This is a genomic window from Nocardia shimofusensis NBRC 100134, assembly GCF_001613125.1.
In the GTDB taxonomy this organism is placed as follows: Bacteria; Actinomycetota; Actinomycetes; order Mycobacteriales; family Mycobacteriaceae; genus Nocardia; species Nocardia shimofusensis.
Window position 1 is genome coordinate 1 of sequence record NZ_BDBT01000024.1, and the last position, 115,343, is coordinate 115,343.

General features: G+C 69.5%; 105 protein-coding genes (1 of these 105 running past the window's edge). 52 read left to right on the forward strand and 53 right to left on the reverse strand.

Annotated elements, in window-relative coordinates:
- Positions 1-95: 95 nt before the first annotated feature.
- The 3 genes from NS3_RS20705 to NS3_RS20715 form a co-directional block, all read right to left on the reverse strand.
- Entirely contained in the window at positions 96-401 is a 306-nt protein-coding gene (locus tag NS3_RS20705) for a hypothetical protein (protein WP_067862303.1), read from the reverse strand.
- Positions 402-726: 325 nt separating this feature from the next.
- Positions 727-1,992, reverse strand: coding sequence for a cytochrome P450 family protein (locus NS3_RS20710; protein ID WP_067862305.1), 1,266 nt, complete (start codon positions 1,990-1,992; stop codon positions 727-729).
- An 18-nt stretch (positions 1,993-2,010) separates the two neighbouring features.
- Positions 2,011-3,150, reverse strand: a complete 1,140-nt coding sequence (locus tag NS3_RS20715) for a cytochrome P450 family protein (protein ID WP_307610495.1) — start codon at positions 3,148-3,150, stop codon at positions 2,011-2,013.
- A 154-nt stretch (positions 3,151-3,304) separates the two neighbouring features.
- Between NS3_RS20715 and NS3_RS29220 the strand changes: the two genes are divergently transcribed.
- Entirely contained in the window at positions 3,305-3,766 is a 462-nt protein-coding gene (locus NS3_RS29220; RefSeq protein WP_157101448.1) for a hypothetical protein, read from the forward strand.
- Positions 3,767-4,269: 503 nt separating this feature from the next.
- Positions 4,270-5,481 (forward strand): helix-turn-helix transcriptional regulator, encoded by a 1,212-nt coding sequence (locus tag NS3_RS20725; RefSeq protein ID WP_157101449.1) that lies wholly within the window; start codon positions 4,270-4,272, stop codon positions 5,479-5,481.
- Here the strand turns inward: NS3_RS20725 and cutA are convergent.
- From cutA to NS3_RS20765, 8 genes are all read right to left on the reverse strand, one after another.
- Positions 5,462-5,788 carry a divalent-cation tolerance protein CutA gene (cutA, locus tag NS3_RS20730; RefSeq protein ID WP_067862311.1) on the reverse strand — a complete coding sequence of 109 codons (327 nt, stop codon included), beginning with the start codon at positions 5,786-5,788 and terminating at the stop codon, positions 5,462-5,464. The two genes, NS3_RS20725 and cutA, sit on opposite strands and share 20 nt — an antisense overlap.
- Before the next feature lie 425 nt (positions 5,789-6,213).
- The gene (locus NS3_RS20735) at positions 6,214-7,170 is read right to left on the reverse strand and encodes an alpha/beta hydrolase (RefSeq protein WP_218018270.1); all 957 of its coding nucleotides are present in this window, start codon (positions 7,168-7,170) and stop codon (positions 6,214-6,216) included.
- Positions 7,171-7,294: 124 nt separating this feature from the next.
- On the reverse strand, positions 7,295-7,768 hold the full coding sequence (locus NS3_RS20740; protein ID WP_067862313.1) for a hypothetical protein: 474 nt from the start codon (positions 7,766-7,768) through the stop codon (positions 7,295-7,297).
- 27 nt (positions 7,769-7,795) lie between these two features.
- Positions 7,796-8,047 (reverse strand): hypothetical protein, encoded by a 252-nt coding sequence (locus tag NS3_RS29225; RefSeq protein WP_067862315.1) that lies wholly within the window; start codon positions 8,045-8,047, stop codon positions 7,796-7,798.
- Positions 8,048-8,207: 160 nt separating this feature from the next.
- The gene (locus NS3_RS20750) at positions 8,208-8,957 is read right to left on the reverse strand and encodes an SRPBCC family protein (RefSeq protein WP_067862317.1); all 750 of its coding nucleotides are present in this window, start codon (positions 8,955-8,957) and stop codon (positions 8,208-8,210) included.
- A 12-nt stretch (positions 8,958-8,969) separates the two neighbouring features.
- Positions 8,970-9,494: a (2Fe-2S)-binding protein gene (locus NS3_RS20755; RefSeq protein WP_067862319.1), complete on the reverse strand. Its 525-nt coding sequence runs from the start codon at positions 9,492-9,494 to the stop codon at positions 8,970-8,972.
- Positions 9,487-10,362, reverse strand: coding sequence for an FAD binding domain-containing protein (locus tag NS3_RS20760; RefSeq protein WP_067862321.1), 876 nt, complete (start codon positions 10,360-10,362; stop codon positions 9,487-9,489). Before NS3_RS20760 ends, NS3_RS20755 begins: the two co-directional genes overlap by 8 nt.
- Complete coding sequence (locus NS3_RS20765; RefSeq protein ID WP_067862323.1) at positions 10,359-12,710, reverse strand: xanthine dehydrogenase family protein molybdopterin-binding subunit; 2,352 nt, start codon at positions 12,708-12,710, stop codon at positions 10,359-10,361. The genes NS3_RS20760 and NS3_RS20765 overlap by 4 nt, the downstream gene beginning before the upstream one ends.
- 269 nt (positions 12,711-12,979) lie before the next feature.
- On the opposite strand from NS3_RS20765, the gene NS3_RS20770 reads away from it, so the two are divergent.
- Positions 12,980-14,113 carry an XdhC family protein gene (locus NS3_RS20770; RefSeq protein ID WP_067862464.1) on the forward strand — a complete coding sequence of 378 codons (1,134 nt, stop codon included), beginning with the start codon at positions 12,980-12,982 and terminating at the stop codon, positions 14,111-14,113.
- 32 nt (positions 14,114-14,145) lie between these two features.
- Here NS3_RS20770 and NS3_RS20775 read toward each other — a convergent pair whose 3' ends face one another.
- The 3 genes from NS3_RS20775 to NS3_RS20785 all read right to left on the reverse strand — a co-directional run bounded on the left by NS3_RS20775 (position 14,146) and on the right by NS3_RS20785 (position 18,015).
- Entirely contained in the window at positions 14,146-14,679 is a 534-nt protein-coding gene (locus NS3_RS20775; protein ID WP_067862465.1) for a DUF4334 domain-containing protein, read from the reverse strand.
- Positions 14,680-14,786: 107 nt separating this feature from the next.
- Complete coding sequence (locus NS3_RS20780; protein WP_067862467.1) at positions 14,787-16,532, reverse strand: FAD-dependent oxidoreductase; 1,746 nt, start codon at positions 16,530-16,532, stop codon at positions 14,787-14,789.
- Positions 16,533-16,551: 19 nt separating this feature from the next.
- Positions 16,552-18,015 carry a flavin-containing monooxygenase gene (locus NS3_RS20785; RefSeq protein ID WP_067862325.1) on the reverse strand — a complete coding sequence of 488 codons (1,464 nt, stop codon included), beginning with the start codon at positions 18,013-18,015 and terminating at the stop codon, positions 16,552-16,554.
- A 74-nt stretch (positions 18,016-18,089) separates the two neighbouring features.
- On the opposite strand from NS3_RS20785, the gene NS3_RS20790 reads away from it, so the two are divergent.
- Positions 18,090-19,154 carry an AraC family transcriptional regulator gene (locus NS3_RS20790; RefSeq protein WP_067862327.1) on the forward strand — a complete coding sequence of 355 codons (1,065 nt, stop codon included), beginning with the start codon at positions 18,090-18,092 and terminating at the stop codon, positions 19,152-19,154.
- A gap of 13 nt (positions 19,155-19,167) precedes the next feature.
- Here the strand turns inward: NS3_RS20790 and NS3_RS20795 are convergent, their stop codons facing one another.
- A complete protein-coding gene (locus NS3_RS20795) occupies positions 19,168-20,379 on the reverse strand; it encodes an AI-2E family transporter (protein WP_084495787.1) in 1,212 nt (403 codons plus the stop codon).
- A 302-nt stretch (positions 20,380-20,681) separates the two neighbouring features.
- On the opposite strand from NS3_RS20795, the gene NS3_RS20800 reads away from it, so the two are divergent.
- On the forward strand, positions 20,682-21,011 hold the full coding sequence (locus tag NS3_RS20800; protein WP_067862328.1) for a plasmid stabilization protein: 330 nt from the start codon (positions 20,682-20,684) through the stop codon (positions 21,009-21,011).
- Between the two features lie 73 nt (positions 21,012-21,084).
- On the opposite strand, the gene NS3_RS20805 is transcribed toward NS3_RS20800, so the two are convergent.
- The 8 genes from NS3_RS20805 to NS3_RS20840 form a co-directional block, all read right to left on the reverse strand.
- A complete protein-coding gene (locus tag NS3_RS20805) occupies positions 21,085-22,086 on the reverse strand; it encodes an ABC transporter substrate-binding protein (RefSeq protein ID WP_067862330.1) in 1,002 nt (333 codons plus the stop codon).
- A gap of 80 nt (positions 22,087-22,166) precedes the next feature.
- Positions 22,167-22,502 (reverse strand): 4Fe-4S dicluster domain-containing protein, encoded by a 336-nt coding sequence (locus tag NS3_RS20810; protein WP_067862332.1) that lies wholly within the window; start codon positions 22,500-22,502, stop codon positions 22,167-22,169.
- Positions 22,499-24,109 (reverse strand): FAD-binding protein, encoded by a 1,611-nt coding sequence (locus NS3_RS20815; RefSeq protein WP_067862334.1) that lies wholly within the window; start codon positions 24,107-24,109, stop codon positions 22,499-22,501. Before NS3_RS20815 ends, NS3_RS20810 begins: the two co-directional genes overlap by 4 nt.
- Positions 24,102-24,851 (reverse strand): ABC transporter ATP-binding protein, encoded by a 750-nt coding sequence (locus NS3_RS20820; RefSeq protein ID WP_067862336.1) that lies wholly within the window; start codon positions 24,849-24,851, stop codon positions 24,102-24,104. Before NS3_RS20820 ends, NS3_RS20815 begins: the two co-directional genes overlap by 8 nt.
- 1 nt (position 24,852) lies before the next feature.
- Positions 24,853-25,722 (reverse strand): ABC transporter permease, encoded by an 870-nt coding sequence (locus NS3_RS20825; RefSeq protein WP_067862338.1) that lies wholly within the window; start codon positions 25,720-25,722, stop codon positions 24,853-24,855.
- A 163-nt stretch (positions 25,723-25,885) separates the two neighbouring features.
- Positions 25,886-26,815, reverse strand: coding sequence for an NAD-dependent protein deacetylase (locus NS3_RS20830; RefSeq protein ID WP_084495788.1), 930 nt, complete (start codon positions 26,813-26,815; stop codon positions 25,886-25,888).
- A 161-nt stretch (positions 26,816-26,976) separates the two neighbouring features.
- Entirely contained in the window at positions 26,977-27,498 is a 522-nt protein-coding gene (locus NS3_RS20835; protein WP_067862340.1) for a DoxX family protein, read from the reverse strand.
- Positions 27,499-27,525: 27 nt separating this feature from the next.
- Positions 27,526-28,308 (reverse strand): dioxygenase family protein, encoded by a 783-nt coding sequence (locus NS3_RS20840; RefSeq protein ID WP_084495789.1) that lies wholly within the window; start codon positions 28,306-28,308, stop codon positions 27,526-27,528.
- A 138-nt stretch (positions 28,309-28,446) separates the two neighbouring features.
- Between NS3_RS20840 and NS3_RS20845 the strand changes: the two genes are divergently transcribed.
- Positions 28,447-28,911, forward strand: a complete 465-nt coding sequence (locus tag NS3_RS20845) for a MarR family winged helix-turn-helix transcriptional regulator (RefSeq protein ID WP_067862342.1) — start codon at positions 28,447-28,449, stop codon at positions 28,909-28,911.
- A 224-nt stretch (positions 28,912-29,135) separates the two neighbouring features.
- On the opposite strand, the gene NS3_RS20850 is transcribed toward NS3_RS20845, so the two are convergent.
- Both NS3_RS20850 and NS3_RS20855 read right to left on the reverse strand, forming a co-directional pair.
- Positions 29,136-29,888: an SDR family NAD(P)-dependent oxidoreductase gene (locus tag NS3_RS20850; protein WP_067862344.1), complete on the reverse strand. Its 753-nt coding sequence runs from the start codon at positions 29,886-29,888 to the stop codon at positions 29,136-29,138.
- Positions 29,888-31,054: a thiolase family protein gene (locus NS3_RS20855; protein ID WP_067862346.1), complete on the reverse strand. Its 1,167-nt coding sequence runs from the start codon at positions 31,052-31,054 to the stop codon at positions 29,888-29,890. The genes NS3_RS20850 and NS3_RS20855 overlap by 1 nt, the downstream gene beginning before the upstream one ends.
- Positions 31,055-31,203: 149 nt before the next feature.
- Here NS3_RS20855 and NS3_RS20860 point away from each other — a divergent pair, with 149 nt between their 5' ends.
- From NS3_RS20860 to NS3_RS20895, 8 genes are all read left to right on the forward strand, one after another.
- Complete coding sequence (locus NS3_RS20860) at positions 31,204-32,784, forward strand: bifunctional phosphatase PAP2/diacylglycerol kinase family protein (protein WP_084495790.1); 1,581 nt, start codon at positions 31,204-31,206, stop codon at positions 32,782-32,784.
- A gap of 215 nt (positions 32,785-32,999) precedes the next feature.
- Positions 33,000-33,764: a gamma-glutamyl-gamma-aminobutyrate hydrolase family protein gene (locus NS3_RS20865; RefSeq protein WP_084495791.1), complete on the forward strand. Its 765-nt coding sequence runs from the start codon at positions 33,000-33,002 to the stop codon at positions 33,762-33,764.
- Between the two features lie 243 nt (positions 33,765-34,007).
- Positions 34,008-35,339: an MFS transporter gene (locus tag NS3_RS20870; RefSeq protein ID WP_067862350.1), complete on the forward strand. Its 1,332-nt coding sequence runs from the start codon at positions 34,008-34,010 to the stop codon at positions 35,337-35,339.
- Positions 35,340-35,572: 233 nt separating this feature from the next.
- On the forward strand, positions 35,573-36,190 hold the full coding sequence (locus NS3_RS29230) for a GNAT family N-acetyltransferase (RefSeq protein ID WP_245649721.1): 618 nt from the start codon (positions 35,573-35,575) through the stop codon (positions 36,188-36,190).
- Between the two features lie 153 nt (positions 36,191-36,343).
- Complete coding sequence (locus tag NS3_RS20880; protein ID WP_067862352.1) at positions 36,344-42,811, forward strand: type I polyketide synthase; 6,468 nt, start codon at positions 36,344-36,346, stop codon at positions 42,809-42,811.
- A complete protein-coding gene (locus NS3_RS20885) occupies positions 42,808-44,196 on the forward strand; it encodes an aminotransferase class I/II-fold pyridoxal phosphate-dependent enzyme (RefSeq protein ID WP_067862354.1) in 1,389 nt (462 codons plus the stop codon). The genes NS3_RS20880 and NS3_RS20885 overlap by 4 nt, the downstream gene beginning before the upstream one ends.
- Before the next feature lie 279 nt (positions 44,197-44,475).
- On the forward strand, positions 44,476-45,030 hold the full coding sequence (locus NS3_RS20890) for a serine hydrolase domain-containing protein (protein WP_157101450.1): 555 nt from the start codon (positions 44,476-44,478) through the stop codon (positions 45,028-45,030).
- 67 nt (positions 45,031-45,097) lie between these two features.
- Entirely contained in the window at positions 45,098-46,618 is a 1,521-nt protein-coding gene (locus NS3_RS20895; RefSeq protein ID WP_245649722.1) for an alpha/beta fold hydrolase, read from the forward strand.
- 43 nt (positions 46,619-46,661) lie between these two features.
- On the opposite strand, the gene NS3_RS20900 is transcribed toward NS3_RS20895, so the two are convergent.
- The 4 genes from NS3_RS20900 to NS3_RS20915 form a co-directional block, all read right to left on the reverse strand.
- A complete protein-coding gene (locus NS3_RS20900) occupies positions 46,662-47,306 on the reverse strand; it encodes a response regulator (protein ID WP_067862358.1) in 645 nt (214 codons plus the stop codon).
- Positions 47,294-48,544, reverse strand: coding sequence for a sensor histidine kinase (locus tag NS3_RS20905; RefSeq protein ID WP_218018271.1), 1,251 nt, complete (start codon positions 48,542-48,544; stop codon positions 47,294-47,296). Before NS3_RS20905 ends, NS3_RS20900 begins: the two co-directional genes overlap by 13 nt.
- A gap of 348 nt (positions 48,545-48,892) precedes the next feature.
- Positions 48,893-49,642 (reverse strand): SDR family oxidoreductase, encoded by a 750-nt coding sequence (locus NS3_RS20910; RefSeq protein WP_067862361.1) that lies wholly within the window; start codon positions 49,640-49,642, stop codon positions 48,893-48,895.
- 147 nt (positions 49,643-49,789) lie between these two features.
- Positions 49,790-50,155, reverse strand: coding sequence for an Rv1352/Rv1906c domain-containing protein (locus tag NS3_RS20915; RefSeq protein WP_067862364.1), 366 nt, complete (start codon positions 50,153-50,155; stop codon positions 49,790-49,792).
- Between the two features lie 284 nt (positions 50,156-50,439).
- On the opposite strand from NS3_RS20915, the gene NS3_RS20920 reads away from it, so the two are divergent.
- Positions 50,440-51,465, forward strand: coding sequence for an N-acetylmuramoyl-L-alanine amidase (locus NS3_RS20920; protein WP_067862366.1), 1,026 nt, complete (start codon positions 50,440-50,442; stop codon positions 51,463-51,465).
- Positions 51,466-51,526: 61 nt separating this feature from the next.
- Entirely contained in the window at positions 51,527-52,627 is a 1,101-nt protein-coding gene (locus NS3_RS20925; protein WP_067862367.1) for a CobW family GTP-binding protein, read from the forward strand.
- A gap of 18 nt (positions 52,628-52,645) precedes the next feature.
- On the opposite strand, the gene NS3_RS20930 is transcribed toward NS3_RS20925, so the two are convergent.
- The 3 genes from NS3_RS20930 to NS3_RS20940 are packed head-to-tail and all read right to left on the reverse strand — an operon-like array spanning position 52,646 to position 55,392.
- Complete coding sequence (locus NS3_RS20930; RefSeq protein ID WP_245649723.1) at positions 52,646-53,140, reverse strand: molybdenum cofactor biosynthesis protein MoaE; 495 nt, start codon at positions 53,138-53,140, stop codon at positions 52,646-52,648.
- Entirely contained in the window at positions 53,133-54,134 is a 1,002-nt protein-coding gene (gene moaCB, locus NS3_RS20935) for a bifunctional molybdenum cofactor biosynthesis protein MoaC/MoaB (RefSeq protein WP_067862369.1), read from the reverse strand. The genes NS3_RS20930 and moaCB overlap by 8 nt, the downstream gene beginning before the upstream one ends.
- 52 nt (positions 54,135-54,186) lie before the next feature.
- A complete protein-coding gene (locus NS3_RS20940; protein ID WP_084495796.1) occupies positions 54,187-55,392 on the reverse strand; it encodes a molybdopterin molybdotransferase MoeA in 1,206 nt (401 codons plus the stop codon).
- Between the two features lie 121 nt (positions 55,393-55,513).
- On the opposite strand from NS3_RS20940, the gene moaA reads away from it, so the two are divergent.
- Together moaA and NS3_RS20950 are read left to right on the forward strand one after the other, a co-directional pair.
- The gene (gene moaA, locus NS3_RS20945; protein ID WP_067862373.1) at positions 55,514-56,572 is read left to right on the forward strand and encodes a GTP 3',8-cyclase MoaA; all 1,059 of its coding nucleotides are present in this window, start codon (positions 55,514-55,516) and stop codon (positions 56,570-56,572) included.
- Positions 56,565-56,807, forward strand: coding sequence for a MoaD/ThiS family protein (locus tag NS3_RS20950; protein ID WP_067862374.1), 243 nt, complete (start codon positions 56,565-56,567; stop codon positions 56,805-56,807). Before moaA ends, NS3_RS20950 begins: the two co-directional genes overlap by 8 nt.
- Before the next feature lie 70 nt (positions 56,808-56,877).
- Here the strand turns inward: NS3_RS20950 and nadE are convergent, their stop codons facing one another.
- Together nadE and NS3_RS20960 are read right to left on the reverse strand one after the other, a co-directional pair.
- Complete coding sequence (nadE, locus tag NS3_RS20955) at positions 56,878-57,702, reverse strand: NAD(+) synthase (protein WP_067862376.1); 825 nt, start codon at positions 57,700-57,702, stop codon at positions 56,878-56,880.
- Positions 57,703-57,711: 9 nt separating this feature from the next.
- Entirely contained in the window at positions 57,712-58,317 is a 606-nt protein-coding gene (locus NS3_RS20960) for a TetR/AcrR family transcriptional regulator (protein WP_067862479.1), read from the reverse strand.
- A gap of 159 nt (positions 58,318-58,476) precedes the next feature.
- Between NS3_RS20960 and NS3_RS20965 the strand changes: the two genes are divergently transcribed.
- The 4 genes from NS3_RS20965 to nrdE all read left to right on the forward strand — a co-directional run bounded on the left by NS3_RS20965 (position 58,477) and on the right by nrdE (position 63,716).
- Positions 58,477-59,043 carry an NAD(P)H-dependent oxidoreductase gene (locus NS3_RS20965; RefSeq protein WP_067862378.1) on the forward strand — a complete coding sequence of 189 codons (567 nt, stop codon included), beginning with the start codon at positions 58,477-58,479 and terminating at the stop codon, positions 59,041-59,043.
- Positions 59,044-59,550: 507 nt separating this feature from the next.
- Positions 59,551-59,784, forward strand: a complete 234-nt coding sequence (gene nrdH / locus NS3_RS20970) for a glutaredoxin-like protein NrdH (protein ID WP_067862380.1) — start codon at positions 59,551-59,553, stop codon at positions 59,782-59,784.
- A gap of 81 nt (positions 59,785-59,865) precedes the next feature.
- The gene (gene nrdI, locus NS3_RS20975) at positions 59,866-60,348 is read left to right on the forward strand and encodes a class Ib ribonucleoside-diphosphate reductase assembly flavoprotein NrdI (protein WP_067862382.1); all 483 of its coding nucleotides are present in this window, start codon (positions 59,866-59,868) and stop codon (positions 60,346-60,348) included.
- On the forward strand, positions 60,333-63,716 hold the full coding sequence (gene nrdE / locus NS3_RS20980; protein ID WP_084495797.1) for a class 1b ribonucleoside-diphosphate reductase subunit alpha: 3,384 nt from the start codon (positions 60,333-60,335) through the stop codon (positions 63,714-63,716). The genes nrdI and nrdE overlap by 16 nt, the downstream gene beginning before the upstream one ends.
- Positions 63,717-63,848: 132 nt before the next feature.
- Here nrdE and NS3_RS20985 read toward each other — a convergent pair whose 3' ends face one another.
- Positions 63,849-64,841 carry an LLM class F420-dependent oxidoreductase gene (locus tag NS3_RS20985; RefSeq protein ID WP_067862386.1) on the reverse strand — a complete coding sequence of 331 codons (993 nt, stop codon included), beginning with the start codon at positions 64,839-64,841 and terminating at the stop codon, positions 63,849-63,851.
- A 287-nt stretch (positions 64,842-65,128) separates the two neighbouring features.
- Here NS3_RS20985 and NS3_RS20990 point away from each other — a divergent pair, with 287 nt between their 5' ends.
- The 3 genes from NS3_RS20990 (at position 65,129) to mgtE (ending at position 68,673) form a co-directional block, all read left to right on the forward strand.
- Complete coding sequence (locus NS3_RS20990) at positions 65,129-66,505, forward strand: DUF2254 domain-containing protein (RefSeq protein WP_067862388.1); 1,377 nt, start codon at positions 65,129-65,131, stop codon at positions 66,503-66,505.
- A 143-nt stretch (positions 66,506-66,648) separates the two neighbouring features.
- Positions 66,649-66,864 (forward strand): type II toxin-antitoxin system VapB family antitoxin, encoded by a 216-nt coding sequence (locus tag NS3_RS20995; RefSeq protein ID WP_067862389.1) that lies wholly within the window; start codon positions 66,649-66,651, stop codon positions 66,862-66,864.
- A gap of 360 nt (positions 66,865-67,224) precedes the next feature.
- On the forward strand, positions 67,225-68,673 hold the full coding sequence (gene mgtE, locus NS3_RS21000) for a magnesium transporter (RefSeq protein WP_084495799.1): 1,449 nt from the start codon (positions 67,225-67,227) through the stop codon (positions 68,671-68,673).
- A gap of 7 nt (positions 68,674-68,680) precedes the next feature.
- Here mgtE and NS3_RS21005 read toward each other — a convergent pair whose 3' ends face one another.
- On the reverse strand, positions 68,681-69,454 hold the full coding sequence (locus NS3_RS21005; protein ID WP_157101451.1) for a peptidase: 774 nt from the start codon (positions 69,452-69,454) through the stop codon (positions 68,681-68,683).
- A gap of 386 nt (positions 69,455-69,840) precedes the next feature.
- Between NS3_RS21005 and nrdF the strand changes: the two genes are divergently transcribed.
- Positions 69,841-70,803, forward strand: coding sequence for a class 1b ribonucleoside-diphosphate reductase subunit beta (nrdF, locus tag NS3_RS21010; RefSeq protein ID WP_067862393.1), 963 nt, complete (start codon positions 69,841-69,843; stop codon positions 70,801-70,803).
- Positions 70,804-70,888: 85 nt separating this feature from the next.
- On the opposite strand, the gene NS3_RS21015 is transcribed toward nrdF, so the two are convergent.
- Positions 70,889-71,956 carry an ABC transporter substrate-binding protein gene (locus NS3_RS21015; RefSeq protein ID WP_084495804.1) on the reverse strand — a complete coding sequence of 356 codons (1,068 nt, stop codon included), beginning with the start codon at positions 71,954-71,956 and terminating at the stop codon, positions 70,889-70,891.
- Between the two features lie 149 nt (positions 71,957-72,105).
- Positions 72,106-72,897, reverse strand: coding sequence for a VOC family protein (locus tag NS3_RS21020; protein WP_067862395.1), 792 nt, complete (start codon positions 72,895-72,897; stop codon positions 72,106-72,108).
- A 310-nt stretch (positions 72,898-73,207) separates the two neighbouring features.
- On the opposite strand from NS3_RS21020, the gene ctaD reads away from it, so the two are divergent.
- From ctaD to NS3_RS21060, 8 genes are all read left to right on the forward strand, one after another.
- A complete protein-coding gene (gene ctaD / locus NS3_RS21025; RefSeq protein ID WP_067862397.1) occupies positions 73,208-74,950 on the forward strand; it encodes an aa3-type cytochrome oxidase subunit I in 1,743 nt (580 codons plus the stop codon).
- A gap of 78 nt (positions 74,951-75,028) precedes the next feature.
- Positions 75,029-76,249: a phosphoserine phosphatase SerB gene (gene serB / locus NS3_RS21030; RefSeq protein WP_067862399.1), complete on the forward strand. Its 1,221-nt coding sequence runs from the start codon at positions 75,029-75,031 to the stop codon at positions 76,247-76,249.
- A complete protein-coding gene (locus NS3_RS21035) occupies positions 76,246-77,121 on the forward strand; it encodes an aminoacyl-tRNA hydrolase (RefSeq protein WP_084495800.1) in 876 nt (291 codons plus the stop codon). Before serB ends, NS3_RS21035 begins: the two co-directional genes overlap by 4 nt.
- Before the next feature lie 36 nt (positions 77,122-77,157).
- Positions 77,158-77,991 (forward strand): ABC transporter ATP-binding protein, encoded by an 834-nt coding sequence (locus tag NS3_RS21040; RefSeq protein ID WP_067862401.1) that lies wholly within the window; start codon positions 77,158-77,160, stop codon positions 77,989-77,991.
- Positions 77,992-78,141: 150 nt separating this feature from the next.
- Positions 78,142-78,918: an NUDIX hydrolase gene (locus tag NS3_RS21045; protein ID WP_157101454.1), complete on the forward strand. Its 777-nt coding sequence runs from the start codon at positions 78,142-78,144 to the stop codon at positions 78,916-78,918.
- Between the two features lie 51 nt (positions 78,919-78,969).
- Positions 78,970-79,737 carry an enoyl-CoA hydratase-related protein gene (locus tag NS3_RS21050; RefSeq protein WP_067862404.1) on the forward strand — a complete coding sequence of 256 codons (768 nt, stop codon included), beginning with the start codon at positions 78,970-78,972 and terminating at the stop codon, positions 79,735-79,737.
- A gap of 138 nt (positions 79,738-79,875) precedes the next feature.
- Positions 79,876-80,844: a class I SAM-dependent methyltransferase gene (locus NS3_RS21055; RefSeq protein ID WP_067862406.1), complete on the forward strand. Its 969-nt coding sequence runs from the start codon at positions 79,876-79,878 to the stop codon at positions 80,842-80,844.
- Positions 80,845-80,874: 30 nt separating this feature from the next.
- Positions 80,875-82,107, forward strand: coding sequence for a THUMP-like domain-containing protein (locus NS3_RS21060; protein ID WP_067862408.1), 1,233 nt, complete (start codon positions 80,875-80,877; stop codon positions 82,105-82,107).
- Here the strand turns inward: NS3_RS21060 and NS3_RS21065 are convergent.
- From NS3_RS21065 to NS3_RS21080, 4 genes are all read right to left on the reverse strand, one after another.
- Positions 82,088-82,627, reverse strand: a complete 540-nt coding sequence (locus NS3_RS21065; protein WP_067862410.1) for a DUF1697 domain-containing protein — start codon at positions 82,625-82,627, stop codon at positions 82,088-82,090. The two genes, NS3_RS21060 and NS3_RS21065, sit on opposite strands and share 20 nt — an antisense overlap.
- A gap of 89 nt (positions 82,628-82,716) precedes the next feature.
- The gene (locus NS3_RS21070; protein ID WP_067862412.1) at positions 82,717-83,469 is read right to left on the reverse strand and encodes an acyltransferase; all 753 of its coding nucleotides are present in this window, start codon (positions 83,467-83,469) and stop codon (positions 82,717-82,719) included.
- Between the two features lie 133 nt (positions 83,470-83,602).
- On the reverse strand, positions 83,603-84,934 hold the full coding sequence (locus NS3_RS21075) for a lipase family protein (protein ID WP_067862414.1): 1,332 nt from the start codon (positions 84,932-84,934) through the stop codon (positions 83,603-83,605).
- Positions 84,935-85,118: 184 nt separating this feature from the next.
- Positions 85,119-85,682 carry a TetR/AcrR family transcriptional regulator gene (locus NS3_RS21080; protein WP_245649725.1) on the reverse strand — a complete coding sequence of 188 codons (564 nt, stop codon included), beginning with the start codon at positions 85,680-85,682 and terminating at the stop codon, positions 85,119-85,121.
- 168 nt (positions 85,683-85,850) lie between these two features.
- On the opposite strand from NS3_RS21080, the gene NS3_RS21085 reads away from it, so the two are divergent.
- Entirely contained in the window at positions 85,851-86,288 is a 438-nt protein-coding gene (locus NS3_RS21085) for an SPW repeat domain-containing protein (RefSeq protein ID WP_174550500.1), read from the forward strand.
- Positions 86,289-86,378: 90 nt separating this feature from the next.
- Positions 86,379-87,716, forward strand: a complete 1,338-nt coding sequence (locus tag NS3_RS21090) for an outer membrane protein assembly factor BamB family protein (RefSeq protein ID WP_245649726.1) — start codon at positions 86,379-86,381, stop codon at positions 87,714-87,716.
- 165 nt (positions 87,717-87,881) lie between these two features.
- On the opposite strand, the gene NS3_RS21095 is transcribed toward NS3_RS21090, so the two are convergent.
- From NS3_RS21095 to NS3_RS21105, 3 genes are read right to left on the reverse strand one after another with little or no spacing between them, the layout of a single operon-like run.
- Positions 87,882-89,144 carry a glycosyltransferase family 4 protein gene (locus NS3_RS21095; protein ID WP_067862416.1) on the reverse strand — a complete coding sequence of 421 codons (1,263 nt, stop codon included), beginning with the start codon at positions 89,142-89,144 and terminating at the stop codon, positions 87,882-87,884.
- The gene (locus tag NS3_RS21100) at positions 89,141-90,754 is read right to left on the reverse strand and encodes a 1,4-alpha-glucan branching protein domain-containing protein (protein WP_373865331.1); all 1,614 of its coding nucleotides are present in this window, start codon (positions 90,752-90,754) and stop codon (positions 89,141-89,143) included. Before NS3_RS21100 ends, NS3_RS21095 begins: the two co-directional genes overlap by 4 nt.
- Before the next feature lie 2 nt (positions 90,755-90,756).
- Positions 90,757-91,653 carry a class I SAM-dependent methyltransferase gene (locus NS3_RS21105; protein ID WP_084495801.1) on the reverse strand — a complete coding sequence of 299 codons (897 nt, stop codon included), beginning with the start codon at positions 91,651-91,653 and terminating at the stop codon, positions 90,757-90,759.
- 189 nt (positions 91,654-91,842) lie between these two features.
- Between NS3_RS21105 and NS3_RS21110 the strand changes: the two genes are divergently transcribed.
- Positions 91,843-92,628 carry an electron transfer flavoprotein subunit beta/FixA family protein gene (locus NS3_RS21110; RefSeq protein ID WP_067862420.1) on the forward strand — a complete coding sequence of 262 codons (786 nt, stop codon included), beginning with the start codon at positions 91,843-91,845 and terminating at the stop codon, positions 92,626-92,628.
- Positions 92,629-92,672: 44 nt separating this feature from the next.
- Positions 92,673-93,629, forward strand: coding sequence for an electron transfer flavoprotein subunit alpha/FixB family protein (locus NS3_RS21115; RefSeq protein WP_067862423.1), 957 nt, complete (start codon positions 92,673-92,675; stop codon positions 93,627-93,629).
- A gap of 89 nt (positions 93,630-93,718) precedes the next feature.
- On the opposite strand, the gene NS3_RS21120 is transcribed toward NS3_RS21115, so the two are convergent.
- The 3 genes from NS3_RS21120 to NS3_RS21130 all read right to left on the reverse strand — a co-directional run bounded on the left by NS3_RS21120 (position 93,719) and on the right by NS3_RS21130 (position 95,328).
- Positions 93,719-94,144, reverse strand: coding sequence for a hypothetical protein (locus NS3_RS21120; protein ID WP_067862425.1), 426 nt, complete (start codon positions 94,142-94,144; stop codon positions 93,719-93,721).
- Positions 94,141-94,392 carry a hypothetical protein gene (locus NS3_RS21125; protein ID WP_067862427.1) on the reverse strand — a complete coding sequence of 84 codons (252 nt, stop codon included), beginning with the start codon at positions 94,390-94,392 and terminating at the stop codon, positions 94,141-94,143. Before NS3_RS21125 ends, NS3_RS21120 begins: the two co-directional genes overlap by 4 nt.
- Positions 94,393-94,470: 78 nt before the next feature.
- Entirely contained in the window at positions 94,471-95,328 is an 858-nt protein-coding gene (locus NS3_RS21130; RefSeq protein ID WP_067862429.1) for a LysR family transcriptional regulator, read from the reverse strand.
- 111 nt (positions 95,329-95,439) lie between these two features.
- On the opposite strand from NS3_RS21130, the gene NS3_RS21135 reads away from it, so the two are divergent.
- From NS3_RS21135 to NS3_RS21180, 10 genes are all read left to right on the forward strand, one after another.
- Positions 95,440-96,753 (forward strand): NAD(P)/FAD-dependent oxidoreductase, encoded by a 1,314-nt coding sequence (locus NS3_RS21135; protein ID WP_067862431.1) that lies wholly within the window; start codon positions 95,440-95,442, stop codon positions 96,751-96,753.
- 181 nt (positions 96,754-96,934) lie between these two features.
- Positions 96,935-97,762, forward strand: coding sequence for a GNAT family N-acetyltransferase (locus tag NS3_RS21140; protein ID WP_067862433.1), 828 nt, complete (start codon positions 96,935-96,937; stop codon positions 97,760-97,762).
- Positions 97,763-97,774: 12 nt separating this feature from the next.
- Positions 97,775-98,827: a lysophospholipid acyltransferase family protein gene (locus NS3_RS21145; protein WP_245649727.1), complete on the forward strand. Its 1,053-nt coding sequence runs from the start codon at positions 97,775-97,777 to the stop codon at positions 98,825-98,827.
- Between the two features lie 141 nt (positions 98,828-98,968).
- Entirely contained in the window at positions 98,969-100,198 is a 1,230-nt protein-coding gene (locus NS3_RS21150; protein WP_067862435.1) for a cysteine desulfurase family protein, read from the forward strand.
- On the forward strand, positions 100,198-101,334 hold the full coding sequence (mnmA, locus tag NS3_RS21155) for a tRNA 2-thiouridine(34) synthase MnmA (RefSeq protein ID WP_067862437.1): 1,137 nt from the start codon (positions 100,198-100,200) through the stop codon (positions 101,332-101,334). Before NS3_RS21150 ends, mnmA begins: the two co-directional genes overlap by 1 nt.
- Before the next feature lie 243 nt (positions 101,335-101,577).
- Complete coding sequence (locus NS3_RS21160) at positions 101,578-102,570, forward strand: methionine synthase (protein WP_067862439.1); 993 nt, start codon at positions 101,578-101,580, stop codon at positions 102,568-102,570.
- 151 nt (positions 102,571-102,721) lie between these two features.
- Positions 102,722-104,845: an NAD-dependent DNA ligase LigA gene (gene ligA / locus NS3_RS21165; protein ID WP_067862496.1), complete on the forward strand. Its 2,124-nt coding sequence runs from the start codon at positions 102,722-102,724 to the stop codon at positions 104,843-104,845.
- Between the two features lie 292 nt (positions 104,846-105,137).
- Positions 105,138-106,382, forward strand: coding sequence for an AAA family ATPase (locus tag NS3_RS21170; RefSeq protein WP_067862498.1), 1,245 nt, complete (start codon positions 105,138-105,140; stop codon positions 106,380-106,382).
- Positions 106,383-106,544: 162 nt separating this feature from the next.
- Positions 106,545-106,886 (forward strand): hypothetical protein, encoded by a 342-nt coding sequence (locus NS3_RS21175; protein ID WP_067862440.1) that lies wholly within the window; start codon positions 106,545-106,547, stop codon positions 106,884-106,886.
- 242 nt (positions 106,887-107,128) lie between these two features.
- Positions 107,129-107,626, forward strand: a complete 498-nt coding sequence (locus tag NS3_RS21180) for a GNAT family N-acetyltransferase (RefSeq protein ID WP_067862500.1) — start codon at positions 107,129-107,131, stop codon at positions 107,624-107,626.
- A 149-nt stretch (positions 107,627-107,775) separates the two neighbouring features.
- Here NS3_RS21180 and NS3_RS21185 read toward each other — a convergent pair whose 3' ends face one another.
- On the reverse strand, positions 107,776-108,024 hold the full coding sequence (locus tag NS3_RS21185; protein ID WP_067862442.1) for a hypothetical protein: 249 nt from the start codon (positions 108,022-108,024) through the stop codon (positions 107,776-107,778).
- 17 nt (positions 108,025-108,041) lie between these two features.
- Here NS3_RS21185 and NS3_RS21190 point away from each other — a divergent pair, with 17 nt between their 5' ends.
- Entirely contained in the window at positions 108,042-108,707 is a 666-nt protein-coding gene (locus NS3_RS21190) for a hypothetical protein (RefSeq protein ID WP_067862444.1), read from the forward strand.
- Positions 108,708-108,856: 149 nt separating this feature from the next.
- Here the strand turns inward: NS3_RS21190 and NS3_RS21195 are convergent, their stop codons facing one another.
- Positions 108,857-109,507, reverse strand: a complete 651-nt coding sequence (locus tag NS3_RS21195) for an ACT domain-containing protein (protein WP_067862502.1) — start codon at positions 109,505-109,507, stop codon at positions 108,857-108,859.
- 273 nt (positions 109,508-109,780) lie between these two features.
- On the opposite strand from NS3_RS21195, the gene gatC reads away from it, so the two are divergent.
- Complete coding sequence (gatC, locus tag NS3_RS21200; RefSeq protein ID WP_067862446.1) at positions 109,781-110,080, forward strand: Asp-tRNA(Asn)/Glu-tRNA(Gln) amidotransferase subunit GatC; 300 nt, start codon at positions 109,781-109,783, stop codon at positions 110,078-110,080.
- A gap of 70 nt (positions 110,081-110,150) precedes the next feature.
- Positions 110,151-111,641: an Asp-tRNA(Asn)/Glu-tRNA(Gln) amidotransferase subunit GatA gene (gene gatA, locus NS3_RS21205; protein WP_067862448.1), complete on the forward strand. Its 1,491-nt coding sequence runs from the start codon at positions 110,151-110,153 to the stop codon at positions 111,639-111,641.
- A gap of 75 nt (positions 111,642-111,716) precedes the next feature.
- Here gatA and NS3_RS21210 read toward each other — a convergent pair whose 3' ends face one another.
- Positions 111,717-112,679, reverse strand: a complete 963-nt coding sequence (locus NS3_RS21210) for an SDR family NAD(P)-dependent oxidoreductase (RefSeq protein ID WP_067862450.1) — start codon at positions 112,677-112,679, stop codon at positions 111,717-111,719.
- 111 nt (positions 112,680-112,790) lie between these two features.
- On the opposite strand from NS3_RS21210, the gene NS3_RS21215 reads away from it, so the two are divergent.
- Positions 112,791-113,402: a TetR/AcrR family transcriptional regulator gene (locus tag NS3_RS21215; protein WP_084495803.1), complete on the forward strand. Its 612-nt coding sequence runs from the start codon at positions 112,791-112,793 to the stop codon at positions 113,400-113,402.
- Between the two features lie 33 nt (positions 113,403-113,435).
- Here NS3_RS21215 and NS3_RS21220 read toward each other — a convergent pair whose 3' ends face one another.
- On the reverse strand, positions 113,436-113,882 hold the full coding sequence (locus tag NS3_RS21220; RefSeq protein WP_067862454.1) for an SRPBCC domain-containing protein: 447 nt from the start codon (positions 113,880-113,882) through the stop codon (positions 113,436-113,438).
- A 30-nt stretch (positions 113,883-113,912) separates the two neighbouring features.
- Positions 113,913-115,343: the 3' portion of an alpha/beta-hydrolase family protein gene (locus tag NS3_RS21225; RefSeq protein WP_245649728.1), read on the reverse strand. 12 nt of this gene lie beyond the right edge of the window; only the last 1,431 of its 1,443 coding nucleotides appear in the window; its start codon lies beyond the right edge, outside the window; it ends in the stop codon at positions 113,913-113,915.

The following is a 115,343-nucleotide window of genomic DNA, read 5'->3' on the forward strand; positions in this document are numbered from 1 at the left end:
ACCACTGGGACGTGCTGTAGCGGTCCTTGCGCCGACGGCGATACCGTCGATCAGCGTGTGTCACGCGAATATCTCCTGAGGTGATGCGGTCGCGGTCATCGATAGGGTGTCCAGCCGGCCGCGCGTGGGATGACGGTCCCCGGCACGACCAGCGCGCAGGCCAGTGTCAGGGCTTTGGTCGCGGTGCCGAAGTGGGCCAGGCTAGGAGCGAGGATCGCCGATGCGCGGGTCGTGTGGGCGGTGTGGGCGATGAGCGTGGTCGGCATGAAGGTCTGGTCGTCGATGGTGACGACCTCGGTGATCTGGCAGCCGTGCGAGGCCGCCAGCTCCAGGAGGATCGCCTGATCGGCGGTGTGGGACTGGTTGATGCCGAGGTTCACCAGTCCGAGGGCGTTGTCCATGAGTCGCTTTCGATGTGTCTGCGGTCGCGGAAGTACTGGAAGTCGTTGCCGCTGACGATGATTGCGGCGACACGGGTCGAGCAGTGCCAGGGGCAGTCACCGTGGAGGCGGAGTGCGTCGGCTGCGTCGGGGGGTGAGCGCACGGGCCAGTGCGGGTTGTCGTGGCGGAGGTGATCGTTGGTGGTCTCCGGTGTGCGGATGCGGCGGGCACGGTCTATCGGGATGACGGCACCGACCGGTTCGGGCGTCTTCGGTGGCGGAGTGTCGGTGGCCGTGGCGTCCCTGCGCGCCGACGTCGATGCCTCTCGGCCGGTGGGTCGTGCTGTCACAGGCTGGACTCCGCGGGGCCGGTATCGGTGTGGACAGGTTCGGTCAGTCGGGCGGGCAGGTGTCGGTGGCCGTGAGAGATGAAGCTGTCCAACGTCTCCACCCCGTCAGGGGGAGCGGCCATCGTCATGTCGGGGAACCGATCGAACAGTGCGGGCAGCGCGATCGCTGCTTCCAGCCGGGCCAGTGGTGCGCCGAGGCAGAAGTGCGGGCCGTAGCCGAAGGACAGGTGTTCTCTGGTCGGGCGGGTCGGGTCGAACTCGTCGGGGTCGGGTGCGTGGAGGTGTGGGTCGCGGTTGGCGGCGGCGAAGCAGGCGAGGATGGCGTCACCTGCTTTGATCCGCTGGTCGGCGATGTCGATGTCGGTGACCGCGTAGCGCAGGGGCAGGTTGGCGACCGGTGGTGCGTAGCGCAGTGTTTCCTCGACAAGTGCCGACCAGGTGTACGCGCCGGCGCGGAGTTGGGCCAGCCGTCCGGGGCGCGTCAGTAGCTGGTAGATGGCCTGGTCGATGAGGTTGACGGTGGTTTCGTATCCGGCGGTGATCACCAGGAGCAGTGTGTGGAGGAGTTCTTCTTCGGTGAGCCGGTCGGTGTCGTCGTCGCGGTGGCTGATGAGCAGGCTGGTCATATCGCCGCCCGGGTCGGCTCGCCGACGGGCGACGAGCGTGGCCAGGATGTCCACCATCTCGGTGAAGGTGTCTTGCGGGTGGCGGCGGGGGACGGTGGAGAAGATCTCGTCCACGCAGACCCGCAGCCGCGATTGCAGATCGGCAGGGACGCCCATCAGCGCGGTGATCACCCGCAGTGGCACCTGAGCGGCGTACTCCTCGCGCAGATCGACCACCGCGTCGGCTGGTTGCGCGGCGAGCCCGTCGAGCAGGTCGGTGGTGATTTGCCCGATCTGCGGGCGCAGCACCGCGATACGGCGAGAGGTGAAGGCGGGGCCGATGAGTTTGCGCAGGCGCTGGTGGTCTTTGCCATAGGCGGTGAACATGTTTCGCACCGACACCCATGAGATCAACGGCCAGTCCGGCGGAACTTTCCCGGCGATGAAGGTGGGCCAGTGCCGGTGGGCGTCCTTGGACACCCGCCAGTCGACGAACAGCTCTCTGAGCACGTTGGGGTCGGTGACGGCCCACGCGCGTATCCCGCCGGGCAGCACCACCGGGACCAGCGGTCCCCGGTCACGAAGCTGGGTGGCTTCACCGGGGATGTCCGCGCCGGTGACATCGAGCACGAGGGGAGCGGCTGGCAGGTCGATCATCTAGGTACTCCTCATATTTCAGTGACCACGCAGTGCGGGCACGGTCAGCGGCGGTACGGGTTCGAAGACGATGGGCAGTGCTTCCAAGGCCCGGTGGAACGGTCCCGGTCGCCACCGCAACTGCTCGGGCGTGACGGCCAGCCGGATCTCGGGGAGGGCGTCGAGGAACTGGTCGATGGCGTCTCGGGCGATCAGGTGGGTCAGTCTCGGGGCCGGGCACATGTGTGGTCCGGCGCCGAGTGCCAGGTGGGAGGCGTTGTGGCGGATGTCGCCGCCGACGATGTCGGGGTCGTTGTTGCAGGCGGCCAGGCTGATCACGATCGGTTGATGCGCCGGCACCCACACCGCGTCGTCGATGAGTTGCGGTTGGCGGGGATAGCTCATGCAGAAGTTGGCGATCGGCGGGTCGTAGAACAACACGTGCTCGAGCGCGTCGCGGGTCGAGACCGCGCCATCGGCGACCTCGCCCCCGAAATCGGGACGGGTCATCATCAGCAACAGCGTGTTGACGATCAGGTTGGTCAACGGCTCGCTCGCCGCGGCGTGGATGGTGACCAGCTGGTGCACGAGTTCTTCGTCGTCGAGACCGGCGGGATGGGCCAGCAGCCAGGAAGTGATGTCCTCGCCCGGCCGACCGCGTTTGCGGCGGACCAGTTCGGCCAACGCCTCCACCAGCAACGCATTGCCTTCGGCGGCGTCGATCGTGTCGAACATCATCGCCATCCCCACCGCGGCCCGCTCACCGATGTCGGGATGACACCCCAGCAGCGCGCTGATCACGTCGAACACCAGCGGCCCGGCGAAATCGGCGAGCACGTCGGCCCGGCCGAGGCCGCAGAGCCCATTGATGCGTGCTAAGGCGATCTCTTCGACCACGGCATGGGTGCCGTGCAGATCCACCCGTTCGAGCGCGGCCACCGTGGCCTGCCGGTATCGCGCATGCTCGATACCGGTGCTGCGCAACGCGTTCGGCCGCCACTGCATCATCGGCAGTACCGGGCAGTGCCTCGGGATATCCCGCTGCCAGACACGCGGGTCGGCGGCGAAGTGTTCGGGGTCGTGCAGGATTTCGAGCGCGGTCCGGTACCCGATCACCAGGGTCGCTGGGACGTCGGGAGCGAGCCATATCGGCACCAGCGACCCGAACTGCTCACGCATCTGCGCGTACACGCGATGGGGGTCGGCGGCGAATTGCTCGGTGTGTATCGGGACGCGGAACTCGTTGCTGGTATCCAGCGGTGAGCCCCGCCCGGCAGAGCAACGTATGGAAATACCGGGGTTGGATACTTCGGATTGTGCTGTAAACAAGGAGATGCTCCGAATCGAACAGAATGGACGTTGCGCGCCGTGCGCTGTGAATCTCGCCGCGATCGTGGCGAGTGAGTTCGGCGTAGAAAGTGTTCGGCCTTCAGCAGCCATCAAGGCAGCAGGGCGGAGAAGCCGGCCCGAAGGGGTGGAAGCCGCGCCAACCGACGGGAAGCTCGATTCGCAACGCCCGGATCTCGTCTATCAGATCGCTGTAGCCCTGCTGCACCTGCGACATCCGCAAGGCGGCCTGGTGACGATGTTCGGCGCTGTTGCAGTGACGCAGAGTTTGCTGGACTTGTGCGTAGGTGTCGGCGACATGGCTGACTACTTCCCCGAGGGAATGGGTGTGACGGCGTGCGTCGGCCGGACGGGGCAGGTGGAGCATCGACCACTCATCGATCAGATCGATGAGCCCGTTGATCCTGGCGCGTGTGTCAGCCGTATCGAAGCTGTCTGGGCGTTGTGACACTGACGCTGACGCGGTGACGAGCATGGCATGTAGCTCGGCGAGCTCACGCGCGAATTCGATCAGGGGTGAGCCGCCTGTGCAGTGTCCGGCGATTCCGGTCAGCAGTTGCCGGGCGTCCAGCAGCCCCTCCCCGCAGCGGACCTCGCTGTCGTGTCCGCTGTACGTTGTGGTCGGAGCCCCACTGGTGACCGGGGGCGTCTCGGTTACCGCTGGACTTCCTGCATGATCCCCAACCTCGGAATCCTCGTCGGCTACGTTGCAGCAGACGACAATCCGCTCGCTGTCAACGAAATGTCGGGCACTGACGCATGCTACGGCCGACGATGTCACGTCCTCTCCAGACATTGTGCTCCCCTTGGCAGTTAACCTGTGGATGAAATGCCCTGCGCCTCGTCCCTGAGGGTGTCCGGTCCGACGCTGCACTCTCCATCGAGCATCGCGCTTGTGCGGTGGAATGAGGAGCGCAAAACTGTAGGCAAACAATGGAATCGGGGTGTTGCGTGAACGAACTGTTCCGGTCCCGCCGATTGGCCAAGGGGTGGACGCAGGCTGAGCTCGCGGTGCTCGTGTGCCGCGAGATCGAGTTCGCAACCGGGCGATCTGCGGGAATTGATGCACAAGCGATCAGTCGTATTGAATGTGGGGATACCTCCTGGCCGCGCCTAGCTACGCGACGTGCCCTGGTGGCATTGTTGGATGCTGGGTCCGAATCGGAGATCGGCCTTTACCCGAAACGCACACTGCGTGATGCCGAAAAGGACAACGCGACGAAACGTAGAGACTTCCTCGCTATCGGCGTGACCGCCGCGCTTGTCACGCCGCCGCCGTCACGCGTGGGTGACACCGAGGTCCTCAGAGCCCGAGAACGATTCGGTCGTCTGCAAGAGTTGGACAATTTCCTCGGTGGTGGGGACACCTATCGTCTCTACCTCGCCGAGCTGACGCAGACTGAGACGATGCTGCAGCGGTCGAGCTATAGCCCGGCCATCGGGCGCGCTTTGACTCTGTTGGCAGGGGAGCAGGCACAGCAGTCGGGGTGGGCGGCCTTCGATGCCGGTCACCGCCAGGAGGCACTCGGCCTCTACGAGTACAGCCGTCGAGCCGCCGACGAGGCAGGGAGCCCGGAGCTGGCTGCCAACGCCTTGATCCATATCGCCTACGCCATCGGCGATCGACGGTCGGTCCAGGCTGCCGACGCTGCGTGCACCGCTCTGGGGACAGACGCCTCCGCGACAGTGCGGGCACTGTTGGAGTCACGTCGGGCGTGGTCGAGAGCGGTCGTCGGAGACGGACCGGGCGCGGACCGCGCGCTCGAGGCCGCGCGAAGCGCACTCGAAGAGGACGATCCGCGGCCGGCGGCTTGGGCGGCCTGGATGACACCGCGAGAGCTGGACATCATGACCGGCCGGGTCCGTGCGCTACTGCATGATCCGCGGGCGGCGGCGCCACTCGAGCAGGCATTGGCGTCCTACCCGGATCACTGGGCACGAGACAAGGCGCTGTATCTGGCAGCCCTGGCGGACTCGCAGTTGACCATCGGGGACACCGACGCGGCTACCGCGACCGCAGAGCGGGCGTTGACGCTGGCGGCGACGGTGGCGTCGGTGCGACCGTTGGCGCGGTTGGCTCAGGTTGCCCACCGGATGCCCGACGCGGGAGCCCTACAAGCCCGGGTTGCCGCAGCGCGTCCGTCTACGTCGTTGTGGCTGTAGAGGTCTCGATCCATTGTCGGTAGTTGTCCGGGCACCAGTCGACCTGGTGTCCGGTCAGCTCGGGGTTGTCCCAGGGATGGAGCTCGGTGATGCGGGCGGCGAGCCGGTCCCGTAGTGCACCGGTGGTGCGAACCTCGATCCGCCACTCCTGTCCATTGCCGCTCTCACCGAGGTGCCACCAGCTCGACCGCACCGGCCCGGACACCCAGGCCGCTCCGGCGAGGCGCTCCACGACAAGGGTGTCGGCGATTCGGTTGGCGTCATCTTCGGTAGGTGCGGTGGTGACCAGTGACCAGACATCCGTCATGACCGCCAGAGTACGGATAACCACAGCGGCCCCACCGACGAACAGGAGGACACCGCCCCTGCAGCCGCCTGTCCACACCGGGTCACGCGGCGATCACTCTGGTACACCCTCGATCAAGGCACGCTGCTCGTACGCTCGGCCTGCTGCTATACGGAAGCGGGCAAGCGGCACCAGGCTGTGCAGCTGTTCGGTGATGTGCTGGCGGGCGGCACCCTCTCCAAGCGCGACAGCGGCCTGTTCGGTGCTCGGCAGGCCAAGGCGTGGCGCTTGGCGGTGAACCCGATGAGCCGGCGACCGTTGCCGCCACCGCGGTCACTGTCGCCAGGGATACCACATCCGAGCGCACCATGAACGTTGTGGTCGAAGTTGTTCGGGCATCCGACCCTTGGCGCAACCGGCCGAGCGTCCGCATGCTCAACGACGTCCTAATGCTGTAGCCACTGCGCCACGATGCCGATGACTTCGGCCTGGTACTTCTGGCTCTTGGGGTTGAGATACTGCGGATCATCATGGACGGCGAAGCCGTGCTGTGAACCGTCGATCTCCACCAGTTCGACAGGTGCAGTGAACTGAGCGACCGCGGCGCGGGAGCCGTCTATCGGCACCAGCGTGTCGGCGTTGCCGTGGACGATGAGGGTCGGTGTCTTGATTTCGCCGAGCACCTCGTTCGGCTTCAGCCAGAACACTTCGTTCAGGAGTGGGCGACCGTGCTCGAGCGTCGGTGTGAACTGAATGGCACCCGTCTCGTTCAGCTCGCGGGCAGCCTCGTCGTTGATGATGTCGTCGGTCCAGTACGGCCGGGTGTCGATGGTCCGCTTCTTGTAGTCGAACTGCGGATTGAGCAGGACCAGCCGCGCCAGTTCGTCCGGGCGCTTGGCGGCGTAGTAGCCGCAGATACCACCGCCGAAGCTGGCACCCAAGAGGCTCAGCTCGTCAGCGCCTGTGGCCTTTCGGAGGTGCGCCAGACTGACGCGAATGTCGTTCAGGATGGTGGAGAGCGTCAGCTCCTCTTGTCGGCCCTCGCTCTCGCCATGACCGCGAAGATCGACGCGAAGCGAGGCGATGCCGACATCGGCCAGGCCTGCGGCCAGGCGGGTGAAGAAGCCGCCCTCCTCGCGGGTGACGCCCCCGCCGTGAACCAGCAGGACGGCACGCGCCACTGGCTGCTCGGGAGTGACGAGGGTAGCTGCCAGGTGGAGGCCGTCGAGTGTGCGAATTCGAGTGGTGGCGCTGGCTGATGGCACCGAATCAGTGAAGCAGAGGTGCGCATCCGCGACCAGGCGGCGCTCACGACGTAGGACAAGAGCGCAGATCCGCACCACGGTAATGCTCTGCTCGTGCTGCCAGCCGTTCGCAGGCGTCTCACCCCGCAACTGCGCCATGCCTCGATGGAAGTGGCGTCCCGCTCCCGGGATCGTTGGGAGCGCTCGGCGCGGCGACGCCTCTCTTCGTCTTCCGACGTCATCGGCCGGCCCCCGCCGTCTCATCTGAACCCTGCTACGGCGGTCAGGCTTTCGAGTCGTGGTACTCCTCGACACGGTCGGTGATGTCGTCGGCGAAACCGTCGCCATGCTCGATCATCGACAGCAGCATGTCGACGGGATTGTCCACCGCCGAGGTGTAGCCGTAGCAGACCGAGGGTCCGATCCCCTCGTAGACCGGGGTCCCGTTGGCGGGCACGTTGAACCGCAATCCGTCGGCGTTGCGCACCAGGTACTCGGTCAGGTAGCAGACGAATCTATCAGCGACCTCGGAGCTGTCGATCAACGATGTGCGGGTGGGAAACACAGCGAACGCGCCGTACTCCACCCATTCGAGCATGGCCGGAGAGTAGCGAGCCGCGACCGGGCACGGTGGCACGTTCTCACCGGCGGTGAAGTCCTCGGCAACGGGTAGCGACCGCAAGGTGTCGTCGAAAAGGGAGTCGATCTGGATGTTGGCAACGGCGAAGATCCGACCACGCCACCCACGCTGGAGCATCCTGGGCTGCCTCGTCCCACACCGATGTTAGATCCGACATGCGCCCATCCCCTGATCACGTTGTGGCCCCTTGCCGGTGCAGATCATATCGGCGTGGTCGGTCATGAACGGGCTGAACCACTTCATGGTTCCGGGGTAGCGGGCCCAGAAGGGGGCGGCGTCGCTGAGCAGGCCGCGGGGGCGTAGGTCAGGCAGCGCGAGGGCGGCGTCGTGCAGCGATGCTGCGGCGATCCCGGTGTGGTGGAGGGACTCAGCGAAGGCGCGAGCACCGCAGGTCATGCGGCGCCGACCGTGCTCACGGCTACCGTGTGGACCAACTCGCCCGATGCATCACCCGCGCTGCTCAACGAGCGACTGGCCATAAGCGGCGATCGATCAGCGGACGGACGTGTCGAGCAGCCCGGCCCAGAAAGGGGCCGTACAGACGGTTGAACAGCGCTCAGCGCACCCGTCGGCCGGAGTGGCGTCGCAAGAACAGTGTGAGCAGGACAGCCGCGCCGAGTCCGGCCAGGGCGACGAGGGTCAGCCGTCGGTTCGGCGACAAGCCCGCGGCGGCCATGATGTCGATCGGTTCGGCACCCTGCCGAGGACTGATCGGCCGGACGACCGAGTCTTGCGCGTTGTCGGTTCGCGCTGCGGTGAAGGTCGCCGTCACGCCCGCGCTCGATGCGGTGCCGTTCTGCGTCGCGGTGTCAGCGAGCGCGGAGTTCTCGCCCGCGTCCTGCGCCGCGCCGGCGGCGCTCGGGGCGGCGGTGAGCTCGGCGGCGAGGTTGTCGGCGAAGGTGCCGATCAAGGTGCCCGCCACTTCGGCCAGCGCGCCGCGGCCGAACTGGGCCGGTTTGCCGGTGATCGCCAGATCGGTGTCGACGAAAACATCGGTGACGCCGCCGGATTCGACGAGGCGGCAGGTGATGACGGCTTTGGCGGTGCCGTTGCCGCGGTTCTCGCGGCCGCTGCCCTCGAGCACCGCGATGCCCGCGGCCTCGTCCTGGGAGACGACCTTGATGATGCCCTTGTAGGACAGGCCGACGGGGCCGAGTTTGACCTTGATCCGGCCGTGGTAGTCGTCGCCCTCGCGGGAGGTGATGGTGGCCCCTGGTACGCACGGGGCCAGGCGCTCCAGGTCGAGCAGGACCGGCCACGCCTGATCGGCGGGGACGGGGATGGTGAAGGTGTTCTCGAGTTTCACGGTTCTCCTGGGTCAGATCTGCTGCGCCGAGGTCGATTCGGCGTCGGGCTCGGTGGCGTGTTCGTCGGCGGCGGCGCGGACGGCGCGCAGGATGCCCTGGTAGCCGGTGCAGCGGCAGAGGTTTCCGGACACGGCCTCGCGGATCTGCTCGTCGCTGGGGTCGGGGTTGTCGTTCAGGAAGGCGGTCGCCGAGACGACGAAACCGGGTGTGCAGAAGCCGCATTGGAGGCCGTGATGGTCACGGAAGGCGCGCTGGACGCAGGAGAGTTCGCCGTCGGGACCGGCCAGGCCCTCGACAGTGGTGAGTTCGGCCCCGTCGGCCTGGACGGCGAAGACCAGGCAGGCGCGCACCGCCGCGCCGTCGAGCATGACGGTGCACGCGCCGCACACGCCGTGTTCGCAGCCCAGGTGGGTGCCGGTGAGACCGAGGCGTTCGCGCAGATAGTCGGCCAGGGTAAGCCGGGGCGGAATGCGGTCGCGGCGGCGCACGCCGTTGACGACCACTCGGATCTCGACGTCGGGGGGTGCTTCAGTCATTGCTCGCCTCCTCGAGAGCGCGCCGCCAGGCGCGGGTGACCATGACCGCGCCGACCCGGCGGCGGTATGCGGCGGAGCCGTGGACATCGGCGGGAACGGCGTCCAGGTCGGCCGTGGCGGCGCGGCCGATCTCCTCGGCGTCCACCTCCGCCGCCGGACGGCCGAGCAGTTCGGCTTCGGCCGCTCGTGCGCGCAGTGGGGTCGGGGCCAGGCCGAACAGGCCGATACCGACGCGTTCGATGCGGGAGTCGGCGTCGAGGCCGATCGCCACCGTGGCGCCGGCCATGGCGAAATCGCCCGCGCGGCGGGTGAATTCCTCGATGGCGAAACCCCGGCGGCCCGGCCAAGCCGGGAAATCGATGCCGACCAGCATTTCGTCGGGTTCCATCGCGGTGCTCCACAGACCGGTGAAGTAGTCGGCCGCGTCGATCGTCCGTTCGCCGTGCGGTGACAGCGTGCGCATCCGGGCGTCGAGAGTCAGTGCGACAGACGGGTATTCGGCGGCCGCGTCGGCATGGGCGATCGCACCGCCGATGGTGCCGCGATTGCGGATCTGGAAGTGGCCGATCAGCGGGGTGGCGCGGTGCAGCAGCGGCACGTGACGTCGGACGTTTTCGTCGCGGCCGACCGTCGCGTGGGTGGTGCCCGCGCCGACGCGCACGGTGTCACCGTCGAGGTCGATGCCGCGCAGTTCGGTGACCTTGCGCAGGTCGATCAGGTGCTCGAAGGCGGCCAGCCGCAGGGCCATCATCGGCACCAGGCTCTGACCACCGGCGATGATCTTGGCCTCGTCGCCGAGTTCGGCCAGCAGGTCCACGGTTTCGGTCGCGGTCTCGGGCGCGTGATAGGTGAAAGCGGCGGGTTTCATGCGGTGACCTCCCCGGTGTGGGTGATCGGGACGGCGGCGATCATCTCGACGATGCGAGCAGGCGAGAGCGGCAGGCGATCGATCTCGACGCCGAAGGGGGCCAGCGCGTCGGCGACGGCGTTGAGCACTGCCGGGGTGGAGCCGATCGCGCCGCCCTCGCCGACGCCCTTGAAGCCGCCCGGTCCGCTGCTGCGGGTTTCGATGTGGCCGATCTCGATGTGCGGGACCTCGGCCGCGGTGGGCATGAGGTAGTCGAGGAAAGTCGTGGCCACCGGATTGCCGTCGTCGTCGTAGGCGAGGTGCTCGTAGAGCGCGCCGCCGATGCCCTGCACGGTGCCGCCGTAGATCTGGCCCTCCACCACGTTCGGGTTGATCATCGGGCCCACGTCCTCGCTGACGATATAGCGCCGCAGGGTCACCGCGCCGGTGGCGATGTCGACCTCGCAGGTGCACACGTGGGTGGCGTTGGCCCAGATCATCATCTGGTCGGCGCGATGGCGGCCGGTCGCCTCCAGGCCGGGAGACATGCCCGGCGGCAGTGCCTCGGTCTGGAAGTAGGCGATACGGGCGATCTCGGCCAGGGTGAGCGACTTGCCGGTCTCGCGCACACTCGCGCGGCCACCGGCGAAGTCGATCTCTTCGGCGGCGACCCCGAGATGGTGGGCGGCGATGGCGATGATCCGTTCGCGCAGGATCTCCGCCGTCGCCGCGATCGCGCCCGCGGCCATCGATCCGGATCGGCTGCCGTTGGTGCCGCCGCCCATCGGGGCTACGGCGGTGTCGCCCTGCAGGGTCTGCACGTCGGCGATGTCGATGCCGAGGGCGTCGGCGGTCAGCTGGATCGCCGTGGTCTCCAGGCTGTTGCCCGCCGAACCACCGGACAGATGCACGTTCACCTTGCCGGTCGGCGCGATGCGGATGGTCGCGCCCTCGGTGCTCAGGAACGGGGTCGCGCCGGTGGTCGGCTCGATGTAGGTGCAGGTGCCGACGCCGAGGTAGCGGCCCTCGGCGCGAGCGGCGGCCTGCTCGGCGCGGAAGGCGTCGTAGTCGAGCATGCTCAGGGCTTGCTCGAAGCACTCCAGAGGGGTGGCGTCGGAGTAGGGCATGCCGTTGGGGTTGAAGGTCGGCATCTCGTCGTGGCGCAGCATGTTGCGCCTCCTCAGCTCGGCCGGGTCGATGCCGATCTGCCGGGCGGCCGCGTCGAGCAGCAGTTCCCGGGAGAGGGATTCGAACTGCCACGGGCCGCGATAGGCGACCCGGCCGACGGTGTTGGAGTAGTACGAGGCGGTGCTGAAGCCCGCTTGCGGAACCCGATACGGGCCGGGGAAGAGCATGCCGACGGCGATCGAGGCGGTCAGCGGCGAGGGGATCGGATACGCGCCGACGTTCTGCACGTGGTCGATGGTGGCGGCCAGGATGGTGCCCTCGGCGTCGAAGGCCATCGCCACCTCGCCGTGCTCGTGCCGGGCCATGCCCGCCGACATGAGGTTCTCCTGGCGGTCCTCGATCCATTTGATCGCGGTGCCGAGCTTGCGGGCGGCCAGCGCCACGCAGCTGTCCTCCCGTTGCGGGGCGACCTTCTGACCGAAGCCGCCGCCGGTGTCGCGCACGATCGCGCGCACCCGGTGCTCGTCGACGCCCAGCAGCCGGGCGAAGAAGCCGCGCACCTCGTGCGGCGACTGGGTGGAGGTCCAGACCGTCAGTTCGCCGACGCCGGAGGACCATTCGGCGATGATGCCGCGGGTCTCCAGCGGGACGGGGGAGTAGGCCTGCTGGTGGATGGTCCGGCGCACGGTGTGGGCGGCCTCGTCGAAGACCGGCGCGAGATCGGCGGGCGGACGGCCGCCGAGACCACCGGCGGAATTGCCCGTGTGGGCGGCGTGCACGAGTTCCGGTGAGTCGGCGGCGGTGGCGTAGTCGACGACCGGGGGCAGCGGTTCGTAGTCGACGACGACCAGTTCGGCGGCGTCCTCGGCGATATAGCGGTCCTGGGCGATCACCATGACCACCGGGTCGCCGACGAAACGGACCTCGCCTTCGGCGAGCGGCGGACGCGACACCTCGGGGAAGCCGGGGGTGTCCAGCGCGTAGGAGATCTCGGCGACGCCGCCGTTGAGGTCGGCGGCGGTGTAGACGGCCAGGACGCCGTCGAGCTCGAGCGCGTCGCGCACGTCGACGCCGGTGATGGTGGCGCGCGGTAGCGGACTGCGGACGAAACAGGCGTGTGCCATGCCCGGCCTGGTCACATCGTCGACGTAGACGCCGGCGCCGGTGAGCAGGCGGGCGTCCTCGACACGGGGGACGCGGCTGCCGACCGCCCCGGTGACGGGCACGCCGGTGGCGGTCACCGTGGGCTCCGTCGGATCGCTGTGAGCGGATGGAGCGTGCTGTGCGACAGCCTGATTCGAGTCATCCGGCGGTTCCTCCGTTCCCGTGGAGCAGGCGGTGGCCGTGTCACGACCACCGCTTCCTGTCTAACATCGGCGTTCGCGCACCGTCAATGCAGCATATGCCTTGATCGAGAATCATATATAGAAATTGTGAGAGTGCTATTCTCGTGGTGCTATTCTCGCAGGAGAACCGGTATTCGCGCCGGTACCACGGTGAGGAGGCGATCATGCGTGCGCTGGCCGGGCAGTTGTCGCACTGGCATGCCGAGCGGGTCGAGTACGCGCTGGCCACCGTCGTCGCCGTACGCGGAAGTGCGCCGCGGGCGATCGGGGCGGTGATGGCCGTCGACGCGGCGGGCAACGTGCGCGGGAGCCTCTCCGGCGGGTGCGTAGAGGGGGAGGTGTTGCAGGTGTGCCAGGAAGTTCTGGTCACCGGGACGCCGGTGCGCCGTCGATTCGGTTACGAAGACGCCGACGCTTTCGCGGTGGGGTTGACCTGCGGGGGCGAGCTCGATGTCTTCGTCCAGCGCGTCACCGTCGCCGAGCATCGGGTCGTCGAGGCCGTGCTGGCCGAGGATGTTCCGGTCGCGCTGGTTCGTGATCTCGACACCGGCGCACTGTTGTCGGTCACCCGCACGGAGATGACGACCACGGTCGGCGCCGCGGACACCAGGACATGGCCTGCGGCGGTGGTGCAGCGGGCGCGCGCGATGCTGGAAGCCGGCGCGAGCGGCGTGTGCACGGTGGGCTGCGGAACCGAGGAACGGACCGTGCTGGTCGAGTCGTTCACCACCCGCCCCCGCATGATCGTCTTCGGCTCGACGGATTTCACCGTCGCCCTCTGCCGTGTCGGCGCGCTGCTCGGCTATCGGGTGACGGTGTGCGAAGCGCGGCCCGCCTTCGCCGATCCGGCCCGGCTCCCCGGGGCCGACGAGGTCGTCGTCGCCTGGCCGCATCGGTATCTGCGCGACACCCCGGTCGACGGACGCACGGTGATCTGCGTACTCACCCACGATCCGAAGTTCGACATCCCGGTCCTGGCCGAGGCGCTGCGTCTGCCGGTCGCCTATGTGGGGGCGATGGGCTCGCGCCGGGCGGACCGGGAGCGACGCGCGCACTTGCGCGATGCCGGGGTCGGGGAGCGGGAACTACGCAGACTGCACTCCCCGATCGGGCTGGAACTGGGTGGCCGGACACCGGAGGAGACCGCCGTGGCCATCGCCGCGGAGATCGTGGCCGTGCGCAACGGCGGATCGGCGCGACCGCTGTCGGCGACCGATCGGGCCATCCATCCCGACACCGCCGATCGACAGACGGCGGACATGCCTGCGGCCCGCCCCGGCATTCGTGAGAGTGCCTGAGCGGGCCGCATCGGCCGCGCCTGAACCGTGGCTCAGCGGTCCAGGCGAAGTGTGAAGAAGTACGGCTGCGGCGCGCCGCGCTGATCCATCACGCCGAGCAGCGTGTGCTCGTCGACGCGGCGGAAGACGTCGATGATCGGCAGGTGGTCGTAAACCATCGCCGCGCTCACCTTGCCCCGGAACTCGATCGCCCGCAGCCGGGCCCGCGGCTGGCTGGTGCGCAGGCCCAGCGCCAGCACGGGCAGCGCCTTCTTGCCTCGGGCGACCAGCTCGTTGGGGATCTTGCCCGCCAGGCTCAGCGGCACGCGCCGCGGATCGACGGAGAAGATGCCCCGACCCGGTGTCGAGAACAGCAGCGGGTGCACTGCTTCCGGGCCGTCGAACTGCTTGCCGTACCAGCCGGACGCGGTGAGCAGGCCGTCCATGGGATGGCCTGTGACGATCTCGCCGCCCCGCCACCGGCCGAGGGTGATGTCGTCGACGGCGACCGTCGGCAGGCGATCGAAGAAGGTGGTGACCTCTTCGTAGCTGCCGCCGTCACGTTCGAGCGCGGTGAGGATCTCCATCGCTTCGGCTTCGGTGAGAAGCCCCGCGCCGTCGCTGGTGGATTCGGTGGGCCTACTGGCACTGGATTCGGTGGGCATGAGCCTGGTCGCTCCTGGGGTCTGCCGGTTCATCCGCGGGGTTCGGCGGCCGGTTCCGGCGTGGTGGACGAGGTCGTGATCTCCACGATAGGCAGTCGCAGCGCGGCGGGCGCCTGTGGCGGCACGACGGGATTGCGCGGCGCGATCGGAGCCAGCCGACGGTACGGCTCACCCTGCTTCGGCCGCTGGTCCTGCTCACCCTTGTTCGGCCACAACGAGACCGCGCGCTCGGACTGCGCGGTGATCGTCAGCGACGGGTTCACACCCAGGTTCGCCGAGATGGTCGAGCCGTCGATGACGTGCAGGCCCTGGTAGCCGTACATCCGGTGGTACGGGTCCACCACGCCGGTCTCCGGCGAATCGCCGATGACGCAGCCGCCGATGAAGTGACCGGTCATCGGGATGTCGAAGATCGCGCTGCTCGGCGCGCCCGCGATACCGTCGATCTTCTCGGCCACCCGGTGCCCGACGTCGTGCGCCGCCGGAATCCAGGTCGGATTCGGTTCGCCCACACCCTGTTTGGTGGTCATCTTGCGACCGAACAGACCGCGCTTGGTGTAGGTGGTGATGGAGTTGTCCAGTGACTGCATCACCAGCAGGCCGATCATCTGCTCCGACCAGTGGCGCGGGTTGTGCAGGTGCAGCGCGTCGCGCAGGCCGATCTTGCGCATGGTGCTCGCCCAAACGCGGACATTGCCCCGCTTGCCGTCGGGATCGAACATGGCGGTGCCCATCAGGGCGATCAGGTTGCTGCCCTTGCCATAACGCACCGGCTCGATATGGGTGTCGTGGTCGGGGTGGATCGAGGAGGTGATCGCGACGCCCTTGGTGAAATCGTTGTCCTTGCGGCGGCTCCGAATCGACAGCAGCTCTTCGGAATTGGTGCGCGAGAGCTCACCGAGGCGCGGCGAGATGCCGGGCAGCGAGCCGCGATCGCGCAGCTTGTGCAGCAGCTTCTGGGTGCCAAGCGCCGCCGCGGAGAAGATCACCTGTTCGGCGGTGAAGGTGCGCTTGGCCTTGCGGACCCAGCGGCCGGTGCGCACGGTGGTGATCTCGTAGCCGCCGCCCGCCTTCGGGCGCACATCGGTCACCGTGGTGAGCGGGTGCACCTCGGCGCCCGCCTTCTCGGCCAGGTAGAGGTAGTTCTTTACCAGGGTGTTCTTGGCGTTGTGCCGGCAACCGGTCATGCATTCGCCGCAGTGGGTGCAGGTGGCGCGGTCGGGGCCGACGCCGCCGAAGAACGGGTCGGGCACCGGCTGGCCGGGCTTGGCGTCCTTGCCGCCGAAGATCACGCCGACCTGCGTGGGACCGTAGGTGTCGGAGATGCCCATGTCCTCGGCGACCGCGGCGAGCACCCGGTCCGACGGGGTGGTCGCCGGGTTGGTCGTCACGCCCAGCATCCGCTTGGCCTGGTCGTAGTGCGGGGCGAGTTCTTCTTTCCAGTCGGTGATGTGCGCCCACTGGCGGTCCTGGTAGAAGCGGTCCGGCGGCTCGTAGAGGGTGTTGGCGTACACCAGAGAACCGCCGCCGACGCCCGCGCCGGCCATGATGAAGGTGTCCTTGAGCAGGGTCAGGCGCTGGATGCCGAAGCAACCGAGGGCCGGGGCCCACAGGTACTTCTTGGTCTCCCAGTTGTTGGTGGCGAACTCGTCGTCGGCGAAGCGCCTGCCCGCCTCGAGCACGCCGACCCGGTAGCCCTTCTCGGTCAGGCGCAGCGCGCTCACGCTGCCGCCGAAGCCGGAGCCGACGATCACCACGTCGTAATCGAACGTCATCAGATTCACCATTCTCGTCTCAGGAGGAGACGGCCTTCAGCTCGAAGTCGGCAGGGTCGAACTTGCGAGTCTGCCAACGGTAACTGGTGACGGTGCCCGGCCAGTTGTTGGTGATGCGGCCCGCGGCGTTTCGGTACCAGCTCGAGCAGAACATCCACGGCGTGCGGGCCATGCGCGACTGCAGGTGCTCGTCGAAGCCGGCTTCCACCTCGGGGCGCACCTCGAGCACGCGGCCGGGGTTCTCGGCCAGCTTCTTCAGCGCCTGGCGGATGTAGCGGGCCTGCGATTCGATCATGTAGACGATCGAGCCGACACCGAGATTGGTGTTGGGGCCGTAGAGCATGAACAGGTTCGGGTAGCCGGGCACGGTCATGCCCTTGTAGGCGCGCGCGCCCTCGGTACCCCAGTCGTCGTGCAGCTTGCGGCCGCCGACGCCGGAGATCTGCATCGGCCACAGGAACTCGGTGCCCTTGAAGCCGGTGCCGTAGACGATCGCGTCGACCTCGTGCAGCACCCCGTCGGCGGTGCGCACGCCGTCGGGGGTGATCTCGGTGATCGCGGTGGTCTCCACGGTCACGTTGTCGGCGCCGAGCGCGGGCAGGTACTCGTTGGAGAACAGCGCGCGCTTGCAGCCTGCCGGGTAGTCCGGGGTCAGCTTGGCCCGCAGCTCCGGATCGGGAACCTGATTGGCCAGGTGGCGATGGCCGATCCAGGTCACCAGCTTCTGGATGGCGGGCACATCGACGATGCCGAGCGCCAGGAACTCACAGAACGCCCAGAACGCGAAGCGCTCGGTCAGCCGGGTGATCGGCAGTCGCTTGAACATGGTCTTGTGCCAGTCCGCGAAGTCCCGCTCCGCCTTGGGCATGATCCACGCCGCCGAGCGCTGGAACAGCGTCAGGTGCTCGGTGCTCGGCGCGATCGCGGGCACGAACTGCACCGCGCTGGCTCCGGTGCCGATCACCGCGACCCGCTTGCCGGTCAGATCGGCGCTGTGATCCCACTCGGCGGAGTGGAAGGCGGTGCCCTTGAAGGTCTCCACGCCGGGGATGTTGGGCAGCGCGGGCCGGGACAGCTGGCCGACCGCGGAGATCAGCACATCGCAGGTCAGTTCCGTGCCGTCGGCGATGCGTACGGTCCAGCGGCCGGTGGCGTCGTCGTACTCGGCCTCGGTGACCTCGCTGTTGAAGCGGATCTTCGGCAGCAGGCCGTGATCGCGGGCGACATCACGCATGTACTTCAGGATCTCGCCCTGCTGGGAGAAGCGCTGCGGCCAGTCGGTGCGCGGGGCGTAGGAGTAGGAGTACAGCGGCGAAGGAATGTCGCAGGCCGCGCCCGGGTAGGTGTTCTCCCGCCAGACGCCGCCGACGTCGTCGGAGCGTTCCAGAATGGTGAAGTCGAACATTCCGGCGTTCTGCAATTCCATCGCCATGCCGAGTCCACCGAACCCGGTGCCGATGATGACGATCGAAGGTGTGCTCATGGACACAACGTTAAAAGCTGGACAACGTTCGGCGGCAAACACCTGAGGTCAGGAAATCAATATTTTCGGCCATAATGGTGACCGTGCACACCATCGAGGAACCCGAGGTCCGGTCCTGGGATTTCCCGCGCGGCACCGCGGGCGTGGCCGTCATGGCCGAATACGCGGCCGATCGCGGGGTGAGCACGGCCGCGCTGCTGGCGGGCACCGGTCTCGACGAGGCCGCGCTGGCCGAGCCCGACCGCCAGATCCCCGCGCGCACGGAACTGGCCGTGGTACGCAATCTGCTCGCCGCCCTCGACGACGAGCCCGGCCTCGGCATGGGGGTGGGGCAGCGCTACCGGGTGAGCACCTTCGGCATCTTCGGCTACGCCTGCGTCACCAGCCCGAACCTGCGCGAAGCCATCTCGCTGGCGCTGCGTTACTACCGTCTCGGCTTCGCCTTCTGCAGGCCGGTCGTGGAATTCCGGCCCGGCGAGGTGGTCGCGAGGATCGACCACGAGCTGATCCCCGTCGACGTGCGCACCTTCCTGGTCGAACGCGATGTCGTCGCCATGCACCGGGTGATGAGCGATTTGCTCGGCGAACGCCTGAACCTCTCGCGCGCCGAGTTCGCCTATCCGGAGCCCCCGCACGCCGGGCGGATGGCGGAACTGTTCGGGGTGCGGCCCCGCTTCGACTGCGACCACACGCTGTTCGCGATCGATCCCGAGGTGCTCGATCGCCCGCTGCCGCAAGCCAATCAACCCACCTGGCAGGTATGCGTCGCGCAGTGCCACGAGATGATCCGCCGCCGCACCGCCCGCACCGGCATCGCCGCCGAAGTGCGCGATCGGCTGCTGCCGGGCAGCGGCGCGAACCCGGGCAGCCCGCCCACGCTGGAAGCGGTGGCGCATGAGCTCAATATGAGCGCCCGCACGCTTCGCCGCCGCCTCGACGAGTCGGGCACCAGCTATCGAGCGCTGCTCGACGAGGTACGCCGGGCACTGGCCGAGGAGATGCTGACCGCCGCACCGCTGTCGATGGACGACATCGCGATCCGGCTCGGCTATGCCGAGGCCACCCCGTTCATCCACGCGTTCAAACGCTGGACCGGCCACACCCCCGCCGCCTATCGGCGCGCCCACCAGATGCGCTGACCGGCCGGCACGTTCACTCCTTCACCACGTCGGGAGTCGCTGCGTCGGGAGTCGTGTCCGGTTCCGTTTCCGGCTCGTCGCCGTCTGCGGCCGCATCCGTCCCCGTCGCCGCGTCGATCTGCTCGCCGACATAGCGCACCACCACCGCGGTGACCGCCGCGACCGGCACCGCCAGGAACGCGCCCACGATCCCGTAGATCGATCCACCCGCGGTCACCGCGAGCAGCACCACCACCGCGTGCAACTGCATGCTGCGGCTCTGCAGCACCGGCTGCAGGATATTGCCCTCGAGCTGCTGCACCGCGATGATGATGGCCAGCACGATCAGCGCCGTGGTGACCCCGTTGGCGACCAGCGCGACCAGTACCGCGAGCGCGCCCGCCACGAACGCGCCGACGATCGGGATGAAGCCGCCGAAGAAGGTCAGCACGGCGAGCACCAGCGCCAGCGGCACCCCGAGGACCACCAGGCCGATGCCGATGAGCACCGCGTCGATGAGACTCACCACCGCCTGGGTGCGGATGAACCCGCCCAGGGTCGCCCAGACGCGGCTGAGCACCTCCTCGAAGTGCCTGCCCGCACTCGTGCCGGTGACACTGTGCAGCCAGGGCATGAATCGGGGCCCGTCCTTGACGAAGAAGAACGCCAGGATCAGCACCAGGAACAGGGTGACCAGCGCCGAACCGGCGGTGGTGACACCGCTGAACACCCCGGTGGCGATCTGCTCGGCGCTGGACTGCAGGCGGTCGACGATCGTGTCGGTGGCCTGATCCAACTGCTCGTCGCGGATGTTGAGCGGTGGCTTGCGCAGCCAGTCGCGCACCTTGTTCACACCCTCGCCCGCCTTGTCGGCGAGTTCGGGGGCTTGGGCCACCACCGACGGCACGATCAGCGCGATGATGCCCGCCACGATCGCGAGGAACCCGAGCACCGACAGTGTGGCCGCAAGCGCGGGCCGCAGGCCGTGCGAGGTGAGCCAGTGCGTCGGCGGCCACAGCACCGTCGCCACCACCAGAGCCAGTGTCACGGGCAGCACGATCACCCACAGCACACCCAGCAGTTGCCACAGCACCCACAATCCGGCGGAGATCGCCACCAGGCACAGCGACCATTTGGCGAGCCAGAACAGTCCCTGCCCGATGACATCCCCGCGCTCGGGCGTCTTCCTTCTTCCGGCTTCCCCCACGTGTGTGCCGGTCTTCGTGGGCTTGTCGTCCTCGCTCACCGGCCCAGTCTTACACGAGCGCGACGTCGCGGGCAGGCACCTGTGGGCGGGGAATTCGTCACGCCCGGCGCCGTGATTGCCGCACGCCCCACCGGGTACTGCTGCCACAAAGTGACCGAGAAGTCGTCGGCGGGGCAGTCGTCGAATTCGGAGCTGCCGACCCGGCAGGTGTTCGAGCAGCTGGGCGGGCACGATCTCGGCGGTGATCCGCTGCGGGTCGTGGACAACGACATCCGTCCCGGCGTCACCGCCGACAAAGGCGACGCGGCCGAGGGTACCGGAACAACACAAGGAGGTGTCTCATGCCGAAGGAATGGACCGACAGGCAGGAACGGCAGTACGAGCACATCAAGGATTCCGCGAAGGATAGGGGCGCGAGCACCGAGCGCGCGAAGGAGGTCGCGGCCCGCACGGTCAACAAGAACCGCGCACAGGCCGGGCAGACCAAGACCGCCAGTCGTTCGACGGTGCAGGACAAGTCACCGCAGCAGCGCGGCGGGCAGCGCTCCGGCACGAACCGGCCCAAGGGCCCGACTCGCGACCAGCTCTACAACGACGCCAAGCGCCGCAATATCAAGGGCCGTTCGAAGATGACCAAGAAGGAACTCGAGCAGGCGCTCGGCCGCGACTGAGCCGCGTCGCGCGCCACCGTGTCGCTCACCTCCGTCCCGGCCATCGCGTGGCCGGGACGGAGGCATGCCCGGGTCAGCCCTGAGCGGGAACCTGCTGCCGGAAGAACCAGCCCTCCAGGTCGAAGTCCTCACGAATCTTGCCTTCGGCCACCAGGAATTCCTTGGTGCTGGTGAGCAGTCGCACGCCCGCCTCGTCGAACACGGTGACCGGGATGTACTCGGGGTGTGCGGTGGCGCGCACGATCTCGGCGGGGAACTTGGACTGGGTCGTCTCGTACTGCACGTAGTCCTCGAAGTGCCCGGCGGCGTAGGTGTTGGCGGCCACCAACGCGGCCTGCCAGGCCGGGCCGAAATCGGGGTGGCTGTCCAGGAAGTCCTGGCTGCTCACCGCCGCCGTGGTGCCCGCGAGGCCGGGATGGTTGTCGCGCACCGAGTCGATGAGTCGGAAGCCCTTGGCCAGGAACGCCTGTAGGAAAGCCGACGGGTTGGTGTCGGGCAGCGCGACCGCCGCGAGGTCGCCGTTGGTCAGTGGCGCTTCGGCGTCGGCGGAGTACAGGTGCACGAGTTCGGCTTCGATGCCCTCGGCCTGCAGTGCGCCGCGCAGATAGCGGTCGATGTAGGAGCCGTTCTGCACGCCGATCTTCTTGCCCGCCAGATCCCGCAGCGTGCGCAGCGCCGGGTCCTTGACCACCACGCCCGCGTTCATGCCGACGGAGTTGATCGCCAGCAGCCGGGTCGGCAGGCCGCTGCCCCGGGCGATGAGCGCCGGGGTGTCGCCGTAGTTGGCGACATCGAGCTTGCCGCCGACCAGTGCCTGGTTCAGGTCGGGGCCGTTGGGGAAGCTGTAGACCTCGATGCCGGTGACGCCGAGCGAGGCCAGCGCGGGGAGCAACTCGCCACGCTGGTGCGCGAAGCCCAGGGTGCCGGTCAGGACGTTGCCGGTGCCGATGACGCCGACGCGCAGCGTCTCGATCTTGTCGCGGGTCGCCGACTCGCTCGACTCCGAACCACAGGCGGTGAGTGCGACGAGCGCGAGGGACAGCACGAGGGCGGCGATCAGCCGTAGGGCACGCATGAGATAACCGGGTTTCTGTCGGGAATGTGCGGGGAATGGACCGGCGCCGGTCGGTCGGCGCCGGTTCTGCGGGCAGGGGATCAGCGCAGTCGCGGTGGCGGTGTGCCGTGTGGCAGCTCGGGACCGACGGCGACGAGGCTGCCCGGCTTGCGGCCGTTGCCCCAGCCGAGCTTCTCGCGGTACCGGCCGATGTGCTCGGCGGGAACGGCGGCGGGATCGTCCAGCGGAGTCGATTGTGGCGAGACGTAGAGGGCGTCGGCCGGGCAGTACGCCTCGCACATGAAGCAGGTCTGGCAGTCGGACTGCCGGGCGACGACCGGAATCCCGCTGTCGGTCCGGTCGAAGACATTGGTGGGGCAGGCGTCGACGCACTTGTCGCAGCCGATGCAGTCCTCGGTGCGCAGTAGTTCGATCACGATGCCACCGCCAGGGTGCTGTTGGTGGCGGGAGTGGTGGCCGTCCACATCTCGTCGAGGCCGCCGGCCAGGACGTGGTGGTGCTGGGCCGGGTCCTGCTCGGGGTGGTCGGCGCGTTTGCTCATGCCGCGGGTCTCGGTGCGCGCGAGCGTGGAGCGGTACATCAGCCTGCCGACCGCCGTGATGGCGGCGGCCTGTCTGGCGCGCACCCTGCCGTCGCCCGGGCCGCCGGCCAGCCCCTCGGCCGCGCTGCTCCACAGGGCGTCCAGGGCGGCCAGCGCCGGGCGGATGCGCTCGCCGTGGCGCAGGTAGTTCTTGTCGAACGGGATGAGTTCGTCCTGTGCGGCCGCGACCACGTCGTCGGCTGCCACGGCGGGGGAACCCGTCGGCCGCAGACCGACCCGGCCCGTGCCGCGCAGGTCCGCCGCCCCGGGATGGCCCGAGCGCAGCGCGAATGCGGCGGCTCCGCGTCCGGCCCAGCTGCCCGAGGACATCGCCCACGCCGAGTTGTGGCTGCCGCCGCCGGTGAACCCGCCGCAGATCCGTTCCCGGGTGGCGGCGTCGCCGGCGGCGTACAGGCCGGGCGTGGTGGTGGCGCAGTCGTCGTCGATCACGTCGATGCCGCCGGTGCCGCGCACGGTGCCCTCGGCGAGCAGGTCGATCTCGAACCGCTGGGTGAACGGGTCGATGCCGCGCCGGTCGAACTGCAGGAAGAAGTTCGGCTGCCCCGAGCGCATCTGCGCCTGCACCTGCTCGTCGGCGCGATCGATCTGAGCGAAGACCTTCTCCTGCAACAGGGTTCGAGCGATGACCGAGCGGCCCTTCTGGGAACCGGCGCCCTCGACGACGCGCCCGTCCTCGTGGAAGAAGGTGGCGTAGCCGTAGTAGGCCGTTTTGGTGATCGTCGAGCCCTTCGGGACGATGGCGTAGGCGTTGGAGAACTCCATGCCGGAGAACCGGGCGCCCACCTCGGCGGCCATCAGCGCGCCGTCGCCGGTGTCGACGTTGGTGCCCAGCGCGCGGGACAGGAACGCGCAGCCGCCGGTGGCCAGTACCACCGCGCCCGCGCTGATCCGGTAGTCGCGGTCGAGCTGCCGCTGGTAGCCCGCCGCGCCGCGCACCACGCCCTCGTCGTCGACCAGCAGTTCCAGCGCGGGGGAGTGGTCGAGGATGCGCACGCCGATCCGCTTGAGCCAGGCGCGCATCCGGCGCATGTACTCCGGCCCCTGCACGCCGGTGCGGATCTGCCTGCCGGTGGCCTGGTCGACCGGGAAGGGGTAGCGGCCTTCGAGCGCGAGCCGGTTCATATTGGTGTAGGTCTGATCGAGGACCCGGTCCATCCAGTAGTGGTCGGCCAGGTGACCGCCCAGCGCCTCCCGGCTGGCCTTGGCCTTGGCGCGGGCGGTCTCCTCGGGCGCGATGTACCAGACACCGGTGCCCGACGGAGCCGTCGCGCCGCTGGTGCCGCAGTAGCCCTTGTCGACCAGCGTCACCTCCGCACCGGCCTCGACCGCGTGCACGGCCGCCCAGGCCGCTGCCGGACCGCCGCCGATCACCAGCACGTCGGTGCTGCTCAGCCAAGGTTCCTTTGTCGTGCCGTCACTCATGATGTGCTCCTGTCGGTGCGTCGGGATCCACGCCGAGAGCCACCAGCAATTCGCGGCGCAGCGCGGAGAATTCGGGCTCGACCACCGACCGCGGGCGGGGGTCGGTGATGTCGAAGGATTCGGCGATGTGGCCGTCGCGCAGCACCAGCGCGCGGTCGGCCAGCAGCAGTGCTTCTTCCACGTCGTGGGTGACGAGCAGCACCGCGGGACGATGCCTGCTCCACAACCGTCCCACCAGTGCCTGCGCCTTGAGCCGGGTCAGCGCGTCGAGCGCGCCGAAGGGCTCGTCGAGCAACAGCAGATCGGGGTGGCGCACCAGCGCTCGGGCCAGTGCGACACGTTGCGCCTCGCCGCCGGAGAGCGTGGCGGGCCAAGCCTCGGCTTTCGCCGCCAAGCCGACTTCGTCGAGCGCGATGCGGGCCCGCTGTTCGAGGCCGCGCTCGCGCACGCCGAGAACCACATTGCGCCACACCGACATCCACGGGATCAGCCGGTGTTCCTGGAAGACGATGGCCTTGGAGCCGGGCGCCTCGAGGCTGCCGGTGAAGCCGCGGTCCAACCCGCCGATGGCGCGCAGCAAGGTGCTCTTGCCCGACCCGCTCGCGCCGAGCAGGGCGACGAACTCGCCCGGCGCGATGTCCAGGTCGACCTCGCGCAGGACCTGCCTGCCGTCGAAAGCGCGTCCGGCCCCACGGACGCGGACCGCGCCCGTCAGGGTATCGGTGCCCAGGTCCGATCTCATCTCACTGTCCTTCGAATCCGGTGCGCCAGGAAAGGAACCGACGCTCGAGCAGCCGCACCACCAGGTCGCTGAGCAGGCCGAGGATCGCGTAGATGACCAGCACCAGGAAGATCTGGTCGGTCCGCAGGAACTCCTTGGCGTCGTTCATGAGGAAGCCCAATCCCACCGGGGTGGTCTGCATCTCGGCCACCACCAGCGCCAGCCAGCCGATACCGAGCGCCTGACGCAGACCGACGAAGATCTGTGGCAGCGCGCCGGGCAGGATGATCCGGGTGGTCAGCTCGAATCTGTTGAGTCCCAGCGACTGCGCGGCCTCCACGAGTCGCCGGTCCACCGAGCGGATGCCCGCGAAGACGTTGAGGTAGATCGGGAAGATCGGCGCGACGGCGATCAGGGCGATCTTGAACGAGTCGCCGATGCCGAACCAGATGATGAACACCGGCAGCAGGGCCAGTGCCGGCAGCATGCGCAGTGCCTGGACCGGCGCGTTGATCAGGTCCTCGCCGGTGCGGAACAGCCCGGCCAGCACTCCGAGCAGCAGACCGGCGCTGATGCCGATCGCCAGGCCGGTGCCCACCCGGCCTGCCGAGGCGCCGAGATGGCGCCACAGCTCCCCGGAGGCGATCAGATCCCAGCCGGCCTCGACGACCTCGGTGGGCGCGGGCGTGGTCGCGCCGAGCCAGCCTCGCGCGCCCAGTTGCCACACCACCAGTACGAGCACGAGACCCGCCGACTTGCGGGCCAGGTCGGTGGCCCGGCGCAGGACTGCGGAGCGGGTCGGCGTCGCGGGGACGGGGCGGGTCGGCGTCTCTGGGGCGAGGCCGGTCGGTGCGCCGGCGGGCGCGGCGACCGGATCCAATTGGAGTGTCATGCGGCAACGGTCCTAACACGAGAGTTCCCGTGATCAAGTTAGGACCGATGCCGCGTGGCGAACATGTTTGCGATCAGTGCGATTCGGAGGGATACCGGATCGGGGCCGATGCGCGATCCTGCCGCATGAGGGGTGCGCGGCGGTGGCCCGGCCAGCCGGATGCTCAGACCGAGGTGCGCAGGCAGTGCGCGGCGAAGGCCTGCAGGACCGGGGAGCAGCCGGCGTCCAGGCGGAGTGTGGCTGTCTCGTCGCCGCGGGTGGGGCCGCGGTTGACGATCGCCACCGGCAGGCCGCGGCGGGCGGCGTGGCGCACGAAGCGGCGGCCGGACATCACGGTGAGCGAGGAGCCGGCGACCAGCAGGGCCTCGGAATCGTCGACCAGGGCGAAGGCTTCGGCGACGCGCTCCTTCGGGACGTTCTCCCCGAAGTACACGATGTCGGGCTTGAGCATGCCGCCGCAGCGCGGGCAGCCGACCATGTGGAAAGCGTCGGTGTCGTCCACCACGGCGTCGGCGTCGGGCGCGACTTCGATGCCGGTGGCGTGTGCCGCGGCCGCGAAACCGGGGTTGGCCTGTTCGAGCAGATCGGCCAGGGCCATGCGCGACATCAAGGCCTCGCACCCGAGGCAGCGCACCCGCGCGTAGGTGCCGTGCAGGTCGACGACCCGCCTGCTGCCGGCTTTGGTGTGCAGCAGATCCACATTCTGGGTGATGACGCCGGTGACCACGCCGAGGCGCTCCAGGGTCGCCAGTGCGCGATGGCCGGGATTGGGCCGGGCGGCGTCCATGCTGCGCCAGCCGATGTGGTTGCGGGCCCAATAGCGCCGACGGAACACCGGATCGCCGACGAACTGCTGGTAGGTCATGGGGTTGCGAGGCGGGGAGTCCGGGCCGCGGTAGTCGGGGATGCCGCTGTCGGTGGACATGCCGGCGCCGGTCAGTACGGCGACCCGTCTGCCCGCGAGGAGGTCGGCCAGTCGCGCGGCATCGCCGTCGGGAACGGGGGCGGTGCCTGGTGCCGTAGCGGCCGCGGCAAGGGTGCCGCGGCCGGGCGGCGAAGCGAACTGCCCCGGTAGACGAGTGTGCTGCGCCATGAGACGAGGGTACCGAGACGACGGCGACCGGCCGCGCACGCCGGTCGCGGGCCGGTCGCGCTTGCTCGGGGGGGCGCCTTCGCCGGTACCACGGCCGGCTGGGTCGCCCGGATCGCGGGCGCCGCGATCACCGTGCTCGCCGGCGGCGCCTGTGTCGCCGGTCAGTTGCGCAGCAGCAGGACCACGCCCGCCAGCACCAGACCGAGCACGATGCAGCCGAGACCGGTGGTCAGCCGCGGATGGCGCAACGCGGGGACGGCGCCGTCCACCGCGAGCCGCCCGGCGCCGGTGAGCGCCAGTGCGGCGCCGCCGACGGCGAGCACCGTCTCGTACTCGATGCCGCCGATGTAGCCGCTACCCCATTTCACGGAGATGGCGTTGATCATCGTGCCCATGATCGCGGCACCCGCCAGCGGAGTGAGCACACCGAGCGCCAGCGCCAGACCGCCGAAGGTCTCGGTGACGGCGGTGACGATCGCGAAGAATTCGGGGGCCGGATACCCCATGGAGGTGAGCATGCCCTCGGTGCCTTCGAGACCGGGGCCGTCGAACCAGCCGAAGAGCTTCTGCGAGCCGTGCGCGGCCATCGTCAGGCCGATACCGAGTCGCAGCAGGAGCAGGCCGACATCGATGCCTGCCGTCGAGAGTACGGGGGTGGTGCGGGTGGTGGTTGCGGTCGTCATGCCCGTGTCCTGTCGTCGCGGAGTGGTTCAGCCGAGTTGGATGGAGCGTCGTGCCATGCCGTGCCAATATCCGTCGATCACCGTGCGCAACGTGTCGAGATCATTCTCGCCCGCACCGAGGCTGACGAACAGTGGTGCGAAGTGTTCGGTGCGTGGATGGGCGAGCCGCGCGGCGGGTGCCTTGCGCTCGAAGTCGAGCAGGGCGTCGATGTCGCGGTCGGCCAGCGCGTGCTCGCCCCAGTCGTCGAACTCGGCGGTGAAGGTGTGCACGTGCCGGTCGTCGTCGGTGAGGGCGCGCAGATTGTGGGTCCAGAAGCCGCTGCCGACGATGAGGACGCCCTCTTCGCGCAGCGGGGCGAGCCTTCGCCCGATCTCGAACAGGTCCATCGGGTCCAGCGTCGGCAGCGACAGCTGCAGGACCGGCACGTCGGCATCGGGATACATCTGGGTGAGCGGCACATAGGCGCCGTGGTCGAGCCCTCGCTCCGGTGCCTGGGCGACGCCGTCGCCGAGCAGGCCCCGAACCTTCGCGGCCAGCTCCGGGGCGCCGGGCGCCGGATAGAGAACCTCGTAGTAGCGCTGCGGGAAGCCCCAGAAGTCGTACACCAGGGGCACGGTGGTGGTCGCGCCCACGGAGATCGGGGCGGCTTCCCAGTGCGCCGAGACGATCAGGACCGCGCTCGGCTTCGGCAGGTTCCCGGCCCAGGCGGCGAGTTCGGCGGGCCAGCGCGCGTGGTCTACGAGCGGCGGGGCGCCGTGGGAGAGGAACAGGACCGGCATGCGGCCGGTGGTCGTCGTCGTGTCGGGCATGGGATCAGTCCTTTCGGGCCTGTGAGGGACCTCGCCGACTGGGATGGGCGTCGAGTCGGCAACTTGTTCAAATTTGAACTATCAGGCTCGAGCATACCGGTTGGTTCGAATTCGAACAATGTGACGTAGGGTGAACGGGTGGCCGAGACACGGTGGCTCGATACCGGGGAGATGCGCGTCTGGGAGGTCTTCCTCGCGGCGGGGGCGCTGGTAGACCGCGAGATCGAACGACACCTCGAATCCGAGGGGTTGTCCCACACCCAGTACGAGACGCTCGTCCGGCTGTCCGCGGCGCCGCAGGGCAGACTGCGGATGACCGAACTGGCCGAAGCGCTCTACACCTCCAAGAGCGGGCTCAGCTATCAGATCGGCAGGCTGGAGAAGGCCGGGCTCGTCCGGCGCGCGGCGGACGATGCCGACGCTCGCGGGGTCGTCGCCGTCCTGACGCCCGCCGGGCGGGAGCGGCTCGCCCGGATCGCACCCGGTCACGTCGCCACCGTGCGTCGTGCGCTCATCGATGTGCTGAGCGATGAGCAGCGCCGCGCCATCGCCGACGGACTCGGTGCGGTGGTCGCGCGGTTGAGCGGACCCACGCGCGGTTGACTCGCACGCACGGGTGAGCGGCCAGGTCGGTCGGCTGCGGGCGCGCCGGGGAAATTACGGACCCGGGAATGCCGGAGTCGGGAAATGCTGGAGGGCGGGAGTGCCGGAGGGCGGGAGTGCCGGAGGGCGGGTGAGCATTCGGCTCACCCGCCCTCCGGCACTCGGCGATATCCGGCGGAGTCGATCCCGACGTCAGCCGCGGTTCAGCGGAGGTGCGGCGTGATTCACGCCCGCCAGAGCTGATCGCCCGCGCGCGAGAGCACGATGTTGGGCACCACGGCATTACGCGAGAGCCGGGTGATCGCCAGCACCATCTCCGCGACATCGCCGGTGGTCAGCATGGCCGAGCGAGCCAGCTCGTCGCGCTTCCACGCGGTCATGTCGGTGTCCACGTAGCCGGGGGAGATCGCGGTGGCGCTCACGCCGCCCGCCGACTCCTCCAGCGACACCGTCTCGCACAGCGAGACCAGCGCCGCCTTCGTGGCCCCGTAGGCGGCCAGCCCCGCCTCGCCCACCACGCCGGTGATCGAGGCCAGCGCGATGATCTTGGCGCCGCGGACGGCGTCCTCGGCCGCGCTCTTGCGCAGCAGCGGGATGGCGGCCTGGATGAGGGTGATCGGCGCCCGGAAATTGACGTCGAGCATGCGCTCGTAGGTCTTGGCGGGCATGTCCGCGACCGTGCCCGCCGTGCCGGTGCCCGCGCTGAGCACCAGCGCGTTCAGCCCGCCGAACCGGTCGCCGTGCGCGGCGGCCAGCGCCCGCACCTCGTCCAGATCGTTCATCCGCGCGACCACCGGCTGCACCTCGACGCCGTGTTCGGCGCGCAGGCTCTCGGCGGTCTGCTCGAGCGTCTCGGCGGTGCGCGCGGCGATCGTCAGGTGGTAGCCCTCGGCGGCCAGCCGGTTCGCGACCTCCGCGCCGATGCCGCGCGAGCCGCCGGTGACCAGCGCCGAGCGTGTCGGCTGTGCCTGCGTCATCAGAGGCGCTCGATGATCGTGGCGTTGGCCAGGCCGCCCGCCTCGCACATGGTCTGCAGGCCGTAGCGGCCGCCGGTCTGCTCGAGGTGGTTGACCATGGTCGCCATGATGCGCAGGCCGGACGCGCCGAGCGGATGGCCCAGCGCGATCGCGCCGCCACGCGGGTTCAGCTTGGCCGGATCGGCGGCCAGTTCCTGCTGCCACACCAGCGGCACCGAGGCGAAAGCCTCGTTGACCTCGTAGACGTCGATGTCGTCGATGCCCAGATTCACCCGCTCGAGCGCCTTGCGGGTGGCGGGCACCACGGCGGTGAGCATCAGCAGCGGGTCGTCGCCGACCACCGAGAAGGAGTGGAAGCGGGCGCGCGGGGTCAGGCCCAGCTTCGCGGCGGCCTCCTCGCTCATGATGAGCGCGGCCGAGGCGCCGTCGGACAGCGGCGAGGAGTTGCCGGGGGTGATCGACCAATCGATCTCGGGGAACCGCGCCTGGAAGGCGTCGTCGGCGAAGGCGGGACGCAGCCCGGCCAGCCCCTCGACGGTGGTGCTGGGCCGGATGGTCTCGTCGGCGGTCAGCGTGCCCGCGGCGACCAGCTCCTTGTCGAAACCTCCGGCGGCGGCGGTCTCGGCGGCCAGGCGATGCGAGCGCGCGGCGAATTCGTCGAGCGCGGCGCGGTCGAACTTCCAGCGCGCGGCGATGATCTCGGCGGCGATGCCCTGCTGGATCAGGCCGTCGGGGAAGCGGTGGGCGAGCGGGCCGCCGTTGGTGTCCTTGCCCTGGGCGTTGGAGAACATGGGCACCCGGCTCATCATCTCCACGCCGCAGGCGATCGCCACGTCGTAGGCGCCCGCGATGACGCCCTGGGCGGCGAAGTGCGCGGCCTGCTGGCTGGAGCCGCACTGGCGGTCCACCGTGGTGGCGGGCACGGTCTCCGGGAAGCCCGCCGCGAGCACGGCGGTGCGGGTGATGTTGAGCGCCTGTTCGCCGCTCTGGGTGACGCAACCGCCGATGACGTCGTCGACGACGGCGGGATCGAGGTCGTTGCGCGCGACGAGCTCGGCGAGCACGCCGGCGAGCAGCGTGGCGGGATGCACATCGGCGAGGCCGCCACCGGCCTTGCCCTTCCCGGACGGGGTGCGGACGATGTCCACGATGACGGCGGACCGCATAGCTGGCTCCGATCGAAATAAGTGAATTCCCATTCGCAATTAAGTTAACACGGATTCGCCTCTGATCGTCCAGATCGGGCGGCCGTTGTGATCGATCGCGCCGCCGCGCAGCAGAATTGGAACGCGGCGGATCGGGCTAGGCTGGGCTGATGCAGTTCGAGCGGGCGTCGCGCCGGTCACCGCGGACGCCGAGGCGATTTCGCCGGGTGACTCGCACCCAGGCCCGGACCCGAGGGCTCGCCGGCTCCCTCGACCGGCATCTGGTGGCGCGCAGTGCGCGGCTGCGCCCCACCCCTGCCGATCAGGCGCTGCGCGCACTGAGTACCGGTGCGAACTACAACCGGCTCTGGCTCGGCTTCGGCGCGGCCATGCTGCTGCTCGGCAAGGGGCCCGTTCGCCGCGCGGGCGTGCGCGGGCTGCTCGCGGTCGGCTTGGCAAGCGGCGTGGCCAACGGCGTGGCCAAGCCGCTGTTCCCGCGCAGGCGACCGCCGGACGAATCGGTGCCGTTCGTGCGCAGACTGGTCACGCCGCCGGTGTCGTCCTCGTTCCCGTCCGGGCACGCGGCCTCCGCGGCCGCGTTCGTCACCGGGGTCGCGCTGGAGAGCCCGGCCACGGCGGTGGCCCTCGCGCCGGTCGCCGCCGCCGTCGGCTATTCGCGGGTGCACATCGGCGTGCACTGGCCCTCCGACGTGGCCGCGGGCGCGCTGCTCGGGGCCGGGGTGGCGCTGGGCACGCGCCGATGGTGGGCGCTGCGGCCCGACGAGCCCGCGCTGGTCGGGGAGACCGAGACCGTCGACCCGCTGCCGCACGGCAGGGGGCTGCTGCTGGTCGCCAACGTGTTGTCCGGCAGCGGCGCCGCCGAGGAGGTGCTCGCCGAAGTGCGGGCCGCGCTGCCCGCCGCCCGCATCCTGCCGCTGGATCACGAACGCACCCTCGACGAGCAGATCGCCGAACACCTGGGTTCCGGCGAGGTGCGCGCGCTCGGCGTCCTCGGCGGTGACGGCACGGTCTCCGGCCTCGCCGAAATCGCTGTGCGTGAACAACTTCCGCTCGCCGTGTTCGCCGGGGGCACGCTCAACCACTTCGCCAAGGACGCGGCTGTCGAGGACGTCGCCCACACCGCGAGCGCACTGGACGCCGGCGCGGTGGCGCAGGTCGACGTCGCCGCGGTCGATCTCGACGGCGAGGGGGAGCGGGTGTTCGTCAACACCGCCAGTCTCGGCGGCTATCCGGACTTCGTGCACCTGCGCGAGCGCTGGGAGCACCGGATCGGGAAATGGCCCGCCGCGGGCATCGCCATGGTGCGGGTGCTGCTGCGTGCCCAGCCGTTGCACGCGGTCGTCGACGGCGTACCGGTGGCGCTGTGGATGCTGTTCGTCGGCAACGGGAGCTACAGCCCGGCCGACCAGATCCCCATGTCCCGCCCGGAACTGCACCGGGGCGTCATCGACGTGCGCTACCTGCGCGCCGATGTGGCCTTCTCGCGCACCCGGCTGGTGTGGGCCACCCTCACCGGGACCCTGGCCGAGTCCGCGACCTACGTCCGGCGCGCCACCGACCGGCTGGACGTGCGGATCTCCAGCGGTCCGGTCTCGCTGGCCACCGACGGCGAAGTCGGCTATCGGGGTACCGAGTTCAGGTTCACCAGCAGGCCGGGCGCGCTGCGGATCTTCCGCGGCGCGAGCGGCCACATCGGCGGCGGCAGTGACGTCGGTGCGCGCGGTGACTGAACGGACCGCTCTTCCCGGATGATCGCGGGCGCGTGATCGGAGCCGGTGCCGGGACCGTCGCGAAACCGCGAAAACCGCGGCGTCCACGCGATTTATCGGGTCCGATGCGATCGCCCGGACGGCCTTCGGCGACGATGTGATCGACCATTATCGCAATGCCGCTCGGGTGGAGCTCGACGCATTCGACGCGGTCGTAACCGACTGGGAGCGCACACGTGGCTTCGAACGGCTCTGCATTCACCTTGGAGGACGACCTCACCCCCAGGCCGCTGATCGGCCTGACCACCTACCGCGAACCGGCGCGCTTCGGCAGCTGGGACACCGAGTGCGCGGTGCTGCACTTCAACTACGTCGAGATGATCGAGGACGCCGGCGGCATCCCGGTGCTGCTGCCGCCCGCCGGCGTCGCGCGCCCGGAGCTGGTGGCCGGGCTCGACGGCCTGCTGCTGGCCGGCGGCGCCGATATCGAGCCGCACCGCTACGGCGCCGCGCCCGCCCCCGGCACCTACACCCGGCCCGGACGCGACGTCTTCGAATTCGAGTTGTTCGCCCTTGCCCGGGCGGCCGGGCTGCCGATCCTCGGTGTGTGCCGCGGCATTCAGCTCATCAACGTCGCCCTCGGCGGCACCCTGGTCCAGCACCTGCCCGACGAGATCGGCCACGAACAGCACTCGGGCCCGCCCGGGGACTACGGTGTCACCACCGCGCGCACCACCCCAGGCACGCTGGTCGCCGCGCTCGCCGGTCCCGAGGTGCGCGCCCACTGTCACCACCACCAGGCCGTCGGCCGCGTCGCTCCGTGCCTGCGGGTCGCGGCCCGCTCCACCGACGGCAGCATCGAGGCCGTCGAAGAGCCCGGGGCCCCGTTCCTGGTCGGCCTGCAGTGGCATCCCGAGGCCGACCCCGCCGACCGCCGCCTGGTGCGCGCCTTCATCGCCGCGGCCGCGGCGACGAGCCGGGTGGTGACGGCGGGCCGATGAGCCGGGACATCGGACGCCCTCGACCGCGAATGCCGGTGACGGAGATCACATCTGATGGACCGATGGCTGGTGGGCCGGTGTGCGGGGGCCGGACGGTCGGGTCTCGTCGCGTTTGACCGGTGTCGAACCTGGGAACGGTTCCCTTCGTGCTCATGTCGGCCGCGTATCCGGTGCCGACGGAACGCGGCGAGCGCGAAGCATCGGGAACCGGCGGGCCGCGCGCCGCGGTGACGAGGAGATGGCATGACCGAGACCCAGGAGGATCCGCAGCGGTTGCGCCGATCGGTGGCCGCCTCGGCGATGGGCAACGCCACCGAATGGTTCGACTACGGCGTCTACGCCGCCACCGCGACTTACCTCACCGCGGCGTTCTTCCCCGGCGAACTCGGCACCCTCGGGACCATGCTCGGGTTCGCCATCTCGTTCGTGCTCCGCCCGCTGGGTGGCATGGTCTGGGGGCCGCTCGGTGACCGGCTCGGCCGCAAGCGGGTGCTGGCCACCACGATCCTGCTGATGGCCGCGGCCACCGGCCTCATCGGCCTGCTGCCCACGCACGGCCAGATCGGCGTGTTCGCGCCGGTTCTGCTCATCCTCATGCGGGTGGTGCAGGGCTTCTCCACCGGCGGCGAGTACGGCGGCGCCGCGACCTACCTGGCCGAGACGGCGGGTGACCGGCGCCGTGGCTTCCTCGGCAGCTTCCTCGAATTCGGCACCCTGGGCGGCTTCGTCGGCGGCTCGGCTGTCGTGCTGTTGCTCCAGTTGATGCTCGGTTCGGCGGCCATGTACGACTGGGGCTGGCGTATCCCGTTCCTGCTCGCCGTCCCGCTGGGCCTGATCGGGCTGTATCTGCGTTCGCGACTGGACGAGTCGCCGGTGTTCGAGGAGGTCGCGCGCAACCCGCACCCGCCGACCGGGCTGCGCGAGCTGGTGCGCCACTACCGTCGCGAACTGCTCACCCTGGGCGGCCTGGTGATCGCGCTGAACGTGGTCAACTACACGCTGCTCACCTATCAGCCGACCTACCTGCAGAAGTCGCTCGGCATGGCCGAATCCACCACGACGGCCATGATGCTCATCGGTCAGGTGGTGATGATGCTGGTGCTGCCGTTCTTCGGCGCGCTGTCGGATCGGGTGGGACGCCGGCCGATGTGGCTGGTCTCGCTGGTCGGACTGGCGGTGTTCGCGCTGCCGATGTACTGGCTCATGGGGCAGGGGCCGGTCTGGGCGGTGATCGGCTTCATCGTGCTCGGCCTGCTGTACGTGCCGCAGTTGTCGACGATCAGCGCGACCTTTCCCGCCGTCTTCCCGACGCACGTCCGCTACGCGGGATTCGCGCTGGCCTACAACGTCTCGACGGCCGCATTCGGCGGCACCGCGCCGCTGGTGAACGAGGCGGTGATCGAGGCGAGCGGCTGGTCGCTGTTCCCTGCCGTCTACATGATCGGCGCCTCGCTGATAGGTCTGGTGGCCTGGACGTTCCTGCGGGAGACCGCGGGAACCTCGTTGCGCGGCACCGAGGTTCCCGATGTGCTGCACACGCCGGTGGACGCCGCGGCGCGCGTGCCGTCGCGGTGACCGGCGCGACGACGAATGCTGTTCTCGGACAATCGGGTAGGTGCGCACTGTAGGTGATTGTATGGCGCCGCAACAAGATCGGCCTCGGTCTGATTTCTCACAACCCTTTTCCGGTTGGCGTTGTGTTTCCTCGTGAGTAACCTACTGACGGGTAGCTCACGCGTGTTGCCGGAGCGTCATGCGGCACCGTTCGTCCACTCGGGCACGCGACACGGAAGCGATAGGGGCAGTTGGTGGATCAGCAGGATCGTACGATTGTCCGTCGCGCCACCGAGGCCGACATCGAGGACATCGTGCGGGTGCTCGCGCGGGCATTCGAGACCGATGATCCGATCGAGGAATACGTCTTTCCCTCGCCCTCGCAGCGTCGGCGCCGCACACCGGGCATGTTGCGGATCATGGTGCGCCATCGATTCCTTCCGGTCGGCGGCGCCTTCGTCGCGGTCGCCGAGGGCAGGGTGGTCGGCGCGGCGCTGTGGCAGCCGCCGGGCACGCGCACATCGCTGTGGCGCGAGGTGGTCTCGGGTCCGCAGCTGTTGTGGGCCATGGGCGCCGCGACGGTGCGGGGCATGGCGGTCGATGCCGCCATGGCGGAAGTCGCTCCGTCGCAACTCCATCTGTTCCTGGTCTACCTGGGCTGCGAGCCCGGCCTGCAACGGCGCGGGGTGGGCCGGGCGCTGTGGGCGGCGCTGGCCGCGGACGCCGACGCGCGCGGCGCCGGGCTCGGCGGCATCTGCAAGGACGGCAATGTCGCCTACTACCGTGCGCTCGGCTGTGAATTCGTCGAGCGTGTCCGCATCGGCCGCGACGGTCCGGAGATGAATTTCGTGCTGCGCCCGCCGGTCACCTGATCGGCTGCCGCTCGGCTCCTCCGAGATCGACGTCGTCGCCGACCTCTTCCCCGGATCGACAGGCCTGTGCCGATCCGATTCACCGCTCATCCGTTTCACCGCCGTTCCGGTGGTTCGCCTCCGGCCCGGTGTCGAGTACGCAAGGAGTTCCCGTTGTCTGACATCGCCATAGTCGGAATCGGTTGCCGGTACGCCGGCGGCATCGATTCGCCGGAATCCTTCTGGGACTTCCTCGTCGGCAAAGGCGACGGAGTCGTCGACATCCCGGCCACCCGCTGGGACGTCGACCGCTACTACGACCCCGACAAGCGCACCCCCGGCCGGATGTACACCAGACGCGCGGCTTTCCTCACCGGTGACCCGTGGGCGTTCGATCCGGACTTCTTCGGCATCTCCCCGCGCGAGGCCGCGTCGATGGACCCGCAGCAGCGCCTGATCCTCGAGGTCGCCTGGGAGGCGCTCGACGACGCGGGCATCGCGGGCCGGGTCACCGGCGCGCCGGTGGGCGTCTACGTCGGCGCCTTCACCCTCGACCAGCTGGCCGTCTCGGTGGCCGGGGACGCGCTGCCGCATGTGGACATGCACACCGCGGTGGGCGCGTCCTACACCATGCTGTCCAACCGGATCGCCTACGCGCTCGACCTCGTCGGGCCCGCGGTCACCGTGGACACCGCGTGTTCGTCCTCGCTGGTGGCGCTGCACCTGGCCTGTCAGGCGCTCGACAGCGGCGACTGCGCGGTCGCGATGGCAGGCGGCGTCACCATGCTGCTGCAGCCCGAGCCGTTCGTGTCCATGTGCAAGGGCGGCTTCCTGGCCACCGACGGACGCAGCAAGCCGTTCGACGCGGCCGCCGACGGCTACGGCCGCGGTGAGGGCTCGGGCATGGTCGTGCTCAAGCGCCTCGCCGACGCCGAACGCGACGGCGACCGGGTCTACGCGGTGATCAAGGCGACCGGCGCGAACCAGGACGGGCGGACCACCGCCATCACCGTGCCCAATGCCGATCTGCAGGAGTCGCTGGCCAGGACGGTCACCGCCCGGGCCGGTATCGCGCCGCACGAAGTCGACTACGTCGAGGCGCACGGCACCGGCACTCCCGTCGGCGACCCGCTGGAACTGCGGGCGATCGGCCGGGCCTACGGCCAGGCGGTGCAGCGCTCTCGGCCGCTGGGCGTCGGCTCCGTGAAGGGCCAGCTCGGCCACACCGAGGCGGCCTCCGGCATCGCGAGCGTCATCAAGTCCGCGCTGGCCATCGCGCACCGCACCATCGCGCCGCAGGGCTGGCTGAACGAGCCCAACCCGGACATCCCGTTCGACGAACTGAACCTGCGCCTGCAACGCGACGTCGAGCCGCTCGACCCCGAATCCGGGCCGATGACCATCGCGGTCAACGGCTTCGGCTACGGCGGCACCAACGCCCACGCGATCCTCCAGGAGTACCTCGGCCCGGCGGCGGGCGAGCGCGCTCCACGCCACCACGGCGTGCTGCCGCTGTCGGCCCGCAGCGAGCAGGCGGTGCGCGAACTGGCCCGCGGCTACGCCGAATTCGTCGCGGACGGGGTAGACCCCGGCAGGCTGGCCGAGGCCGCGTGGACCCGCCGCAAGCATCACCCCTATCGCGCCGCCGTGCCGTTCGGCGACGACGCCGAGCTGGTGCGCGGACTGATCGAGCTGGCCGACGGCACGGCGCGCGGCGCGGCCAAGGTCGTTCCGCAGCGCACCGCCGAGCCGGTGTTCGTGTTCACCGGCATGGGCCCGCAGTGGTGGGCGATGGCCCGCGGCCTGCTCGAAGCCGACGGGGTCTTCGCCGCCGAGGCGCGCCGGATCGACACCGTGTTCCAGGAGATCGCCGGGTGGTCGATCGTCGCGGAACTGCTGCGCCCGGAGGCGCAGTCACGGGTGACCGACACCGAGGTCGCGCAGCCCGCGAACTTCCTGGTGCAGGTCTGCCTGGTCGCCCTGCTCGACGAGCTGGGTATCCGGCCCGCCGCGGTGGTGGGCCACAGCGTCGGCGAGGTGTCGGCCGCCTACGTCACCGGCATGCTCTCGTTGCGTGACGCGGTCACCGTGAGCGTGCACCGCGCCCGGTTGCAGGCGACCACCGCGGGTTCCGGCGGCATGCTCGCCGTCGGCCTGACTCCCGACGCGGCCCGCGCGCTCATCGACGGCGACGACCGGGTCGACATCGCCGCGATCAACAGCCCGAACGCGGTCACCCTCGCCGGTGCGGTGGATCGTCTCGATCAGATCGCCGAAAGCCTCACCGGCCAGGGAGTTTTCGCCAAACGCCTGCATGTCGAGGTGCCCTACCACAGCTATCTGATGGAGCCGATCCTCGACAAGCTGCGCGAATCGCTCGCCGATCTGGTCGTCGAGGCGCCGGTGCTGCCGCTGTACTCCACGGTCACCGGCGCGCCCGTCACCACCGGTGACTGGGATGCCGAGTACTGGTGCGCCAATGTGCGTCAGCCGGTGCGGTTCGCCGACGCCGTAGCGGGGCTGATCGGCGACGGCAGCCGGGTCTTCCTCGAGGTCGGCCCGCACCCGGTGCTCGGCGCGAACATCAGGGAGATCCTGCTGGGCACGGGGGAGACCGGCGCCTGCGTGGCCACCCTCAACCGCAAACAGGACGACGCCGACAGTATCCGCCGCACCCTGGCCGGTCTGTATGTCGCCGGTGTGCTCGACACCGAGGCCCTGTTCGACGAGCAGCCCGTCACACCACACCTCGACCTGCCGCGATACCCATGGCAGCGCACCGTGCTGCGCGCCGACCTGCCCGTGTTCGCCCAGCGCAGGCACGGCACGCCGGGCGGCTATCCCATGCTCGGCGATCCGGATCTGGGGGAGCCGACCACCGCGTGGACGGTGCGGCTGAGCGTCGGTGCGATGCCGTGGCTGGCCGATCACGTGGTCGGCGGCACGCGCATCCTGCCCGGCGCGGCCTACCTCGACGCCGCCCTCAGCGCCGCCGCCCTGCGCACCGACTCCACCCGGGTCGCGGTCGCCGATGTGCGGTTCGTCGCCCCGTTGGTGATCGAGGAGGGCGACGCCCCGGTCGTCGAACTGCGAGTGGAGGAGTCCACCAACCGGTTCGTGATCCGCTCGCACGGCGCGGCCGCCGAGGCCTGGACGGTCAACGCCACCGGCCGCCTGGTCGACGGCGTCTACGAGCCGACTCCGGTGGAACTACCCGAGCCGGACGGCATGCACGCGATCGACCCGGCCGACTTCTACGCGGGCCTGGCCGAGCGCGGACTGGACTACGGTCCGGCGTTCCGGCGCGCGACCTCGGTGCGGGTGCGCGAAACCACCGTGCTGGCCACTCTCGACGGCGAAATCGCCCGCGACTCCACGCATCTGGCGCATCCCTGCGTGGTCGACGCGGCGCTGCAGAGCATCGCCGCGCTGCTGGTCGGCAGCGGTGGATCCGGGGACGGGGCGATGGTGCCGGTCGGTGTGGAATCCGTGCGTGCCTTCGCGCCGATCCCCGAGCGACTGGATGTGCTGGCCCGCCTCGACCGCGAGGGCGAGCCACGCGCGGACATCGACCTGCTCGACACCGACGGCACGGTGGTGCTCCAGATCCGGGGTATGCGTTTCGGTTCCATCGCCCCCGGCCTGGGCGCGTTGCGCCGGATGACCGACTTCTTCTACGAGAACCGCTGGGAGCTGCGCGATCCCGTCGATCCCGCGGCGCTGCCCGCCCCGGAAACGGTGCACACCCTGGTGATCGACCTGGCTCGCGAAGCCGGTCCGCGCGCCACCCGGATCGCCGGGCTGGTCTCGCGGTCCGAGGTCCTCGCCGCGGGTGAGCCGGGCAGCACGGATCTCGGCCCGCTGGTGGTGGAGCGACTGCACGCGGCCGCCGCCACCGAGGGCGTGCGGCGGCTGCACGTGGTGGTGGTCGTTTCCGACTACACCGATCTGGACATCCTGTGGGCGCTGCGCGAACTCGCGGTCGCGCTCGAAGGCTTCGTGGAGGTCCGCATCGATCAGCTGGGCCAAGACATGCCGATGATCGGCGACGGCTCGATCCACGTCACCGTGGTCACCGAACAGGCCTACGCCCACCCGGACGGCGACACCGCCCCCGACCCGGTGCACGCCGCCGTGGCGGGCGCGCGCCGGGTCCTGCTCAACGAGCAGCCTCGCCTGCGCTGGCGCCTGGTCGACCTCGACGCCGACACCGCGGACGCGGAACTGGCCGCCGAGCTCGACATCCCCGGCGCGTTCAGCTACGACAACGTCGACGAGGTGTTCCTGCGCAACGGACTGCGCTGGGTCGCCGCGGTGTCGGCGACCCTGCCCGAGCGCATCGAAGCGCTGGACGAGCCGGCGCCGCTGACCGACCCGGAGGCGAACTTCGCCCTGGAGATCCCGTCCTCACGGGTGCTGTCCCGGCTGGCCTGGCGGGCCTGCGGTCGCCGCGCGCCGGGCGCGGGTGAGGTGGAAGTGCGGATGCGAGCGGTCGGCCTGAACTACAAGGACCCGCTCAAGATCCTCGGTGTCCTCTCCGAACGCGACCTGGCCGAGACCTTCTTCGGCGGCTCACCCGGTATGGAGGGCATCGGCGTGGTGACCCGGGTGGGCGAGGGTGTCACCCACGTAGCCGAGGGTGACACCGTCAGCCTGGGCTGCAAGGACATGATCCGCCGGTACAACACCACCGACGCCGATCTGGTCAGCCGCCTGGAGCCCGATACCGAGCCCGGCCACTGCACCAATTCCACCGCCTTCGGCACCGCCGAGTACGCCCTGCTGGAACTGGCCCGGCTGCAACCGGGGGAGACCGTGCTCGTGCACGGCGCGGCGGGCGGCGTCGGCTCGGCCGCCACACAGATCGCGAAACTGCACGGCGCCACCGTGATCGGCACCGCGAGCACCGCCGAACGCCGTGACTGGGCCCGCGAGCAGGGCGCCGATCACGTCCTGGACTCGCGGTCGCTGAACTTCGCCGAGGACGTGCTCGCCCGCACCGGCGGCGCGGGCGTCGACGTGGTGATCAGCACCGCCCCCGGCGACATCCTGCGCGGAAACTTCACCGCCGTCGCCGAATTCGGCCGGATCGTGGAGATCGGCAAGGCCGACATCTACACCGGCGGTCAGCTCGACCTGCGCCATTTCGACAAGAACGTCTCCTACCACTCGCTGGATCTGGACCGCATGCTCGCCAAGCGGCGCGCGTTCACCGTCGACCTGCTGCGCCGCGTGAACGGCAAACTGGCCGATGGCACCTACCGCCCGCTGCCCTACACCCTGTACGGCACCGCGGACGTGGCCAAGGCCTTCGAGGAGGTCGCCCGCTCCACCCGGATCGGCCGCGTCGCCCTCGATTTCGACGAGACTGCCCCGCTGGTCCGCCCGCGCCTGACCGAGGTGGCGATCGACCCGCGCGCGCAGTACCTGGTCACCGGCGGCTACGGCGCCTTCGGCCTGGCGGTCGGCCGCTGGCTGGTGGACCGGGGCGCCACCCGGCTCACCCTGCTCGGCCGCAGCGGCCCCGGCAGCGACGCCGCCCGCGCCCAGCTCGCCGTCTGGCAGGAGCGCGGCATCGAGGTCACCGCCGCCCGTGGCGATGTCACCGACGCCGCGGCCATGACCGGCCTGCTGCGCGAACTGCACGCCCCGGACCACCCGCTGCGCGGCATCTTCCACACCGCGGGCGTCCTGGACGACCGGCGCGTCACCACCATGGACCGCGACAGCCTCGCCGCGGTCTACCGGCCCAAGGTCGAGGGCGCCCGGGCACTGACCCAGGCACTCGCCGAAACCGGTGCGCGCCCGGACATGTTCGTGCTGTTCTCCTCCGGCAGCGCCATCTTCGGTGGTGTCGGCCAGTACTCCTACACCGCCGCCAATATCGCCATGCAGGCCCAGGCCGACGCCATCGTCCGCGCCGGTGGGGCGGCGCTGGCCATCGGCTGGGGGCACATGTCCGGCGGCGGTATGGCCGAACACGACGACAACATGGCCCGCTACCTGCGCAACACCGGTTTCGACTCGATGCCGCTCGACGAGGGCACCGAATACCTGGAGAAGGCGCTGGAACTCGGCCTGCACCACCACGCCGACATCATCGCCATCGACTGGGGCAAGGTGGCCGCCTCCGGTCCGCACTTCGCCCAGACCGCCCGCATCGCCGAACTCATCGCCGCCGCGGCCCAGGACGACTCGGAGACCGCCCGCCTCGCCACCGCCCTGCGCGAACTCGAGGAGGGCAAGCGCGGCGAGGTCGTCGCCTACATGCTCGCCGAGCAACTCGCCACCGTCATGGGGGTCTCCGCCGAGTCCATCGACCTCACGGTCCCCGTGCCCGAACTCGGCCTCGACTCGCTCATGGCCGTGGAGTTCGGCGCGCTGGTGACCAAGAGCCTCGGGATCGACATGTCGTCGCTGAGCATGGGACGGACGTTCACTCTCGAACAGGCGGGTGCGCGTATCGCCGAACAACTCGTCGGCGGCGGGACGGGAGCTGCCGCACCGGCCGTCGCCTCTCCGGCGCCCGGCTCGCCCGAGAACGCGCCGGCGGTCGCGGCGGATGCGCCGTCCGACACCGCCGGACAGCCGCAGGCCACGGCGGGACAGCGGCTGGTCGGCCGGACGGAGGTCGATCAGTGAGCGAGTCCGCACGTGACCTGGCGCGCAAGCTGTTGTCCGGCACCGGTACCGGTGCCCCGAAGACACCGGTGACGCAGACACAGCCTCAGGCGCGGCCTCCGGCGCGTCCGGCGGGGGCGGCCCCGCGACGTGTCCGCGGACCGGGCAAGCAGTTCGCCGACCATCCCGAGGTCGCCGCGACCGTGGCCAAGCAGGCCGCGATCGACAAGCTCTACGGCGACAGCGCCATGCCGAATCCGTTGTTCCTGCTGCGCTCCGGTCCCAATGACGCGACCATCGAGGCGGACGGGAGCGAGCTGGTCAATTTCAGCGCCTACAACTATCTCGGCCTGGCCAATCATCCGCGGGTGGTGGCGGGGGCGAAGGCCGCGCTGGATCGCTACGGCGCCTCGGCCTCGGCGAGTCGCATCATCGCCGGGGAGATCCCGCTGTACCGCGAACTCGAGGCGCGGCTGGCCGAGATCTACGGCGTCGGCGACGCCATGATCACCACCAGCGGGTACCTCACGAATGCGGGAGTCCTCGGGTTCCTGATGCGCGACGGGGATGTGGCCGTGTGCGACGCGCTCATCCACGGCAGCGTGGTCTCCGGCACCCAGTGGTCGGGGTGTCGCCGGATCACGTTCCGGCACAACGATCCCGAGTCGCTGCGCTCGGTCCTGCGGATGTCGCGAGCGGGCTTCGATCGCGCGCTGGTGGTGCTCGAGGGGCACTACAGTATGGACGGCACCGTCGGTCGTGTCGATGAATTGACCGCAGTGGCACGGGAATACGACTGCGCGGTCATGGTCGACGAGGCGCATTCGTTCGGTGTCTTCGGCGATCGCGGGCACGGCATCCGCGAGCACTACCGGCTGCCGGCCGACGCTGTGGATCTGTGGATGGGGACGCTGTCGAAAGCCCTCGGCAGCTGCGGCGGGTTCCTGGCAGGCGACGCCGATCTCATCCGTGCCATGAAGGCGGCCGCCCCCGGCATCGCCATGCTCACCGGTGGCCCCGCGCCCGCCGCGGTCGGGGCCGCGCTCGCCGCGCTCGACGTGCTCGAGCAGGAGCCGGAGCGGTTGAATCGGCTGTGGGCCAACGCGAAACAGTTCACCGCGCTACTGGGGGAGCGGGGGCTGGATCGTGGTCTGTCCGAGGGCACCCCGATCTGTCCGGTGATCGTGCCCGGTGAGGTGCGCTCGGGTTTCGTTTCCTCGTATCTGCTGCAACGCGGCGTGTACGCGGGCAATATCTCCGCACCCGCGGTGCCCGCCGGGCAGGAGCGGCTGCGCTTCTTCCTCACCAGCGAGCACTCCGAAGAGCAGCTGATCCAGGCAGCGGACCTGCTGGCCGAGGCCGTCGATCATTCCCGGCAACTCCCCGATCCCACCCTCGCGACCTAGCGCGGAGCCGGGAGCATTTCCTGTTGCCGCCGAGGTGGGCGTGTGGGCGATGACGGTGCATGAGTGGCGGAGTCGTTTCATCGAGTACGGGCCGGCTGGTCTGGCCGATGAGTCGATGACCGACTGACGTGGTGGTGCTGGCACCACCACGTCACGCCGGCAGGCGGTACCCGGCATTCGGGTGCGCGCGGCATAGGCGCGAGGACTCCGGATTCCTAGGCTCGAATCGTCGGGGACGCACCCATGTCTTTCGACTCGAACAAGAGGAAGACACTGCTCATGAACCCATTTCGGCGCAACTCCAGTAGAGCGGCTCTCTCGGTCGTCGTGGCGGGCGCGGTGCTCGCCGCGGCCGCGTGTGGTGGTGAGGCGTCGGTGAGCTCACCGGACGAGGCGGCGAATACACCACCGTCCGCCGTGGCCACCGCGATGGACACGCTGATGCGTCAGGGGTTTCCCGGTGTGCAGGTGGTGATCGACGGACCCGCCGGACATCGAACGTTCACCGCGGGGGTCGGTGATCTCAACACTCGCGCGCCGTTCCCGGACGACGCGCGCGTGCGGATCGGCAGCAACACGAAGACCTACGTGGCGACGGTGATCATGCAGCTGGTTGCCGAGGGCAAGGTCGACCTGGACGCGCCGATCGAGCGCTACCTGCCAGGAGTGGTGCAGGGCAACGGCAATGACGGCAGCATTCCAGGCTTCGAGACACGCAACGGCGTAAGGGCTGACGGCACGGCGGTGACCGTCACGGTCAACCAGTTGCCGACCACCGAGGAGGAGACCGATGCGGTCCTCGGTGTGCTGGACGCCGCCCTGTGCACCGCGTGAGCGCCCGGCCCACCGATTACCACGGCCCCTTTATCGAGTGCGGCCGAGAAACTTCCGAGGAGCATCAGTGAAACGCGCGAAAGGACTGACGGTCGCCTTGACCGCCGTCACCGGCCTGGTGGCCTGTGCCGGTCTGGTCGGTTGTACCGGTTCCGAGGCCGAGGCGACGCCGCAAACCGCGGTGCCGGACCGGTTCGCCGGTCAGCAGGTGGATTGGAAAGCCTGCGGGGATCCGAAGTTGGACGAGGCCGGGGCGCAGTGCGCCGAGGTCACAGTGCCGCTGAATTACGCTGATCCACAGGGTCCTACGCTCACGGTGGCGATCTCTCGGCTCGCCGGAACCGATCCCGCGCCGCAGCGCGGCGTCATGCTGTCCAACCCTGGCGGTCCCGGTGGTGCAGGTCTGGACTTCATGGTCGATGTCGCACAGGCGATGACGCCCGAGGTGCGGGCCCGCTACGACCTGATCGGCATGGATCCGCGTGGCGTCGGGCGCTCGTCCGCCGTCGACTGCCGGTGGCCGATCGGCTTCGGGCTGCATTCGGCGGGCCTGGACGCGGCAGGTTTCGCGGAGTCCGTTGCGATACAGAGCGATCTGGCCGCCCGCTGCGCCACCACCGAAGCGGCTCGACTGCCTTACATCACCACCCGCAACACCGCGCGGGACATGGATGTCATCCGCGGTGTTCTCGGCGCGGACAAGATCAGTTACTTCGGCACCTCGTACGGCACCTACCTCGGTGCGGTGTACATGCAGATGTTCCCCGAACGCAGCGATCGGATGGTGCTGGACAGCGCGGTCGACCCGGACACCTACGGGTCGGTCGGCATGGTGCAGGCGATGGGTCCGGCCAACGAGGCCGCGCTCGATCTGTGGGCGGATTGGGTCGCGGCGCGCGACGATGAATACCACTTCGGCACCAGCCGGGCCCAGGTTCGCGGCGCTGTCCAGGACCTGATCGAACAGGCCGCCGACAAGCCGATCCGGTTGGGCGAGTACGAGGTCGACGAGCACTGGCTGCCGGTGGTGCTGTTCGTCGGACTGGACAGCCCGGACCAGTACGGGATGCTCGCCGGTCAGATCCGTACCATTGCCGACGCCGCCGCGGGTAAGCCCGCCCATCCTGACGAAACATTGGACACCACACTAGGGTTCGTGTTGAAAGCACGGCCGGGCGACAATTCGGCGCAGATGGCCATCATGTGCGGTGACGTCGCCGCACCACGGGATCCAGGATCCTATTGGCGCAACATCGAGGCTGCCCGCGCCACCGAACCGGTGTTCGCCGGATTCACCAACAACGTCACACCGTGCACGTTCTGGGCCCCGCCCGCCGAGCCGACCACGGTGGTGCGCAATGCGGTGCCCGCCATGATCGTGCAGTCCACCGGTGACACCCGGACCGTGTACGGCGGGGCGGTCGCCCTGCACACCGCTTTGAGCGCCTCCCGCATGGTCACCCTCCAGGATGTGCAGACCCACTGGATCTTCGGGAGCTACCAGAACTCCTGCGTGTACTCGGCGGTGAACGCCTACTTCGGCGACGGCACGTTGCCCGCCGACGACATGACCTGTCGAGCCGACTGACCGGAGCCGGGTTGCGGCCCTGAACCCCCACGGGTTCAGGGCTTCATGCGTTCAAGTAGGTCAGTACTGCCAGCACCCGACGATGGCCGACGTCTTCGGTGGAGAGCCCGAGCTTCGCGAAAATGCTCCGAATGTGTTTGTGCACAGCGCCTTCGCTGACCACCAGCCGCTCGGCGATGGTCGCGTTGTTGTGGCCCTCGGCCATCAGGGCCAGTACCTCGCGTTCGCGGGCGGTCAGCGCGGCCATCGGGTCGTCGGCCTTGCGCCGCACCAGCAGTTGCGAGATCACCTCGGGGTCCATCGCGGTACCACCCGCCGCGACCCTGCGCAGCGAATCGAGGAAACGATCCACCTTGCCGACCCGCTCCTTGAGCAGATAGCCGACACCGCCCATGCCGTCACCGAGCAATTCCGCGGCGTAGCTGTCCTCCACCCAGGACGACAGCACCAGCACCGGCAGTCCGGGGTGCAGCTTGCGCGCGCTGACAGCAGCGCGTAAACCGTCGTCGGTGAACGTCGGCGGCAGGCGCACATCGACGACGACCGCGTCCGGCCTATCGGCGGCCACCGCCGCGAGGAAATCGTCCGCATTGTCCACGGCGGCCACCACTTCGATGCCCGCCGTGCTCAGCAGCAACACCAGACCCTCCCGCAGCAGGGCATTGTCCTCGGCGATCATGACCCGCACGGCAACTCCACCCGCACTACAGTAGGGCCCCCGGGTGGACTGATCAGTGTCATCCGGCCGTCGAGCGCCTCGGCCCTGCGCCGGATACCGGCCAGCCCGCCGCCGTAGGTCTCCACGGCGCCGCCCACCCCGTCGTCGTGGATCTCGATCGTCAACAGCTCGGGCGCACCGCCGAGCACCAGGGAGACGCCCGCGGCGCCGGAGTGCTTGGTGGCGTTGGTGAGCGCCTCGGTGATGACGAAATACGCTGCCGCCTCCACCGCGGCGGGACGTCTGCCCACCTCGCGGAGATCGAGCGCACACGGGATCGGGTTGCGGGCGGCCACCGCCGAGACGGCACTGGCCAGGCCACGATCGGTGAGCACCGGCGGGTACACGTTGCGCACCACGTCACGCAGTTCGGCGAGCGCGGCCGTCGCGGTGTCCTGCGCCTTGCGCACGAGACCCTGCGCCGTTTCCGGATCCTGTTCGCGCAGTTGGTCGGCCAGCCCGAGCTGCATGATCACCGCTGCGATCCGTGACTGCGCGCCATCGTGCAGGTCACGCTCGATCCGGCGAAGCTCGGCACCGTGCGCGTCCAGCGCGGCGGCCCGGGTCGCGGTGAGGGCCGCGACCCGGTCGGCCAGCATGGCGCCCTCGGCCGGTTTCAGCAGGGCGTGGGTGGCCATCGCCTGCCAGCGCGCGGCCAGCGGAAGCTGCAGGGTCACCAGGGCCACCGGGAATGCCAGGAAGAAGCTCAGTATCGCCTCCGGCCACGAGTCGACCGCGAAACCGAAACTGGCGAACTCCTGCCCCGGCGGCATCAGCTGCCAGAATCCCGGGATCGCCAGATGCATGAGGGTGCTGAGCGGCAGCGCGATGGCGAACACCGCGAGATAGGTGCCGGTCAGCGCGTGTGTGGCCAGCCAACCGAGGTCCCGGCGGTTCGCCGGATCGGTGAGCACCGTCGCGACCCGCTGCCGCAGGCCACCGGTGATCGGCTGATAGGCCTGCGACGCCTGTTCACCGAGATACTGTGCCGCCCTGTGACGATCGAACGACACCAACGGCCGGACCAGCCGAATCACCTCGGGCAGCGCCGGTATCCCTACGCCGATCAGGCAGAAAGCGCTGACGATCAGCAGGCCGACCACCGCGAGCAGCGCGAGCAGCGCGGTGACACCGCCGACCGCCAGGTACCAGACAGCGCCCGGCAGCCGCCGTGCTTTGTCTCGCGCGGAGCGTAGGGCCTCGATCACGCTCGTCATGGTGTCAGAACAGGACGCGACTGCGCCCGGCCGGTGCCCACCGTGCCAGCGGGCAGCGGGCAGGTGTGGGCGACGCGGCTGGTCGCGTGCGCACCACAGATAGCGGCCATACTCCAGGACTGCACCGAGTCCGACCCCGATCTCGGCGGCCCCGTCCTCGCCACCACGAATCCTACAGTCGGCCAACAGATTTCAGACGCGAAACACCAGCGTGTGCGACGAAGTGCCCGGCCGGGCCCTGTTCCCCCCTCCTGGATCAGGGACCGGCCGGGCAGGAACAAATGTCCCTCGGGGGTCTTGACAGCGTCTTACAGAGCGCTTAATGGGCCGGTCACGGGGTCAGGCCAGCTTCACGACCACGCTGTCCGGCAGATGCGGCAGCACGAGGTCGATCACCCGCCACGGCCAGCCGGGCACGCAGGCCCGTCGCTTCTCCTGCTCGATCGCCGCGACCATCGAGGACACGCCCTTGTCCAGCGGCGCGACCAGCTTCGCGTCACCGGCGTTGTCGGACATGTCGGTCCGGATGAAGCCGGGCTGGATCGTGGTGACAACGATGGGCGAGCCGCGCAACTCGGTAGCCAGCGCTTCGCCGAGCGCGGACAGCCCCGCCTTGCTCGCCGAGTACGCCGCCTTGGAGCCGGGCAGTCCACGCACCGCGCTCATCGACGAGATCAGCACCAGGTGACCGCTGTTCTGCTCGCGGAAGATCGCCAGCGCCGCCTCGGCCTGTGCCATCGCGCTGACGAAATTCGTGGTCGCGGTCGCCAGGTTGGCCGAGGCGCGCCCGGTGCCCAGCCGCGCGCCCTTGCCGATGCCGGCATTGACGATCACCCGATCCAGACCGCCGAGTTCGTCGCGCAGCTCACCGCACACCCGCGGCACCGCCGCGTGGTCGTCGACATCGAGTGCCCGCACGGCGACGGTGATCCCGGGATGCGCCCCGATCAGCTCGGCGCGCAATTCCTCGAGCAGATCCAGCCTCCGAGCGCACAGCGCCAGATCCCGGCCCTTCGCCGCGAACTCCCGTGCCATCCCCGCGCCGAGACCCGAACTCGCGCCGGTGATCAAAATCTTCGTCCTCGTCATGGTGCGACCCTAACCAGTTCGCGGCACAGTCCCGGCGCGGTGCGGAACTGCCGTTCACCCCTCGGCCGGGCGTCGCGGGTCCGACGAACGCGCCCCGTGGCCGGTCGGCTGGATTTCTGGTCGGCTCCTGGACGGGGACGGTGCGGCTCAGCCGGCCGAGCCGGTCGACGCGGCGGGCACCATGCGCCACACGCCGCAGTTCTCGGTGCGGAACGCCGTGTCGGTGGCCTTGATGACCACCCGGCCGGGCGGCTTGCGGGTGTAGTTGTTGGCGATGATGTAGGTCGGGTCGCTGGTGTCGCCGACGACCTTCCAGAGCCTTCGCCAGTCGCAGGGACGGTCGGGATCGGAAGTGCCCGGCGCCTCCCAGGTGCCGGGGGCGATGTCGACTCCCACCGTGTAGAGCCCGTCCTCCGCGATGACGGTGGCCGGTTCGGCGGCGGCGATCCCGGAACCGAGCAGTGTGGCTGTTCCCGCCAGTGCCCCCGCGATCATCACTGTGCTCGCGCGCATGAGCCCTCTCCTCGACGTCTTGGGCCGTCCTCGTCGACGGCCGGAGTTCCCCTCGACCCGAGGGCCAGATCTACCAGAAACAAACTGTCGATTCGGGAAAACGAGGAGATTCAGCTCACCTGTGCGGAGTTCGCGCATGACCGGCTCGCGGCGAGAAGAGAGAGTTAACGGTTCGGTAACTGAGGCTTGCCCGTGTGGTGCCTCTGTTGCCAGAGTGAGTCATTGGGTTTGGTGTTGCCAATGGGAAGGGAGGGGCGCCGCGTTTCCGGGGCGCCGACCGATACATGAAGCCGACCATCATCACCGCCGCGATCACCCTCGTATTCGCCGGACTCGTGCCCGCCGTGGCCGCCGCCGACCCGGCCGACCCGGAGCTGGCCACCAAGCTCTCGGGTCAGACCGTTTTCCTCGATCCCGGGCACCAGGGCCCGAACCACTCGGAGAACCTGTCCCGCCAGGTCGACGACGGCCGCGGGGGCACCAAGGACTGTCAGACCACGGGCATGACCACGGTGAACGGAGTTCCCGAGCACACCATCACCTGGAATGTCGCCCAGCTGGTCAAGGCCTCGCTGGAGAGTCTCGGCGCGCAGGTGGTGCTCAGCCGCCAGGACGACAGCGGCTGGGGCGGTTGCGTCGACGAGCGGGCCCGGGCGGCAGGCGACTCCGGCGCGACCGTCGCGGTCAGCATCCACGCCGACAGCGGTCCGGCGTCCGAGCGCGGCTTCCACCTGATCGTGCCGCAGCTGCCGATCCCCGACGCCGCCGCCGACCGCGCCCAGTCCGGCGAGGGTCGGGCCGTGTCGCAATCGGTCCGCGACGCCTACGTCCAGGCCGGTTTCTCGCCCGCCACCTACGCGGGCGTGCGCGAAGGTCTGCAGACCCGGTCCGACGTCGCGGGCCCGGCCCTGACCACCGTCCCACTGGTGTTCCTGGAGATGGGCAACGGCGCCAACGCCGAGGACGCCGCCGTCCTCGAATCCGCGGGCGGCCAGCTCGAGCACGCGATCGCACTGACCACCGGCATCGTGGGCTACCTCCTCGACACCCCGGTCACCGGCACGGACGACCTGCCCGCCGGTGCGCCCGCCCGGACCGAGCCCGACACCACCGCGCCCGCCCCGAAGACCACTGCCCCGAAGCGCGCGGCCCCGGAGGCGTCCGATTCCGGAACCGACCTCGCCGAACGGGCGGCCGAACTGCTCGTGCCTTTACTCGGCGCGCTCGGCAAAGACCAGGAAGCGCTCACCTCCGAGCTCGTCAACCTGGCCTACACTCTGGCCGCCACGTTGTTCGCCCCCGCCCGGTAGCGGACGGCCGAGCCCGCGACCGTGCTCGGTGCGCCGGTGCGAGCCGCCTACAGTGGTCCGGGTGAGCGAGCGAATTCCTGTGCTGATCGTGGCCGGTTTTCTCGGGTCGGGGAAGACGACGCTGCTCAACCGGCTGCTGCACGACAGCGGTGGCACGCGAATCGGCGTGGTGGTCAACGACTTCGGAGCGGTGAACATCGACGCCATGCTGGTGGCCGGGCAGGTCGACGCGATGGTCTCGATCGGCAACGGATGCGTGTGCTGCGCGGTGGACGTGGGCGAGCTGGACGAGATGTTCGAGCGGTTGACCCAGCCGCAGGCGGGGATCGATGTGATCGTGGTGGAGGCCAGCGGACTGGCCGAGCCACGCAATCTGATCCGGATGGTGGTCGGCAGCGAGAATCCCCGGATCAGGTACGGCGGGCTGATCGAGGTCGTGGACGCGGCGGAGTTCCCGGCCGGTCGCGAGCGGCACCCGGAGCTGGTGACCCACCTGCGACTGGCCGATCTGGTGGTGCTGAACAAGGCGGACCGGGTCGACGCGGCGGAACTCGAGCGACTGCGCGCCGAGATCGTGGCGCTGACCGCGCCGGTGCCGGTGTATGTCACCAGCTTCGGCCGCATCGACCCCGGCCTGCTCTTCGACGAGCCGGCACGAGAGCGCACCCCGGTCGCCGGACAACTCAGCTTCGACGAGCTGTGGCGCGAGTTCGACCGCCTCGAGCACAGCGACCCGGAACACGGCGACCCGGAACACGACCACCGGTGTGCGGATGGTTGTGACCACCCCGCGGGCGCGCACCGCCACCTGCACGACGACTACACCAGCGTCTCCTTCACCAGTGCGCAGGCACTCGATCCGCGGCGGCTGGTGAGCTTCCTGGAAACCCCGCCGCCGGGATTGTTCCGTGCCAAGGGCTTCGCCGAATTCGCCGTGCACGGACAGCACCGTGTCTTCGGCCTGCACGTCGTAGGCAGGCACATCGTTTTCGAGCCCCGCCCGTGGCGACCCGGCGACGACCGGATCAGCTCATTGGTGCTGATCGGCGCGGGCCTGCCCGCCCAGGAAGCGCTGGACCGGTTGCGCGACACGGTGCACACCGGTCCGGACCCACTCGACGAACAGGCGCTGTTGGGCGTCTGGCGGTACACCCCGCACTGAGGCTGTCCCATCCTCCCCTCAGTGACAGGCGTTGACCCACTCCGACAACCCGTCGGCGAACTGCTGCCGCTTCCAGATCGGCACCTCGTGCTTGATCCGGTCCACCAGTTCCGCGCAGGCGGCGAACGCCTCGGCCCGGTGTGGTGCGGCCACCGCCACCACGATCGCCAGATCGCCGATGCCGAGATCGCCGACGCGATGCTCGGCGGCGACGGGCAGCCCGGTGCTCGCGGCGATCGCGTCACAACACGCACGCAGGAAATGCGCGGCACGCGGATGGGCGGAGTACTCCAGCGCCGACACCGCCTGACCGCCGTCGTGGTTGCGGACCTTGCCGGTGAAGACCACCACCGCGCCGTGCTCGGGCCCGGTGACCGCGGCCTCGACCTCGGCCGGATTCAGCGGCCGCTCGCTGATGCGCGCCAGCCGCACACCGGCGGTCTCGCTGCCCGGCGGGGCATCGGTCCCGTTCCCGGCAACGCTCTCACCGGTGGTCATGGGGCTCTCACTCATGGGTACCGCCTCCGGATACTTGCGCCAACAGATGATCCAGTAGCGGCTCGAGCACTGCCATCCCGTCCTTCACCCCGCCCGGCGAGCCGGGCAGATTCACGATCACGGTGCGACCGGCCAGCCCGGCGACCCCGCGGCTGAGCGAGGCCAGCGGGAACGCCGCCGCACCCTTGTTTCGGATCGCCTCGGCCACGCCGGGCAGTTCGCGATCCAGCACCGCCAGGGTGGCCTCGGGCGTCGCATCGGTGGGCGAGGCGCCGGTGCCACCGGTGGTGACGATCAGGTTCGGAGCCGTGCGCAGCGCGTCGGCCAGCCCGGTCGCGATATCGGCGTCGGCGTGCACCACCGGTCCGCGCACCGCGAAACCCAACCCGTCGAGCCAGGTCGCCAGCACCGGGCCGGTGGTGTCGGTGCGGGTGCCCGCCGCCGCCCCGGTCGAGGCGACCAGGACGACCGCCGAGCGCGCATCGTCCCCGCCGAGCGCATCGGCCGCGGGATCCGCTTGCCGTGCACCGGTTTCCGCGCCCTCACGGGTCCACTGCCCGCGCTTGCCGCCGGATTTGGACAACAGCCGCACGTCGGTCAGGACGGCGGCGGGATCGACCGCCTTCACCATGTCGTGCAAGGTCAGCCCGGCCACCGCGACCGCCGTCAACGCCTCCATCTCGACACCGGTGGGACCGGTGGTCTTGGCGGTGGCCTCGATGGTGATGGCGTCGCCGGTGAAGCCGAACTCGACCTTGACCGAGGACAGCGCCAGCTGATGGCACAGCGGGATCAGCTCGGAGGTCTTCTTCGCGCCGCCGATACCGGCCAACCGCGCGGTGGACAGCACATCGGCCTTCGGCAGATCGTCGGCGCGCACCAGCGCCACCACTTCCGGCGTGGTGCGCAACGCGCCCGCGGCCACCGCGATCCGCACGGTGTCGGCTTTGGCGCTCACATCCACCATGCGGGCGCGCCCCTCGGCGTCGACATGGGACAACTCGCTCATACCGTCAAGACTGGCACAACCGGCCGCCCGCCCCGAACCCCGTCGGATCAGCTCACAATTCCCGGACCCGCACCGGCGCGCCCTCGGGCAGTTCGGTCACCTCGGCGGCGATGTCGATCAACACCTCGGCCTGGGCCATGCCGACGATCAGATGCGAACCCGGCCCGGACACCGTCACCACTCCCGCCTCGGTCATCCGGCCGCGCAGGAACTGGCGCCGGCCCGCGGGCGAGCGCACCGGCTCGACCAGCGTCGTCTCGAACGCGCGCACGGCGGGCAACCCGGCCAATCGACGCAGCATCGGCCGGGCGAACACCTCGTAGGAGACCAGTGTGCTCACCGGGTTGCCGGGGAAACTGAGCACGGGGACCCCGTCGATCACCGACAAGCCCTGGGGTCCGCCCGGCTGCATGGCCACCGATCCGAACCGCCCGCCGCGTTCGGACAGCACCTCCTTGACGACCTCGAAATCGCCCTTCGAGACCCCACCGGAGGTGAACACCACATCCGCCGAGCGGGTGGCGGAGGAGATCAGCCGGGCGAACACGGCCGGATCGTCGGTGCTGTGCTCCACCGCGACCACCTCCACCCGGTCGGCGGCGAGCGCGGCGGCCAGGGCGATGCCGTTGGAGTTGTAGATTTGGCCCGGCCGCAACGGCGTGCCCGCCGGGACCAGTTCGTCGCCGGTGGTGATCACCGCCGCGCGCACGGGAACGAAAACGTCGACCCGTGCCACCCCGACCGCCGCCAGCGCGGCGATGTGGCGAGGCGTCAGCCCCGTGCCCGCGGACACCAGCAGATCGCCCGCGCGCACGTCGGTGCCCGGTTCGCGGATGAAATCGCCTGCCGCACGGCCACGTTCGATCACCACATGGCCGTTCTCGACCCTGGTGTCCTCCACCGGGATCACGCAGTCCGCGCCCGGCGGGATCGGCGCGCCGGTCATCACCTTCCACGCCCCGCCCGCGGGCAGCGGCGCCGAGCCGGCCTCGCCCGCCGCGACGACGCCCGCCAACGGCAGCGAGGTCGGGGTGTACCGCACGGTCGCGGCGCGCACGGCGTAGCCGTCCATCGAGGAATTGCGGAAGACCGGCAGATCGACCGGGGAGTACACGTCCTCGGTGAGCAGGCGGCCCGACGCCGACGGCACCGGCACGGTTTCCGACGACCGCATCGCGAGCGGCCGCAGGACCTGCTCGATGCGGTCGCGGTGTTCCTCGACGCCGACGGCGGCCACATCCGTTGCCCGTGCGCTCATGGCGTCAGCGTAGCGCGCCAGGTGATCTCACCGTCCGGCCTCGTGGTTCGTGAGAACGCCAGGTGGGAACGGTTCGCCTGTCACTGCCACGCGAGAAGGGGCCTGCGGTCATAATGGAGTGATGACGTTGGTCGAGATGGGCATGCCCGCGGTGCGGTCGCGGCGGCCCGCGCTCGACGGACGCCCCGATACTCCGGCGCTGGTCGACCGCTTCGGCCGGGTCGCCCGTGACCTGCGGGTATCCATCACCGAGAAGTGTTCGCTGCGATGTACCTATTGCATGCCCGCCGAGGGATTGCCGCCCATTCCCGCCGACGAGCTGCTGACCGCCGACGAGATCGTCCGGCTGGTCGCGCTCGCGGTCGAGGAACTGGGTGTGCGCGAGGTCAGGTTCACCGGCGGCGAGCCGCTCATGCGCCGGGATCTCGAACGGATCATCGCGGGCTGCCACGAACGGGTGCCGCACACACCGCTGGCGATGACCACCAACGGCGTCGGGCTGGCACATCGCGCGCGCGGTCTGGCGCAGGCCGGCCTGCACCGGGTCAACGTCTCCCTCGACACCGTCGACCGGCTCGGCTTCGCTCGCCTGACCCGTCGCGACCGGCTGGACTCGGTGCTCGCGGGCATCCGCGCCGCGCGGGCCAACGGTCTCGCCCCGGTGAAGGTCAACGCGGTCCTGATGCGCCAAACCCTCGCCGAGGCGCCGGATCTGCTCCGGTGGTGCCTGGACGAGGAATGCGAACTGCGGTTCATCGAGGAGATGCCGCTGGACGCCGATCACGAATGGGCGCGGGCGAACATGGTCACCGCCGCCGAACTGCTCGAGGTGCTCGGCGCCAGATTCACCCTCGAGGAGGTCGGCCGTCTCGATCCCTCCGCACCGGCCGAGAAGTGGCTCGTGGACGGCGGTCCCGCGGTGGTCGGCATCATCGCCACGGTCACCCGCAAGTTCTGCGACACCTGCGATCGCACTCGGCTCACCGCCGACGGCATGTTGCGCTCCTGCTTGTTCAGTGATCAGGAATTCGATGTGCGCCAAGCGCTTCGGACCGGCGCGGACGATGCCGAGATCGCCGAGATCTGGCGCGGCGCCATGTGGAACAAGTGGGCGGGCCACGGCATCGACGCCGAGAATTTCGTCCCCCCGGAGCGCACGATGGGAGCCATCGGTGGTTGAGGTCCGCTATTTCGCCGCGATCGCCGATGCGGTCGGCAAGGATTCCGAACACCTCGAACTACCGCCCGGCGCGACCCTCGCCGACCTGCGCGTCCGGTTGGCCGACACCTACGGCCCCGATCTGGACAAGATGTTGGGCGTGTGCGCCTACCTCATCGGCGACGAACTGACCCGCGACACCTCGGTGACCGTCGGTCGTCAGGTCGACGTGCTGCCGCCTTTCGCCGGCGGCTGATCCCTGCCGGCGGCTGATCGCTGCCGGCGGCTGATCAGCCGCCGGCGAAAGGGCGCGCCTCGGACCTCGCTCAGCGCCACCAGGTGTCGAGCGGAGTGACCGGAACCGTGCGCTTGTGGCGGGTGTTGAGGAAATGCCGCTCCACCCGTTCGGCGACCTCGTCGGTGACGTCCTTGCCCTCGAGGTAGTCGTCGATGTCGTCGTAGCGGATGCCGAGCGCCTCCTCGTCGGGCAGCGCGGGGCGGTTGTCCTCGAGGTCGGCGGTGGGCACCTTCGCCCAGGTGCTCGACGGCGCGCCCAGTTCCTGCAGCAGCGCCGCGCCCTGCCGCTTGGTGAGACCGGTCAGCGGGGTGAGATCGACGCCGCCGTCGCCGTACTTGGTGAAGAATCCGGTGACCGCCTCGGCCGCGTGATCGGTGCCCACCACGAGCAGGTTCTCCTGCCCGGCGATGCCGTACTGCACCACCATGCGTTCCCTGGCTTTGATGTTGCCGCGCACGAAGTCTCGCAACCGCTCGATGTCGAGCGCTCCGGCGACCTCCGCGCCCGCGGCGTCGGCGCTCGGCTTGACGTTGACGGTCACGGTGCGATCGGGCCGGATGAAGTCCAGGGCGATCTGGGCGTCGTGTTCGTCGGCCTGCACGCCGTAGGGCAGGCGCGCCGCGACGAACGTCGCCGAACCACCGTCGGCGCGGACCTTCTCGGCCGCGAGCTGGCACAGCCGCCCGGTCAGCGTGCTGTCCTGTCCGCCGCTGATACCGAGCACGAAACCCTGTGCGGGAGTGGAGAGCAGGTACTCGGCGAGGAAGTCGACCCGGCGGCGGACCTCTTCCGCGGGTTCGATCTTCGGCTGGACGCCCAATTCGGTGATGATCTGTTCGCGCAGGCTCGACATGAGGTCACTTTACTGGGGACCGGCGTCGGCCACCCGGCGGACGAACCGCTCCCAGTTGTCGCCGACCTGTTCCCGGCCGCGGCCGAGCACGTGCAACTGGTGCATCACCAACGGCGCGCCGAGCATCGCGAGCAGGCTGCCCGCGATCAGGTCGTGGTCGCCGGGGCTGCCCGCCTCCCGCAACAGCACGACCACGTGGCGGTGCTGCAGACGGTAGGGCGCGCTGTGGAAGAACCCGCTCGCCTCGCCGATCTCGGCCGCGCGATACAACTCGCCCTCCACCTCGATGTCCAGCAGCCGGGCGCGGCCGAACGCGACGAGCCGTTCCAGTGGTGGCGCGCCGGGGCCCAGCGGCGGCGGCCCGAACATGAAGCTCTGCTGGAACTTGTGCTCGGAGTGGTCGAGTAGCGCGCGCAGTAGTCCCGAGCGGTTGCCGAAACGGCGGAAGATCGTGCCCTTGCCGACGCCGGCGCGCCGGGCCAGTTCGTCCATCGTCAGGCTGTCCACGCCGTGTTCGCGTACCAGGTGCTGGGCGGCGTCCAGCAGCAGCCGCCGGTTGCGGGCCGCGTCGGCGCGCTCGCCGGTGGGCCCCTCGGGCGGCGGGCCGATGGTCAGCGATGCCCTGATGACCGCGCCCGGCGGCGCGGGCTCGGGGGTGGTTCCGGGTGTGACAGAGCTCACTGCTGCTGTTCTTCCTCTCCGGGAAGTAATCGGACTGCGGTCCGGTTAGTACCTCGTGACCGTACGGACCTCATCAGTACATCAGGAGTTGTCATGAGCCAGACCCGCATCCTCGTGCTCGCCGGAAGCCTGCGCAGCGCCTCCATCACGCGCCGGATCGCCGAAGCGGCCGTGCGGACCGCGCCCGAGGGCGTCGAGATCGACCTCTACGACGGTCTCGGTGAGATCCCGTTCTACAACGAGGACATCGACGTGCCCGGTTCGGTGCCCGCCGCCGCGGAGCGTCTGCGCGCCGCGGTCGCCGAGGTGGACGCGGTCCTGCTGGTGACTCCCGAATACAACGGCACCCTCTCGGCCGTGCTGAAGAACGCCATCGACTGGGTGTCGCGTCCGTACGGCGCGGGCGCTCTGAAGGGGAAGCCGGTCGGCGTGGTGAGTGCGTCGATCAGTCCCAACGCCGCGCGCTGGGCGCACGGTGACGCGGTCAAGGCGGTCGGCGTCGCCGGTGGTGTCGTGGTCGAGGCCGCGCACGCTCACTTCGGCGCGATCGGCGAGCGCTTCGCCTCCGCGCACCCGAGCGAGGATGCCGAGGCCCTCGCCGAACTCGGCGCGTCGGTCCGTGAACTGGTGCAGGCGACCCGCGTCGCGGTGACCGCCTGATCCGACCCGCGCCTGCGGGCGTGTCGCGCGAGGGGTCGTCCCGGTCCGGGGCGGCCCCTCGGTGTGTCTCGGGCGGGGCTCCGCGTCTCGGTGGCCATCCTCGGACCGGATGTGACTGATGTGCAAGAGATGCCCTTCAGGTAGCTCAGTGAGGGTTGCGGCGGGCGTGACCTGCGGGGCAGGAGAGTTTGCTGAGAAAGCGCTGCGCAATGGGATTGTGATGTCGAACACCGACGTGTCGGGTTGCGAATCGACTGTCCAGGGACTTGTGCGGTGTAAATCCCATCAATGTTGTTCGCAACATGTCGTGTTGTGGAGAAGTGTCGCCCACTAGGTGTAGTGTCTTGCCTACTGGAAGACGGGGTGTGGCCCTTTCCCTCGCGTATTGCCGTAACGGGGATGAGCAGGGCCTACCGCACCGGGTCCAGGGAGTTTGCGCAGCGCAAGTCGATCACGCAATGCACATGGATCACCGGCTGTGGATCAGGCAGAGGAGAGAGGCAGATCATGACCGTCACCGTGTACACCAAGCCCGCTTGCGTTCAGTGCAACGCCACCTACAAGGCCCTCGACAAGGCCGGGGTGGACTACGAGGTCGTCGACATCAGTGAGAACTCCGAGGCGCGTGACTACGTCATGGCTCTGGGTTACCTGCAGGCGCCGGTCGTCGTCGCGGGGGAGGATCACTGGTCCGGCTTCCGCCCCGATCGCATCAAGAACCTCGCCACCGTCGCGGCCTGAACGCCGCGCGCGACCGGCAGTATGCCCGCCGATCCGGGCAGGCGGCCTGACGGTCCATCCGAGGAGAGAGGACAGCAGGTCATGTCCGACACGGTCGGCGACACCGCGCTCGTCTACTTCTCCAGCGCATCGGAGAACACTCACCGTTTCGTCGAGAAGCTGGGACTCCCGGCGACTCGCATCCCGCTGCACACCACCGATTCCCTGCGGGTCGAGGAGCCCTACGTGCTGATCGTCCCCACCTACGGGGGCGGTCGGCACGTGCTCGGTGAGGCAGGCGGGCACACCAGACCCGACAAGGAGTTCGTGCCGCGCCAGGTCGCCAAGTTCCTCAACGACCCGCACAACCGGTCGTTGCTGCGCGGGGTGATCGCGGCGGGCAACACGAACTTCGGCGACACCTATTGCTATGCGGGAGATGTCATTTCGCGCAAGTGCGGGGTGCCGTATCTGTATCGATTCGAACTCATGGGAACCGCGCGCGACGTCGAGCGCGTCCGAGAGGGATTGGGATTGTTTTGGCAACAGCAACCACAGCGCCGACCGGCATGTCGGCCCGCCTAGAGCGGCCCGCCGCGCGCATCGCCGACGGCGCCGGGGAGGACATGGATTACCACGCCCTCAACGCGATGCTGAACCTGTACGGCGCCGACGGCGAGATCCAGTTCGAGAAGGATCGCGAGGCCGCGCGCCAGTACTTCCTCCAGCACGTCAACCAGAACACGGTCTTCTTCCACAATCTGGACGAGAAGCTGGACTACCTGGTCGAGGAGAACTACTACGAGCCCGAGGTTCTCGACCAGTACAGTCGCGCCTTCGTCAAGAGCCTGTTCCAGCAGGCCTACGCCAAGAAGTTCCGGTTCCCGACCTTCCTCGGCGCGTTCAAGTACTACACCTCCTACACGCTCAAGACCTTCGACGGGAAGCGCTACCTGGAGCGCTTCGAGGACCGCGTGTGCATGGTGGCGCTGACCCTGGCCGCCGGTGACGAGACGCTGGCGCGCAAGCTGGTCGAGGAGATCATCGACGGCCGCTTCCAGCCGGCCACCCCGACCTTCCTCAACTCCGGCAAGAAGCAGCGCGGCGAGCCGGTGAGTTGCTTCCCTGCCGGCACCCAGGTGGACACGATCGACGGCCCGCGAGCCATCGAGACCCTGCGGGCCGGAGATCGGGTTCTGTCTCACGACGGTTCGTTCTCGGTGGTCGAGGAGTTGATCGAGAACCCCAACGATCAGGCGCTGGTATCGATTTCGCATTTCGGACACAAAGATCCGATCCGGTGCACTCCGGAGCATCCGATCCTGGTGTGGACCAGCCGTGACGTCGAGAGCCTGATCGACGGTGATGGCGCCGACCCGTTCAACGGGTTCGTGTGGTTGGCCGCACAGGATGTTCACCCCTCCGATTTCATCGTGACCACCGCGCCGCTGGACACGCGTGAGCGGCGGGTGTTCGATCTGATGGAGTTCGTGGGCGAAGGCGTCTACGAAGAGGTCGACGGCCTGATCCGCAAGGTGAACGTCGATGCGAAGCATCGGAACAAGCAGCGTCATCGTCAAGGCTTCGTCGCTGTCAACCGCTATATCGAGGAGTCCTACGAACTCGGGCTGATCATCGGCTGGTATCTCGCCGAAGGGTATGTGTCCAAGCGAACGGGAACCGGCCTGCCGAACGGCGTCCACTTCACCCTCGGCGCCCACGAAGTGGAGTACCACGTCGAGCTGGGCATGGCCTTCAAGCAGGTGTTCGGGGTCGATCTGTCGCTGTACACCAACCATTCCGATCACTCGACCCGGATGGTGTGCAACAGCAAGATCGTGGCCTCGTTGCTGCTGTCGCTCGCCGGTACCGGTTACAGCACCAAGCGGCTGTCCCACGATGTGATGACCGCGGATGAGGATTTCCAGCGCGGCCTGCTCGCTGGTTTGTTCCGTGGTGACGGATGCAGTACCACCGGCGGGATGGTGCTCGACCTGGTGAACCCGGAGCTGGTCGACCAGGTACAACTGCTGCTGCGTCGTCTCGGCATCGTGTCGGTCGTCCGTACCTATGTCAACCAGGCCGGCAATTCGACCGGCCAGGTCTTCGTGCCCGGCCTGCCCGGCACCAACGAAGAGTTCATCTTCGACATCGACAAGAACCTGCACAACTACACCGGCCGCAAGGGCACGACGCGTACGACCTACCAGGTGGTGCACGGTCGCCATGTCTACGGAGTCCGGGCGATCGAGCGCACCGCCGAGACGCCGGAGAAGGTCTACAACCTGCACGTCGAGGGCACGCACACCTACACGATTCGCGGCACCGTCGTGCACAATTGCTTCCTGCTTCGCATCGAGGACAACATGGAGTCCATCGGGCGCTCCATCAACTCCGCCCTGCAGCTGTCCAAGCGCGGCGGTGGCGTGGCGTTGCTGCTGACCAACATTCGCGAGCACGGCGCGCCGATCAAGAAGATCGAGAATCAGAGCTCGGGCGTCATCCCGATCATGAAGCTGCTCGAGGACTCCTTCTCCTATGCCAACCAGCTCGGCGCGCGGCAGGGCGCGGGCGCGGTGTACCTGCACGCGCACCACCCCGACATCTATCGCTTCCTGGACACCAAGCGGGAGAACGCCGACGAGAAGATCCGCATCAAGACGCTGTCGCTGGGCGTGGTGATCCCCGACATCACCTTCGAGCTGGCCAAGAAGAACGAGGACATGTACCTGTTCTCGCCCTACGACGTGGAACGCATCTACGGCAAGCCGTTCGCCGACATCGACGTCACCGCGAAGTACCACGAAATGGTCGACGACAAGCGCATCCGCAAGTCGAAGATCAAGGCGCGCGAGTTCTTCCAGACCATCGCCGAGCTGCAGTTCGAATCCGGCTACCCGTACATCATGTTCGAGGACACGGTGAACCGGGCCAACCCGATCGCGGGCAAGATCACCCACTCGAACCTGTGCTCGGAGATCCTGCAGGTCTCCACCCCGTCGAGGTTCAACGACGACCTGTCCTACGCCGAGATCGGCAAGGACATCTCCTGCAACCTGGGCTCGCTCAACATCGCCAAGGCGATGGACTCGCCGGACTTCGCGCAGACCATCGAGGTGGCCATCCGCGCGCTGACCGCGGTGTCGGATCAGACCCACATCACCTCGGTGCCCTCCATCGAGCAGGGCAACCTGCAGTCGCACGCCATCGGCCTCGGCCAGATGAACCTGCACGGCTACCTCGCCCGCGAGCACATCCACTACGGCTCCGACGAGGGCATCGACTTCACCAACATCTACTTCTACACCGTCGTCTACCACGCGCTGCGGGCCTCCAATCAGCTCGCGATCGAGCGCGGCAGCTACTTCGGCGGCTTCCCGGAATCGAAGTACGCCAGCGGCGAGTACTTCGACAAGTACACCGACCAGGTATGGGAACCGGCTACCGAGCGGGTGCGGCAGCTGTTCGCCGACGCGGGCGTGCGCATCCCCACCCAGGACGACTGGCGCGAGCTGAAGACCTCGGTCATGGCGCACGGCATCTACAACCAGAACCTGCAGGCCGTGCCGCCGACCGGCTCGATCTCCTACATCAACCACTCCACCAGCTCGATCCACCCGGTGGCGTCGAAGATCGAGATCCGCAAGGAAGGCAAGATCGGGCGCGTCTACTACCCGGCGCCCTACATGACCAACGACAACCTGGAGTACTACTCCGACGCCTACGAGATCGGCTACGAGAAGATCATCGACACCTACGCCGCGGCCACCCAGCACGTGGATCAGGGCCTGTCGTTGACGCTGTTCTTCAAGGACACCGCCACCACCCGCGATCTCAACCGGGCGCAGATCTACGCCTGGCGCAAGGGCATCAAGACGCTGTACTACATCCGCCTGCGGCAGATGGCGCTGGAGGGGACCGAGGTCGAGGGCTGCGTGAGCTGCATGCTGTAGTCACGGCCGACCGGCTGACGAACCCGGGCCCCGGAGTTTTCCGCATCATGCGGAAAACTCCGGGGCCCGGCGTCGTCCCGGGTGGACCACCCGATGCCACCGAGCCACGCTCCGGGGCGGCTCGGGCTCGGCTCAGCGCAGCGCCGGAACGACCTCTTTCTCGAACAGCTCGATGCCCGAGGTGTCGTAGGCCGATTCGGGGAAGTTCAGGATGGCATAGCCGAGGCCCAGATCCCGGACCTTCGACAGGTTCTCGGCCACCTGCTCGGGCGTGCCGACCGCGGGCCCGCTCGCGAACAGCCTTTCGGCGTACTCCGCGGCGTCGGCCTCGCCGATCGCTACGGCCAGCCGCGCGCGGATGCCGTCGATGCGCTGCCGCACCTCGGCCTCGTCTCGGCCGAGAACGGCATTGAAATTCGATGACCGCACGATGGCGTCGAACTCGGTGCCGACCTCGGCGCAGTGCTCACGCAGGATCTCCGACTTGCGGGCGAACTCCTCGAGGTCACCGGAGAAGTTGGTGTAGTCGGCGTACTGCGCGGCGATGCGCAGCGTCTTCTTCTCGCCGCCGCCCGCGATCCACAGCGGGATACCGCCCCGCTGCAGTGGCAGCGGACGCACGATCGCGCCGTCGACCTGGTAGTGCTTGCCGTCGAGGGTGGCCTCGCCCGTGGTCCATGCCTGCCGGAAGATCTGCACGCCCTCGTCGAGCCGACCCAGCCGGTCGCCGGCCGAGGGGAAGCCGTAACCGTAGGCGCGCCACTCGTGTTCGTACCAGCCGCCGCCGATACCCATCTCGACCCGGCCGCCGGAGATGATGTCGGTGGTCGCGGCCACCTTCGCCAGATAGGCGGGATGGCGATAGCTGATCGCGGTACACATCTGGCCGAGCCGCACCCGCTCGGTGGACGCCGCGAACGCCGCCATGAGCGTCCACGCCTCATGGGTGGCTTCCCGCGTGGGCCGCGGCACGGTGTGGAAGTGGTCGTAGACCCAGATCGACTCCCATTCGTCGTGCTCGTCGGCCCGCCGCGCCAGCCCGCGCATGACATCCCACTGCTGTTCGACGTCGATCCCCACCAGATCCAGTCGCCATCCCTGCGGGACGAACAATCCGAAGCGCACCCGATTCTCCTTCGTAGTTTCTCGACCGGCCGATGGTTGTCTCGGTCGTCGATCTCACTTTCCCCATCGGTCCTGCCGACGGCAACCCTGACGCGGTGCTACCGCCACCTGCGGCAGACGGCTCCGGCAGGCGATACGACGCGCCCCACAGGACGCCGAACGGGTTTCCGCCAGGCACGGCTCTCGTCATGCAAAGATCGCCAGGAGTGTGAACCGACGAGGGTCGCGCAGTCGGTAGTACCGCATGAGCATCGCCGATGTCGCTTCGAACGGAGGGGAGCACTGGTGTGAGCAGCCACAGCCCTGGACGTATCCGCAGCGCCGTGGCGGCCGCCGAGCGCCGCCGTGGATTCGTCGTCGACGCCCTCCGCGCCCGGCTGTGGCCGGTTCCCGCCGTGGGAGTTCTCGCGGCGATCCTTGCCGGCATTGTCCTGCCCGCTCTCGATTCCCGGCTCGATGGCCACCTTCCCGACTACATCACCGAGCATTTGTTCGGGGGTGGCGCGGATGCCGCGCGAGAAGTGCTCGGCGCCATCGCCACCTCGCTCATCACGGTGACGTCCCTGACGTTCTCGCTGACACTGGTCACGATGCAGTTGGCCAGCAGCCAGTATTCGCCCAGATTGTTGCGGTCGTTCTCCTCCGACAGGTTTGTCCAACGCACCCTCGCGTTGTTTCTCGCGACGTTCGCATACGCACTCACTGTCCTGCGCAGGGTTCGCAGCGGTGGCGACGGCGGTGTCGAGTTCGTCCCCCAGATCTCGGTGACCGTGGCATACCTGCTCGCCATGGGCAGCGTGCTGGGATTGGTGGTGTTCCTCGGCCACCTGGTAAGGCAGATTCGAATAGAGACGATGCTCGACCGCGTCGCGTCCGACTCCATCGACAACGCCCGCCACTTCCTGGAGCCGTCCGGCACGATCGATCGATCCGTCGACACCCCGGTAATACCTCCGCTGCGAACGGAAATCGAGGCAGCTGCCTCGGGATATCTCGTCGAAGTCGACGAGGAGGGGTTGCTGGCTGCCGCGATCGAAGCGGACGCGGTGTTGTGGGTGCACTGCCGGACCGGCGATCCGGTCGTCGCCCGCACCGTGGTGGCGTACTGCTGGCCGGCCGATGCTCCGGTTCTTTCCTCGGAGTCGATCGATCGACTCCACAACGCGGTCTCCGATGCTCTGAGCTACGGCGCCGAGCGCACGGCCACGCAGGATATCGGCTACGGGTTGCGACAGTTGACCGACGTGATCGTCCGGGCATTGTCTCCGGGTATCAACGATCCTTCGACGGCCATTCATGGAATCAACTCGGCGACCGTAGTTCTGTGTGATCTCGTTCGATACCGACTCGGTCCGAAAATCGTTCACGACCACGACGGCACCGCTCGTCTGTATCTGGCACGCCCTGACTTCCCGGAGCTGCTCGACCTCGTCTGCGCGCAACCCAGACGCTACGGTGCTCATGACCCCGCGGTCCTGGGTGGGTTGTTGTCGATGCTGAACGCGCTCTCGTCGGTTGCCCGAGACCCGATGGATCGACAGGCGATCGGTGATCAGCTGGCCCGCCTCGAACGCACCAGTAGCAGCCAAGATTTCGACCATGCCGAACGCGATCATCTCAGGCGACGGGCCCGGACCGTGGAACAGTCGTTGCAGGACAGCTGACGGCGTTCCCCGTCGCCGCCGACGGCAATCGCTCGCGACCAGGCCCGGTGAGCGGCTGCTTCCGTCCGTATACCGGTTCTTCGGCGTGGGTGATCGCATGCGGCACTACCATGCGATGGGGGCGCGAGACACGGAGGTGGGCGATGTCCCGGGTATCGATCGAGGTCGACGACGTTGCGCTGGCGGTGGCCGGAACGCTGCTCGGGACCGGTAGCGGAGCGCAGGAGACGGTGAACGCCGCGCTGCACGAGGTGATAGCCCAGCGCAAGCGGCTGGCGGTGCTGGAACGGATGATGCTGCGCAGCGGCGAAACGGTGCCCACGCCCGATCCGTGGCGCAAGAATCGCGTGTGGTTGTGAGCTGGGACTCCCTTTGTCCGCCCCCGGTGTGAAAACCTGCTCCGGGCAAGGTAACCTGCCCGTGGGCGTATTCGCGTCCGATCAATCCGAAAGCACGGCCGACGGCGCGCGTGATCATGGTGATCCGCGCATACGGCTCGGCATCACGAGATGAGGAGGTGGATTGCTATGCGTAGCGAACCTCCCAGTCGAAGGCCGCGCGGCGCCGCCCCTTCGCATCTCTGACGTCTTCGACGTTTTCGCGACCACGGGCAGGCGCCACGCGGTGTGAATTCGCGCATCATTCACCCCCGCTGTATCCACCGTCCGTGAGCGATTCCGCCGCGCCGGTGTGATGCCACGCTGTGCCGAGGACTTCTCATGTCGCAGATCGACCTTGCCGAAGCATGTCCCGAACTCACCGACGCGCGTCCCGAACTCACCGACGCGCGTCCCGAACTCACCGACGCGCGTCCCGAATCGGCCGACGCGCGTTCCGCGCCGGCCGGCTCGCTGCCGGAATTCGTCGCGGGCCACCGAGTCGAATCCGTGGTGCGCTGGCTCGACGACCACCCGCCGCACCGGATCGCCGACGAACTGGCCCGGATGGACGCCGTCCTGGCAGGCGTCGCGTTCCGGCTGCTGGACAAGGACCAGGCGCTGGCGGTGTTCGAGGAGCTCGAGCCCGTCGATCAGCAGCAGATCCTGCAGGGCCTGCGTGACCAGAGCTTCCGCGACCTCGTCGAGGGCATGGCTCCCGACGACCGCGCCCGTATGCTGCGCGAGGCGCCCGCGAAGGTGGCGCAGAAGGTGCTGGCCGGGCTGAGCCCGCGCGAGCGCCGGATGACCGCGGGCCTGCTGGGCTACCCGGAGGGCTCGGCGGGGCAGTACATGACCCCCGAGGTCGTCGCGCTGCCCGCCGAACTGACCGTCGCCGAGGCCCTGGCGATGGTGCGCGCCGAGGGGGCGCACGCCGAGACCGTCTACACCCTGCCCGTCGTCGACGCGGGCAGGCGCCTGACCGGCATCGTGGAACTGCGCGAGCTCGTGCTCGCCCGCCCCGAGACGATGGTCTCCGAACTCGTCGTCACCGAACCGGCTTTCGCCCGCGCCACCGACTCCGCGGAGAAGGCGGCCCGGCTCATGCGCGAGACCAACGACATCAACCTGCCCGTCGTCGACAGCGAGGACCGGCTGCTCGGCCTGCTCACCATCGACGACGCGGTCGAGGTCATCGAGGCCGCCGACAGCGAAGACGTTGCGCGCCAAGCGGGTTCGTCGCCGTGGGAGGGCCACTACATGGCCGCCGGGGTGTTCCAGCTGGCCCGCTACCGCGCCCTGTGGCTGATGCTGCTGCTCTTCGCCGCCACCCTCACCGTCAGTGTCACCGATTTCTTCGAAGGCACCCTCGAGCAGGCCGCGCACCTGGCGCTGTTCATCCCGCTGCTGATCGGCGCGGGCGGCAACGCGGGCGCGCAGGCGGCGACCGCCTGTGTACGCGCGGTGGCGGTGGGCGAGGTACGCGGCTCGGATCTGTTCTCGGTGATCTGGCGCGAATGCCGCGTCGGTCTGGTGCTCGGATCTCTGCTCGCCGCAGTGGGATTGGCGATCGCCGCACTGTTCGTCGACCCCCGCATCGCCGTCGTCGTGGCCATCACCCTGGTGTTCATCTGCGCCTGGGCCACCACCATCGGCGGCACCATGCCCCTGCTCGCCAAGAAGCTGCGCATCGACCCGGCGGTGGTGTCGGCCCCCATGGTCACCACCCTGGTCGACGCCACCGGCCTGATCATCTACTTCACCACCGCCAAGCTGATCCTCGGCATCTGAGCGCCCGCTAGGACAGCAGCGCCAGTGCCTGCTCCATGACCTCGGCGGCCACCTCGTCGGATTCGGCGTCGACGACCAGCACCGGCACATCCGGACCGAAAATATCGGTGGGCTCTGCGGGGGAGAGCTCGGGCCCGACGACGGCGACGTAGGTGCGGTAGGGGTCGGTCTCGGCGTGCAGGTTGCTCCGGTGCACGCTGCGCCCGGCGATGTGCACCTCGGTATGCGCGGCGGTGACCGTGTCGCGCATCCGGTACTCGAAAGCGACGAGCACGAATTCGCCCCGGTAACGGAAGCTGCAGACATTCGTCTGCAACTGCCCCTCGGTTTCGGTGCCCGGCAGCCGCTGTCGGACCGCGCACGGGTCGGCCCCGGGCAGGACTGTCGAGCGCACATCCGGGGAGCTGCCCCGGGGCGGTTCGGTCCGCCATCGGTCCAGCATCGCGGGCACCAGCGCATCCAGCGTCGAGCACGGCTCGCTTCCCGCCGAAACCTCGATATCGAGGTAGATCGCGGCACCGGACGGGAATCGCGAGGTCGTGCTGCACGATCGGGTCCGGGCGTCCGGATCGATGCGGGCGCCGGGCATGTCGCTGTCGGCCACCGTCCACACCGTCACGTCCCCGAACCGGCGGGTCGAGCCGTAGTCGGCCGACCTCGGTTCCCATGCCGCCATCGACGTCCAGCCGAGCGTGGTCGGGTTGTCCGCATCGCCCTCGGCGTCGATCTCGGCGGTGCAGGAGTACGGCTGGTCATCGAGCACCGATCGGATCGTGCCCACCGTCGCCGAGTCTGCCCGTTCGGCCGCCGTCCCGGCAACCGCGCCGGTCGCCGACGTCGACATCGGGTTCGTCGCGCCCCTGCTCGGTGGTCGGCCTCGGAGAAGACGGCAAACAACCGGCGACCACCGCCGGTGGGACGGCGGACACCAGGGCTGCGGATGCGGGATCGGGGCCGTACTCGGCGCACAATGGGTGCCGCGCACACCGGGCCCGTACCACGGGGACTCCCGGTGTCTTTGTGCAGCATGACACAAGGTCTTGTGTTATTCGGAAGAACCGGCCACAACGAGTAGTGTCTGAACCGAGAGTGACGCGGCATCGGGTGCGCGCTCGAGAAGTGGCGATCGGGCATGGGCGAAGTGTTCGGAAAGGGTGTGGAGGCAGGATGAAACTGATCGATCGGGTGTCGGCCATCAACTGGAATCGGGTGCCCGACGAGAAGGATGCCGAGGTCTGGGATCGGCTGACCGGCAACTTCTGGCTGCCGGAGAAGGTTCCGGTGTCCAACGACATCCCCTCGTGGGCCACCTTGACCGCCGAGGAGAAGCAGCTCACCATGCGGGTCTTCACCGGCCTGACGCTGCTGGACACCATTCAGGGCACGGTCGGCGCGGTGAGCCTGATCCCGGACGCGCTGACCCCGCACGAGGAGGCGGTGCTCACCAACATCGCGTTCATGGAGTCGGTGCACGCCAAGTCCTACAGCTCGATCTTCTCCACGTTGTGCTCCACCAAGGAGATCGACGAGGCGTTCCGCTGGTCCGAGGAGAACCGGAACCTGCAGCGCAAGGCCGAGATCGTGCTCGACTACTACAAGGGCGACGATCCGCTCAAGCGCAAGGTGGCCTCCACGCTGCTGGAGAGCTTCCTGTTCTACTCCGGCTTCTACCTGCCGATGCACTGGTCCTCACGCGCCAAGCTGACCAATACCGCGGACATGATCCGGTTGATCATCCGCGACGAGGCCGTGCACGGCTACTACATCGGCTACAAGTACCAGCGCGGTCTCGATCTGGTGTCGGAGGCCGAGCGCGAGGAGCTCAAGGGCTACACCTTCGAACTGCTCTACGAGCTCTACGAGAACGAGGTCGAGTACACCCAGGACCTCTACGACGAGGTCGGGCTGACCGAGGATGTGAAGACCTTCCTGCGCTACAACGCCAACAAGGCGCTGATGAACCTCGGTTACGAGGGCCTGTTCCCCTCCGACGAGACCATGGTGAATCCGGCGATCCTGTCGGCGCTGTCGCCGAACGCCGACGAGAACCACGACTTCTTCTCCGGGTCGGGTTCGAGCTACGTGATCGGCAAGGCGGTCAACACCGAGGACGAGGACTGGGACTTCTGAGTCGTCCCGGTCGCAGAACGCACTCGGGCCCCGCGCGGACAGGCGCGGGGCCCGAGCTGTGTCCGGTCCCAGGGGCTCGGAGAGGTCAGTCGGTGACGAAGCCGTTGAGGGTGCCGCGCAGATCGGTGAGCATCGCCCGGGCGGCGGTCAGCCCGTCTCCGTGCCACACGCTGTCCTCGACGGCGAAGACTCGCTTGTCGCCGACCGCGCCGAGATCCTTCCACTCGCGCCCGCGCATGATCGACTCGCCGTGGTCCTGCCCCTCGGCCCCGGCGAAGATCACGTAGATGATGTCGCCCTCGACGAGTTCCTGATACGCGCCGGAATCCACGACTTCGGAGTCGCCGCGCTGGGCGGCCGGGCGCTGGACGCCCACATCGTCGAGCACCCGGCCCGCGAAGCTGTCGGCACCCTGCACCTGCGCCTCGTCCGCGGTGAACCGGACGACCGAGGCCTGACTCTCGTTGGCGGCCAGCTGCACGCCGATATCGCGGGCGTCGGCCTGGTAGCCGCTCAGCGCCGCGGCGGCGGCCCGATCCCGGCCCATCCCCGCGGCGTAGGCGGCGAACTCGGCCTGCCAGCTGACCGGCTCGCCCACCAGCACGGTCGGCGCGATCTTCGCCAGTGCGTCGAAAGTGGCTGTGCCGGAAGGGGTCGCGCCGAGGATCAGGTCGGGGTCGAGCTCGGCGATGCGGGCCGGGTCCGGTGCCGCGGCCGGGCCGACGGCCGGGATCTCGAGCACGCCGGTGCCCAGATACTGCGGCTGGGGGCGTGGGCCGTCCATGACCACCGTGCCGACCACTCGCTCCCACAAGCCGAGTGCGCAGGCGGCGTCGAGCGCGGCGGTGCTCAGCACGACGATGCGCTGCGGGTCGGCGGCCACCTCCGAGACGCCCGCGGCATGGGTCACCGCCCGGGTGCCCGACGGCTGGTCCGGCGCGCTGGGCAGCGGGCAGGTGCGGGTGGTGTCGCGCTCCAGGCCGACCACCCCCGCGCCCGCGATATTGGTCGTGGTGCGCACGATCGTGCTCGCGTCGTCGGAGCGATCGCCGCATCCGGTCAGCGCGAAGGCGGACACCGCCGCCACGGCCGCGACACCGAATCGGGCGGCCACGGTGCGGTTTCGAGTGCGTACGGGGGCGCTGTCCGACATGCGGGAGAGGGTACCGCTGCGGCCGGTCCGGCGGAGGTGGCGGGTCGAGTCCGGTCGGTCGGTCATCGCGCTCGCCCCTCCGCCCGCCGGCACCCCGCGACGCGGGCGGGCGGAGGGTGCGTCCCCGTTCGATCGGCGGATCGCGGGAATCAGGAGTTCGCCACGTCTCCGCCGATACTGAACCGCGCACCGGTGGGATCGGTCAGCACGGCCATGCGCCCGTACGGGCTGTCCTCGGCCGGCTGCAGCAGCGTCGCACCGAGTTCGATCGCCTTCGCCACGGTCGCGTCGACGTCGGCGGCGCCGAAGTACACCCCCCAGCCGGGCGGCGCCACCTCGGCGGGCACGGCGGAGGCGTCCATCACGCCGCCGCGCATCGGGTGGTCCGAGTGGATCGTGCTGTAGCGGAACTCGGGGGTGTCGGGCATCTCGGCGACGTCCGACCAGCCGAAGACCTCCCGATAGAACGCCAGAGTCTTGTCGTAGTCGCGGGTGTGCAGTTCGAACCAGCCGGGCGCCCCGTGGCGCCACATGTCGGTCTCGCCCATCGGCTCGGTCTCGATGCCGGCGAAGGTGTTCGCCTGCCAGATGCCGATGCCCGCGCCACTCGAATCGGCCGCTACGGCCATCGTGCCCAGGTCGCCGACCTCCATGGCGGGCACGATCACCGAGCCGCCGTGCGCGGTCGCGGCCTCGGCGGTGGCGCGGGCGTCGGTGGACGCCAGATAGACGGTCCACTGGTCGGGGCCGTCCTCGGGACCGGACTTGCCCATGGCGCCGGCGACGGCCCTGCCGTCGGAGCGGAAGGTGACATAGCCGCCGAAGCTCTCGTCGCGGTCGGCGGTCCAGCCGAACAACGTGCCGTAGAAGTCGACGGCGCGGTCGGGATCGGAGGTGAACAGGTCGACCCAAACGGGGTCGCCGGGCACGATAGCGCTCATGGTTCGGTCTCCTCGGTTCTCGGGCAGTGGTGGACGGGCCAGGCGCCGTCACCAATTCGGACGGGTGCCGCGGGCAGAACTCATCGGTGTACCGGAAACTGGTTCCGAGCAGGTGTAGCGTGCTGAGTGAGGGGGAAACGCGGCACCTGTGACAGCGAAATACGACGCAGAGTAGGACCACGTGCGCCACGGTCTTCGAGCACGGTTTACGATCATCGGAGCGCAAGCGAACTGTCCGCTGTTCCGGTAACGGGATGTGTGCGAGCAGCGGAGCCTGCGGAGCGACCTAAAGGCACCTTCAGGAGGATCAGTGACTGCGGTAGAGCCCAGACCAGTCCCTCAGTTGGAAGCGACTCGACCGTATCCGGCCCGGACCGGACCCAAGGGTTCTTTCCTCTACAAGATGGTCACCACGACCGACCCGAAGGTGCTCGGCACCATGTACCTGGTGACCGCCACGAGCTTCTTCCTCATCGGCGGTCTGATGGCGCTGCTGATGCGTGGCGAGCTCGCGCGGCCGGGTCTGCAGTTCCTTTCGCCCGAACAGTTCAACCAGCTGTTCACCATGCACGGCACCATCATGCTGCTGTTCTACGCGACCGCGATCGTGTTCGGCTTCGCCAACATCATCCTGCCGCTGCAGATCGGCGCGCCCGACGTCGCCTTCCCGCGACTGAACGCGTTCAGCTACTGGCTGTACCTGTTCGGCGCGACCATGGCGACCGCCGGCTTCATCACCCCCGGCGGCGCGGCGGACTTCGGTTGGACGGCGTACGTGCCGCTGACCGACATCCTGCACTCGCCCGGTGTCGGCACCGACCTGTGGATCCTGGGCCTGGCCGTCTCCGGCCTGGGCACCATCCTCGGCGGCGTGAACATGCTGACCACCGTGGTCTGCATGCGCGCCCCCGGCATGACCATGTTCCGCATGCCGGTGTTCACCTGGAACATCGCCGTCACCAGCGTGCTCATCCTGATGGCCTTCCCGCTGCTGACCGCCGCGCTGTTCGGCCTGGCCTACGACCGTCACCTGGGCGGCCACATCTACGACCCGGCCACCGGCGGCATCCTGCTGTACCAGCACCTGTTCTGGTTCTTCGGCCATCCCGAGGTGTACATCATCGCGCTGCCGTTCTTCGGCATCGTCTCGGAGATCTTCCCGGTCTTCAGCCGTAAGCCGATCTTCGGTTACACCACACTGATCTACGCGACCCTCGGCATCGCCGCGCTGTCCATCGCCGTGTGGGCGCACCACATGTACGCCACCGGCGCGGTGCTGCTGCCGTACTTCTCGTTCATGACCTTCCTCATCGCGGTTCCGACCGGCGTGAAGTTCTTCAACTGGATCGGCACCATGTGGCGGGGGCAGCTGACCTTCGAGTCGCCGATGCTGTGGTCGCTGGGCTTCCTGGTGACCTTCCTCTTCGGTGGTCTGTCGGGCGTCATCCTGGCCAGCCCGCCGCTGGACTTCCACGTCACCGACACCTACTTCGTGGTGGCGCACTTCCACTACGTGCTCTTCGGCACCATCGTGTTCGCGACCTTCGCCGGCATCTACTTCTGGTTCCCGAAGATCACCGGCCGCATGATGGATGAGCGCCTGGCGAAGTGGCACTTCTGGACGACCTTCGTCGGCTTCCACACCACCTTCCTCGTGCAGCACTGGCTGGGCGCCGAGGGCATGCCGCGTCGCTACGCCGACTACCTGCCCTCGGACGGTTTCACCGGGCTGAACACGATCTCCACGATCGGCGCGTTCGTGCTGGGCGCCTCGATGCTCCCGTTCATCTGGAACGTCTTCAAGAGCTACCGGTACGGCGAGGTCGTCACCGTGGACGATCCGTGGGGCTACGGCAACTCGCTGGAGTGGGCGACCACCTGCCCGCCGCCGCGGCACAACTTCTACGAGCTGCCGCGCATCCGGTCCGAGCGCCCGGCCTTCGAGCTGCACTACCCGCACATGATCGAGCGGATGCGCTCCGAAGCGCATGTCGGCTGGGGTACGGACAAGCAGGCCCACGGGGCCGAGAAGCCCGCGCTGACCAAGAGCTGATACGCCGAGCCGTGCACCCGCTGGACTCCAGCGGGTGCACACTCGTGTAACGACCGGAAAGACCAGGAGCGCACCGCTGTGGCCGACACCACCGTTCTCGTGACCGTCACCGGGCCCGACCGCCCCGGTGTGACATCCGTGCTGCTCACGGCCATGTCCCGGCACGGGGTCAGCCTGCTCGACGTCGAGCAGGTGGTCATCCGCGGCAGACTCACCCTGGGCGTGCTGGTCACCTGCCCGCACGATCCCGAGGCGCTGCAGGACGAGGTCGAAGAGGCGATGAGCACCGTCGGCATGACCGTCGACGTGGAAGTGGGCGCGCAGATCGGCCGTCAGCCGATGTCCACCCACGCCGTGGTCGTGCTCGGGGCGCCGGTCACCGCGCGGGCGTTCAGCGCGGTGTCGCGGCGGCTGGCCGCGATCGGCGCGAACATCGACACCATCCGGGGCATCGCCGACTACCCGGTGACCGGGATGGAACTGATGGTCACCGCGCCCGACACCGGCGCCGACACCGACTCGCGGTTGCGCACCGCGCTGGCCGAGGTGGCCGTGGACGAGCGGATCGACGTGGCGGTCGAGCGCGCCGGGCTCGCGCGCCGGGCCAAGCGGCTGATCACCTTCGACGTCGATTCCACCCTCATCCAGGGCGAGGTGATCGAGATGCTCGCAGCGCACGCCGGGGTCGAGGAACAGGTCCGCCAGGTCACCGAGGCGGCCATGCGCGGGGAGATCGACTTCGCCGAATCGCTGCGCCAGCGCGTGGCGACCTTGGAGGGGCTCGACGAGTCGGTGATCGAGGAGGTCGCCGAGCGCATCGAGCTGACCCCGGGCGCGCGCACCACCATCCGCACGCTGCGCCGCATCGGGTTCAAGTGCGGCGTGGTGTCGGGTGGTTTCCGTCAGGTCATCGAGCCGCTCGCACACGATCTGGAACTCGACTTCGTGCAGGCCAACACCCTCGAGATCATCGACGGCAAGCTCACCGGCCGGGTGGTCGGCGAGATCGTCGACCGTGCCGCCAAGGCCACCGCGTTGCGCAAGTTCGCCGCGGAGGCCGGGGTGCCGATGGAGCAGACGGTGGCCGTCGGCGACGGCGCCAACGACATCGACATGCTCAATGCCGCGGGTCTGGGTGTCGCCTTCAACGCCAAGCCCGCCCTGCGCGAGGTCGCCGACGCGGCGCTGTCGCATCCGTATCTGGACGCGGTGCTGTTCGTTCTCGGCGTCACCCGCGACGAGGTGGAAGCGGCCGACGCCCGCGACGGCGGGGTGCGCCGGGTTCCGCTGGTCCGATGAGCCGGACCCCCGAGGTCACCTCCGGCGGCGAGTCCGTGTCCGGTCCCGAATCCGTCTCCGCCCCCCGATCCGCGTCGGTCGTCGTCGAAACCGCTGCCGAGCCGCCGGATTTCGCGGCCGGACACGCGGTGCTGGCCGAAGGCTACGGCGGCGCGGCCGATCCCGAGGATCCCGCACAGGTGCAGGCCATGCAGATGGTGCTGCATCTGCCCAAGGCCGATCCGCCGCCGCGCAGCGCGCTGCTCGCGGCCGCGGCGAGTTCGGTGGTCGCGCTGTGCCTGGACGAGCGGGTCGGCGCGGGCGGGCCATGGGAGCAGCGGTATCTCGCGTGGAAGCGCGCCCGTATCCGCAAGGTCGCCCGCCGGGCGCGAGGCGCGCAGTGGACGGCCGCCGGCGAGGTCGACGGTGTGACGGTCGAGATCGGCGGCGCGCAGGCGCGGGCCTTCGTGCCCTGCCCGGTCGGGGAGACCGACCAGCGGATCCGCCGCCTGCAGATCGGCGGCACCGATCTCGAACACGACGAGCCCGGCCCGCCCGACCCGGATCTGCCCGTGCTCTGGGTGAATTCGTCGCTGGGCATGTCGCTGGGCAAGGCGGCCGCACAGGTCGGCCACGCGAGCATGCTGCTGGCCGCCGCGATGGACGTCGAGCGCGCGCGAGTATGGGCCGAACGCGATTTCGGCTGCTCGGTGCGCGAAGCCGATCCGGACCGATGGCGGGAGTTGTCGGCTCGGGTGGCTCTGTCGTCGAGACCGGGCCCGGCGGAGTCACGTCCGGGCGCGGATACCGCCATCGCGGTGCGCGACGCCGGATTCACCGAGATCGCCCCCGGTTCCCTCACCGTCATAGGTGTTCCTGCCGACACCTGGTGAGGGTCGGTCACTCGTTCCGGCGCGATCTGAGCCAAGATGGAGCGCGTGCCGCAACCGGATCCCGATCTGCTCATCGACTTCACCGACGTGACCGTCCGACGCTCGGGGCACACCCTCGTCGGCCCCGTCTCCTGGCAGGTCGAGCTCGACGAACGCTGGGTCGTGCTCGGCCCCAACGGTGCGGGCAAGACCTCCCTGCTGCGCATCGCCGCCGCCGAGGTGCATCCGACCTCGGGCACCGCGCATCTGCTCGGTGAGACCCTCGGGCGGGTGGACGTCAGCGAACTGCGCCCGCGCATCGGCCTGTCCTCGGCAGCGCTGGCGGGCCGGGTGCCGCGCGACGAAAAGGTGCTCGACCTGGTGGTCTCCGCCGGATACGCGGTGCTCGGCCGCTGGCGCGAGCACTACGACGAGATGGACACCGACCGCGCCGTCGACATGCTGGAAAGCCTGGGCGCCGAACATCTTTCCGACCGCACCTACGGCACCCTGTCCGAGGGCGAGCGCAAGCGCGTGCTGATCGCCCGCGCGCTGATGACCGACCCGGAACTGCTGCTGCTCGACGAGCCGGCGGCCGGCCTGGACCTGGGCGGGCGCGAGGAACTGGTCGAGCGCCTCGGCGACCTGGCCGCCGATCCGGATGCCCCGGCCATCGTGCTGGTGACCCACCACGTGGAGGAGATTCCGCCGGGCTTCACCCACGCGCTGCTGATCAACGAGGGGCAGGTGGTCGCGCAGGGCCTGCTCAACGACGTGCTGACCGCGGACAACCTCAGTGAGGCGTTCCGCCAGTCGATCGCACTGGACAAGATCGACGGCCGATGGTTCGCCCGGCGCGCGCGCCGGGCGGGCAGGCACCGCACGCGGTGAGAACCCGCCGGCGCGGGTTATGGTGCTGGTGTGAGTGAGACGAATTCGGCGAGTGTCCCAACTCCGGATGCGGCTGTGTCCGGGGCTGTGTCCGAGGCTGTGTCGAAGACCGAGGTAGGCGCGTCGCCGCTGCGCGATGCCTCCACGGTGATGCTGGTCCGCGACGGTGCGAGCGGTCCCGAGGTGTTCCTGCAGCGCCGTGTGAACGCCATGGCCTTCGCCGCCGGGATGACGGTGTTCCCCGGCGGCGGCGTCGATGCCTCCGACGCGACCGCCGACATCGCCTGGGCCGGTCCTGACCCGGCCTGGTGGTCGCGAGCCTTCGGCATCAGCGAGCCCAGAGCGCAGGCGCTGGTGTGCGCCGCTGTGCGCGAGACGTTCGAGGAGTGCGGCGTTCTGCTGGCCGGGCCGACCGCCGACACCCTCGTCGGCGACACCACCGTCTACCACGAGGCGCGCGCCGCGCTGGAGAAGCGCGAGCTGTCGCTGGCGGCCTTCCTGGGGCACGAGAACCTGGTGCTGCGCGCGGACCTGCTGCGTCCGTGGGCCAACTGGATCACGCCGGTCATCGAGCCCCGGCGCTACGACACCTACTTCTTCGTCGCGGTGCTGCCCGAGGGTCAGCTCGCCGACGGAGCGACCTCCGAGGCGGCCGCGGTGCACTGGCGCACCCCCGGCGAGGCGCTGACGCGGTGGCGCGCGGGTGAGGACATCCTGCTGCCGCCGACCTGGGCGCAGCTGGACTCGCTGTCGCGGTTCGGCTCGACCGCCGACATTCTCGCCGTCGAACCGCGGATCGAGCCGATCATGCCGGTCGTGCCCGCGGACAGGACGGTCGGTGAGGGCGCGTTCCTGGCGTTCCCCGACGCCGCGCGGTACTTCTCCGACAACCCCGCCCTCGGCGATCTGCGCGGTTCCGCGCGCTGAACGCGACCGCCGGGCACGGTTGGCCGGAAGCCGGGCGGTAGGTTGCCTGCCATGGCCGAATTCGTGACCGTGGACTCGCCGGACGCCGACGGTGTCGCCGTCGTCCGTATCGCCCGTCCGCCGCTGAATCTGTTCGACACACAGGTCGCGCGCGAGGTGGCCGCCGCGACCGCGTCGGCGGCGCGGGATTCGGCCGTCTCGGCGCTGATCGTCTACGGCGACGAGCGGGTGTTCTGCGCGGGCGACGACATGGCCGAGCTGTCGGCCCTCGATCCGGCTCGTGCCGAGGCGATGGCAGGCGATCTGCAGTCGGCTCTGGGCTGCCTGGCGCGCGTGCCGCAGCCGACGGTCGCGGCCATCGCCGGTTACGGCCTGGGCGCGGGGCTGGAACTCGCGCTCGGTGCCGACCGGCGCATCATCGGCGACAACGTGAAGCTGGGCCTGCCGCAGATCCGGGCCGGGCTGATCCCGCTCGCGGGCATCCGCAGGCTGACCGGGCTGATCGGCCCGAGCGCGGCCAAGGATCTGGTCTACTCCGGCCGGTTCGTCGAGCCCGACGAGGCGTTGAGCATGGGTCTGGTCGACGAGGTGGTCGCGCCCGACGACGTGTTCGCCGCGGCGCAGCGCTGGGCGCGGCAGTTCCACGGCGGACCGGCGCGGGCGCTGGCCGCGGCCAAGGCGGTCTTCGAGGCGGGGCCGCACGGCCTGGACCGGGCGCGCACCGAATGGGCTGGGCTGTTCGGCACCGAGGACGCACGCCGGGGCACCGCCTCCTACCTGGCCGACGGGCCGGGGTCGGCGGTCTTCACCGGGCGCTGAACCGGGCCGGAAGCTACCGGTCGGTAGCCGCGTTCGCCGGGATGTAACAGGTTCTCATTCGTGAGCTTGCCGGTCGGATGTCCGAATGTCCGGCCCGCGCACCGGAGCATCCCGGTAATCAGGTTAGGCTTGGCGACCATGACGGTACGTCCCGACGACCCCGCGCCGAACCCCCACGCCACCGAGGCGGAGGTGGAAGCGGCGTTCAAGGATACGAAGCTGGCCCAGGTGCTCTATCACGACTGGGAGGCCGAGACCTATGACGACAAGTGGTCCATCTCCTATGACGAGCGCTGTATCGAGTACGCCCGCGGCCGTTTCGACGCCGCGGTGGGCCCGGCTCCGCTGCCCTACGAGCGCGCCCTCGAACTGGGCTGCGGCACCGGCTTCTTCCTGCTGAACCTGATGCAGGGCGGGGTCGCCAAGACCGGCTCGGTCACCGACCTCTCGCCCGGCATGGTCAAGGTCGCCCTGCGCAATGCCGAGCACCTCGGACTGGACGTGGACGGCCGGGTCGCCGACGCCGAGACCATCCCGTACGAGGACAACACCTTCGACCTGGTGGTCGGCCACGCTGTGCTGCACCACATCCCGGATGTCGAGCAGTCGCTGCGCGAATGCCTGCGCGTGCTCAAGCCGGGCGGGCGATTCGTCTTCGCGGGCGAACCCACCACCGCCGGCAACTTCTACGCGCGCTGGCTCGGTCGCATCACCTGGAAGGCGACCACCACCGTCACCAAGCTGCCCGCGCTGGCCGACTGGCGGCGGCCGCAGTCCGAACTCGACGAGTCCTCCCGGGCGGCCGCCCTCGAGGCCGTCGTCGACCTGCACACCTTCGATCCCGCCGACCTCGAGGCGATGGCCCGCTCGGCGGGCGCGGTCGGGGTGAAGGCGACCACCGAGGAGTTCGCGGCGGCGCTGTGGGGCTGGCCGGTGCGCACCTTCGAGGCCGCCGTACCCGACGAGAAGCTCACCCTCGGCTACCGTCTGGCGATGTACAAGGCGTGGCAGCGGCTGAGCTGGCTGGACGAGAACGTCATGCGCCGGGTCGTGCCGCGTCAGTTCTTCTACAACGCCATGATCACGGGCGTGAAGCCCACCGCGTAGCAGCGGATCTCACGGCGGACTGCCACGACAGTGGGATACGGCTTCAGCCGCGCGGATGTCGACTTCCTCGTGAGCGCGGCGGGACGCGCGGCGCTCACCGAGGCGGCGCGGCTGGAGCTCACCTCCGCCACGCACCTGCGTGACCTCGAGCGTGCGCGCCGCGACTTCGGCGCCCGCGCGCCCGCGCTGATCGAAACCGTGCGGCTGCGGCGCAGAGCATCGGCCAAGCTCGCCGATGCGGGGGACTGGCTGTTCACCGAAGACGCGGTGCAGCAGGCGACTCCCACTGTGGTGGCCCGCCGCCGGGCGCGACGGCTCGCCGGGCGCGCCGTGCACGACGTGACCTGCTCCGTCGGAGCCGAACTCGTCGAACTGGCGCGGGTGTGCCCGGCGGTGGTCGGCAGCGATCTCGACACCGTGCGCCTGGCGATGGCGGCGCACAATATCGGCGCGGCCTGGCACCCGGTCGTGCGTGCGTCCGCTGCCGCCGGGCTGTCTCGGCAGAACGTGGTACTGGCGGCGGCCGACGCACTGAAGCCGACGACGAAGGACACCGTGATCGTGGCCGATCCCGGTCGGCGGGCGGGCGGCCGTCGCACGCACGACCCGGCGGCCCTGCAACCGCCGCTACCGGATCTGCTGACCGCGTACGCGGGCCGCGACATGGTCGTGAAGTGTGCTCCCGGACTGGATTTCGACTCGCTGGACTGGCCGGGCGAGATCGAGGTCGTCTCCCTCGACGGCGCGGTGCGAGAAGCCTGCCTGTGGTCACCGGGAGTGGCCGAGCCGGGCGTGCGTCGCCGGGCAGCGGTGCTCTCCGGTACGGGGGCGAGCTACACCCTGACCGACGCCGACCCCGACGACATCCCGGAGCGGGCGCCGGGACAGTGGATCATCGATCCGGACGGCGCGATCGTGCGCGCCGGGCTGGTGCGCCATTACGCGGCCGGACACGGTCTGTGGCAACTGGACCCGCACATCGCCTACCTCACCGGCGACACCGTGCCGCCGGGCGTGCGCGGATTCCGTATCGAGGACCGGATGGAGATGCGGGAGAAGACGCTCCGGCAGGAGTTGGCCCGTCGTGACTGCGGCTCGCTGGAGATCCTGGTGCGCGGCGTCGACGTCGATCCCGACGTGCTGCGCAAGAAGCTGAAATTGCGTGGCTCGAAAGCTTATTCGCTGGTGATCACCAGGATCGGGCGCGCCGCCGCGGTGTTCCTGTGCACGGCGCGCGCACCGCTCACGCCTCCATCTTCCTGACCACCTTCTGCACGGTCAGCCACGTGCGGGTGGTGATGTCCTTGCCGTAGGCCTTGTCCAGCCGGGCCATGAAATCCGGCGTCTTGGGGGTGCTGTTGTCGATGACCGTGAGCAGCGCTCGGCTGGGTTCGTCGTAGCCGATCACCCGGGTCAGCGGGTCGGCGGGGATCGCGGGCACGGGATCGGGGACGGCGGTCTTGAAGAAGGTGACCGTCAGATAGGAGCCGCGCTCGTGGACGAGGCCTTCGAACGGGTCGCGGGCGAGCAACTCGCGCAGGCAGTCGTACTCGCGCAGGAGGGTCCCGCCCGCGATGCCGAGCCGCTCGTTGAGCGCGCGCTGGATCCGGTCCTCCAGTTCGGCCGGATCGCCTTCGGCGGCGCGGAAGACGACATTCCCACTGGAGAGCACCGAGGCGACGTTCTCCAGGCCGAGGTCGCTGAACACCCCGCGCAGCTTCTCGTTGCGCATATTCGGATTGCTGGGCATGATTCCGCGCAACAGCGCCGCGTAGCTCCGCATGGGGCGACCCTACGCCCGTCCACCGACATCTCCGTGGACACGGAAAAGCCCGCGCACCGGGAGTCCGGTGCGCGGGCGCGAGCGAGAGATCAGGACTGGGCCGCGGTGGCGCCGTTCTTCTTGCGCTGGATGTCCTCCAACGCCGCCAGATAGGCCGCGCGCGCCTCCGCGCCCGCCTCCCAGGTGGCCTTGCGGTTCTTCACGACCTTGGCGGGCGCGCCCACCGCGATGGAGTAGTCGGGGATCTCGCCCTTGACCACCGCGTGCGCGCCGAGCACACAACCGCGGCCGACCCTGGTCTCGCGCAGCACGGTCACCTTGGCCGCGATCCAGGTGTCCGGGCCGATGCGCACCGGGCTCTTGACGATGCCCTGGTCCTTGATCGGCAGGGTGATGTCGTCCATCTTGTGGTCGAAGTCGCAGATGTAGCACCAGTCCGCGACCAGCGTCGACTCACCGATCTCGATGTCGAGGTAGGTGTTGACGACGTTGTCCTTGCCGAAGACCACCTTGTCGCCGATGCGCAGCGAGCCCTCGTGGCAGCGGATGGCATTGCCGTCGCCGATGTGCACCCAGCGGCCGATCTCCATGCGCCCGAACTCCGGGGTGGCGTGGATCTCGACGTTCCTGCCGAGGAACACCATGCCGCGCAGCACGATGTGCGGGTTGGCCAGCTTGAACTTGAACAGGCGGTAGTAACGCACCAGGTACCAGGGCGTGTATGCCCGATTGGCGATGACCCAGCGCAGCGAGGCCACGGTCAGGAATCGCGCCTGCTCCGGATCCCGGCGCCGCGACCCGCTCCAGCGCGAGCGCAACGGCGCGCCCCACATGCTCGTCACGAACCTACTCCCGTCGTGGTGTGTTCCCGGCCCCGCCGTCGGGGACCGCCTCGTTCGGGTGAACAGCGTACTTTCGCGTGCTCAGACCGCGCGGGCGGACCCGGAAATGACGGATCGGGGCCGGGACATCGGATCAGTCGATCGTGCAGCCGGAGATCGGCTTGCCCGCGAGGCGATCGAGCAGATAGGTGATCGCGTTGTCGGGACCGAACGCGTCGATCATCTCCGGGCCGAAGTGGTTGGGGATGGTCGCCCCGGGCAGGATCGGCGGCAGATCGTTGGTGCGGAACCGCACCGTCGCACCCTTGGCGCACCAGGTCTCGGCCAGCGTGCGGGCCTGGCTGTAGGGCACGGTGTCGTCGTTGAGACCGCTGGTGATGAACACCGGCGTGGCGGGCAGCAGGCTGCCGACGCGTTGTTCGTTCAACGCGGGCGCGGCCTCGGGGATGGCGGCCATGTGCTCGGTGAGCGAGCGGCCGTCGACGGTCAGCGAATTGGTGCGCAGGAACGGGTACTTGAAGATGAGGTCACCGACGCAGGTGTCGCTCAGGGTCGCGAGCATCTCGCGTCCGGCCGGACTGGTGACCCGGTCGATCGCGGTGTCCAGCTTGGGGTACCGGGCGAGCAGTGAATTGATGGCGTAGCCGATGGCGCCGCCGATCAGCGCGCCGTCGATGACGTCCTGGATGACGGCGAGGTCGGAGACCGGCCCGCCCGCCCAGGTGCCTTTCAGATTCAGTTCCGGCGCGTACTGCGGCTGCATCTCCGCCGCGGACGCGGTCGCGCCGCCGCCCTGGGAGTAGCCCCACAGCACCAGCGGGGTCTGCGGGCCGACGCCTGCCAGCGCGTTCGCCGCCCGCGCGCCGTCGAGCACGGCGTGCGCCTGCTCGAACCGGTTGGCGTAGGTGTGCACGCCGGGGGTGCCCAGGCCGATGTAGTCGGTCACGAACACGCGCGCGCCCAGCCGGCTCCACACCGTCGAGGCGGGCAGTTCCTGGTTGGCCGAGAAGCCCAGCTCGGGTTCGGTGAAGGCGGCCAGGCCGGTCGAGAAGGCCACCGACATCGCGCACTGGTCGCCCTGGCCGGAGGTGCCGGGGGCGATCACGACCGTGGGGCGCTCGCCCGCACCCAGCCACGGACCGGCGGCCTCGATGTAGGTTCCGGTCACCACGGTGGGGGTGCCGTCCTGGAGGCGGCTGGTGTACATGACCAGCTCGCCCAGGGTGGGCCAGCCCTTCTCGTTCGGGTAGGAGACGAACAACGGCATCTGCGTGGTCTTGACGATCGCGCCCTGCTCGGTCGGGAACTGCGCGGGCGGGGTGTAGAAATCGCCGACCGCCGACGCGGGCGCGGCCTGCGGTCCCGCCGTGGTCACCGCCGCGACGCTCGCCGCGGCCACACACACGGCGAGGGCTCGGCCGGTCCAGCGGCGTAACCTCCGCCCGATCCCCTGATGCTGGTACATGAAACCCTCTCGACAACTGATCCAGCGCCTTTGCCGGATTCCGTGCGCCACTGTGACCTGGCCGTCTGGGCGCGGTCACAGCAGACTTACCGGACAGTAACACAACCGCAGTTATGGGAATCCGATCGGCATCGGATCACTCGCCGGGTGGTCTTCGTAGTGATCGAGGCGAAATGACGGCCGTTCACTCCGGCGCGGCGGACAGCAGCGCCGGGCGCAGCACGGCGCGGATGCGATCGCTCCAGTCCTCGGCCACCGAGCCGCGGCGGGAGTGCTCGATGATGTAGGAGCCGACGATGGTGTCGATGAGTGTCTCGGCGTCCTGGTCGTCGCGCAGTGCGCCGAGTGCGGCCGCGGCGCGCACCACCTCGATCAGCGCCTGGCGATGGCGCAGCAGCACCGCGCGAATGGCGCGGGCGTAGTCGGGGTCGTCCTCGGTGAGCAGCGCGGCGACGCCGCCGGTGCCGATGCCTTCGACGACCGCCGACAGTGCCTGGTGCACCAGCCAGTCGAGCACCGCCGATCCGTCGCGGAGATCCGCCGGGGGCTTCGGGTCGGTCAGCGATTCCAGCGCGGCGGTCAGCAGGTCGATGCGGTCTCGGTAGCGGCGGTAGATGGTCGTCTTGGCGACGCCGGACCGGCTCGCGACCGCCTCGATCGTCACCGCCCGGCCGCCGCCACTGCGTAACAAGGCCAAGGCGGCCGTGGTGATGCGCTCGTCGCGTGACACCGTCGGGTCAGCGGTCACCTGCTCCGTCCTTTCCTCGTCGGTTCCCGATTCGCCGCACAGTCTTGCCGATCGGCGCGGCGTGCGGGTGTGACACCCGGGGAATATTCACGCGCACTGCTACGCTACACGTATCGTATCGTTCATCGACGGCGCCACGCGCGGCCGGTCGTAGAAGGGAGCGTGGACATGAGGATCAGCAGCAACGTCGTCGGAGGAGCCGCCCTGACGCTGGGGGTGGTCACCGCCGCCACTCCGGCCTGGGCCGCGACGAACCCGGTGAGTGCGGCGGCCACCATCGGCTTGGGGGCGATGACGGCGGTGTACGCGATGTGGTCGCTCATCGCCCGTGACCCCACCAAGGACCACTGGGCGTTGTCTGTCGTCGGTTTCGTGCTGTTCCTGACTCCGTGGGTCGGCGGCTTCGCCGGTACCGCGGCGGGCTGGGTCGCCTGGATCGCCGGCGCCGCGATCACCGTGCTCGCCGGCGGCGCCTATGTCGCCGACGAGTCCGACGGCGCGACCCTCCAGGACGAGGTCGCCAGGCAGGTCGCCTATCTGCGTGAGCGCGACGAGATCCTGGCTGTGCGACGGGGCGCCACCGGGGAATCCGCCACCACGGTCTGACGGTGGCAGGAGACGCCGTGCGGCGCTCGGCGAGCGGCGGTCACGCGCTAGTCTTGCGTGCGGCCGTCGTCGGAGAGGGGAGATCAGCAGGTGCGAACCGGTTGGGTGCGCGCGTCGTCCACGCGCAATGTCCCGAAATCCCCACGCGCGCTGACCGCGATCGCCGCCCTCGGCGCGGTCGTGCTCTCCGGATGCGGCACCGGCGTCGACGACATCACCGCGGGCTCGGGCGAAGGCTGGCCCGCTGTCCATTACGACGGGCGCAATTCCGGCGCCGGCCCCGTGACCGGTGCGCGGCAGCTGGATCTGAGCTGGTCGCGGCCGGTCGGCGGGCCCATCGCCCAGCCGGCCACCGTCGGCCCCGACAGTCAGCTGTTCGTGACCACCCGCACCGCAGGCGGCTGCGCGATCCTGTCGCTGCAGATGCCTACCGGCCGTAAGCGTTTCTGTGATCGCCTGGGCCCCAGCGCCGTATCCTCGCCGACACTGGTCGACAGCCACACCAACGTCTACTTCGGTGACGACGGCGCGGTGAACTCCTACAACCTGATGGGCCAGCCGCGCTGGCGGACACCGGTCGCGGGCGTCCCGGTCTCGGTGCAGTTCACCGGTGACAGCCACGTGCTCACCATCACCCAGTCCGGCCAGATCGACGTGCTCGAGCGCCAGACCGGCAAACGCGTGGTTCCGACCACCCAACTGCTCGGCGAGCCCGACTTCCTGGAGTATCCCGATCTGACCCGGCCCGCCTCCGGGCAGGGCCTCGACGACTGCGGCGCGGGTGGCCCGCAGTGTCCGGTCGCCACCGTCTCGGCCGTCGACGCGGAGACCGGGCGCTTCTTCGTCACGGTCTGGCAGCCCGGTGAGCCCGGGGCCGAACTCGCCGCGCTGCGCTATGCCGACCAGCGCATCCACCGGGAGTGGAGCGCCAAGGTCCTCGTCGAGGGCAGCGCGACCAGCCCCGCGCTGTCGGCCGACGCCGAGACCGTCTACGTGGGCGACAACAGCGGCCGCCTGATCGCGCTGAACACCGAGGACGGCAGCACCCGCTGGGTGCAGAAGCTGCCGTTCACGCCGAGCGGCGCGATTTCGGTCTCCGCCGACGGCCTGATCATCCCGGCCGGTGACAAGGGTCATCTGATGGCGCTGCGCGACACCGGTGACGTGGTCGAGACCGCTTGGGAACGCAAGGATCTGGCGCTGCGCGGGCTGCCGGTCCAGACCGCGGGCGGAGTCGGTTACACCACCGCGGCCATCGGCGCGGGCCTCAACCTGATCACCTTCGACACCGCCAGCGGCGACACCATCGACTCCGATGTGCTGCCCGGCGCCGAGGGCACCACCGCGGGTACCTCGATCGGCCCCGAGGGCGAGGTCGTCGTCGCGACCAGGATCGGCGAGATCTTCGCTTTCCAGCCCGGTCACTGAGCCCTGCGGCCGGGCTTCCGACCCCACTGAGCCCTGCGGCCGAGCCCGGCGACTGAGCCTTCCGGCCCGGAAACCGCACCCGGGAAGCCCGGTGACCCGGCTGGATGGCTCGAGCGACCGGGCTGGAAGGCCCGGCGACCTGTCCAGCCGGCGAGCGCGTCCGGTCTAGACGGGGTTGTTCGGATCCCGTTCGGGCAGCGGCCGTTCCGCGATGACCGGGCGGCCAAGTGGATTGCGTACCCGGCGCTTGGCCGAGGAGTACACCTGCGCGGTCTCGGCGGCCACGACGTCCCAGGCGAAATCGGCGGTGAGCCGTTCGCGGGCGGCGAGCGCGCGCTGTTGCGCGGCCTCGGGATCATCGAGGGTGGCGACCACGGCCTCCACCAGTCCGTCGACGTCGGCCGGTTCGAACGAGGCGCCGGTGACCCCGTCGATCACGGCCTCGCCCAGCCCGCCCGCGGTGGAGGTGACCAGCGGGGTGCCCGCCGCGGCGGCCTCGAGCGCGACGATGCCGAACGGCTCGTAGCGGCTGGGCAACACGATCGCGTCGGCGCCGTGCAGCCAGCCGAGCAGGCCGGTGTGATCGAGCTGCCCGGCGAAGCTCACCGCGCGCGCGACCCGGTGCACGCGGGCGCGCTCACGCAGCCATTCGAACTGGGTGCCGATGCCTGCGACGGTCAGCGTCGTGCCGGGATGCGCGCGCCGGATGCGCGGCAGCGCGGCGATCGCGTCCTGCACGCCCTTCTCGTACTCCAGTCGCCCGACGTAGAGCAGCCGCGGCGGGCCGGTGCGCGGCGGTCGCGGCCGGTAGGTCCACGCGCCGACATCGATGCCGTTGCGGATCACCGTGATCGGTGTGCGCTCGGCTCCGTAGAGCCGCTCGACCTCGTCCTGCATCGACGACGAGCAGGTGATCAGCGCGTCGGACTCGTTGGCCAGCCACCACTCCACCGAGTGCACCTGCTTGTTGACCCGGCCCGCGACCCAGCCGCTGTGCCTGCCCGCTTCGGTGGCGTGGATGGTCGACACCAGCGGCACGTCGTAGAACTCGGCCAGCGCGATGGCCGGATGGGCGACCAGCCAGTCGTGCGCGTGCACCACATCCGGTATCCAGCCCTCGCCGATGCCCGGCGTGCGCAGGCCGATGCCCGCGCGCACCATGGCGTGGCCCATCGCCAGGGTCCAGGCCAGCATGTCCTCGCCGAAGTCGAAGGCGGGCGGGTCCTCGGCCACCGCGACCACCAGCACGCCGTCCTCGATGAACGAATGGGTGGGGTGGGTGGACGGATCGGTGCCGGTGGGCCTGCGGGCCAGCACCACGACCTCGTGCCCGGCGGCGGCCAGCTCGACCGCGAGGTGATGCACATGCCTACCGAGACCACCCACCACGACGGGTGGGTACTCCCAGGACACCATCAAGATCTTCATGCCAGTCCTTCCGAGTCACAGCCCGGCGCACCGGCGAACTCGGTTCGCGGACCGCGGACAGCGGCCCCCACGGCTGCCGCGTCGACCTCGGGCAGCCGACGCGCGTCCAACCCGGGGAAGAAGCCGTCGGCTGTGCCCCATCTTGCCGCCAACTGCTGTGCTTTGGCGAGCTGTCCGGCGCCGACTGCGGCGGCTATCTCGCGGACCGCGTGTGCGTGCTGGTGGGCGCGATCGCGCGCGTAACCGGCCGCGGAATCCTTGCTCACCATGAACGCCCAGTCGCTGGAGACGGTGAGGACGGCCTCGCGCAGCAATTGGTCGGCCACCGGATCGCGCAGCGACGGCCCCTCGGCGGCGTCGGCGCGCATCTTGTCGACGGTGTCGAGGGCGAGCCGGACGATCTCGTCGTTGAGCGCGACCAGATCACCGACCTGGTCACCGGCCCACACCCGCCAGTCCTTGCCCGAACCCCACGAGGAATCGGCCAGCGGCACGGGTTCGCCCACGTAACCACGGGTCCTGGCATCGGCCAGCGTGCCGACGGTGACCCCGGCCTCGGGCAGCGCGCGCAGCACCTGCGCCAGCCACTGCGGCCCCTCGTGCCACCAGTGCCCGAACAGTTCGGTGTCGAACGCGGCCACCACGAGCGCGGGGCGCCCGATCCGCTCGGACTCCGCGATCAGGCGTTCGCGCACCGTCGCCACGAAGTCGTCCACATCGCGGGTGATCGCGGCGGCGGCGAGCTCGGGATCGTAGGGCGCCTTGTCCGGCCCGGCGACCGTCTTGCCCGTGACGCGCGCGGGTTTGAGACCGGTCGCGTGGTCGTAGTGATGGAAATCACGGTAGGCCGCATGGCCGGGGTAGCCGGATTTCGGCGACCAGACGCGATAGCTGACGTGCAGATCGCGCCCGAACGCGATCACGTCGGAATCACGCACCGGACGTCCCAGGCTGCTGTCGCCGCGCAGTGCGGGGCCGTCGACCATGAAATGCGTCACTCCCGCGGCGGCGTACCCGCTCTCCATGCCGGGGGTGTAGCCGCATTCGGGAGCCCAGATGCCGGTCGGCCTGGTACCCCAGCGGTGCTGCGCGTCGGCCAAGCCCTCGTCCAGCTGGAACGCGCGCAGACGCGGGTCGAGCAAGGGCTGGAACGGGTGCGCCAGCGGCCCGCCGAGCAGTTCGACGGTCTCCGCGTCCACGAGCTGCCGCCACACCGGCGCCGCGCCGTGCCGCCAGTTCTGCTCGAATTCGCGCAGCGCCGCCGCGGCCAGCCGGTGCTCGTGACGGCCGAGCGCGACATTGCCCGCCGCGGCGGCCTCGTCGGCGCGCAACTGCCAGTTGCCCAGCCAGTGGTGCATGCCCGCCAGGCAGTGCGGGTCGTCGAGCTGGGCGGCCAGCACCGGCGTGATGCCCAGCGTCAGCAGGTGCGAACGTCCTTCCGCGGCAAGTGTTCTCAGGGCTTCGACGACGGGAAGGTAGGTGGCCGCCCAGGATTGGTAGAGCCATTCTTCGCCCACCGGCCAGCGCCCGTGATGGGCCAGCCAGGGCAGGTGGGAATGCAGGACCAGGGTGAACTGGCCGGGAACCTGTTGTGCGCGTGCTGATCCCACTGTCACTTCCCTGGTTTCACCGCGATCGCGACCAGATCCAGGCTGGCGTCGATGTCGTCGGTGCGCAGGTCGAAGTCCTCGACACGCACCGCGGCCACGTCGGCGGTGAGCTCGGCGGGCCAGGGTTCACCGGCCAGCGCCCGCTGGATCTGCGCGTCGATGAACGAGCCACCGTGCTTGGCGTCGAGAGCGCGCAGCGTCTCGCCGTGGTGCACGCCGGTCATCAGTTCCACCCGGAAGCCGGCGTCGACCAGCAGTTCGTCCAGCTCGGCGGCATCGAGCTCGCGAGTGTGGAAGGGGTTGAGCGGGGTGTCGCGGCCAGGGGAGAAGGTGATCCGGTTCGGCGTGCTGATCAGCAGCTCGCCACCGGGGCGCAGCACCCGCAGGCACTCGCGCAGGAACTGGCTCTGATCCCAAAGATGTTCGATCACTTGGAAATTCACGACCACGTCGACCGACTCGTCGGCCAGCGGCAGGTCGGCGAGGTTGCCCTGGATCATCTCCACGCGCGGGTAGCGGGCGCGCACGTGGGCCACCGCGCTCTCGTCGTAGTCGAGCCCGGTCACCTTCGCGGCGACGCCCGAGATCATGTCCGCGCCGTAGCCCTCGCCGGATCCGGCCTCGAGCACGGTCTTTCCTGCACAGCGGTCCAGCAGCCGGGCGTAGACGACCTCGTGCCTGCGGAACCAGTAGTTCTCCTCGGCGATGCCGGGCACTGTGCGCTCGCCGGTCAGTGGCAACGTCTCGGTGCCGGTGACCGTTGTGTCGTCCGGCCGCGGGGTGTCGTCCGGCCGCGCGGTGTCGTCCGGCCTCAAGGTGTCGTCCGGCCTCGCGGTGTCGTCCGTCCCGGGGATGATCTCGTCGTCGCCCAGTGCGGCAGGGATCACAGCCTCGCTCATCCCGTCGACGTTACTGGTAGGGGTTGGTCCCCGGCTCGCCCGGACCGCCTTCGCGACGCCTCGACAGGTAAGTTACCCACGAGTAACTTAACGTAGGGTAGTGTCACCTGCCGAGCTACCCGAGTGGACGTACGGCTTGGTTCGTGCGCCGCCCCCATCCGCCCCAGAACAGGAGGTCGACGAACACCGATGCCGAACATCGTCGTACTCATCAAGCAGGTTCCCGACACGTGGTCCGAGCGCAAGCTGTCCGACGGGGACTACACCCTGGACCGCGAGGCCGCCGACGCCGTCCTCGACGAGATCAACGAGCGCGCCGTCGAGGAAGCGCTGCTGATCAAGGAGGCGCAGGGCGGCGAGGTCACCGTGCTGGCAGCCGGTCCCGACCGCGCCACCGAGGCCATCCGCAAGGCGCTGTCCATGGGCGCTGACAAGGCCATCCACATCAACGATCCGGCCATCCACGGCTCCGACGCCGTGCAGACCGCCTGGGTGCTGGCTTCGGCGCTCGGCCAGGTCGAGGGCGTCGAGCTGGTCATCGCCGGTAACGAGGCCACCGACGGCCGCGCGGGCGCGATCCCGGCGATCATCGCCGAGTACCTGGGCCTGCCGCAGCTGACCCATCTGCGCAAGCTGACCGTCGACGGCGACAAGATCACCGGCGAGCGCGAGACCGACGAGGGCGTCTTCAAGCTGGAGGCCACTCTCCCCGCGATCGTCTCGGTCACCGAGAAGATCAACGAGCCGCGTTTCCCCTCCTTCAAGGGCATCATGGCCGCCAAGAAGAAGGAAGTTCAGGTCTTCACCCTCGCCGACCTCGGCGTGGACGCGTCCACCGTGGGTGTGGAGAACGCGGGCACCACCGTCACCTCCTCGACTCCGAAGCCCCCGCGCACCGCGGGCGAGAAGATCGCGGACGAGGGCGACGGCGGCACCAAGATCGCTCAGTACCTGGTCGGCCAGAAGATCATCTGATCCGCGCCCCATTCGGACTGAAGACTTCCTAGGAGAAAAACACAATGGCTGAAGTACTCGTGCTCGTCGAGCACGCCGACGGTGCGATCAAGAAGGTCAGCACCGAACTGCTCACCGCCGCCCGCACCCTGGGCACCCCGGCCGCCGTCGTGCTGGGCGTGCCCGGCGAGGCCGACAAGGTCGCCGACGCGCTGGCCGCCGCGGGCGCCGAGAAGATCTACGTCGCCGAGTCCGACGACGTGGAGAACTACCTGGTCACCCCCAAGGTCGACGTGCTCGCCGGCCTGGTGGAGTCGGTCTCCCCGGCCGCCGTGATCGTGGCCGCCTCCGCCGAGGGCAAGGAGGTGTCGGGCCGCCTCGCCGCCCGCATCGGCTCCGGCCTGCTCATCGACGTCATCGGCGTGAACGCCGACGGCTCGGCCATCCACTCCATCTTCGGTGGCGCGTTCACCGTCGAGGCCAAGGCCAACGGCGACGTGCCGGTCATCTCGGTGCGTCCCGGCGCCGTCGAGGCCGTCGCGCAGGCAGGCGCGGGCGAGAAGGTAGCCGTCGAGGTTCCCGCGCAGGAAGAGGGCGTCGTCAAGGTGACCTCGCGCGAGCCGGTCGTCGCCGGTGACCGTCCCGAGCTCACCGAGGCGAACATCGTCGTCTCCGGTGGCCGCGGCGTCGGTTCCGCCGACAACTTCGCCGTCGTCGAGGCGCTGGCCGACTCGCTCGGCGCCGCCGTCGGCGCTTCCCGCGCCGCCGTCGACTCCGGCTACTACCCGGGCCAGTTCCAGGTCGGTCAGACCGGTAAGACGGTCTCCCCGCAGCTGTACATCGCCCTCGGCATCTCCGGCGCCATCCAGCACCGCGCCGGTATGCAGACCTCCAAGACCATCGTGGCGGTCAACAAGGACGAGGAAGCCCCGATCTTCGAGATCGCGGACTACGGCATCGTCGGCGACCTGTTCAATGTCGCCCCGCAGCTGACCGAAGCGGTCAAGTCGCACAAGGGCTGAGCCCCCCCGCGGGGATGCCGCGAACAGCTCTCGATACGCCCGGCCGGAGTACCTACTCCGACCGGGCATTTCGGTATCCGTCGACCCTGTCAGGCGCCGTCGGGTGGTTCGGCGAGTTGAATGATCCGTGGTTTCCACGGCAGTTGAATGTTCACCGCTTCCCAGCGGGTCGGATCGAGGGTGAGTATCGCCCAGTCCAGGCGATGGGCGACAGCGGAGGTGTGCGCGGCCGCCAGATCGGGCGGGTCGATGATCCATGCGGCTGCGTGGGCGAGTTCCCGGGCCGGGTCGGTGCCGTCGAGGACGTCGAGTTCGATTGCGGGCAGATGGGTGACCAAGCCGGCGATGCTCGCGGCCTGGTCGTCGGACAGACCGGCCTGGGCGGTCGCCAGTTCGAGAATCGGCACGGACAGCCGGATGCTGTTCTCGTCCAGCGCTGCCAAGGTGTTCGCTACATGATCGTCGCCTTGGGCGAAGGCGGTCAGGACGGTGTTGTCGAGCACATAGCCGGTCACCGGATGGCGTCCTGGGCGGCTGCCAGGTCTATCAAATGCTGTGCGAACGCTGCGCCGGTGGCCCGGGCTGCGCTATTCGCCTGCGCGGCGGCCATGCGCTCCTCGAAAGCCATTCGCTCGGCATTGCGGCGCCGGTCGTAGTCGTCGAGGAGTATTGCGATGGTGTCCGACATCTTGCCCGGCCGGATGGCGGCGAGACGGTCGCGTAGGGATCGGGGGACGGAGACGGTGGTCATGGCATCGCTCATAAATTAATCATAGATCCTATGGTTGGATTAGTTCTCCTGATTCGAGGTGTGTGTGAGCGTCGCGTACCTGGCGAAAGGTCAAGCGGTGTGGAGGCCGTCGAGGAGGGTGCTGAGGATGGGGGAGCGGCGGGCGTCGGTGCGCAGGACGGCGGATACCGGGATGCGCAGCGGGTGGTCGGCGAGTTCGACGGTGGCGATGCCGTCGGTGGGACTGTTGGCGTAGAGGATGGTCCAGGCATCGGGGTGGTTGATCAGTTCCATCGTCGCGGTGTGGTCGGGTGGGATGGGCGGGCCGAAGGTGGGGCCGACGGGGAGGTCGGCGAAGGCGGCGCGCACGACGTTGTGCAGCAGAACCTGTTCGGACTCCGGGGGTAGTAGCAGGGGGTAGGCGCCGAGTTCGGTGAGGGTGACGTCGGTGCGGCCGGCGAGGGGGTGTTCGGGGGCGGTGGCGAGCATGAGGTCCTCGACCCAGAGTTGCTCGACGTCGATACCGGGTTGCCGGACGCTGCCGCGGATCAGCGCCAGATCGCAGTCGCCGTCGGCCACCGCGGAGATGCGCTGACGGAACGGCTTGATGACGAATTCGATCTCCGCGTCGGGATGCGCGGCGCGGGCGCGGGCGATGGCCGACAGCGAGCGGGTGGCGAAGGACATGTTGGCGGCCAGCCGGATTCGCGGACTGGTGGTGCGCACCGCGGCCCGGATGGCCGACTCCAGGCTGAGCATTTGCTTGGCCAGTGGTAGTAATCTTGTGCTCGCGTCGGTCGGCACCACCGATCGGGTCGAGCGCTCGAAGAGCTGCACCCCGAGGTCGTGTTCGAGACGGGCGATCTGGTGACTGATCGCCGACTGCGAGATGAAGCAGCGGGCCGCTGCCCTGCTGAAACTGAGCTCCTCGCATACCGCGACGAAGTACGTGAGCTGCCGAAGCTCCACTTCGATCTCCATTCATGAGCAAGTCAGATAAGAGTCATCTGAATTATGCGCCCTGACCCCTGAAATATTCGAGTTCCGGATAACGGTTTGTCATGACAGAGGAGGAAAGTGATGAACAACGTCGTTACCGTGGAAGCTATGGGGGCCGGAGTGCTCGAGTACAAAGATGTGGTCATTGTCGGGTCGGGGTTCGGCGGGCTCGCCGCCGCCAAGCAGCTGGCGAAGTCGGGGGTCGAGTACGTCCTGATCTCGAGTACCCGCGAGCACCTTTTCCAGCCGCTGCTGTACCAGGTCGCCACCGGTGTGCTGGGCGCGGAGGAGATCGCCCCGCCGATCGAGCGGATCCTGCGCAGGCACGACAACGGTGAGACCCGCCACGGCACCGTGATCGGCATCGATCCCGACGCCGCCGTGCTGACCTACCGCACCGAGCAGGGCGTCCGCCGCATCCGTTACGGCTCGCTGATCGCGGCGACCGGCGCGTCGCAGTCCTACTTCGGCCGCGACGATTTCGCCGAGAAGACCTACTCGCTCAAGACCATCGACGACGCGAAGCTGCTGCGCGCGCAGATCGAACGGGTATTCACCGAGGCCGCGAAGGCCGACCCGGAGACCAGGGACCGGCTGCTGAGTTTCGTGGTCGTCGGCGCGGGCGCGACCGGCGTCGAGGTGGCCGGCCAGCTCACCGAGCTCGCGAAAAGGCATTTCCACCAGAAGGTTTCGGTAACCCTGGTCGAGGGCGCGGGCGCGGTGCTGCCGCCGTTCGGCGGCGGGCTGTCGGAATACGCGAAGAAGTCGTTGACCGAGGGCGGTGTCGATGTGCTGCTGGACACCTTCGTCACCGATATCGAACCCGGTGCGGTCACCGTCAAGGACAAGTCGGGCGCCGAGCGCACGATCGCCGCCGAGACGGTGGTGTGGTCGGCCGGTGTGCAGGCGGGTGGCTTCGCGAAGCTGCTGGCCGAGGTGACCGGCGCCGAAACCGATCGTGCGGGACGGCTGTTGATCAACCCGGATCTGACCGTGGGCGGCTACGCCGACATCTACGCCATCGGCGACATGACCTCGCTCAACGGCTACCCCGGCCAGTCGCCGGTGGCCATGCAGGAAGGCCGTCACGCCGCCGACATCATCCGCCGCAAGATCCGGCCCGGCACCCCCTTCGTCTATTGGGACAAGGGCAGCATGGCGGTGATCAGCCGGTTCAGCGCGGTCGCGAAGCTCAACGAGAGCATCAGCTTCCGCGGCGTCATCGCCTGGTTCATGTGGCTGGCGGTGCATCTGTTCTATCTGGTCGGCTTCCGCAACCGGTTCGCCGCGGTCGCCTCGTGGCTGATCGCCTTCATCGGTACCGGACGCCCCGGCTTCGACGAGGTGGAGCGGCAGGCCGAGCGGACCGAGGAACGCACACCCATCGCCGCGTAGCGGCTGTTCGGATCACGGCCGCGTAGCGGCCGTTCGGGTCACGCGTTCGCCGCGTCGGCGCGAATGGTTCGCGACGTCGCGGTGAACAGCGGGTGTGACCTCGGTCTCGTTCACCGAACGGGCATTCGGGCGACACTTCGAGGTCGCCCCATCGCAGTGTCGGCCTGGCTTCATCAGGGACATGACTGTTACGTCTGTGCTGACAGCCCCGGCAGGCCCGGCGGAATCCGGCGCGCCGCGCTCGCGGTACGCGCTGGTCGTCGCCTCCGACGCCGAGCATCGCGAAGCGGCCCAGCGTTTGCGCTACGGGGTGTTCGCCAACGAACCGGGATTCGTCATCGCCGACGACGGAACCGGCCTGGACGCGGACCGTTTCGACGAGCACTGCGACCATCTGCTGGTCCGCGACGAGCGCAGCGGCGAGTTCGTCGGCTGCTACCGGATGTTGCCGCCGGACAAGGCCGTCGCGGCGGGCGGGTACTACACCGCCACCGAATTCGATCTGGCGCAGCTGGATCCGCACGGCAGGCGCATCGTGGAGATGGGCCGCGCCTGCGTGGTGCCCGAGCACCGCAACGGCTCGGTGCTCACCCTCATGTGGGCGGGCATCCTGCACTACATCCAGCTCACCGGCTATGAACAGGTGATGGGCTGCGTCTCGGTGCCGATGCAGGAACAACCCGGCGACCCGGCGGGCCACAATGTGCGCGGCGTGCGGGATCTGCTGCTGGCCAAGCATGTCGTGGCGCCGGAGTTGCGGGTCCGGCCCTTCCGGCCTGTGGTCGTCGACGGTCGTCCCCTCGACGAACTGCCCGCCCCCGCCCGCCCTAAGCTCCCGCCGCTGATGCGCGGCTACCTGCGCCTGGGCGCGCAGATCTGCGGCGAACCCGCGCACGATCCGGATTTCGGGGTCGCGGACTTCGTCGCGCTGCTCGGCATGGACACCGTCGACACCCGGTACCTGGAGCGCCTGCAGGGCGCCGCGACGGCCCTGGACACGGGCCGGTAAGGACGTCTCGCCATGTTCGACACAGTGCGCACCGCGAACCCGTCTGTCGACGCTCCGGCCGACAGCGCGCAGCGCCCCGCCTACCGGGCTTCTGCCGAGCAGTCCGCTGTCGACCGGCGTCGCGGCGCCGAGCGCGTGGCGGGCGCGACGCCCTCGAGTGCCCGGCTTCCGGGGAACGCGCTCGGGCACGCGTGGATGCCGTCGAGCCCTTGCGGACCCGCCTGCATCGAACCCACCGCGCGGGTCGGCGCACTGCGGGTGATCGCCCGCGTCGCCGGCCTCGCCGGACTGTTGACGAGCTACCCGCTGGCGCATGTGGCGACGCCGCCGGTCGTTCGCGACCGGATGCGGCGCGGCTATGCCCACGCCGCGCTGAGTTGCCTCGGCATGAGCCTGAAGGTGGTGGACCGGCGCGTTCCTCAGCAGGCGCCGCGTTCGGCCGGGGTGCTCGTCGTCGTCGGCCATGTCGGCTGGACCGATGTGCTCGCGCTGGTGGCGGTACGGCCGATGGGCTTCGTGGCCCGCGCCGACCTGGTCGACTGGCCGGTGCTCGGCCCGCTCGCCCGGCTGATGAAGGTCGTCCCGATCGAACGCGAGCGACTGCGCGCCCTGCCCGCCACCGTCGAACGAGTAGCTCAGCGGCTGGCGACCGGCGAGACGGTCGCGGTGTTCCCCGAGGGCACGACCTGGTGCGGTCGCGCCTACGGCAGCCTGCGGCCCGCCTTCTTCCAGGCAGCCGTCGACGCGGGCGCCTTCGTGCAGCCGATCCGCCTGCGCTATCTGGACCGGCACGGCGCCCAGTGCACCGTCCCCGGCTTCGTCGGCGCCGATTCGTTCCTCGATTCGGCGCTGCGGGTGCTGCGCTCCTCGGGGATCACCGCAGAGATCGTGCTCGAACCACTCGAGTACCCGGGGCTGGACCGGCGTGAGCTGGCACGACGCTGCGAGCGGGCAGTGCGCGGCGGCGAGTTGTCCCGGCACGGACTCGACAGCTCGGAGTGGATCGAGGCCACCGCGACCCGCGTGCAGGACCCGTCCGTCGCGCCGGCCGCCGAGTACGCATGACAGCGACGCCGAGCCGGTGCTCGCGCCGGTCCTGGTGAACCCGGGCAATCGGCGAGTCCGGCCTGCTCGCGCCGGGCGCCGTCGGCCGCCTCTTCGGTGCGGGAATATCGGCGAGACCGCGACGGCTATCCTTTACTGGTCATGAAGTCGGCTTATTCGGGTCCGGTCATCGGTGCTGCACCCCAGACGGTCTACCTCGATCATGCGGCGACCACACCGATGTTCCCCGTCGCCATCGAGGCGATGACGGCTGCCCTGGCCATGCCGGGTAACGCGTCCTCGGTGCACGGGTCCGGTCGGACCGCCCGGCGGCTGCTCGAGGAGGCGCGCGAGTCGATCGCGGCGAACCTGGGCGCGCGGCCGTCGGAAGTGATCTTCACCTCCGGGGGCACCGAGAGCGACAACCTCGCGGTCAAGGGCATCTTCTGGGCGCGCAGGGACGCCGACCCGCGCCGGGGGCGGATACTGGTCAGCTCCGTGGAGCACCACGCCGTCATCGACGCGGTCGAATGGCTCGAGCAGCACGAGGGCGCTCAGGTCACCTGGCTGCCGGTCGACGCCGAGGGCCTGGTCTCGCCGGAGACGTTGCGCGCCGAATTGGCCGAGCACGCAGACGAGGTCGCTCTGGTCACCGTCATGTGGGCGAACAACGAAGTCGGCGCCATCCAGCCGATCGCCGAACTCGCCGCGGTGGCACGGGAATTCGACGTGCCGATGCACAGCGACGCCGTCCAGGCCGCCGCCCAGCTGCCGATCGACTTCGCCTCGAGCGGACTGTCGGCGGCCAGCTTCACCGGTCACAAATTCGGCGGACCGCACGGCATCGGCGTGCTGCTGCTGGGCAGGCAGGTGCCGTGCGTGCCGCTGCTGCACGGCGGCGGTCACGAACGCGACCTGCGTTCGGGCACCTCCGACACCCCCGCCGCGGTCGGTATGGCCGCCGCGCTCGACCATGCCGTCGCCGAGCTGTCCGCCCGCTCCGCGGAACTGACCGCGCTGCGTGACCGGCTGATCGCCGGTGTCACCGACGTGGTCGCCGACGCGGTGCTCAACGGCCCGACCGGCGATGCCCGGTTGCCCGGCAACGCGCATTTCACCTTCGCGGGCTGCGAGGGCGATTCGCTGTTGATGCTGCTGGACGCCGCCGGAATCGAATGCTCCACCGGCTCGGCGTGCAATGCGGGCGTGGCCGCGCCCAGCCATGTGCTGATCGCGATGGGCGTGGACCAGCGCACGGCGCGCGGTTCACTGCGATTCTCCCTCGGGCACACCTCGACGCGCGCCGATGTGGACGCCCTCGTGAAAGCTTTGCCTCAGGTTGTGGAGCGAGCCAGGGCAGCTGGTCTCGCCGGTGTGAAAGGCGGTGTGTGATGCGGGTACTCGCGGCGATGAGCGGTGGCGTCGACTCGGCCGTCGCGGCCGCACGCGCGGTCGACGCGGGCCACGAGGTGGTCGGCGTGCACTTGGCGCTGTCGGCGGAACCGGGCACGTTGCGTACCGGTTCACGCGGTTGCTGCTCCAAGGAGGACGCCGGTGACGCGCGCCGTGCCGCCGACGTGCTCGGCATCCCGTTCTACGTGTGGGATTTCGCCGATCGCTTCAAGGAAGACGTGATCGATGATTTCGTCGCCGCCTACGCCGCGGGTGAGACTCCGAATCCGTGCCTGCGCTGCAACGAGAAGATCAAGTTCTCCGCGCTGGCCGACCGCGCCGTCGCCCTCGGCTTCGACGCCGTGGTGACCGGCCATTACGCGCGGCTGTCCGACGGGGTGCTGCGCCGCGCGGTCGACGCGGACAAGGACCAGTCCTACGTGCTGGCCGTGCTCACCGCCGAGCAGCTCTCGCGCGCGATGTTCCCGGTCGGCGACACCCCCAAGCCGCGGATCCGGGAAGAGGCCGCCGAGCGCGGCCTGGCGGTGGCGAACAAGCCAGACAGTCACGACATCTGCTTCATCCCCTCCGGTGACACCCGCGCCTTCCTCGGCGCCAGGATCGGCGTCAGGCCGGGCGCGCTGGTGGACACCGACGGCCGGGTGCTCGCCGAGCACGAGGGCGTGCACGGCTTCACCATCGGCCAGCGCAAGGGGCTCGGCCTGCGCGGCCCCGCGGCCGACGGCAAGCCCCGCTACGTGACCGACATCGACCCCGATTCGGGCACGGTGCGGGTCGGCTCGGCCGAAGACCTGCAGGTCTGGGAGGTGCGCGCGGACCGGGCGATCTGGACCTCCGGCCGGGCGCCGGAGGAGCCGTTCGACTGCGTGGCCCAGGTGCGCGCGCACGGCGGCACCGCACCCGCCGTCGCCGAAGCGGTCGACGGGGGACTGCTGGTGCGCCTGCGCGAGCCGCTGACCGGCGTCGCGAAGGGCCAAGCCGTGGTGCTGTACCGCCCGGACGAGGCAGGCGACCGAGTGCTCGGCAGCGGCACCATCACCGGCACCGCCCGCGCTGACGGCGCCGCGGAGAGCCGGGCAGCCGCGCAGACCTCCGCCGACGCGACCGCGGGGTGACATCGCGAAGGTCATGACACCACCGCGTCGCGACGGTGCGCCGCCGCGAGGCGCGGCGGTCATGAGGACAACGCGGTCGACAGGACAGCGCCGGGAACGTGGCATCGTGGTGAGGGGCAAGTCGTGGTCAGGGAAACGGTAACGCGGACAAACGATTCCGAGGCGGCCGACGGGCCGGGTGCGGCGGCAGGGGCCCGAGCCGGGCAGGCGCGCGAGATCCTGCGCGGTGGCGTCACCACCGGCATGGGCTCGTGGCCCGGCACCGATCCCCGCGAGGCAACAGCGACCGTTCTCGGTGAACTGCCGGACCTGGCGCATCTGGTCGAGCTGCCCGCCCGCGGCATCGGCGCGGACATGATCGGCCGCATGTCGGCTCTGCTGGTCGACATGCGTCTGGACACCAGCACCCGTGCCTACCGGCTGGCCGCCCGTCCCGGCGCGGTCTCCCGGCGCGCCCGCGATCTGCTGCGTGCCGATCTCGACGCACTCGAAGAAGTGTGGGAGACATCGGGTTCGGCGGGCACGGACCGGGTGATCAAGCTGCAGGCGGCAGGCCCGCTGACCCTGGCCGCGCAGATCGAACTGCCTTCCGGCCATCGCGTGCTCACCGATCCCGGTGCCGTGCGCGATCTGTCCGAGTCGCTGGCCGAAGGCGTGGCCGCGCACGCCGAGGAGGTGCGCAAGCGCCTGGGCGCCGACGTCGTCGTACAGCTCGATGAGCCGAATCTGCGCGAGGTGCTCGACGGCGCGCTGCGCGGCGCCAGCGTCCTCGACACGGTGCGCGCGGTCCCGGAACCGGAGGCCCAGGCGGTGCTGGATCGGGTGATCGAAGCGCAGCGCGCTCCCGTGGTGCTGCACGACTGTTCCGCCAACCCGCCGCTGCCGCTGTTGCGGCGCACCGCGGCGGTCGCCCTGGCCATCGACGTCGCCCATATCGGCACCGCCGACCTCGACTCGCTCGGCGAAACGCTCGACGCGGGCAAGAAACTCGTGCTCGGCCTAATCCCCACCACCGAACCCGCGGGCACCGTCACCTGGCGCGAGATCGCCGAACCCGGCGTGCGCCTGATCGACCGCCTCGGCTTTCCCCGCGCCACGCTGGCCCGTCGGATACTGGTCGCTCCGGCCTGCGGTCTCGGCGGCGCGCCGCTGCCCTGGGCACGGCGCGCGCTGACCCTGGCCGCCGAGGTCACCCGCGCCTACGCCGAGGATCCGGAGTCGCTCGGGGCCCGGTGAACCACCGCCGACGTGCGGGAACGTGTCGGTGGGCTCGGCTAATGTGCTTTTCGTGAGTGACAGGGACAAGGCTGCGGATTCCACTGCTTCGGCGAACTCCACTGCTTCGGCGAACTCCACGGTGGATGACGACGAGTCGGAAACGGGCCCGATGACGGGCTCGGCGGGAGCCGGCACGGTGCAGCAGCTCGCGGCCTCGGAGGAGGATCGGCTGCGCTGGCAGGAACTGGCCGAAGAGGTGCGCGAGCACCAGTTCCGCTACTACGTGCGCGACGCGCCCGTCGTCTCCGACGCTCAGTTCGACGCCCTGCTGCGCGAGTTGCAGGATCTGGAGGAGCGCCACCCCGACCTGCTCACCCCGGATTCCCCGACCCAACTGGTGGGCGGCGGCTTCGCCACCGACTTCACCGCCGTCGACCATCTCGAGCGGATGCTCTCCCTCGACAACGTTTTCGACTACGACGAGCTACGCGCCTGGGCCGCGCGGGTGGAAGCCGAGACCGGTTCGGACCTGCACTACCTGTGCGAGGTGAAGATCGACGGTGTCGCGCTGAACCTCGTCTACGAGGACGGCAGGCTGGTGCGCGGCGCCACCCGCGGCGACGGCCGCACCGGCGAGGATGTGACGCTCAACGCCCGCACCGTCGAGGACGTCCCCGCCCGGCTCACCGACAGCGCGGAGTTCCCCGTGCCCACGGTGCTCGAGGTGCGCGGCGAGGTGTACATGCGGCTCGAAGACTTCGAGTCGCTGAATGCCTCCATCGTCGCCGAAGGCAAACCGCCTTACGCCAACCCGCGCAACACCGCGGCGGGCTCGCTACGCCAGAAGGACCCGGCGGTGACGGCGCGGCGGAAACTGCGGATGATCTGCCACGGCGTCGGACGCCTCGAGGGCGCCGCCTTCACCTCGCAGTCCGAGGCCTACCGGGCGTTGTCGGCCTGGGGGCTACCGGTGTCCGAGCACGCGCGGGTCGTGCGCGGCATCGACGCGGTGATCGAGCGGGTCGCCTACTGGGGCGAGCACCGCCACGACATCGAGCACGAGATCGACGGCCAGGTCATCAAGGTCGACGAAATCGCGCTGCAGCGTCGCCTCGGCTCCACCTCGCGCGCGCCGCGCTGGGCCACCGCATACAAGTACCCGCCGGAAGAGGCCACGACCAAGCTGCTCGACATCGCGGTGAACGTCGGCCGTACCGGGCGTGTCACCCCGTTCGCGGTGATGGAGCCGGTGCCGATCGCCGGTTCCACGGTCGCGATGGCGACCCTGCACAATGCCTCCGAGGTCAAGCGCAAGGGCGTGCTGATCGGCGACACCGTCACCATCCGCAAGGCCGGCGACGTCATCCCCGAGGTGCTCGGGCCGCTGGTGGACGCGCGCACCGGCGCCGAACGCGAGTTCGTCATGCCCACGCACTGCCCCGAGTGCGGCACCGCGCTGGCTCCGGAGAAGGAGGGCGACGCCGACATCCGCTGCCCGAACCAGCGGCACTGCCCCGCCCAGTTGCGCGAGCGGGTGTTCCACGTGGCCGGGCGCAGCGCCTTCGACATCGAGGCGCTGGGTTACGAGGCCGCCATCGACCTGCTGAAATCGGGGGCGATCGGCGACGAGGGCGATCTGTTCGATCTGGACGAAGCCCGTCTGCTGACGACCTCGCTGTTCACCAACAAAGAGGGCGGCCTGTCCGCCAACGGCAGACGGCTGCTGCAGAATCTGCAGTCCGCCAAGGACCAGCCGCTGTGGCGGGTGCTGGTCGGGTTGTCCATCCGCCACGTCGGTCCGACCGCGGCACGGGCACTCGCCGCGGAATTCGCCGACATCGAGCGCATCGAGCAGGCGAGCGTGGAGGAACTCTCGGCGACCGACGGCGTCGGCCCGACCATCGCGGCGGCGGTGGCCGAATGGTTCACCGTCGACTGGCACCGCGCCATCGTGGACAAGTGGCGCGCCGCGGGGGTGCGGATGGTCGACGAGCGCGACGAGTCCATCGAGCGCACTCTCGAGGGCCTGTCCATCGTGGTCACCGGCTCGCTGCAAGGGTTTTCGCGTGACGGGGCCAAGGAGGCGATCCTGGTGCGCGGCGGCAAGGCCGCCGGGTCGGTGTCGAAGAAGACCGCCTTCGTCGTGGTCGGCGACGCGCCCGGCTCCAAGGCCGCCAAGGCCGAGGAACTCGGGGTGCCGATCCTCGACGAGGAGGGATTCGTGCGACTGCTCGAACACGGGCCCGCCGCGGTCACCCCCGCCGCCGACGATGCCACGGAGCCTGCGGAATAGCGCCTACTTCTGCGCACCTGGACCGTGCTGCTCTGCCCATCGCGTGCGAGCCGAGCGCAGCGGGGGAGCGGAGTTCGATGTGTCGGCGGCCGCCTGTGCGCCTGCCATCGGTGTCGATGATCACCATTGACCGGCTCGTCGCGCACATCTTCAGCACCGCTGTTCCGGTGGACGTTCCGCCCCGGCACCGGTGGGGGTCGTCGGGGGTGAAGAAGCCGGGCCGTGCCGTGAACGCGGCGGGAACCGGCGGGTTGCCGTGCGCCGGCGCCGGGACACCGGGAAGTATGACGGCATGCTGCGCAGTTTCCAGGTGACCAATCACCGTTCGCTGGCCGAAACCCAGGAGTTGCGACTGACCAAGGGCAGTGGCCCGGTGGCGGTGCCGGTGACCGCGATCCACGGCGGTCCGGCCGCGGGCAAGTCGAGCCTGATCCACGCGCTGGACCGGATGCGCGACGCGGTGCTGAACTCGGTGACCGGGTGGGACCCGTACGCGGGGCCGGTGCGCTCGCCGCATCTGGCGCACCCGCAGCGGCCGACGGAGTTCGAGGTCGCCTTCGTGGCCGAGGGCTGCCCGTACACCTATGGTTTCCGCCTCGACAATGCCGATGTGACCGCCGAATGGCTGCACAGCCATCCGCGCTCGCGCAAACGGATCGTATTCGAACGCGTCGGCACCGAGATCAAGATCGGCCCGATGTTCGAGGCCGCCCGCTACGGCATCGCCGCGCTGGTCCCGCTGGTGCGGCCGAACGCGTTGCTGCTCAGCCTGGCGGGGCAGATGTACGCCGAGGCGCTGGTGCCGGCCTACCGCTGGTTCTCTTCCATGCTCGAGGTGATCGGTGGCCCGATCGACCCGGACGACGTGGCGCACCGCCTGGGCGGTCACATCTCGCGCTCGGCCGAGCACGCCGCGCGCCTGCTGTTGTTGCTGCGCACCGCCGACCTGGGCATCGCCGATCTGCTCGTCGCCGAACCCGATCCGCTCTACGCCGACTACCTGCGCGAACTCGACGCCGATATCGCCGCCGCCGCGGAGCACGCCGAACTCGCCGCCGCCTCGCCGGCACACGCCGATCGCCTGCTCGAGCAGAACGGACTGACCCCGCTGCTGCTGGAGCGCGAACTGACCAACCTGCGTTCGGCCCGCGACGCCCTCTACGCGCGCATGGTCGCCCGCCGCGGCGTCGGCCTGCAACTGGTCCACGAGGGCATCGACATCCCGTTCGAGATCACCGACGAATCCTCGTCCACCCTCGCCCTGCTCCGACTGCTGCCCACCATGCTCGACGCACTGGACACCGGCCGCGTGCTGGCCGTCGACGACATCGGCGCGGGTCTGTCCGGCGATCAGACCGACCGCCTCGTCCAGCTCTTCCAGAACCCGGAGACCAACACCCACGGCGCCCAGCTGGTGTTCACCACCGACGACCGCGGCGTCATCGACCGCGGCAACGGCCGCTCCCAGCGCACCCGCTCGACGGTCTGGCAGGTGCGCCGCAACGAGCGGGGCGCCAGCGAACTGACGGTGCGCTGACGGGAGGAGGCGGCCTCATCGACCGCGGCAACGGCCGCTCGTAGTGCACCCGCTCGATGGTGCAGGTGCGCGCAAAAGCTTGCCTGGTGCGTACGGCAGGCGGCAGCGAGGGGCCGGGTGCCGTCACGGGACCAGGGGGAGCGCGCTCCTAGGATGGATGGCATGGAGTTCGCGATGCTCATCATCCTGGTCGCCGTGGTGGTGGCGCTGCTGGTCTCCTACCGCCGCGGCCGTGGACCCGGCCACCCACCGGCCGAGCCGGAGTACGGCACGCTGCGCATCACCGGCGTGAGTCCGCGCCCGCAGGCGATGGGCGAGCAGTTCGTGACGATCACCGGCGACCTCAGCGGCCCCTCGGTCTCCCCGACCACGGTCTACCGGCGATTCGTGTGGGACGGGGCGCAGTGGCCGCAGATCGGCCAGGACTGGCCGGTGGTCTACCCGGCCGGCAAACCCGACCGCTGGCAGCTGATCGTCTCCAGCGGCCCGGGGATCGACTCGTGACCGCGCGCTGGCACCGCAACGGCACGACGGAGACCCGCCGCACGGCCGAGCCCACGCACGCGAGCACCGCACACCCGCGCACCACGCACTCGATCCCGGCGCACCCAGGTGCGGCGGACCGGAGCGCCGCAGGCCTGGGCACGGCGGACTCGAGCGCCGCGGACTTGGGTGCGGCAGACTTGGGTGCGGCGGACACGAGCGCGGCAGACCCGAGCCCGGCTCGCCCGAGTACGTCGACCGAGCTGACGGTGCGCACGGCCACCACCGCCGACCACGACAGCATCGGTGCGCTGACGGTCGCCGTCTACGTCGGCGAAGGGTACATCTCCCCGGAGAGCCCCTACGCCGACGAGCTCGCCGACACCGCCCGTCGCGCGGGTTCGGCCACCCTGCTGGTCGCCGAGCACGACGGCGAGGTGGTCGGTTCCCTGACCGTCGCCCGCCCCGGCACCCCCTATGCCGACATCGCTCGCCCCGGCGAACTCGAGTTCCGCATGTTGGCGGTGTCCTCCGGGGCGCGCGGCCTCGGCGCGGGAACGGCCTTGGTGCGCACCGTCATCGAACTCGCCCGCATCGAAGCCTTCGACGCCGTGGTGCTCACCACCATGCCCGCGATGGCCGACGCCCGTCGTCTCTACGACCGCCTCGGCTTCACCCATGCGCCGCAACGGGATTGGGTGACGCCCTCGGGTCTGCGGCTCACCGTCATGCGGCTTCCGCTCGATTCGGCCTCCGGCTGATTCGATCCGGTCGGGCATCTCCACCACCGTGCTCGGCTCGAAGCCGGCGGGATCGGTCCGAACCCACCGGGTCGGCCACAGCTTCGTCGCGATCGGCGAGCAGAAGTGATCCGATCAGCAGTCGGGTGGTGGGTGGTCTTTCGCGGTGGTCACGACATGGACCGGCGCCGCAGCACTGTGCGCAGGCGCTCGCGCAGCCGGTGTGCCCGCGTCGGTTCCCGCTCGGCGGGCGACAACGCCGACTCGGCCGCGGTGGCCTGCGCGAACCGCGTGTGGAGTTGTTCGCGGACCTGCTCGGGTGTGTAGGCGCGGCGGCGGCGTTCGGCACGCACCACGATCACACCGGTGGCGACCACACCGGCCGCCCCTGCCAAACCCACTGCCTTCCACCACCTCATGCCCCTAGGCTAACGCCATGACGGGTAGGAGCCTCAGCCTCGACCGGGCGCTCGACATCACCAGAACCGGCGACATCTGGCTGTTCCGAGGCAGTTCCACCGCCGACCGGGTGATCCGGATGACGACCAACAGCCCGGTCAACCACGTCGGGATGTCGGTCGTCATCGACGATCTGCCCGCGCTGATCTGGCACGCCGAACTCGGCCACTCGCTGACCGATATGTGGACCGGCAGCACCCATCGTGGTGTGCAACTGCACAATCTGCGCGACGCCGTGCTGGTGTGGGCGCACCGGTACGGGCAGCGCGCGTGGTTGCGCCAGTTGAACGATCCGGTGACGCGGGAGATGGAGGACGGTCTGCTGCGCACCATCGCCCGGCTCGACGGCACCCCGTTCCCCTCGACGGCCGGACTGGCAGGCCGGTGGTTGCGCGGGCGGATCCGGATGCCGCGGCGCAGGCGAGGGCGGCCCGACCCGGGGGAGCTGGAGAAGGCGTACTGCGCCGAGATCGTCGCCGCCACATATCAGGCGATGGATCTGCTTCCGGCCGAACGCAGCCCGAACTGGTACGACCCGGGCCGCTTCTGGAGCGGCGACGACCTACGGCTGTCCGGCGGTTACGCGCTGGGCGGGGAGATCGCCGTCGACGTGCCCCCGCCGGACCCGTCGCCGAACCGGTAGCGGGCCTCCTGCCCGGTCCGCACCGCACGGTGGGTGCGCGCCTCCGGCAGCCGCGACGGCGATCTCCCACAGAGCACCGCCGTTCCGAAGGGCACTGGCTTCCAATGGAATCCGATGGCGTGGCGCGCGGCCGGCGACCGGCGCGCGAATCAGCCGAGGACGGTGGCGACGATGCCGGCGAGGTAACCCAACCGCGCGACCTCCGAGGGCCGGAAACCGGGACCGCCGGGGCGGCCGAGCATCAGCACCTTGCCGGTGTTGCCGAGCGGCGCGGCGGCGAGCTTGGTGTCCATGTCGCGCCAGATCTGCGGCACCCAGTCGCCGTCGGGGTCGAGGACGGTGGGCTTGTCCAGCGGCATCCAGGGAGCCGAGGATGCCTGGGTCTGCGGCGCGCTCTGGCTGCCGACGACCCGGTAGGCGCCCTGCGGGCCGGAGTCGAGGATGGTGCTCCAGCCGACGCGCAGTACCCGGGGGATGCCGTCGACCAGGATCTGCAGCCGGTCGTCGCGCGCGCCGGCGACCTGATCGATGAGTTCGAGTTCCCGGTGGGTGTCGAGCAGGCCCGAGTACGGCCGGATGGAATCGACGTGGACGTCGGGAATTCCTTCCGCGGCGGTGATGAGCGTGTCGGGCAGCGCGTTGGGCGCCACTTCCACGACGAGATCGTCCACTGCGAAGCCTGCGCCGCGCTCGACCACGTCGAGCGACAGGATGTCGGCTCCGACCGTGCCCAGTGCGAGCGCGAGGGCGCCGAGGCTTCCCGGGCGATCCGGAAGTTGCACGCGGAGCAGATAAGACACGCGCATTCCTTTCCTCTGGGCCGAGCCTGCTGCTCGGTTACCCGGGTCAGGCAATATTTACACCCGCAGCGGTCGGTTATCGAGTCGAAGCGCGTGGCGTGACACATGCCACACGGCGAGTTGTCCGAATCGCGGCGTGTCGCTCTGGGTGCGGTGGTCTGTCGTCGGAGGGTGGCGGCGATGACGGGCCGCGGAGCGGGGTCGGTAGGGTATTGCCCGACGGTTCCATGCCCAGCCGTTCCCGACGCTCTCCATGCCGAAAGGGGTTCCGCGGTGCCCGCCATCTCCCGCGACGAGGTAGCACACCTCGCCCGGCTTTCCCGGCTCGCGCTGTCCGATGCCGAACTGGATCAGTTCGCCGGTCAGCTGGATTCGATCCTGAGCCACGTGCGGACCATCTCCGAGGTCGCCGCCGCCGATGTCCCCGCGACCGCCTCGCCCGACCCGGAGACCAATGTGACCCGTGTCGACGCGGTGGTGCCGGGTCTGACGCCGAACGAGGCGCTCGCCGCCGCCCCTGCCGTGGAGGAACAGCGGTTCATGGTTCCGCAGATTCTCGGGGAGGGCGAATGATCCACAATCGCGCAGCCGATCGTTCGACCGACGGGGTGCGGGAACTCCCGCAAGACACAGTGGAGGGCGAATGAGCGGCGGTTTGACCACGAGCACCGCGGCCGAGCTGGCACAGCGGATCCACGCCCGCGAGGTGACCTCCGTCGAGGTGACCCAGGCGCATCTGGACCGCATCGCCGAGGTCGACGGCGAGATCAACGCCTTCCTGCACGTCGCCGGTGAGCGCGCGCTCGAGGCCGCCGCCACGGTGGACGCCTCGCTGGCCGCCGGTGACGCCCCGGCCTCGCCGCTGGCCGGAGTCCCGTTGGCGCTCAAGGACGTGTTCACCACGACCGACATGCCCACCACCTGCGCCTCGAAGATCCTCGAGGGCTGGATGTCGCCGTACGACGCGACGCTGACCGGCAAGCTGCGCGCCGCGGGCATCCCGATCCTGGGCAAGACCAATATGGACGAGTTCGCGATGGGCTCCTCCACCGAGAACTCCGCCTACGGTCCGACCCGCAACCCGTGGGACACCACCCGCATCCCGGGCGGCTCCGGCGGCGGCTCGGCGGCCGCGCTGGCTTCGCACCAGGCGCCGCTGGCCATCGGCACCGACACCGGCGGTTCCATCCGTCAGCCCGCCGCGGTCACCGCGACCGTCGGCACCAAGCCCACCTACGGCACGGTCTCGCGCTACGGCCTGGTCGCCTGCGCCTCCTCGCTGGACCAGGGCGGCCCCTGCGGTCGCACCGTGCTCGACACCGCGCTGCTGCACGAGGTGATCGCCGGGTACGACCCGCGCGACTCCACCTCCCGCAATGTGCCGGTCCCGCCCGTGGTCGAGGCGGCCCGTCGGGGCGCTTCCGGTGATCTGCGCGGGGTGAAGGTCGGCGTGGTCAAGGAGCTGCACTCCGACAGCTACCAGTCCGGTGTGCTGTCGTCCTTCGACGCCGCGGTGGCGGTGCTGAAGGAACTCGGCGCCGAGGTGGTCGAGGTGTCCTGCCCGCACTTCGAGTACGGTCTGCCGTCCTACTACCTGGTCATGCCGTCGGAGGTGTCGTCGAACCTGGCGCGCTTCGACGCCATGCGTTACGGCCTGCGCGTCGGCGACGACGGCACGCGCAGCGCCGAGCAGGTCATGGCGATGACCCGCGCGGCCGGTTTCGGCCCCGAGGTCAAGCGCCGCATCATGATCGGTACCTATGCGCTCTCGGCCGGCTACTACGACGAGTACTACGGCCAGGCCCTCAAGGTCCGCACGCTGATCGCCCGGGACTTCGACAAGGCCTACGAGCAGGTCGACGTGCTGGTCTCGCCGACCAGCCCGTTCACTCCGTGGAAGCTGGGCGAGAAGGTCGACGACCCGCTGGCCATGTATCTGTCGGACCTGTGCACGCTGCCGACGAACCTGGCGGGCCATCCGGCCATGTCGGTGCCTTCCGGTCTGAGCGAGGACGACGGCCTGCCGGTCGGTCTGCAGATCATGGCGCCGGCCTTGGCCGACGACCGGCTCTACCGGGTCGGCGCGGCGTACGAGGCCGCGCGCGGTCCGATCGCCGGGGTGCCGACCGCCTGAGCTCGAGCTCGCCCGATCCCGGATCGGACAGGTCACACTCGACGAGCCCGCACCGTACAGGTGCGGGCTCGTCGGTCATGCGGGCCAGGCGAATTCGGGATCGGTGAGGTAGTCGATCCGTCGCTGGTCGAGTGCCATCGTCACCATCTGGTGTGCCCCAGGGCCGATGATCTTGCGCAGCGGCGGATTCGGCATGTTCACCAGCTCGAGTAGGGCCCGCGCGGCGACTTCCGGTGGGGCATCGATCCATTCGGCCTGTGCCGCGTCCGTCTCCGGGGCGCCTGGTGCCGGTGTGGTCGGGTCCGTCTCGGCGGATTCCGTCGGAGGCGTCCCGGCCGCGGTCGGTTGCGGCGCGGTCGAATCCTTTGCGGCCGGCGCGGTCGTCCCCTGGGTGCCCACTTGCGACTCAGGGTAGGTGCTTAGCCCCAGAATCCTCTCGCGCACATCGTCATAGGCGGGCAGCGCGGTGCCGAATCGCATGCTGGAGGTGGCCCAGTCGGTGGCGAAGCCGCCGAGTTGTGCCAGCGTCACGTGCACGCCGAACGGGCGCAGTTCATCGGCCAGCGCCGCGCTGAAACCCTCCAGCGCCCACTTGCTCGCGTTGTACGCGCCGAACAGCGGCAGGCTGCCGACCGCGCCGACGGTGGAGATCTGCACGATGCGCCCGCTGCCACGCTCGCGCATGTGTGGCGCGATCGCCTGCGAAACCCACAGTGCGCCGAAGAAATTCACCTCCATCTGCTCGCGCACCTGTGTTTCGGAGAGCTCCTCGATCGCGCCGACCAGACCGTAGCCCGCATTGTCGACCACCACGTCGATGCCGTCCGTGCGCGCGAGGGCCGTCCGTACGGTGTCGACGACAGCCGCGCGGTCGCGCACGTCCAAAGGCAGCACGATCAGCCGATCGTCGGACAGATCGGCCATGGTCCGCGGATCGCGGGCGGTCGCGACGACCCGGTCGCCCACGCCGAGCGCCGCCACGGTGAAGGCGCGGCCGAGGCCGCGGTTGGCGCCGGTGATGAACCAGGTTCGGGTCATGTCGTTGTCCTTTCGTTGCGAGACGCTGCGTCTCGTCTCGAAAGAGTGGCAGCGGAGTGCGCATGTGTCAAGACGAGACGTATCGTCTCGTTATCTGGTAGCTTGGGGCGCGTGACCGAAGCATCCAATGTGGCCAGGCGAAGCGAACGAGCCAGGGCGGCGATTCTCGCGGCGACCGGCGAGCTCATCGGCGAACTGCCCTACGCGAAGCTGACCATCGAGGCGATCGCGGCGCGGGCGGGCGTCGGCAAGCAGACGATCTATCGCTGGTGGCCTTCCAAGGGTGCTGTGGTCTTCGACGCCATGCTCGACAAGGACTCGGGGCCGGACGGTCTCGCGCTCCCCGATACTGGAGACCTGCGCGCCGACCTGCGCCCTCTGCTGCGCGGCTCGATCGCCGCCCTCACCGACCCGATTGTCGAGGGCTTCCTGCGCGCGATGTACATCGAGATCCAGCAGGACGCGACACTCGCGCAGGCCTACCGCGAACGGCTCCTGCTACCTCAGCGGGCGGCGCTGGCGAATCGCCTGGCGGCGGGCGTCGACTCCGGAGAACTCCGGCCCGGCCTCGATCTCGAGCTGGCCGTGGACCTCCTGCTCGGCCCGATCCAGATGCGCTGGTCGCTGGGGCTCGGCGGCCTCACCGAGGCCTATGCCGACGCCGCCTTGGAAGCCGTTTCGGCTCATCTACTCGCACAACCGGAACGGCGCACGGCTCGGTAGCCCGGGCTCGCCCGGACGCTGTGGCGACGTGGGTCAGCGTGCGCGCAGTGTCTCGGCTTGGCGCTGCACCGCGGCGGTCATGCCCTCGAACCCCCGGCGCAGTTGCTTGCCGAGCGCGGCGGCCACGACGGGATGCAGCCAGCCGCCGAGTTCGAAGTGCGATTCGTAGCGGGTGCGCTGCGGGTTGACCTCGGTGACCGTGTGACTGCGCAAGCTGTGCAAGGTGCCGAGGGGGACCGGCTTCATGGTGTAGCTGAATTCCCGGCCGGGAGTGTGCGTGCGGACGAACTCGCGCTGGCGCTTGGGCTTCGGGCCGCCGAGATCCACCACCATGTCGATCGGCGTGCCGGGGATCAGCGTGCTCGAGCATTCGGCGACGAAGGGATTCCATTCGCCGTAGCGGGGGAAATCGGTGATCACTTGCCAGACGACATCGGCGGGGGCATCGATGTACACGGTGGTGTCGACGACGAAGGCCATGCCTGAAATTAGAACATGTTCTATCTCGCGTCAACCTTGTTCGTCGACCGGAGCGCCGCAATCGCCCAGCGCGGTGCCCTGGTCGGTGCCGTAGCGGTGACCGTGACCGGCGGGCGCGTCCAGGGCGCCGAGGAGGTCGGCGGTGGTCTGGAGGAAGGAGAGCACCGGTAGCCAGCGGGGCAGCGGTGCGTCGTGACGGACACCCGTGAGCGCGGGTGCGCGCCACAGCAGTGCGGGGGACCAGTGCACGACCGGGTCGGAGCTGTTGGCCAGTACTGTCGCGCCGGCGCGGAGCGCCCGATTCGCCGGTGGTCCCGCCCACAGCACCGCGCAGGTGCGCCGGTCCTGGTCGGCCTCGTCGGCGAAGATCCCGCTGCCGCCGTAGGCGCCCAGGCTCTGTCCGTACACGAACAGCCGCGGCCTCGGCGTCATCGTCGCGATGCGCTCCTCGATCGCCGTGAACAGCTCGCGCGCGGCCGTCACGGCCTGATCGCGGCCGAAGACGAAGCTCACCCAACTGGGGGTGTAGGCGTATTGCACACCCACGACGGCCGCATCGTCGCCGAAGCGTTCGGCGAAGCCGGTCACGGCATTGCCGTCGATCCACCCGGACCCGGTCGGCACCGCGACGACGATATTTCCGCGCGTGAAGCCGCCGGACCGCTCCAGTTCCCGGATCGCCAGCGCCACCCGGGCCCGCGGGTCCGGCGCGGAATCCACGCCCACGTACACCCGGATCGGCCCGTCCTGCGCGCCGCCGACGAACCGGCGCCCCTGCCTGCCCAGGCCTGCCCAGTCCACCTCCGATTCCGCACTCCCGGAGTGCGGGGCCGGAATCCGCGGCGGCGCAACGGGGTCGAACGCGGCGTTGGCCGCGGCATAGGTCGTCATCCGCCAGTCGACGATGCCCGGCGCCAGCACGAACCAGCCGACGAGCGCCACGGCGACAGCTCCGGCAACCGTCCGGCCGGTCCGCAGAGCCCCCAGCAACCGCCGCGCCGGCCGCCCCACCGTGACCAGCGCGCCCGCGAGCACCGCTGCCCCGAACGCGCACCTCGCCCAGTACCACGGGTCGATCGGCGCGATTCCCATCGCCGAGCGTAAACCGTTCTGCCAGTGCCCCGCCCGCCACGTCGCCGCGGTGAGCGCCACGGCCACCGCGATCGCGACTGCGGCACGCCCGGACTGCCGATCGGTGCCGACCCCGCATCGGCGCAGCGCCCATCCGAGCGCCGCGGCCACGCCCAGCGCCCCGGCCACGAGCAACCCGGTCAGGATGGCCTGCGCCCCCGCTGTGCGCGGAAGCAACCCGGGCGCGAGCGACGCCGCCACACCCACGGCGATACCGAGCGAGGTGCCGATCCGGGGCAGCGGAAGATCTGCCGCGGACAGGCCGCCGGGGCCGCTGTCCCGAGCTCGTACCGCGACGAGATGGGGGATGTCGCGGCCTGGGCGTCGCGT

Coding starts and splice junctions, on each gene's coding strand:
- nrdF (WP_067862393.1), top strand. CDS start 69,841: ATGAAACTGATCGATCGGGTGTCGGCCATCAACTGGAATCGGGTGCCC.
- NS3_RS20785 (WP_067862325.1), bottom strand. CDS start 18,015: ATGAGCACACCTTCGATCGTCATCATCGGCACCGGGTTCGGTGGACTC.
- NS3_RS20820 (WP_067862336.1), bottom strand. CDS start 24,851: ATGAGATCGGACCTGGGCACCGATACCCTGACGGGCGCGGTCCGCGTC.
- NS3_RS29220 (WP_157101448.1), top strand. CDS start 3,305: ATGCTCCGAATCGAACAGAATGGACGTTGCGCGCCGTGCGCTGTGAAT.
- NS3_RS20790 (WP_067862327.1), top strand. CDS start 18,090: ATGGTGACCGTGCACACCATCGAGGAACCCGAGGTCCGGTCCTGGGAT.
- nadE (WP_067862376.1), bottom strand. CDS start 57,702: ATGTCGAGCCTGCGCGAACAGATCATCACCGAATTGGGCGTCCAGCCG.
- ligA (WP_067862496.1), top strand. CDS start 102,722: ATGACGGGCTCGGCGGGAGCCGGCACGGTGCAGCAGCTCGCGGCCTCG.
- nrdI (WP_067862382.1), top strand. CDS start 59,866: ATGTCCGACACGGTCGGCGACACCGCGCTCGTCTACTTCTCCAGCGCA.
- NS3_RS20710 (WP_067862305.1), bottom strand. CDS start 1,992: ATGATCGACCTGCCAGCCGCTCCCCTCGTGCTCGATGTCACCGGCGCG.
- NS3_RS21050 (WP_067862404.1), top strand. CDS start 78,970: ATGGCCGAATTCGTGACCGTGGACTCGCCGGACGCCGACGGTGTCGCC.
- NS3_RS20835 (WP_067862340.1), bottom strand. CDS start 27,498: ATGACGACCGCAACCACCACCCGCACCACCCCCGTACTCTCGACGGCA.
- NS3_RS21145 (WP_245649727.1), top strand. CDS start 97,775: ATGTTCGACACAGTGCGCACCGCGAACCCGTCTGTCGACGCTCCGGCC.
- nrdE (WP_084495797.1), top strand. CDS start 60,333: ATGTCGGCCCGCCTAGAGCGGCCCGCCGCGCGCATCGCCGACGGCGCC.
- NS3_RS20840 (WP_084495789.1), bottom strand. CDS start 28,308: ATGCCCGACACGACGACGACCACCGGCCGCATGCCGGTCCTGTTCCTC.
- NS3_RS21085 (WP_174550500.1), top strand. CDS start 85,851: ATGAGGATCAGCAGCAACGTCGTCGGAGGAGCCGCCCTGACGCTGGGG.
- NS3_RS21055 (WP_067862406.1), top strand. CDS start 79,876: ATGACGGTACGTCCCGACGACCCCGCGCCGAACCCCCACGCCACCGAG.
- moaCB (WP_067862369.1), bottom strand. CDS start 54,134: ATGAGCGAGTTGTCCCATGTCGACGCCGAGGGGCGCGCCCGCATGGTG.
- NS3_RS20930 (WP_245649723.1), bottom strand. CDS start 53,140: ATGAGTGAGAGCCCCATGACCACCGGTGAGAGCGTTGCCGGGAACGGG.
- NS3_RS21185 (WP_067862442.1), bottom strand. CDS start 108,024: ATGAGGTGGTGGAAGGCAGTGGGTTTGGCAGGGGCGGCCGGTGTGGTC.
- NS3_RS21095 (WP_067862416.1), bottom strand. CDS start 89,144: ATGAAGATCTTGATGGTGTCCTGGGAGTACCCACCCGTCGTGGTGGGT.
- NS3_RS20860 (WP_084495790.1), top strand. CDS start 31,204: ATGCAGTTCGAGCGGGCGTCGCGCCGGTCACCGCGGACGCCGAGGCGA.
- NS3_RS21150 (WP_067862435.1), top strand. CDS start 98,969: ATGAAGTCGGCTTATTCGGGTCCGGTCATCGGTGCTGCACCCCAGACG.
- NS3_RS20755 (WP_067862319.1), bottom strand. CDS start 9,494: ATGACTGAAGCACCCCCCGACGTCGAGATCCGAGTGGTCGTCAACGGC.
- NS3_RS20775 (WP_067862465.1), bottom strand. CDS start 14,679: ATGGAGATCCTCACCGCGCTCGAACGTGACGGCGGCAGCTACGAAGAG.
- NS3_RS20800 (WP_067862328.1), top strand. CDS start 20,682: ATGCCGAAGGAATGGACCGACAGGCAGGAACGGCAGTACGAGCACATC.
- NS3_RS21035 (WP_084495800.1), top strand. CDS start 76,246: ATGAGCCGGACCCCCGAGGTCACCTCCGGCGGCGAGTCCGTGTCCGGT.
- NS3_RS21125 (WP_067862427.1), bottom strand. CDS start 94,392: ATGAGCGATGCCATGACCACCGTCTCCGTCCCCCGATCCCTACGCGAC.
- NS3_RS21045 (WP_157101454.1), top strand. CDS start 78,142: ATGCTGGTCCGCGACGGTGCGAGCGGTCCCGAGGTGTTCCTGCAGCGC.
- NS3_RS21040 (WP_067862401.1), top strand. CDS start 77,158: ATGGAGCGCGTGCCGCAACCGGATCCCGATCTGCTCATCGACTTCACC.
- NS3_RS20735 (WP_218018270.1), bottom strand. CDS start 7,170: ATGGCGCAGTTGCGGGGTGAGACGCCTGCGAACGGCTGGCAGCACGAG.
- NS3_RS20740 (WP_067862313.1), bottom strand. CDS start 7,768: ATGCTCCAGCGTGGGTGGCGTGGTCGGATCTTCGCCGTTGCCAACATC.
- NS3_RS20940 (WP_084495796.1), bottom strand. CDS start 55,392: ATGAGCGCACGGGCAACGGATGTGGCCGCCGTCGGCGTCGAGGAACAC.
- mnmA (WP_067862437.1), top strand. CDS start 100,198: ATGCGGGTACTCGCGGCGATGAGCGGTGGCGTCGACTCGGCCGTCGCG.
- NS3_RS21160 (WP_067862439.1), top strand. CDS start 101,578: ATGGGCTCGTGGCCCGGCACCGATCCCCGCGAGGCAACAGCGACCGTT.
- moaA (WP_067862373.1), top strand. CDS start 55,514: ATGACGTTGGTCGAGATGGGCATGCCCGCGGTGCGGTCGCGGCGGCCC.
- NS3_RS29225 (WP_067862315.1), bottom strand. CDS start 8,047: ATGACCTGCGGTGCTCGCGCCTTCGCTGAGTCCCTCCACCACACCGGG.
- NS3_RS20705 (WP_067862303.1), bottom strand. CDS start 401: ATGGACAACGCCCTCGGACTGGTGAACCTCGGCATCAACCAGTCCCAC.
- NS3_RS20780 (WP_067862467.1), bottom strand. CDS start 16,532: ATGACGTTCGATTACGACGTGGTGATCGTCGGCTCCGGCTTCGGCGGC.
- NS3_RS20830 (WP_084495788.1), bottom strand. CDS start 26,815: ATGGCGCAGCACACTCGTCTACCGGGGCAGTTCGCTTCGCCGCCCGGC.
- NS3_RS21190 (WP_067862444.1), top strand. CDS start 108,042: ATGACGGGTAGGAGCCTCAGCCTCGACCGGGCGCTCGACATCACCAGA.
- NS3_RS21210 (WP_067862450.1), bottom strand. CDS start 112,679: ATGACCCGAACCTGGTTCATCACCGGCGCCAACCGCGGCCTCGGCCGC.
- NS3_RS21135 (WP_067862431.1), top strand. CDS start 95,440: ATGAACAACGTCGTTACCGTGGAAGCTATGGGGGCCGGAGTGCTCGAG.
- NS3_RS21105 (WP_084495801.1), bottom strand. CDS start 91,653: ATGAGCGAGGCTGTGATCCCTGCCGCACTGGGCGACGACGAGATCATC.
- NS3_RS20825 (WP_067862338.1), bottom strand. CDS start 25,722: ATGACACTCCAATTGGATCCGGTCGCCGCGCCCGCCGGCGCACCGACC.
- nrdH (WP_067862380.1), top strand. CDS start 59,551: ATGACCGTCACCGTGTACACCAAGCCCGCTTGCGTTCAGTGCAACGCC.
- NS3_RS20770 (WP_067862464.1), top strand. CDS start 12,980: ATGCGTGCGCTGGCCGGGCAGTTGTCGCACTGGCATGCCGAGCGGGTC.
- gatA (WP_067862448.1), top strand. CDS start 110,151: ATGAGCGGCGGTTTGACCACGAGCACCGCGGCCGAGCTGGCACAGCGG.
- NS3_RS21065 (WP_067862410.1), bottom strand. CDS start 82,627: ATGCGGAGCTACGCGGCGCTGTTGCGCGGAATCATGCCCAGCAATCCG.
- NS3_RS20805 (WP_067862330.1), bottom strand. CDS start 22,086: ATGCGTGCCCTACGGCTGATCGCCGCCCTCGTGCTGTCCCTCGCGCTC.
- cutA (WP_067862311.1), bottom strand. CDS start 5,788: ATGACGGATGTCTGGTCACTGGTCACCACCGCACCTACCGAAGATGAC.
- NS3_RS20890 (WP_157101450.1), top strand. CDS start 44,476: ATGAACCCATTTCGGCGCAACTCCAGTAGAGCGGCTCTCTCGGTCGTC.
- NS3_RS21175 (WP_067862440.1), top strand. CDS start 106,545: ATGGAGTTCGCGATGCTCATCATCCTGGTCGCCGTGGTGGTGGCGCTG.
- NS3_RS20760 (WP_067862321.1), bottom strand. CDS start 10,362: ATGAAACCCGCCGCTTTCACCTATCACGCGCCCGAGACCGCGACCGAA.
- NS3_RS21110 (WP_067862420.1), top strand. CDS start 91,843: ATGCCGAACATCGTCGTACTCATCAAGCAGGTTCCCGACACGTGGTCC.
- NS3_RS21015 (WP_084495804.1), bottom strand. CDS start 71,956: ATGTCGGACAGCGCCCCCGTACGCACTCGAAACCGCACCGTGGCCGCC.
- NS3_RS20915 (WP_067862364.1), bottom strand. CDS start 50,155: ATGCGCGCGAGCACAGTGATGATCGCGGGGGCACTGGCGGGAACAGCC.
- NS3_RS20920 (WP_067862366.1), top strand. CDS start 50,440: ATGAAGCCGACCATCATCACCGCCGCGATCACCCTCGTATTCGCCGGA.
- NS3_RS20870 (WP_067862350.1), top strand. CDS start 34,008: ATGACCGAGACCCAGGAGGATCCGCAGCGGTTGCGCCGATCGGTGGCC.
- NS3_RS21170 (WP_067862498.1), top strand. CDS start 105,138: ATGCTGCGCAGTTTCCAGGTGACCAATCACCGTTCGCTGGCCGAAACC.
- NS3_RS21220 (WP_067862454.1), bottom strand. CDS start 113,882: ATGGCCTTCGTCGTCGACACCACCGTGTACATCGATGCCCCCGCCGAT.
- NS3_RS20850 (WP_067862344.1), bottom strand. CDS start 29,888: ATGACGCAGGCACAGCCGACACGCTCGGCGCTGGTCACCGGCGGCTCG.
- NS3_RS20815 (WP_067862334.1), bottom strand. CDS start 24,109: ATGAGTGACGGCACGACAAAGGAACCTTGGCTGAGCAGCACCGACGTG.
- NS3_RS21020 (WP_067862395.1), bottom strand. CDS start 72,897: ATGAGCGCTATCGTGCCCGGCGACCCCGTTTGGGTCGACCTGTTCACC.
- NS3_RS20910 (WP_067862361.1), bottom strand. CDS start 49,642: ATGACGAGGACGAAGATTTTGATCACCGGCGCGAGTTCGGGTCTCGGC.
- NS3_RS21140 (WP_067862433.1), top strand. CDS start 96,935: ATGACTGTTACGTCTGTGCTGACAGCCCCGGCAGGCCCGGCGGAATCC.
- NS3_RS21115 (WP_067862423.1), top strand. CDS start 92,673: ATGGCTGAAGTACTCGTGCTCGTCGAGCACGCCGACGGTGCGATCAAG.
- NS3_RS20715 (WP_307610495.1), bottom strand. CDS start 3,150: ATGCGTGAGCAGTTCGGGTCGCTGGTGCCGATATGGCTCGCTCCCGAC.
- mgtE (WP_084495799.1), top strand. CDS start 67,225: ATGTCGCAGATCGACCTTGCCGAAGCATGTCCCGAACTCACCGACGCG.
- NS3_RS20855 (WP_067862346.1), bottom strand. CDS start 31,054: ATGCGGTCCGCCGTCATCGTGGACATCGTCCGCACCCCGTCCGGGAAG.
- NS3_RS20965 (WP_067862378.1), top strand. CDS start 58,477: ATGAGCCAGACCCGCATCCTCGTGCTCGCCGGAAGCCTGCGCAGCGCC.
- NS3_RS21075 (WP_067862414.1), bottom strand. CDS start 84,934: ATGTACCAGCATCAGGGGATCGGGCGGAGGTTACGCCGCTGGACCGGC.
- NS3_RS20995 (WP_067862389.1), top strand. CDS start 66,649: ATGTCCCGGGTATCGATCGAGGTCGACGACGTTGCGCTGGCGGTGGCC.